108 protein-coding genes, 6 tRNA genes, 1 pseudogene and 1 riboswitch (2 of these 116 only partly in view) are annotated in these 113,222 nt (G+C 60.2%); of the genes and pseudogenes, 59 read left to right on the top strand and 56 right to left on the bottom strand.

Translation table 11 applies throughout. From position 1 onward, the window contains the following. The 5 genes from GLP43_RS08810 to GLP43_RS08830 all read left to right on the top strand — a co-directional run. Nucleotides 1–1,053: the 3' portion of an ATP-binding protein gene (locus GLP43_RS08810; RefSeq protein ID WP_237279015.1), read on the top strand. The gene continues 714 nt to the left of window position 1, outside the view; only the last 1,053 of its 1,767 coding nucleotides appear in the window; its start codon lies beyond the left edge, outside the window; the stop codon is at nt 1,051–1,053. Continuing rightward, nucleotides 1,050–2,279, top strand: coding sequence for a sigma-54-dependent transcriptional regulator (locus GLP43_RS08815; RefSeq protein ID WP_237279016.1), 1,230 nt, complete (start codon nt 1,050–1,052; stop codon nt 2,277–2,279). The genes GLP43_RS08810 and GLP43_RS08815 overlap by 4 nt, the downstream gene beginning before the upstream one ends. 248 nt (nt 2,280–2,527) lie before the next feature. Next, nucleotides 2,528–3,529, top strand: coding sequence for a DctP family TRAP transporter solute-binding subunit (locus GLP43_RS08820; protein ID WP_237279017.1), 1,002 nt, complete (start codon nt 2,528–2,530; stop codon nt 3,527–3,529). A 112-nt stretch (nt 3,530–3,641) separates the two neighbouring features. Then, nucleotides 3,642–4,322, top strand: coding sequence for a TRAP transporter small permease (locus GLP43_RS08825; protein WP_237279018.1), 681 nt, complete (start codon nt 3,642–3,644; stop codon nt 4,320–4,322). 4 nt (nt 4,323–4,326) lie between these two features. Continuing rightward, nucleotides 4,327–5,703, top strand: coding sequence for a TRAP transporter large permease (locus GLP43_RS08830; RefSeq protein ID WP_037944059.1), 1,377 nt, complete (start codon nt 4,327–4,329; stop codon nt 5,701–5,703). Between the two features lie 100 nt (nt 5,704–5,803). Here GLP43_RS08830 and tpiA read toward each other — a convergent pair whose 3' ends face one another. The 5 genes from tpiA to rimK form a co-directional block, all read right to left on the bottom strand. Beyond that, nucleotides 5,804–6,553, bottom strand: a complete 750-nt coding sequence (tpiA, locus tag GLP43_RS08835; protein ID WP_237279019.1) for a triose-phosphate isomerase — start codon at nt 6,551–6,553, stop codon at nt 5,804–5,806. 86 nt (nt 6,554–6,639) lie between these two features. After that, nucleotides 6,640–6,984 (bottom strand): HesB/IscA family protein, encoded by a 345-nt coding sequence (locus tag GLP43_RS08840; protein ID WP_237279020.1) that lies wholly within the window; start codon nt 6,982–6,984, stop codon nt 6,640–6,642. Between the two features lie 138 nt (nt 6,985–7,122). After that, nucleotides 7,123–8,334 carry a glycerophosphodiester phosphodiesterase family protein gene (locus tag GLP43_RS08845; protein WP_237279021.1) on the bottom strand — a complete coding sequence of 404 codons (1,212 nt, stop codon included), beginning with the start codon at nt 8,332–8,334 and terminating at the stop codon, nt 7,123–7,125. Between the two features lie 126 nt (nt 8,335–8,460). Beyond that, complete coding sequence (locus tag GLP43_RS08850; RefSeq protein ID WP_005853043.1) at nt 8,461–8,823, bottom strand: SUF system Fe-S cluster assembly protein; 363 nt, start codon at nt 8,821–8,823, stop codon at nt 8,461–8,463. 86 nt (nt 8,824–8,909) lie between these two features. Further along, entirely contained in the window at nt 8,910–10,292 is a 1,383-nt protein-coding gene (gene rimK, locus GLP43_RS08855; RefSeq protein WP_237279022.1) for a 30S ribosomal protein S6--L-glutamate ligase, read from the bottom strand. A 231-nt stretch (nt 10,293–10,523) separates the two neighbouring features. On the opposite strand from rimK, the gene tgt reads away from it, so the two are divergent. The 4 genes from tgt (at nt 10,524) to GLP43_RS08875 (ending at nt 16,087) form a co-directional block, all read left to right on the top strand. Beyond that, the gene (gene tgt, locus GLP43_RS08860; RefSeq protein ID WP_237279023.1) at nt 10,524–11,651 is read left to right on the top strand and encodes a tRNA guanosine(34) transglycosylase Tgt; all 1,128 of its coding nucleotides are present in this window, start codon (nt 10,524–10,526) and stop codon (nt 11,649–11,651) included. Between the two features lie 105 nt (nt 11,652–11,756). Next, on the top strand, nt 11,757–12,854 hold the full coding sequence (locus tag GLP43_RS08865) for an alkene reductase (protein WP_237279024.1): 1,098 nt from the start codon (nt 11,757–11,759) through the stop codon (nt 12,852–12,854). Between the two features lie 295 nt (nt 12,855–13,149). Then, on the top strand, nt 13,150–15,561 hold the full coding sequence (gene lon / locus GLP43_RS08870; protein WP_074635053.1) for an endopeptidase La: 2,412 nt from the start codon (nt 13,150–13,152) through the stop codon (nt 15,559–15,561). A 160-nt stretch (nt 15,562–15,721) separates the two neighbouring features. Further along, nucleotides 15,722–16,087 (top strand): HU family DNA-binding protein, encoded by a 366-nt coding sequence (locus GLP43_RS08875; RefSeq protein WP_237279025.1) that lies wholly within the window; start codon nt 15,722–15,724, stop codon nt 16,085–16,087. Between the two features lie 201 nt (nt 16,088–16,288). Here GLP43_RS08875 and GLP43_RS08880 read toward each other — a convergent pair. Then, nucleotides 16,289–16,364: transfer RNA gene (locus GLP43_RS08880), tRNA-Val, on the bottom strand. Nucleotides 16,365–16,734: 370 nt separating this feature from the next. On the opposite strand from GLP43_RS08880, the gene GLP43_RS08885 reads away from it, so the two are divergent. After that, nucleotides 16,735–17,544, top strand: a complete 810-nt coding sequence (locus GLP43_RS08885; protein ID WP_237279026.1) for a crotonase/enoyl-CoA hydratase family protein — start codon at nt 16,735–16,737, stop codon at nt 17,542–17,544. Between the two features lie 13 nt (nt 17,545–17,557). Here GLP43_RS08885 and GLP43_RS08890 read toward each other — a convergent pair whose 3' ends face one another. Genes GLP43_RS08890 through thiD form a run of 10 tightly spaced genes read right to left on the bottom strand, consistent with a single transcriptional unit; the run spans nt 17,558 to nt 25,003 of the window. Continuing rightward, the gene (locus tag GLP43_RS08890) at nt 17,558–18,331 is read right to left on the bottom strand and encodes an ABC transporter permease (RefSeq protein ID WP_237279027.1); all 774 of its coding nucleotides are present in this window, start codon (nt 18,329–18,331) and stop codon (nt 17,558–17,560) included. After that, the gene (locus GLP43_RS08895; RefSeq protein WP_237279028.1) at nt 18,328–19,053 is read right to left on the bottom strand and encodes an ABC transporter ATP-binding protein; all 726 of its coding nucleotides are present in this window, start codon (nt 19,051–19,053) and stop codon (nt 18,328–18,330) included. The genes GLP43_RS08890 and GLP43_RS08895 overlap by 4 nt, the downstream gene beginning before the upstream one ends. After that, nucleotides 19,050–19,733, bottom strand: coding sequence for a thiaminase II (gene tenA, locus GLP43_RS08900; protein WP_237279029.1), 684 nt, complete (start codon nt 19,731–19,733; stop codon nt 19,050–19,052). Before tenA ends, GLP43_RS08895 begins: the two co-directional genes overlap by 4 nt. Continuing rightward, nucleotides 19,730–20,668, bottom strand: coding sequence for an ABC transporter substrate-binding protein (locus tag GLP43_RS08905; RefSeq protein ID WP_237279030.1), 939 nt, complete (start codon nt 20,666–20,668; stop codon nt 19,730–19,732). Before GLP43_RS08905 ends, tenA begins: the two co-directional genes overlap by 4 nt. Next, on the bottom strand, nt 20,655–21,677 hold the full coding sequence (locus tag GLP43_RS08910; protein WP_237279031.1) for a ThiF family adenylyltransferase: 1,023 nt from the start codon (nt 21,675–21,677) through the stop codon (nt 20,655–20,657). The genes GLP43_RS08905 and GLP43_RS08910 overlap by 14 nt, the downstream gene beginning before the upstream one ends. Further along, nucleotides 21,656–22,252: a thiamine phosphate synthase gene (locus GLP43_RS08915; protein ID WP_237279032.1), complete on the bottom strand. Its 597-nt coding sequence runs from the start codon at nt 22,250–22,252 to the stop codon at nt 21,656–21,658. Before GLP43_RS08915 ends, GLP43_RS08910 begins: the two co-directional genes overlap by 22 nt. Beyond that, on the bottom strand, nt 22,249–23,022 hold the full coding sequence (locus tag GLP43_RS08920) for a thiazole synthase (protein WP_237279033.1): 774 nt from the start codon (nt 23,020–23,022) through the stop codon (nt 22,249–22,251). The genes GLP43_RS08915 and GLP43_RS08920 overlap by 4 nt, the downstream gene beginning before the upstream one ends. Nucleotide 23,023: 1 nt before the next feature. Continuing rightward, nucleotides 23,024–23,221 (bottom strand): sulfur carrier protein ThiS, encoded by a 198-nt coding sequence (gene thiS, locus GLP43_RS08925; protein WP_237279034.1) that lies wholly within the window; start codon nt 23,219–23,221, stop codon nt 23,024–23,026. Further along, complete coding sequence (locus tag GLP43_RS08930; protein ID WP_237279035.1) at nt 23,205–24,200, bottom strand: FAD-dependent oxidoreductase; 996 nt, start codon at nt 24,198–24,200, stop codon at nt 23,205–23,207. Before GLP43_RS08930 ends, thiS begins: the two co-directional genes overlap by 17 nt. After that, nucleotides 24,197–25,003 (bottom strand): bifunctional hydroxymethylpyrimidine kinase/phosphomethylpyrimidine kinase, encoded by an 807-nt coding sequence (thiD, locus tag GLP43_RS08935; RefSeq protein ID WP_237279036.1) that lies wholly within the window; start codon nt 25,001–25,003, stop codon nt 24,197–24,199. Before thiD ends, GLP43_RS08930 begins: the two co-directional genes overlap by 4 nt. Before the next feature lie 67 nt (nt 25,004–25,070). Beyond that, nucleotides 25,071–25,171: riboswitch (TPP riboswitch) on the bottom strand. Nucleotides 25,172–25,731: 560 nt separating this feature from the next. Here thiD and GLP43_RS08940 point away from each other — a divergent pair. After that, entirely contained in the window at nt 25,732–26,922 is a 1,191-nt protein-coding gene (locus tag GLP43_RS08940) for a TAXI family TRAP transporter solute-binding subunit (protein ID WP_237279037.1), read from the top strand. 102 nt (nt 26,923–27,024) lie between these two features. Further along, complete coding sequence (locus GLP43_RS08945; protein WP_237279038.1) at nt 27,025–28,962, top strand: TRAP transporter permease; 1,938 nt, start codon at nt 27,025–27,027, stop codon at nt 28,960–28,962. A gap of 36 nt (nt 28,963–28,998) precedes the next feature. Here the strand turns inward: GLP43_RS08945 and arsJ are convergent, their stop codons facing one another. From arsJ to GLP43_RS08960, 3 genes are read right to left on the bottom strand one after another with little or no spacing between them, the layout of a single operon-like run. Continuing rightward, complete coding sequence (gene arsJ, locus GLP43_RS08950; protein WP_074635042.1) at nt 28,999–30,252, bottom strand: organoarsenical effux MFS transporter ArsJ; 1,254 nt, start codon at nt 30,250–30,252, stop codon at nt 28,999–29,001. Then, nucleotides 30,249–31,247: an ArsJ-associated glyceraldehyde-3-phosphate dehydrogenase gene (locus GLP43_RS08955; protein ID WP_237279039.1), complete on the bottom strand. Its 999-nt coding sequence runs from the start codon at nt 31,245–31,247 to the stop codon at nt 30,249–30,251. The genes arsJ and GLP43_RS08955 overlap by 4 nt, the downstream gene beginning before the upstream one ends. A 6-nt stretch (nt 31,248–31,253) precedes the next feature. Then, nucleotides 31,254–32,096, bottom strand: coding sequence for an arsenate reductase/protein-tyrosine-phosphatase family protein (locus GLP43_RS08960; RefSeq protein ID WP_237279040.1), 843 nt, complete (start codon nt 32,094–32,096; stop codon nt 31,254–31,256). A gap of 195 nt (nt 32,097–32,291) precedes the next feature. Here GLP43_RS08960 and GLP43_RS08965 point away from each other — a divergent pair, with 195 nt between their 5' ends. Beyond that, nucleotides 32,292–33,095 carry a thioesterase family protein gene (locus GLP43_RS08965; RefSeq protein WP_237279041.1) on the top strand — a complete coding sequence of 268 codons (804 nt, stop codon included), beginning with the start codon at nt 32,292–32,294 and terminating at the stop codon, nt 33,093–33,095. Nucleotides 33,096–33,171: 76 nt separating this feature from the next. Here GLP43_RS08965 and bioB read toward each other — a convergent pair whose 3' ends face one another. The 10 genes from bioB to ftrA all read right to left on the bottom strand — a co-directional run bounded on the left by bioB (nt 33,172) and on the right by ftrA (nt 42,053). Beyond that, nucleotides 33,172–34,155, bottom strand: a complete 984-nt coding sequence (gene bioB / locus GLP43_RS08970) for a biotin synthase BioB (RefSeq protein WP_237279042.1) — start codon at nt 34,153–34,155, stop codon at nt 33,172–33,174. After that, complete coding sequence (locus GLP43_RS08975; RefSeq protein ID WP_237279043.1) at nt 34,152–34,709, bottom strand: biotin transporter BioY; 558 nt, start codon at nt 34,707–34,709, stop codon at nt 34,152–34,154. Before GLP43_RS08975 ends, bioB begins: the two co-directional genes overlap by 4 nt. 83 nt (nt 34,710–34,792) lie before the next feature. Continuing rightward, complete coding sequence (locus GLP43_RS08980) at nt 34,793–35,461, bottom strand: GntR family transcriptional regulator (protein ID WP_237279044.1); 669 nt, start codon at nt 35,459–35,461, stop codon at nt 34,793–34,795. 45 nt (nt 35,462–35,506) lie between these two features. Continuing rightward, nucleotides 35,507–36,433 (bottom strand): nickel/cobalt transporter, encoded by a 927-nt coding sequence (locus GLP43_RS08985; RefSeq protein ID WP_237279045.1) that lies wholly within the window; start codon nt 36,431–36,433, stop codon nt 35,507–35,509. Continuing rightward, nucleotides 36,418–37,068 carry a DUF1007 family protein gene (locus GLP43_RS08990; protein WP_237279046.1) on the bottom strand — a complete coding sequence of 217 codons (651 nt, stop codon included), beginning with the start codon at nt 37,066–37,068 and terminating at the stop codon, nt 36,418–36,420. The genes GLP43_RS08985 and GLP43_RS08990 overlap by 16 nt, the downstream gene beginning before the upstream one ends. Before the next feature lie 77 nt (nt 37,069–37,145). Further along, nucleotides 37,146–37,880, bottom strand: coding sequence for an ABC transporter permease (locus GLP43_RS08995; RefSeq protein ID WP_237279047.1), 735 nt, complete (start codon nt 37,878–37,880; stop codon nt 37,146–37,148). Then, nucleotides 37,877–38,812 (bottom strand): ABC transporter ATP-binding protein, encoded by a 936-nt coding sequence (locus tag GLP43_RS09000; protein WP_237279048.1) that lies wholly within the window; start codon nt 38,810–38,812, stop codon nt 37,877–37,879. Before GLP43_RS09000 ends, GLP43_RS08995 begins: the two co-directional genes overlap by 4 nt. After that, on the bottom strand, nt 38,809–39,981 hold the full coding sequence (locus GLP43_RS09005; RefSeq protein ID WP_237279049.1) for an ABC transporter permease: 1,173 nt from the start codon (nt 39,979–39,981) through the stop codon (nt 38,809–38,811). The genes GLP43_RS09000 and GLP43_RS09005 overlap by 4 nt, the downstream gene beginning before the upstream one ends. Nucleotides 39,982–39,992: 11 nt before the next feature. Beyond that, nucleotides 39,993–40,907, bottom strand: coding sequence for a glycine betaine ABC transporter substrate-binding protein OsmF (gene osmF / locus GLP43_RS09010; RefSeq protein WP_237279050.1), 915 nt, complete (start codon nt 40,905–40,907; stop codon nt 39,993–39,995). Between the two features lie 171 nt (nt 40,908–41,078). Beyond that, the gene (gene ftrA, locus GLP43_RS09015) at nt 41,079–42,053 is read right to left on the bottom strand and encodes a transcriptional regulator FtrA (protein WP_237279051.1); all 975 of its coding nucleotides are present in this window, start codon (nt 42,051–42,053) and stop codon (nt 41,079–41,081) included. 97 nt (nt 42,054–42,150) lie between these two features. Here ftrA and GLP43_RS09020 point away from each other — a divergent pair, with 97 nt between their 5' ends. Further along, entirely contained in the window at nt 42,151–42,540 is a 390-nt protein-coding gene (locus GLP43_RS09020; RefSeq protein ID WP_237279052.1) for a nuclear transport factor 2 family protein, read from the top strand. Between the two features lie 197 nt (nt 42,541–42,737). Here the strand turns inward: GLP43_RS09020 and GLP43_RS09025 are convergent, their stop codons facing one another. Beyond that, on the bottom strand, nt 42,738–43,283 hold the full coding sequence (locus tag GLP43_RS09025) for a YaeQ family protein (RefSeq protein WP_237279053.1): 546 nt from the start codon (nt 43,281–43,283) through the stop codon (nt 42,738–42,740). A 321-nt stretch (nt 43,284–43,604) separates the two neighbouring features. Here GLP43_RS09025 and GLP43_RS09030 point away from each other — a divergent pair, with 321 nt between their 5' ends. Beyond that, nucleotides 43,605–44,075, top strand: a complete 471-nt coding sequence (locus GLP43_RS09030; protein ID WP_237279054.1) for a (2Fe-2S)-binding protein — start codon at nt 43,605–43,607, stop codon at nt 44,073–44,075. After that, complete coding sequence (locus tag GLP43_RS09035; RefSeq protein WP_237279055.1) at nt 44,068–46,380, top strand: xanthine dehydrogenase family protein molybdopterin-binding subunit; 2,313 nt, start codon at nt 44,068–44,070, stop codon at nt 46,378–46,380. Before GLP43_RS09030 ends, GLP43_RS09035 begins: the two co-directional genes overlap by 8 nt. 150 nt (nt 46,381–46,530) lie before the next feature. Here GLP43_RS09035 and GLP43_RS09040 read toward each other — a convergent pair whose 3' ends face one another. After that, on the bottom strand, nt 46,531–47,046 hold the full coding sequence (locus GLP43_RS09040) for a TetR/AcrR family transcriptional regulator (protein WP_237279056.1): 516 nt from the start codon (nt 47,044–47,046) through the stop codon (nt 46,531–46,533). A 79-nt stretch (nt 47,047–47,125) separates the two neighbouring features. Here GLP43_RS09040 and GLP43_RS09045 point away from each other — a divergent pair, with 79 nt between their 5' ends. Further along, nucleotides 47,126–48,196, top strand: coding sequence for an alcohol dehydrogenase family protein (locus tag GLP43_RS09045; RefSeq protein ID WP_237279057.1), 1,071 nt, complete (start codon nt 47,126–47,128; stop codon nt 48,194–48,196). A gap of 221 nt (nt 48,197–48,417) precedes the next feature. On the opposite strand, the gene GLP43_RS09050 is transcribed toward GLP43_RS09045, so the two are convergent. Beyond that, a complete protein-coding gene (locus GLP43_RS09050; RefSeq protein WP_237279058.1) occupies nt 48,418–48,861 on the bottom strand; it encodes a winged helix-turn-helix transcriptional regulator in 444 nt (147 codons plus the stop codon). 249 nt (nt 48,862–49,110) lie between these two features. Here GLP43_RS09050 and GLP43_RS09055 point away from each other — a divergent pair, with 249 nt between their 5' ends. Further along, entirely contained in the window at nt 49,111–50,523 is a 1,413-nt protein-coding gene (locus tag GLP43_RS09055; protein WP_237279059.1) for an MATE family efflux transporter, read from the top strand. Between the two features lie 107 nt (nt 50,524–50,630). Here GLP43_RS09055 and GLP43_RS09060 read toward each other — a convergent pair whose 3' ends face one another. Both GLP43_RS09060 and GLP43_RS09065 read right to left on the bottom strand, forming a co-directional pair. Further along, nucleotides 50,631–51,413, bottom strand: a complete 783-nt coding sequence (locus GLP43_RS09060) for a 3-keto-5-aminohexanoate cleavage protein (RefSeq protein WP_237279060.1) — start codon at nt 51,411–51,413, stop codon at nt 50,631–50,633. Continuing rightward, a pseudogene (locus GLP43_RS09065) lies at nt 51,410–52,739 on the bottom strand (aspartate aminotransferase family protein). Before GLP43_RS09065 ends, GLP43_RS09060 begins: the two are co-directional and overlap by 4 nt. A gap of 174 nt (nt 52,740–52,913) precedes the next feature. Between GLP43_RS09065 and GLP43_RS09070 the strand changes: the two are divergent. From GLP43_RS09070 to GLP43_RS09120, 11 genes are all read left to right on the top strand, one after another. Continuing rightward, nucleotides 52,914–53,768: a MurR/RpiR family transcriptional regulator gene (locus GLP43_RS09070; RefSeq protein WP_237279061.1), complete on the top strand. Its 855-nt coding sequence runs from the start codon at nt 52,914–52,916 to the stop codon at nt 53,766–53,768. Nucleotides 53,769–54,202: 434 nt separating this feature from the next. Continuing rightward, nucleotides 54,203–55,456 carry a tyrosine-type recombinase/integrase gene (locus GLP43_RS09075; RefSeq protein WP_237279062.1) on the top strand — a complete coding sequence of 418 codons (1,254 nt, stop codon included), beginning with the start codon at nt 54,203–54,205 and terminating at the stop codon, nt 55,454–55,456. After that, a complete protein-coding gene (locus GLP43_RS09080; protein WP_237279063.1) occupies nt 55,456–56,193 on the top strand; it encodes a hypothetical protein in 738 nt (245 codons plus the stop codon). Before GLP43_RS09075 ends, GLP43_RS09080 begins: the two co-directional genes overlap by 1 nt. 238 nt (nt 56,194–56,431) lie before the next feature. Then, entirely contained in the window at nt 56,432–57,061 is a 630-nt protein-coding gene (locus tag GLP43_RS09085) for a helix-turn-helix domain-containing protein (protein WP_237279064.1), read from the top strand. Then, a complete protein-coding gene (locus GLP43_RS09090) occupies nt 57,058–57,462 on the top strand; it encodes a hypothetical protein (protein WP_237279065.1) in 405 nt (134 codons plus the stop codon). Before GLP43_RS09085 ends, GLP43_RS09090 begins: the two co-directional genes overlap by 4 nt. Continuing rightward, nucleotides 57,459–58,973 carry a terminase large subunit domain-containing protein gene (locus GLP43_RS09095; RefSeq protein WP_237279066.1) on the top strand — a complete coding sequence of 505 codons (1,515 nt, stop codon included), beginning with the start codon at nt 57,459–57,461 and terminating at the stop codon, nt 58,971–58,973. Before GLP43_RS09090 ends, GLP43_RS09095 begins: the two co-directional genes overlap by 4 nt. Before the next feature lie 134 nt (nt 58,974–59,107). Next, nucleotides 59,108–59,305 (top strand): hypothetical protein, encoded by a 198-nt coding sequence (locus tag GLP43_RS09100; RefSeq protein ID WP_237279946.1) that lies wholly within the window; start codon nt 59,108–59,110, stop codon nt 59,303–59,305. Further along, the gene (locus tag GLP43_RS09105) at nt 59,298–60,548 is read left to right on the top strand and encodes a phage major capsid protein (RefSeq protein WP_237279067.1); all 1,251 of its coding nucleotides are present in this window, start codon (nt 59,298–59,300) and stop codon (nt 60,546–60,548) included. The genes GLP43_RS09100 and GLP43_RS09105 overlap by 8 nt, the downstream gene beginning before the upstream one ends. Next, on the top strand, nt 60,548–61,198 hold the full coding sequence (locus tag GLP43_RS09110) for an HK97 family phage prohead protease (RefSeq protein WP_237279068.1): 651 nt from the start codon (nt 60,548–60,550) through the stop codon (nt 61,196–61,198). Before GLP43_RS09105 ends, GLP43_RS09110 begins: the two co-directional genes overlap by 1 nt. A 2-nt stretch (nt 61,199–61,200) precedes the next feature. Continuing rightward, nucleotides 61,201–61,791, top strand: a complete 591-nt coding sequence (locus GLP43_RS09115) for a hypothetical protein (RefSeq protein WP_237279069.1) — start codon at nt 61,201–61,203, stop codon at nt 61,789–61,791. Between the two features lies 1 nt (nt 61,792). Beyond that, a complete protein-coding gene (locus GLP43_RS09120) occupies nt 61,793–62,860 on the top strand; it encodes a phage portal protein (RefSeq protein ID WP_237279070.1) in 1,068 nt (355 codons plus the stop codon). 61 nt (nt 62,861–62,921) lie between these two features. On the opposite strand, the gene GLP43_RS09125 is transcribed toward GLP43_RS09120, so the two are convergent. The 5 genes from GLP43_RS09125 to GLP43_RS09145 all read right to left on the bottom strand — a co-directional run bounded on the left by GLP43_RS09125 (nt 62,922) and on the right by GLP43_RS09145 (nt 65,990). Beyond that, nucleotides 62,922–63,476, bottom strand: coding sequence for a PIN domain-containing protein (locus GLP43_RS09125; protein WP_237279071.1), 555 nt, complete (start codon nt 63,474–63,476; stop codon nt 62,922–62,924). Continuing rightward, nucleotides 63,469–63,846 (bottom strand): STAS-like domain-containing protein, encoded by a 378-nt coding sequence (locus GLP43_RS09130; RefSeq protein WP_237279072.1) that lies wholly within the window; start codon nt 63,844–63,846, stop codon nt 63,469–63,471. Before GLP43_RS09130 ends, GLP43_RS09125 begins: the two co-directional genes overlap by 8 nt. Next, on the bottom strand, nt 63,833–64,708 hold the full coding sequence (locus tag GLP43_RS09135) for a hypothetical protein (protein ID WP_237279073.1): 876 nt from the start codon (nt 64,706–64,708) through the stop codon (nt 63,833–63,835). The genes GLP43_RS09130 and GLP43_RS09135 overlap by 14 nt, the downstream gene beginning before the upstream one ends. A 214-nt stretch (nt 64,709–64,922) precedes the next feature. After that, nucleotides 64,923–64,997: transfer RNA gene (locus GLP43_RS09140), tRNA-Asn, on the bottom strand. 81 nt (nt 64,998–65,078) lie between these two features. Then, a complete protein-coding gene (locus tag GLP43_RS09145; protein WP_237279074.1) occupies nt 65,079–65,990 on the bottom strand; it encodes an MBL fold metallo-hydrolase in 912 nt (303 codons plus the stop codon). A 45-nt stretch (nt 65,991–66,035) separates the two neighbouring features. On the opposite strand from GLP43_RS09145, the gene GLP43_RS09150 reads away from it, so the two are divergent. After that, on the top strand, nt 66,036–67,364 hold the full coding sequence (locus GLP43_RS09150; RefSeq protein WP_237279075.1) for an ATP-binding protein: 1,329 nt from the start codon (nt 66,036–66,038) through the stop codon (nt 67,362–67,364). A 21-nt stretch (nt 67,365–67,385) separates the two neighbouring features. Here the strand turns inward: GLP43_RS09150 and GLP43_RS09155 are convergent, their stop codons facing one another. From GLP43_RS09155 to GLP43_RS09165, 3 genes are all read right to left on the bottom strand, one after another. Continuing rightward, a complete protein-coding gene (locus GLP43_RS09155) occupies nt 67,386–67,808 on the bottom strand; it encodes a lysozyme inhibitor LprI family protein (protein ID WP_237279076.1) in 423 nt (140 codons plus the stop codon). 167 nt (nt 67,809–67,975) lie between these two features. Then, nucleotides 67,976–68,049 (bottom strand) — tRNA-Gly (locus tag GLP43_RS09160). A gap of 89 nt (nt 68,050–68,138) precedes the next feature. Continuing rightward, entirely contained in the window at nt 68,139–70,175 is a 2,037-nt protein-coding gene (locus GLP43_RS09165; RefSeq protein ID WP_237279077.1) for an ASKHA domain-containing protein, read from the bottom strand. Nucleotides 70,176–70,413: 238 nt separating this feature from the next. On the opposite strand from GLP43_RS09165, the gene guaB reads away from it, so the two are divergent. The 3 genes from guaB (at nt 70,414) to GLP43_RS09180 (ending at nt 75,461) form a co-directional block, all read left to right on the top strand. After that, complete coding sequence (gene guaB, locus GLP43_RS09170) at nt 70,414–71,862, top strand: IMP dehydrogenase (RefSeq protein WP_237279078.1); 1,449 nt, start codon at nt 70,414–70,416, stop codon at nt 71,860–71,862. Nucleotides 71,863–71,900: 38 nt separating this feature from the next. Further along, a complete protein-coding gene (locus GLP43_RS09175) occupies nt 71,901–73,061 on the top strand; it encodes an RsmB/NOP family class I SAM-dependent RNA methyltransferase (RefSeq protein ID WP_237279079.1) in 1,161 nt (386 codons plus the stop codon). Nucleotides 73,062–73,397: 336 nt separating this feature from the next. Then, entirely contained in the window at nt 73,398–75,461 is a 2,064-nt protein-coding gene (locus tag GLP43_RS09180; RefSeq protein ID WP_237279080.1) for a hybrid sensor histidine kinase/response regulator, read from the top strand. Between the two features lie 12 nt (nt 75,462–75,473). Here GLP43_RS09180 and GLP43_RS09185 read toward each other — a convergent pair whose 3' ends face one another. Next, nucleotides 75,474–76,067, bottom strand: coding sequence for a gamma-glutamyl kinase (locus GLP43_RS09185; RefSeq protein WP_237279081.1), 594 nt, complete (start codon nt 76,065–76,067; stop codon nt 75,474–75,476). Between the two features lie 206 nt (nt 76,068–76,273). On the opposite strand from GLP43_RS09185, the gene recA reads away from it, so the two are divergent. The 3 genes from recA (at nt 76,274) to GLP43_RS09200 (ending at nt 80,430) form a co-directional block, all read left to right on the top strand. After that, nucleotides 76,274–77,344, top strand: coding sequence for a recombinase RecA (gene recA / locus GLP43_RS09190; RefSeq protein ID WP_005853202.1), 1,071 nt, complete (start codon nt 76,274–76,276; stop codon nt 77,342–77,344). Nucleotides 77,345–77,478: 134 nt separating this feature from the next. Further along, entirely contained in the window at nt 77,479–80,139 is a 2,661-nt protein-coding gene (alaS, locus tag GLP43_RS09195; RefSeq protein WP_237279082.1) for an alanine--tRNA ligase, read from the top strand. A gap of 3 nt (nt 80,140–80,142) precedes the next feature. Continuing rightward, nucleotides 80,143–80,430, top strand: coding sequence for a DUF1330 domain-containing protein (locus GLP43_RS09200; RefSeq protein WP_009826907.1), 288 nt, complete (start codon nt 80,143–80,145; stop codon nt 80,428–80,430). 179 nt (nt 80,431–80,609) lie between these two features. Here the strand turns inward: GLP43_RS09200 and typA are convergent, their stop codons facing one another. The 8 genes from typA to GLP43_RS09240 form a co-directional block, all read right to left on the bottom strand. Beyond that, complete coding sequence (gene typA / locus GLP43_RS09205) at nt 80,610–82,427, bottom strand: translational GTPase TypA (RefSeq protein ID WP_237279083.1); 1,818 nt, start codon at nt 82,425–82,427, stop codon at nt 80,610–80,612. A gap of 104 nt (nt 82,428–82,531) precedes the next feature. Then, nucleotides 82,532–83,458, bottom strand: coding sequence for a mechanosensitive ion channel family protein (locus GLP43_RS09210; RefSeq protein ID WP_443069465.1), 927 nt, complete (start codon nt 83,456–83,458; stop codon nt 82,532–82,534). Nucleotides 83,459–83,527: 69 nt separating this feature from the next. Next, complete coding sequence (locus GLP43_RS09215) at nt 83,528–83,857, bottom strand: DMT family transporter (protein WP_237279084.1); 330 nt, start codon at nt 83,855–83,857, stop codon at nt 83,528–83,530. An 82-nt stretch (nt 83,858–83,939) separates the two neighbouring features. After that, entirely contained in the window at nt 83,940–84,548 is a 609-nt protein-coding gene (locus tag GLP43_RS09220; RefSeq protein ID WP_005853215.1) for a YitT family protein, read from the bottom strand. 147 nt (nt 84,549–84,695) lie between these two features. Next, complete coding sequence (locus GLP43_RS09225) at nt 84,696–85,913, bottom strand: NADP-dependent isocitrate dehydrogenase (RefSeq protein WP_009826912.1); 1,218 nt, start codon at nt 85,911–85,913, stop codon at nt 84,696–84,698. A 172-nt stretch (nt 85,914–86,085) separates the two neighbouring features. Continuing rightward, nucleotides 86,086–86,667, bottom strand: coding sequence for an HD domain-containing protein (locus GLP43_RS09230; RefSeq protein ID WP_237279085.1), 582 nt, complete (start codon nt 86,665–86,667; stop codon nt 86,086–86,088). Between the two features lie 3 nt (nt 86,668–86,670). Beyond that, entirely contained in the window at nt 86,671–86,904 is a 234-nt protein-coding gene (locus tag GLP43_RS09235) for a hypothetical protein (RefSeq protein ID WP_237279086.1), read from the bottom strand. Continuing rightward, the gene (locus GLP43_RS09240) at nt 86,904–87,557 is read right to left on the bottom strand and encodes an alpha/beta hydrolase (protein ID WP_237279087.1); all 654 of its coding nucleotides are present in this window, start codon (nt 87,555–87,557) and stop codon (nt 86,904–86,906) included. The genes GLP43_RS09235 and GLP43_RS09240 overlap by 1 nt, the downstream gene beginning before the upstream one ends. A gap of 173 nt (nt 87,558–87,730) precedes the next feature. Here GLP43_RS09240 and GLP43_RS09245 point away from each other — a divergent pair, with 173 nt between their 5' ends. The 11 genes from GLP43_RS09245 to GLP43_RS09295 all read left to right on the top strand — a co-directional run bounded on the left by GLP43_RS09245 (nt 87,731) and on the right by GLP43_RS09295 (nt 96,539). Further along, entirely contained in the window at nt 87,731–88,201 is a 471-nt protein-coding gene (locus tag GLP43_RS09245) for an Rrf2 family transcriptional regulator (RefSeq protein WP_237279088.1), read from the top strand. Nucleotides 88,202–88,252: 51 nt separating this feature from the next. Continuing rightward, the gene (locus GLP43_RS09250) at nt 88,253–89,377 is read left to right on the top strand and encodes a cysteine desulfurase family protein (RefSeq protein WP_336885970.1); all 1,125 of its coding nucleotides are present in this window, start codon (nt 88,253–88,255) and stop codon (nt 89,375–89,377) included. A 29-nt stretch (nt 89,378–89,406) separates the two neighbouring features. Continuing rightward, a complete protein-coding gene (gene sufB, locus GLP43_RS09255) occupies nt 89,407–90,945 on the top strand; it encodes a Fe-S cluster assembly protein SufB (protein ID WP_005853229.1) in 1,539 nt (512 codons plus the stop codon). Nucleotides 90,946–90,950: 5 nt separating this feature from the next. Beyond that, nucleotides 90,951–91,142, top strand: coding sequence for a hypothetical protein (locus GLP43_RS09260; RefSeq protein WP_005853232.1), 192 nt, complete (start codon nt 90,951–90,953; stop codon nt 91,140–91,142). Between the two features lie 31 nt (nt 91,143–91,173). Continuing rightward, entirely contained in the window at nt 91,174–91,980 is an 807-nt protein-coding gene (locus tag GLP43_RS09265) for a polysaccharide pyruvyl transferase family protein (protein WP_237279089.1), read from the top strand. Nucleotides 91,981–92,071: 91 nt separating this feature from the next. Beyond that, a complete protein-coding gene (gene sufC, locus GLP43_RS09270; RefSeq protein ID WP_005853235.1) occupies nt 92,072–92,827 on the top strand; it encodes a Fe-S cluster assembly ATPase SufC in 756 nt (251 codons plus the stop codon). Then, complete coding sequence (locus tag GLP43_RS09275; RefSeq protein ID WP_237279090.1) at nt 92,827–94,110, top strand: SufB/SufD family protein; 1,284 nt, start codon at nt 92,827–92,829, stop codon at nt 94,108–94,110. The genes sufC and GLP43_RS09275 overlap by 1 nt, the downstream gene beginning before the upstream one ends. Further along, nucleotides 94,110–94,595 carry a hypothetical protein gene (locus tag GLP43_RS09280; protein ID WP_009826920.1) on the top strand — a complete coding sequence of 162 codons (486 nt, stop codon included), beginning with the start codon at nt 94,110–94,112 and terminating at the stop codon, nt 94,593–94,595. Before GLP43_RS09275 ends, GLP43_RS09280 begins: the two co-directional genes overlap by 1 nt. Continuing rightward, nucleotides 94,592–95,191, top strand: coding sequence for a Yip1 family protein (locus GLP43_RS09285; RefSeq protein WP_237279091.1), 600 nt, complete (start codon nt 94,592–94,594; stop codon nt 95,189–95,191). Before GLP43_RS09280 ends, GLP43_RS09285 begins: the two co-directional genes overlap by 4 nt. Next, nucleotides 95,184–96,404, top strand: a complete 1,221-nt coding sequence (locus GLP43_RS09290) for a cysteine desulfurase (protein ID WP_037966480.1) — start codon at nt 95,184–95,186, stop codon at nt 96,402–96,404. Before GLP43_RS09285 ends, GLP43_RS09290 begins: the two co-directional genes overlap by 8 nt. A 58-nt stretch (nt 96,405–96,462) precedes the next feature. Then, nucleotides 96,463–96,539 (top strand) — tRNA-Arg (locus GLP43_RS09295). 40 nt (nt 96,540–96,579) lie between these two features. Here the strand turns inward: GLP43_RS09295 and GLP43_RS09300 are convergent. From GLP43_RS09300 to GLP43_RS09315, 4 genes are all read right to left on the bottom strand, one after another. Further along, on the bottom strand, nt 96,580–98,406 hold the full coding sequence (locus GLP43_RS09300) for a sensor histidine kinase (RefSeq protein ID WP_237279092.1): 1,827 nt from the start codon (nt 98,404–98,406) through the stop codon (nt 96,580–96,582). 302 nt (nt 98,407–98,708) lie between these two features. After that, nucleotides 98,709–99,785, bottom strand: coding sequence for a dihydropteroate synthase (locus tag GLP43_RS09305; protein WP_237279093.1), 1,077 nt, complete (start codon nt 99,783–99,785; stop codon nt 98,709–98,711). Nucleotides 99,786–99,801: 16 nt separating this feature from the next. Then, nucleotides 99,802–100,731, bottom strand: coding sequence for a methylenetetrahydrofolate reductase (locus GLP43_RS09310; protein ID WP_237279094.1), 930 nt, complete (start codon nt 100,729–100,731; stop codon nt 99,802–99,804). 48 nt (nt 100,732–100,779) lie between these two features. Beyond that, nucleotides 100,780–101,076 (bottom strand): virulence factor, encoded by a 297-nt coding sequence (locus GLP43_RS09315; RefSeq protein ID WP_237279095.1) that lies wholly within the window; start codon nt 101,074–101,076, stop codon nt 100,780–100,782. 261 nt (nt 101,077–101,337) lie between these two features. On the opposite strand from GLP43_RS09315, the gene GLP43_RS09320 reads away from it, so the two are divergent. From GLP43_RS09320 to GLP43_RS09365, 10 genes are all read left to right on the top strand, one after another. Beyond that, nucleotides 101,338–102,453, top strand: coding sequence for a Ppx/GppA phosphatase family protein (locus tag GLP43_RS09320; RefSeq protein ID WP_005853251.1), 1,116 nt, complete (start codon nt 101,338–101,340; stop codon nt 102,451–102,453). Then, the gene (locus tag GLP43_RS09325; protein ID WP_237279096.1) at nt 102,453–103,241 is read left to right on the top strand and encodes an RlmE family RNA methyltransferase; all 789 of its coding nucleotides are present in this window, start codon (nt 102,453–102,455) and stop codon (nt 103,239–103,241) included. The genes GLP43_RS09320 and GLP43_RS09325 overlap by 1 nt, the downstream gene beginning before the upstream one ends. 249 nt (nt 103,242–103,490) lie before the next feature. After that, entirely contained in the window at nt 103,491–106,352 is a 2,862-nt protein-coding gene (locus tag GLP43_RS09330; protein ID WP_237279097.1) for a monovalent cation/H+ antiporter subunit A, read from the top strand. Between the two features lies 1 nt (nt 106,353). Further along, complete coding sequence (locus GLP43_RS09335; RefSeq protein ID WP_237279098.1) at nt 106,354–106,731, top strand: Na+/H+ antiporter subunit C; 378 nt, start codon at nt 106,354–106,356, stop codon at nt 106,729–106,731. Continuing rightward, a complete protein-coding gene (locus tag GLP43_RS09340; RefSeq protein ID WP_237279099.1) occupies nt 106,728–108,374 on the top strand; it encodes a monovalent cation/H+ antiporter subunit D in 1,647 nt (548 codons plus the stop codon). Before GLP43_RS09335 ends, GLP43_RS09340 begins: the two co-directional genes overlap by 4 nt. 1 nt (nt 108,375) lies before the next feature. Further along, on the top strand, nt 108,376–108,867 hold the full coding sequence (locus GLP43_RS09345; protein WP_237279100.1) for a Na+/H+ antiporter subunit E: 492 nt from the start codon (nt 108,376–108,378) through the stop codon (nt 108,865–108,867). Beyond that, nucleotides 108,864–109,133, top strand: coding sequence for a K+/H+ antiporter subunit F (locus tag GLP43_RS09350; protein ID WP_005853262.1), 270 nt, complete (start codon nt 108,864–108,866; stop codon nt 109,131–109,133). The genes GLP43_RS09345 and GLP43_RS09350 overlap by 4 nt, the downstream gene beginning before the upstream one ends. Further along, nucleotides 109,126–109,485, top strand: a complete 360-nt coding sequence (locus GLP43_RS09355) for a Na+/H+ antiporter subunit G (RefSeq protein WP_064215750.1) — start codon at nt 109,126–109,128, stop codon at nt 109,483–109,485. Before GLP43_RS09350 ends, GLP43_RS09355 begins: the two co-directional genes overlap by 8 nt. A gap of 186 nt (nt 109,486–109,671) precedes the next feature. After that, nucleotides 109,672–109,748: transfer RNA gene (locus tag GLP43_RS09360), tRNA-Asp, on the top strand. 216 nt (nt 109,749–109,964) lie between these two features. Further along, nucleotides 109,965–110,041: transfer RNA gene (locus GLP43_RS09365), tRNA-Asp, on the top strand. A gap of 74 nt (nt 110,042–110,115) precedes the next feature. On the opposite strand, the gene GLP43_RS09370 is transcribed toward GLP43_RS09365, so the two are convergent. Beyond that, complete coding sequence (locus GLP43_RS09370) at nt 110,116–111,492, bottom strand: M20/M25/M40 family metallo-hydrolase (RefSeq protein WP_237279101.1); 1,377 nt, start codon at nt 111,490–111,492, stop codon at nt 110,116–110,118. A 336-nt stretch (nt 111,493–111,828) separates the two neighbouring features. On the opposite strand from GLP43_RS09370, the gene hemA reads away from it, so the two are divergent. Together hemA and GLP43_RS09380 are read left to right on the top strand one after the other, a co-directional pair. Next, the gene (hemA, locus tag GLP43_RS09375) at nt 111,829–113,052 is read left to right on the top strand and encodes a 5-aminolevulinate synthase (RefSeq protein ID WP_237279102.1); all 1,224 of its coding nucleotides are present in this window, start codon (nt 111,829–111,831) and stop codon (nt 113,050–113,052) included. 117 nt (nt 113,053–113,169) lie between these two features. Next, a protein-coding gene (locus GLP43_RS09380; protein WP_237279103.1) for a helix-turn-helix domain-containing protein crosses the window boundary here: on the top strand, nt 113,170–113,222 show its beginning. It continues 1,192 nt past the right edge of the window; 53 of the gene's 1,245 nt are visible here — the first part of the coding sequence; the start codon lies at nt 113,170–113,172; its stop codon lies beyond the right edge, outside the window.

The following is a 113,222-nucleotide window of genomic DNA, read 5'->3' on the forward strand; positions in this document are numbered from 1 at the left end:
GGCTGGGGGCCGTATCTGCCGGACGCCGCCTTGCATCTGACCCGCGCCTTGCCGGTGGTGGGGATGACGGGCGAGGTGCTGCTGGATATCGAGGGCGCGCAACGTTTGGCACGGGCACAGGCGGCGGCGGTGGCCGCGCTTTGCCTTGCCTTTGGCGCGCTACTGTTTCTCGCGACCGAGCGCCGCCGCGCCTTGTCAGAGGCGAACGCGGCGCTTGAGCGGCAGGTCGCCAAACGCACCGCCGCACTGAACGCCAGCAACACCGAATTGCGCCGCGAAGCGACCGAACGGGAAGAGGCGCAGGCCGCACTGCGCCGCGCGCAGGCGGATCTGGTGCAAGCGGGCAAACTGTCGGCGCTTGGCCAGATGTCGGCGGGCATCAGCCACGAGCTGAACCAGCCGCTGATGGCGATCCGGTCCTTTGCGGAAAACGCGGTGCAATTCCTTGAGCGTGACCGCCCCGACCGGACGGCGGAAAACCTGACCCGCATCTCGCAGATGGCCGACCGGATGGCGCGGATCATCCAGAACCTGCGGGCCTTTGCGCGACAGGAAAGCGTGCCGCAGACCCGCGTGGATGTGACCCGCGTGGTCGCCAGTGCGGTGGAGCTGACCCAAAGCTATCTGCGCGACGCTGGCGTGACCCTTGACTACCAGCCCGCAAATGCCCCCGTCTGGGTGCGTGGTGGCGAGGTGCGCTTGGGGCAGGTCTTTGTAAACCTCATCACCAACGCCGTCGATGCCATGAGCAGCAGCGACACCAAACGGCTGAGCATCACCATCGATCCCGCCGACCCCGTGCGGGTGCAGTTCCGCGACACCGGACCGGGGATCGAGATGCCGGACAAGGTGTTCGACCCGTTCTACACGACAAAATCCGTGAGCGGCGGTGCCGAGGGTGCGATGGGGGGCATGGGGCTGGGGCTGTCGATCAGCTATGGCATCGTGCAAAGCTTTGGGGGGGATATCCGCGGCACCAACCTTGACGCGGGCGGTGCGATGTTCTCTGTCACGCTGGAACGCGCCGATACGGGCGAGGAGGGGCAGGGATGAGCAGAACCGTTCTTTTGGTCGATGACGATGCCTCTGTCCGCGAGGCGCTGGCGCAGACGCTGGAGCTTGCCGATATTGATGTTGTAGCCACGGGGTCGTTCGTGGCTGCCAAAGATAGGATCACCGAACGGTTCGACGGCATCATCCTATCGGACATGCGCATGCCCGGGCGCGACGGGTTTCACCTGCTGGCCTATGCCCATGAACAGGACCCCGATCTGCCGGTGATCCTGCTGACGGGCGAAGGTGACATCCCCATGGCCGTGCGCGCGATGGAGGCAGGGGCCTTTGATTTCCTTGAAAAACCCTGCGCCCCCGCCGCGCTGGTCACGGTGATTGAGCGCGCACTGAAAACCCGCGCGCTGGTGCTGGAGAACCGTCGCCTGCTGCATATCGTGGAAACCGGCGATCCGGCGGCGCGGATGATTTTCGGGTCGTCGGATCTGTCAGAGCGGCTGCGCGACAAGGTGCGGCGGGTGGCGCAGGCCAATGCCGAGGTGCTGGTCACCGGCCCGTCGGGGTCTGGTATTTCCAAGGTAGCAGAGGTGATCCACCTGTCCTCGCGCCGGTCCAAGGGGCCGTTCGCCAAACGCGCCGCCGCGGGGCTCAGCCCCGATGATGTGAGCGATGCGCTGCACGCTGCGTCGGGCGGGTGCCTGTTTCTGGACGAGGTCGCACAGCTTCCCGCGCAGACGCAGCTAAGCTTGGTCGAAGCGCTTGAGGAGGTCCCCGATGTGCGTCTCATTGCGGGCAGCGTACGCGAGCTGCAGTCGTTAGTGGCCGAGGGGAAGTTCCACGTAGACCTCTATTATCGGCTTGAAGTCATGACCGTGCGCATCCCGTCGCTGGCTGAACGCCCCGAGGATATCGCCACGATGTTCCGCCGCTACGTCGATCAGGCGGCAGAGCAGTCGGGCGTGCAGCCGCCCGAAGTGACGCCGCAAATGATCGCGGGGTTGATGGCGCGGGACTGGCCCGGCAACGCGCGCGCGCTGATGTCAGAGGCGATGCGCTTTGTCATGGGGGTCTCGGACGAGGTGACGCCGGATGCGAACCTTGGGCTGGCGGACCAGATGGCGCAGGTGGAACAGTCCCTGCTGCGCGCGGCCTTGCGCCGTGCCGAGGGGCAGGCGAGTGCGGCGGCGCAGGCGCTGAAACTGCCGCGCAAGACCTTCTATGACAAGCTGGCCCGCTACGGGATTCGGCCCGAGGACTTTCGCAGCTAGCCTGTGCGGATTTTCGCACATCTGCGCTGCGCGCTGTGCGGTTATCCGCACAGGCAGCGTGTATCGCGTTGGTTTGTAACCTTAACTGTGTGCGATAACGCTTTGATAAATAATATATTTAAAGTGACCTTCATCTTTCAACCTCTCTTGCTTGTGAGGTCGGCGAAATAACGCTCTAGTAACGCCACCGCATTTGGAACGACCGGATGCCGAGACTTGAAAAACAGTTCTCTGGGAGGAGACATCACATGAAATTCCTGACAACCACTCTGGTGGCTATGACCCTTTCCGTAAGCGCCGGTGCTGTTGCCGCGGCGTGTGACGATGGCGAAGTCGTCATCAAGCTGAGCCACGTAACCAACACAGACCGTCACCCCAAAGGCATCGCCGCTTCCTTGCTGGAACAGCGCGTCAATGACGAGATGAACGGCAAAGCCTGCATGGAAGTTTTCCCGAACTCCACGCTGTACAACGATGACCAGGTTCTTGAAGCGCTGCTGCAAGGCGACGTTCAGATGGCCGCGCCGTCGCTGTCGAAGTTCGAGCAGTTCACCAAGCAATTCCGCATCTTCGATCTGCCCTTCATGTTCAAGGACATCAACGCTGTAGACGAGTTCCAGAACTCCGAAACCGGTGTTGCGATGAAAGAATCCATGACGCGCCGTGGTCTGCTGGGGCTGGCGTTCTGGCACAATGGCATGAAGCAGATGTCGGCAAACAAAGCACTGAACCTGCCGTCGGATGCCAATGGTCTGAAATTCCGCGTGCAGAACTCTGACGTGCTGAAGGCCCAGATGGCGGCAATGGGCGCATCGCCCCAGCCGATGGCCTTCTCGGAAGTTTACGGCGCGCTGCAAACCGGCGTTGTCGACGGTCAGGAAAACACCTGGTCCAACATCTATGGCCAGAAGTTCTTTGAGGTGCAGGACGGGACAACCGAAACCAACCACGGTGTTCTGGACTACATGCTTGTGACCTCCACCGACTGGTGGGACAGCCTGGACGCCGATGTGCGTGACCAGCTGGCGACCATCGTTCAAGAAGTCACCGACACCCGCAACTCTGAATCGTCCAAAGTGAACGCCGAAGCCAAACAGGCGATCATCGATGCCGGTGGTGTGGTCCGTGAACTGGACGAGACACAGCGCGAAGCCTGGGTCACCGCGATGAAGCCCGTTTGGGAAGAGTTCACCGCAGACGTTGGTCAAGAAAACATCGACGAAGCCCAAGCGATCAACGCCAAGCACTAAAACCTGTTCTGCCCCGTCTGGCGACGGACGGGGCATATCACTTGCGTCAGGCCCCGACATGCCCCGCGGCGTGCGGGCCTGATCCACTCTCCTCTCACAGCGGAGCATTTCCATGTCACATGGTGTTCAATCTCATTCTGCGCTCGGGCGCATTGTCAACGAGCTTGAGGAAACGGCGATTGCCATCATCCTTGGTCTGATGACGCTTATCACCTTTATCAACGTCGTCCTGCGCTATGGTTTCAACACCGGCATCATCTGGGGGCTTGAAGCGGTGACCTTCCTGTTCGCCTGGCTGGTGCTGTTTGGCATGAGCTATGCGGTCAAGGTCACGGCGCATCTGGGGGTGGACGCGGTCGTGAACCTGTTTTCGCTGCCCAAACGCCGGGTGCTCGCGCTGGTTGCGGCAGTGATCTGCGTGGTCTACGGGGCCTTGCTGATGAAAGGCGCGTGGGATTACTGGGCCCCCTTCGCGGGGCTGGACGCCACCACAGGCCGCTGGTTCCCCACAGGTTTTGCCGATAGCCGCGATCAAGCGTGGTATGAAACCGTCGATCTTCCCATGCCGGATTGGCTGCGCTTTATCGAGCCGATCATGAACGAGGGCGAGACCTATGGCAAACTGCCACGGTTCATCCCGTATTTCATGCTGCCCTTCGGCATGGCGCTGCTGTTGTTCCGTTTCATCCAGGCCGGTGCGCGTGTCTTTACCGGACAGGCCACAGCGCTGATCGTCAGTCACGAGGCCGAAGATGATATCGAAGCCGTCAAACACATGAACGCGGAGTCCTGAGCGCATGGAAGTCCTTATCCTATTTACCATGATCGTCGGGCTAATGTTGCTGGGCGTTCCGATTGCCGTCAGCCTTGGCTTCTCGTCGATCGTCTTTTTGCTGGTGCTGTCCGACAGCTCGCTTGCGTCCATCGCGCAGACCTTCTTTCAGGCGATGGCGGGGCATTACACGCTGCTGGCGATCCCGTTCTTCGTGCTGGCGTCGTCGTTCATGTCGACGGGCGGCGTGGCCAAGCGGATCATCCGTTTCTCTATCGCGCTGGTCGGGCATTTCCCGGGTGGTCTGGCGATTGCGGGTGTCTTTGCCTGTATGCTGTTCGCCGCCCTGTCGGGATCATCGCCCGCCACAGTGGTTGCCATCGGGTCCATCGTGATCGCGGGGATGCGGGAAACCGGCTACACCAAGGAATTCGCCGCCGGTGTCATCGCCAACGCGGGCACCCTGGGCATCCTGATCCCGCCGTCCATCGTGATGGTTGTCTATGCCTCTGCCACTGATGTGTCTGTTGGCCGGATGTTCCTTGCGGGCGTTATTCCGGGTCTGATGGCGGGCACCATGCTGATGCTGACCATCTACATCATGGCGCGGGTCAAGAAGCTGCCACAGGGCGAATGGCGCGGCTGGGGCGAGGTCTTTGCCTCGGGGCGTGAAGCGGGCTGGGGGCTGATGCTGATCGTGATCATCCTTGGCGGTATCTATGGCGGTATCTTTACCCCGACCGAAGCCGCCGCGGTGGCTGCTGTCTATGCCTTCTTTATCGCGGCCTTCGTCTATCGCGATATGGGCCCGCTGCATGTGGAAGGCGAGGGGCGCAACCTGTCGCTGATGCGCAAGCCGATGGCGCTGGTCACTGTCTTCTTCCACCGCGATACCCGCGATACGCTGTTCGAGGCCGGCAAGCTGACCGTCACCCTGATGTTCATCATCGCCAACGCGCTGATCCTCAAGCACGTGCTGACCGACGAGCAGATCCCGCAGCAGATCTCTGCCGCAATGCTGAGCGCCGGTTTCGGGCCGATCATGTTCCTGGTCATCGTCAACGTGATCTTGCTGATTGGCGGGCAGTTCATGGAGCCCTCGGGCCTGTTGATCATCGTCGCCCCGCTGGTCTTCCCCATCGCGATTGAACTGGGCATTGACCCGATCCACCTGGGGATCATCATGGTGGTCAACATGGAAATCGGGATGATCACCCCGCCGGTGGGTCTGAACCTCTTTGTGACCTCGGGCGTGGCGAATATGCCGATGATGAATGTGGTCAAGGCCGCGCTGCCCTTCACCGTGGTGCTGTTCATCTTCCTGCTGATGGTGACCTATATCCCGGTCATTTCGACCTGGCTGCCGACCCTGATGATGGGGCCGGAGATCATCACCCGCTAGCGCGGAGGATCACCAGAGAAACGAAAAAAGGCGGCGCACCCCATCGGATGCGCCGCCTTTTGTTTGTGTCCTGCCATGAGTTTATTTGGCAAAATGAAGGTCAGGCGGCAGAGAGCGCCTGAAGGATCGGGACAAAGTCAGCGGCCTTGAGGCTCGCGCCCCCGATCAGGGCACCGTCCACGTTGTCGACCTTGAAGATCTCTGCCGCGTTGTCCGGTTTGACCGAGCCGCCATACAGCAACCGCAGCGCGTCGCTGACATCCGTGCCAAAGCGTTCGGCCAGTTTTGCGCGGATGAAGTCATGCACCTCGATGATCTGGTCAAGTGTCGGGATTTTGCCGGTGCCAATCGCCCAGATGGGTTCGTACGCGAGGACGGTATTCTCGCCTGTGCAGCCATCGGGCAGGGAGCCTGCAAGCTGTTCGGCGATGACATCCAGGGTGGTGCCCGCGCTGCGATCCGCCTCGCTTTCGCCGATGCAGATGATGGCAGTCAGTCCCGCGGCCGAGGCCGCCTGTGCCTTGGCCGCGACATCGGCATCCGTTTCGCCATAGGCATCGCGGCGCTCGGAATGGCCGAGGATCACATAACTCGCGCCGATATCCTTGATCATGGAAGCAGCGATATCGCCGGTGAAGGCACCTTTAGGCTCTGCGTGGCAATCCTGCGCGCCGATGCCAACGGGGGTGCCTTGCGCCTTGGTAACGGCTGGTAGGAGGTAGGGGGCGGGCGGGCAGATCACCGCCTCTGCACTTGCCTGATCCACCGCGGCGGCCACATCGGCCAACATATCAAGACCGGCCAGCGTGCCGTTCATCTTCCAGTTTCCAGCGGCAAGCTTGCGGCGCATATGTATATCCTTGATGTGGTTTTTCAAAGGGATACCAGCGCCACCCCGACAGGGCAACGGCAAGCTGCGGTCACGCCCCGCCAGCGCTAGCTGAACTTGATGGATTCGCCGCAACCGCAGGCTTCGGTCACATTGGGATTGCGGAACTTGAAGCCGGATTCCAGCAGCGAGGTCTCATAATCGATCTCGGTGCCGAAAAGAAACATCTGCGCCATCGGCGCGATCATCACGCGCGCGCCGTCCTGTTCGACGACCTCGTCATTGGCGTCGGCCTCGTTCACATACTCCATCGTATATTCCATGCCGGCGCAGCCACCCTTCTTGATGCCGATGCGCAGACCGGCGTGGCCGGCGGACGTCATCAGCTTGGTGATCTGATTGGCGGCTTTGGGGGTGATGGTGACGGCTTGCTTGCCTGGGATTGCGAACATGCTGAATACTCCTGTTACCGACAAGATAAGGGCTTTGGCAGGGTTTCTCAAGCGGGGGGATGCACAATAGCAAAAGGCCGCCCCCGAAGGGACGGCCCATGTCTTCACGCGCGATTGCGCCGGATCAGACCCCGTAGGTTACAGACCCATGCAGTTGGCATAGTAGGTGACGGTTGCGGGCCAGTCAGAGAAGACACCCTTGACGCCAGCGTCCTGTGCCAGCACGTCCAGCGCGACCAGATAGTCGCTGTCGTCGGTGATGATGTCGCCAACGGATTGGAAATACCAGCCACCGCCCGTGGACAACGGACCGGAGCGTTCGAGCGTCCAGGCGATCAGGTTCAAACCGGCTTCGCTGGCTTTCTTGGCATAGTCAGAGGCGGCCAGAGCGCCGTCTTTGTTGGTCAGCAGCATGTTCAGCGACGGGGCCAGATACTGCACGCCTTGCTCTTTCAGCTGGGCGAAATCCTGTGTCCAGGTGCTGGGGTCCTGTTCGTCGAAACCGTCGCTCCATTCCACGAGATAGACGGCCTGTTTGCCGAACTCGGGCTCTGCCTTGATCCAGTAAAGGACGTCATCCAGGTTGAACGACTGCGCCCAAACGTCCGAGGCAGGGATGCCCGCGGCTTTGTATTCGTCGATCATCTTCTGCGCATAGTCTTCCTGGCTGAAGCCGTCATGGGGCATCTCGACCGAAGGGGACTTGAGCTCGGGGGTGAATTTCGCGCCGAGGGATTTGAACAGCTCGATCGATTCCGCGTGGGTCATCAGATCGGCACCGTCGCTGTACAGCTGGGTGCGGAAGCTGGCCACGCCGCCCTGATAGTCTTCGGCGGTGGTGGCGGTGGCGTCAGCGCTGTCCATCTTGGGCGTCAGGGTGCGGAACTCTGCCAAGGTGATGTCCGAGGTGCGGCATTCCGCACTGGCACCTTCTTCGCCCGCAGCGGCGGTGAAACCGGCGGTGCATTTATCGGCCAGATCGGAGACGAGGATATTGGTGGTGGTGTGCAGATCGTTCTGCGCGTGACGGCAGACCAGTTCGTGATCGGCGGTAAAGGTCACGTCGCATTCCAGAATGCCTGCACCCTGGCGGGCGGCGGCAACGTTGGACTGTACGGTGTGCTCAGGGAACATCAGCGGCGCGCCGCGGTGCCCGATGGAGAAATCGGATTTGGACGCGGTCTGGCCCATACAGGACGCCAGCTTGTCCTTGAGGTCGCCATCGGGAAGCTTGTCCACCAAATAGGCAGGACGGGCACCGTATTCGACAGGGACGGGTGTGCTGTGGGCGTCGGCCAGCAGCGCGGTGGGGGCCAAAGCCAAAGCTGTAAGGGCAGTTGTTAGTCGCATGATCGCTCCAAATAAAATCATCTGGCAGCGGTGTGGCTACCCTATGTTACAATGATGCGACCATTGCGTGAAACTCATGTAAAATCAACCGGGGCGTGAATTGCGCCCCGGTTTCAGCCCATCGGCTTACATGAAGCCCAGTTCAAGACGGGCTTCGTCAGACATCATATCCATGCCCCATGGTGGCTCCCAGACCAGTTCCACGTCGACGGTTTTCACCCCGGGCAGGGGTTCGACCGCATCGGCGACCCAGCCGGGCATCTCGCCTGCGACGGGGCAGCCGGGCGCGGTCAGGGACATCTTGATGTTGACCTCGTTTTCCGCATTGATGTCGATCGTGTAGATCAACCCCAGCTCATAGATATTCACTGGAATCTCAGGGTCATAGACGGTGCGGCAGGCTTCGGTGATCTGCTCGTACAGCGGATGATCCGTTGACGAGGGCGCAATCAGAGGGGTGCCTTCAAGAGGTTGTGTGCTGTCGGTCATCAGGGCCTCGCTCCTTTTTCTTATCGTTTATATAGGGATTGCAGCGGGCACCGTCCAGAGGGCGGACCCGCGATCCAATGCGGAACCTACGCTTTGCGCTTGCGCACCGGCTGCGGCTTTACCCGCGCTTCGATCATATCATAGACCATGCCGACAATATCCTTGCCGGTGGCTTTCTCGATCCCTTCGAACCCGGGGGAGCTGTTGACCTCAAGCACCTTTGGCCCGCTGTCCGACCGCAGCAGATCCACACCGGCAGTGCCCAGACCAAAGGCCCGTGCCGCGCGCAGGGCGGTATCGCGTTCAACCTTGGTGATGCGCACGACCTGAGCGGTGCCGCCACGGTGCAGGTTGGAGCGGAAATCGCCATCCGCGCCGGTGCGCTTCATCGCGGCTACGACCTTGCCATCCACCACAAGACAGCGCAGATCCTCGCCCGCGGCTTCCTTGACGAAATCCTGCACAAGAAAGTTTGCCTTGAGCCCGCGGAAGGCATCAATCACGGATTCCGCCGCCTTCTTGGTCTCGGCCAGCACCACACCTTTGCCTTGGGTGGATTCCAGCAGTTTCACGATGAGCGGCGCGGTGCCTACCAGCGCCATGAGGTTCGACGTGTCCTTGGGCGAGGCGGCAAAAGCGGTGGTCGGCATGCCGATTTTCTTCGACGCCAAGACCTGATGCGCATGCAGCTTGTCGCGGCTCGACAGGATACCGGCAGAGCCGTTGACGCAGTAGGTCCCGATGGTTTCGAACTGCCGGATCACCGCGCAGCCATAGGGCGTGACCGAGGCACCGATCCGCGGGATCACCGCGTCATAGCGCGGCAGACGTTTGCCATCGTAATGCACTTCGGGGGCCATGGCGTTGATCGCCATATAGCAACGGGTGGTGTCGATCACTTCGACGGTATGGCCACGGGCCTCGCCGACCTCGACCAGACGCGAGGTGGAATAGTTGCTGGCTTCACGGCTCAGCACAGCGACCCGCAACGCGCGTTTGGGCGCGCGGTGGCGCACAGCGGCGGTATGGTAGACGTCATAGCTCAGATCCGGTTGCAACCGTTTCTCGGTGGGCGAGATGGTGATGTGATCTGTCAGCGCCTGGCGGCCCAGCAACATGCGGCTGGTCATGCCCGCACGGTTGGTCAGGGTCACGTCGATGGGCCACGTCTCTCCTCCGACATCCATCTTGGTCGAGATGACATAGCGCAGCTCTGCCTCGCCATTCGACGAGGTGACCTCGCGCCGGTCAATGATGGGCGCGGAGCAGGTGATGGTGATGTCTTCGTTGCCGGCCACAGGATGCACGTTGAACCGGACCTTGGGCTTGGAGGCGGGGCCAAAGACTTCAATATCATGGGCGTGCAGCGCCGATGTGCGCGCGCCGGTGTCGATCTTTGCCTTGATTGCGGGAAGCCCCAATTCGGGAAGGGCGACCCATTCTTCCCAGCCAAACGTCAATTCTTGCATGTCACACACTCCGGCACAGCTAAATCATCCCGCCGCCTAGCAGGTCACCCGCGTCTACTCAAGCCACGACACGGGCTTCCAAATGGCGTAAATCCCGGGGTCCGGGGCAGGGCCCCGGCGGTTCCGGGCTGGACATAGCGCGGATTTACGGTGCTTCCATGACAGCCTCAAGGAACGCGCGGCTAAACTGCGCGATTGCGCCTATGCTGGGGACATCTTATAGCCGCAGTCATGAAAAAAATCTCGTTCGATCTTCAGGCCCGCGATGGTGCGGCGCGTACCGGTGTCATCTCTACCCCGCGGGGTGATATTCGCACGCCGGCCTTCATGCCTGTAGGCACTGCCGCCACGGTCAAGGCGATGATGCCCGAAAGCGTCGCCGCGACCGGTGCGGATATCCTGCTGGGCAATACCTATCACCTGATGCTGCGCCCCACTGCCGAACGGATCGACCGTTTGGGCGGGCTGCACAAGTTCATGAACTGGGACAAGCCGATCCTCACCGATTCCGGCGGGTTTCAAGTGATGAGCCTGTCGGGGCTGCGCAAGCTGACGGAAAAAGGCGTGACCTTCAAAAGCCATGTGGACGGGTCGAAACACGAACTGACCCCCGAACGGTCGATGGAGATTCAAAAGCTGCTCGGCTCCGATATCGTCATGTGCTTTGACGAATGTCCCGCGCTGCCTGCGGATCGCGCGCGTATCGCGGACTCGATGCGGATGTCGATGCGGTGGGCCAAGCGCAGCCGCGAGGCTTTTGGCGACCGTCCGGGCCATGCGCTCTTTGGTATCCAGCAGGGCGGGCTGGAACGTGACTTCCGCGAGGAAAGCGCCAAGGCGCTGATCGACGTGGGCTTTGACGGCTACGCTGTGGGCGGCCTTGCCGTGGGCGAGGGGCAAGAGGCGATGTTCGGCTGTCTCGACTTCGCCACCGATATGCTGCCCGTGGATCGGCCACGCTATCTGATGGGGGTGGGCAAGCCGGATGATATCGTCGGGGCCGTGGCCCGTGGGATCGATATGATGGACTGCGTATTGCCCTCACGCTCTGGCCGGACGGGGCAGGTGTTCACGCGTCACGGCGTTGTGAACATCAAGAACGCACGCCACGCCGATGACCCGCGTCCGCTGGACGAAGCCTGCACATGCCCTGCTTGCTCGAACTACAGCCGCGCCTATCTGCACCATGTGTTCCGTAGTCAGGAAATGATCTCGGGGATGCTGCTGACTTGGCATAACCTTCATTATTTCCAGGAAATCATGGCGGGTATGCGCGACGCGATTGCGGCGGGGACATTTGACGCCTGGCAGGCTGATTTTCATAGCCAGCGTGCCCAAGGCGACATCGACCCGCTTTAGGAAAACCCTCCTGTGAATGGAATAAACCTTCCGCCCCGTCCTTGCGATGACGGGGCGGAAGGTTAGGTGCTGTAGACAAGAAACAACACCGCAAAGGAGTTTTCCATGACCGAGGCATTATTCACCCCCCTGAAGGTCGGTGGCATCGAGGCCGCGAACCGCATTGTGATGGCCCCGCTGACCCGCAGCCGCGCTGATGACGACAGTGGCGAAGTCGGCGACATGCACGTCGAATACTACGCGCAGCGCGCCGGTGCCGGGATCATCATCACCGAAGCGTCCCAGATCAGCGCCGAAGGCAAAGGCTACATTAAAACCCCCGGTATCTACACCGAAGGGCAGGTTGCTGCCTGGAAAAAGGTGACGGACGCGGTGCACGCCAAGGGCGGCAAGATCGTGATCCAGCTGTGGCACGTGGGCCGGATCAGCCATGTGGACATCCAGCCTGACGGACAAAAGCCCGTCGCCCCCTCGGCCATCGCGGCAGAGGTGAAGACCTTTACCAAAGACGGTATGACCCCGACATCTGAGCCGCGCGCTTTGGAGTTGGACGAGATGCCACGCATTGTCGCCGATTATGTCCACGCGACCAAAATGGCGCGCAAGGCGGGCTTTGACGGGGTCGAGGTCCACGGGGCGAACGGCTATCTGCTGGACCAATTCCTGAAAACCTCAAGCAACAAACGCGATGATGCCTATGGCGGGTCGGTCGAGAACCGCGCGCGGCTGCTGTTCGAAGTACTGGACGGTGTGGTCCACGCATGGGACGGCGATCACGTCGGCCTGCGCCTGTCGCCGTTCTCGCCTGCGAACGGCATCGCGGATGACGACCCGCAAGAGACGTTCAACTACGTCGTGGATACGTTGAACAAATACAATCTGGCCTATCTGCACATGGTCGAAGGCTCGACCGGCCAATCGCGCGATCTAGATAGTGACGAAGACCTTGGCAAGCTGCGGTCGCTGTTCAACGGCGTCTACATGGCAAATAACCTTTATGACCGCGACATGGCGATCGATGCCGTGGCCAGCGGCAAGGCTGATCTGGTGGCCTTTGGCCGGCCCTATATCGCCAACCCCGATCTGGCAAAGCGGCTGGAACTTAACGCACCGCTGAACGAGGGGGATACGAAAACCTTCTATGCCGGTGGCGAAGCGGGCTATACCGATTATCCCTTCCTCGAAGAGGTCGCGGCAGAGTAAGCTCGTTAAACGCGAAAAAGCACATTTCCGGCCCGTTTTTTGTCATTCGGGCCGGTTAACCATGGTTCTTGGCGGTTTTCGCGGATAATCATGCGATCCGCGCTTGTCTGTCCGCCGGTGGCGGTTCATTCTAGGGCGACCCTCACGCCAGATGGCCCGCATACGAACGGATCACAGCATCATGGGGATTGAAACAGGCGGGTAGGGTCCCCAGATATCCTACTCAGAACAGGAGATGAACGAACGGTCGCCTAAGATAGGGGCCAGTGTCATCTTGCAGTATAAGGAAAAGAGCATGTTAGAGCCTCTGAACGCGTCCTACCCGGTATTGCCTTTGCGCGATATTGTGGTGTTCCCCCACATGATTGTACCGCTTTTCGTGGGCCGCGATAAATCTGTTCGCGCCCTCGAAGAAGTCATGGCCGATGACAAGCAGATCCTGCTGTCGAGCCAGATTGACCCCGGCGTGGATGACCCCGATTCCGATGGTATTTTCAACACCGGCGTCCTGGCGAATGTCTTGCAACTGCTGAAGCTGCCCGACGGCACCGTAAAGGTTTTGGTCGAGGGGCAGGCGCGGGTGCGCATCACTGAATACCTTGAAAACGATAGTTTCTTTGAAGCCTCTGCCGAATATCTGACGGAAGAGCCCGGTGACGAGACCACCACTCAGGCGCTGCTGAAATCCGTCGCCGAAGAGTTTGAACGCTATTCCAAGGTCAAGAAGAACGTCCCCGAAGAAGCGCTGTCGGCGGTGACCGAAGCGTCCGAGCCTGCACGTCTGGCCGATCTGGTCGCGGGGCACCTTGGGATCGAGGTCGAGCAGAAACAAGACCTGCTTGAAACCCTGTCCGTCTCCGAGCGGCTCGAGAAAGTATACGGGCTGATGCAGGGCGAGATGTCCGTTCTGCAGGTCGAGAAAAAGATCAAGACCCGCGTCAAATCCCAGATGGAGAAGACGCAGCGCGAGTACTATTTGAACGAGCAGATGAAGGCCATTCAGAACGAGCTTGGCGATGGTGAGGACGGCAAGAATGAAGTCGCCGAACTGGAAGCCCGCATTGCGGACACCAAGCTGAGCAAAGAGGCCAAAGAAAAGGTCGACGCCGAGCTGAAGAAGCTCAAGAACATGTCGCCGATGTCTGCCGAAGCCACCGTTGTGCGCAACTACCTCGACTGGATCCTGTCGATCCCGTGGGGCGTGAAGTCGCGCACCAAGAAAGACCTTGGGAAAGCACAGCAGGTGCTGGACGATGACCACTATGGCCTTGAAAAGGTTAAAGAACGCATCGTCGAATATCTTGCCGTGCAGCAACGCTCCAGCAAGCTGAAAGGACCGATCATGTGCCTTGTCGGCCCTCCCGGTGTGGGTAAAACCTCGCTTGGGAAGTCTGTTGCCAAGGCGACGGGGCGCGAATTTATTCGCATCTCGCTGGGGGGCGTGCGTGACGAATCCGAGATCCGCGGTCACCGCCGGACCTACATCGGCTCCATGCCCGGCAAGATCATCCAGGCGCTGAAAAAGGCGAAAACCACGAACCCGCTTATCCTGCTCGACGAGATCGACAAGATGGGTCAGGATTTCCGTGGCGACCCCGCATCGGCCATGCTCGAGGTGCTTGATCCGGAACAGAACGGTACATTCGTCGACCACTACTTGGAAGTGGAATACGATCTGTCGAACGTCATGTTCCTGACCACGTCGAACAGCTACAACATGCCCGGGCCTTTGCTTGACCGGATGGAGATTATCCCCCTGTCGGGCTATACCGAGGATGAGAAGCGCGAGATCGCGAAACAGCACCTTGTGGCCAAGCAGGTCAAGAATCACGGTCTGAAGGCAAAGGAATTTGCCATTGAAGACAGTGCCTTGACCAGCATGATCCGCTACTACACCCGCGAGGCCGGCGTGCGGAATCTTGAGCGCGAGATCGCCAAGGTTGCGCGGAAATCGCTGACCAAGATCGTCAAGAAGGAAGCCGACGAGATCACCGTGACGGGCGACAACATCGAGGATTTCCTCGGCGTGAAAAAGCACCGCTACGGCTTGGCCGAGCTTGAGGATCAGATCGGTGTCGTGACCGGATTGGCCTATACCTCGGTTGGGGGCGAATTGTTGCAGATCGAAGCCCTGCGCCTGCCGGGTAAAGGTCGGATGAAAACCACCGGCAAGCTCGGGGATGTGATGAAGGAATCCATCGACGCGGCAAGCAGCTATGTGCGGTCGATCAGCCCCAAGATCGGGGTGAAGCCGCCCAAGTTCGACACGCTGGATATTCACGTCCACGTGCCCGATGGTGCGACGCCGAAAGATGGCCCCTCCGCCGGTCTGGCGATGGTGACATCGATCGTGTCGGTGCTGACCCAGATCCCCGTGCGCCGCGATATCGCGATGACGGGGGAGGTGTCCTTGCGCGGGAATGCGATGCCAATCGGCGGCTTGAAGGAAAAGCTGTTGGCAGCGCTGCGTGGTGGGATCACCACGGTTCTCATCCCGACCGAGAACGAAAAGGACCTGCCGGATATCCCGGATAACGTGAAAGAAGGGTTGACCATCATTCCCGTCAAACACGTGTCCGAGGTGCTGAAACATGCGCTTGTCCGCGAGCCCGAAGCGATCGAATGGGATCAGGAGGCAGAAGATGCCGCCGCAGCCGCCGCGCTGGCCCGTCGCAATGCTGCAGGCGATAGCGCTACGGCGCATTAAGCAACGATAAACCCTACATCAGGCCGCCCTTCGGGGCGGCCTTTTTCGTGGGCACATCCCCAATTTTCGCGCAGGGCTGCGTCATCCCCAAGCATCGCTGGATTTCCCCCGGTGGCCCCGCTAGGGTTTGGTGAAACCTCCCCAACGGACGAGACTTCAAATGACCACGCCCAAGAAAACCACCACGCCTAAACCAGCCGCATCCGACACCGCCGCAGAGCCCGCCGTGGTCGAAGCACCGCGCCCTGTGATCCTTGGCCCTGTGATGCGCAAGAAAGAGCTGATCGACACAGTTGTCGAACGGTCGGGCGTGAAAAAGCGCGATGCGAAACCCGTCGTTGACGCCATGCTCGCCGTATTGGGCGAAGCACTGTCGGACAGTCGCGAGCTGAACTTGCTGCCATTCGGCAAGCTGAAAGTGATCAACGAGAAAGAGCTGAAAAACGGCAAGATGATCCGCGTCAAAGTCCGGCAGGTGACACAGGGGCAGGGCGGCGGCGATACCGTTGACCAACCCGACGACTGAGGACGAAAATCGCTTAAAATTTTCGGCGCGCTTCTATGACGCCCGCAACAGCCCTTCACCTTGGTGAGGGGCTTTGTCGTATCAAGGGCTTCACCTTGCTGATGTCACAGGCCGCGCAGGCAAGTTATTGACATCAAACGCATAAAACCCCGTCGCCGTCGGCGCAGGTTGCGTTGGTAGAACTAGATTGTGGTGGTGAAATGGTGGGTCGTGAGAGGCTCGAACTCCCGACATCTTCGGTGTAAACGAAGCGCTCTACCAACTGAGCTAACGACCCGGTAGCGCTCTACTACCCCAAGGTTCAGCCGGGGTTCAACCCCATTTTTGCCGCGTCGGTGATTATTTTCGTTTTTTTTCTGACGACGCCTCGGATTAGCGAGGATTCACACGGTAACATTGCGTTTTCAAACGGTTTTGCCGCTTCTGGCAGATTGCGACGGGGCGAATCCTTGCGGGTTCGTTGCCCTTGGGGAAGTCACCGCGCTGAAATCGGCGGATGACCGATAGACGGGCTGTGTTTGGCGCGCTACTCAAGGCACAGTCACGTAAAAGGTGGGAGAGCCTTTTGCATATATTCAGCAAGCCCTTGCAGCAGCAAGGCACCGGGGCCGACCGCAAGTGCCGGCCCCATAGGAGGAGGAATTCACATGGCCGTTCAGATTGATCCGACCAGCTACCGTAACCTGGATATCAAGGCGCATGACGATGGTGTCTGGGTGGTGACCTTGAACCGTCCCACCAAACGGAATGCCCTGGACATCGACACGATTGAAGAGCTGGTCACCTTCTTCTCCGCCGCACCACGCGCTGGCGTGCGCGCGGTGGTACTGGCGGGCGCGGGGGATCATTTTTGCGCCGGGCTTGATCTGATCGAACACCATGACGAAGACCGCAGCCCCGCCGATTTCATGCACGTTTGTTTGCGCTGGCACGAGGCGTTCAACAAGATGGAATATGGCGGCGTGCCCGTGATTGCCGCATTGCAAGGGGCCGTTGTGGGCGGCGGGCTAGAGCTTGCAAGCTCTGCCCATGTGCGGGTGATGGACCAAAGCGCGTATTTCGCGCTTCCAGAAGGCCAGCGCGGGCTGTTCACCGGCGGGGGGGCCACGATCCGTGTGACCGATCTGGTCGGTAAGGCGCGGATGATCGACATGATGCTCACCGGGCGCGTCTATCAGGGGCAAGAGGCCGTAGATCTGGGCCTCGCGCAGTATATCGTCGAAGGGTCCAGCATGGACAAGGCGATGGAACTGGCGCGCAAGGCGGCGCAGAACCTGCCGTTGTCGAACTTTGCGATCTGTAGCGCGGTGAGCCATATGCAGAACATGTCGGCGATGGATGCCGCCTATGCCGAAGCTGTGGTTGCCGGTGTGGTCAATACGCAGCCTGACGCGCGCGCGCGCCTTGCGGCCTTTGCCGACAAAAGCGGCGCGCGGGTACGTCGGAACGCGGAATAACAAGTCGAATGGGTCACGTGCGTTTTGCGCGCGTGACCCCCATCTCGCTGCGCCCTTCGGCATAGCGCGTCAGGCGCTGCGCCAGCAGCCCGACAGATAGATGCAACAGCACTGTCAAACAGGCGAGCATGATCAACGCGGCGAACATCAGGTCGATCTTGGCGCGGCCATTGGCCAGCAGCATCAGATAGCCCAGCCCCTTTGACGCGCCGACCCATTCGCCAATCACCGCCCCGATCGGCGCATAGACCGCCGCCAGCCGCAAACCCGTCGCAAGGCTTGGGAGCGCGTGGGGGATTTGCACGTAGCGCATGAACCGCAATGGCCGCGCCCCCATCGATTGCGCCAGATCACGGTAGCCATCCGGCACGCGGGTCAGCCCGTCGTGAAAGGCCGATGTCACTGGGAAATAGATGATCAACACCGCCATCACGATCTTGGACCCCATGCCATAGCCGAACCACAGCGTCAGCAACGGGGCCAGCGCGAAAACCGGCACGGCTTGGGTAAAGACCAGCAGCGGCAGCAGCAAACGCTCTGCCGTTTTCGACAGCGCCAGTTGGATCGCGGTGACAGCCCCCAAGGCGGTGCCGATCAGCAGCCCCAGCAGTACCTCGACGGTGGTAACCCATGCGTTCTCGGTCAGCGTCACGCGGGCACGATATGCCGCCTGTGCCACGCGCCACGGGGAGGGCAGGATATAATGCGGGGCGTCGGTCAGCAGCACCGCGGCCTGCCAAAGGCCGAGCCCCAGTAGGATCGCAAGGGGTATGTCGTATCGCCTCATGCAGGCACCCCCCGAAGATGGGACAACAGCGCGCTTTGGCACGTCCAAACCTCGGGCGCGGTGACGGGACGTGGCGCGGGAAGCGCGGGGACGGGCCAGCTTTGCACGCCCGTGGCAGAGAGGATCAGGATGTGCTCGGCCAGCCGCGCCGCCTCTGCCGGATCGTGGGTGACCAGCAGCACGGTACGCCCCTGCAACAGCTCTGCCGCGAGCTCTTGCATCGCGGCACGGGTGCCCGCATCCAGCGCCGAGAATGGCTCGTCCAGAAAGACCACCGCGCGATCCTCAAGCAATGTCCGGGCCAGCGCTGCCCGCTGCCGCATCCCGCCCGACAAGGCGGCGGGTTTCTTATGGGCGTGATCCTGCAGACCGACCCGTGCAAGCATGGCGGAGGCACGGTCCCTGTCAGGCGTGGTTCCGCGCAGCCGGTCGCCGATCATGATGTTTTCGATCACCGTAAGCCACGGTAACAGCAGGTCGGATTGCGCCATATAGCTGATCCGCCCCGCCAGCGGTTGCCCGTCAGAGGCGGTGATCGTGCCGTCAAACGCGCCGCCTGTCTCAAGCCCCAGCAGTAGGCGCAGCACCGTGGATTTGCCCACCCCCGACGGGCCGAGCAAGCAGGTCCACGCCCCCGCGGCCAGAGTCATATCCACGTCAAACAGGGGGCGCGCGTCAATCCGGTGTTGTCCCGTCAGACGCAGCGCGGGCGGCGGGGTCATGGCAGGTCCAGCCCCATCTGCCAAAAGCCGACCTCTAGCCGTGTGGCCGTGGCAAAGCGGTTTTGCAGTGCCGCGCGGCGAGGGGCGGTTTCAAGGTCACCGATCCGCCGCGCAACCGCCGCGTCGACCATCGCGCCCACCGTCTGGCACAGCGCCTGATAGGCGGGGTCGGCGTAGGTCTCGATCCACTCGGCATAGGGCATGTCGGCGCTGCGGGTCTGGGCCAAGCGCTGCCCGATCTCCCCATAGCCCATGACGCAAGGCAAGAGCGCCGCCATCAGATCTAGGAAATCCCCCTGCATCCCGGCATCCAGCACATAGCGGGTATAGGCGAGGTTGGCGGGGGCTTCCGTTGCGGTGAAAAGCGCCGCTTCGTCGATACCCGCCGCAGCACAGGTGCGGATATGCAGCGCCATCTCGTGATTGACCAGCGCATCCACCGTGGCAGCGCAGGTCTTCATCTCTTCCATCGTTTCCGATTTGACCACCGCCATCGACCAAGCCCGAGAGAAATGCACAAGGAAAACATAGTCTTGGATCAGGTAGTTTACAAAGCATCGGTGCGGCAGGCTGCCGTCGCGCAGCCCTTCGACAAAGGCATGGTGGGTGTAGTCTTGCCAATCCTCCGCCGCAGCAGCGCGCCAGATCGCGAAGCTGCGGCCATAGTCCGGCGCGGTCATCGGTCGGTCACGTCAATGGCGATGGTCGACACGGGCGAGATGTCGGGGATCAGGCCCGCGTCATGCAAGAACGTCTCGAATGTGGCGTAGCGTCCGGCATCCATCGCCGTGGGGCGCAGAGCGAAACGGGGCAGCGTGTCTTTCCACGCGCGGGCGTTCAGCTCGTCCTGCAGATCGGCAGAGGTAGCGGCGAAAACCTCCCAGCTTTCCTCGGGGTGGTTCACGATATACTGCGTCGCTTTCTCGGTCGCGGCCAGAAACCGCGCGATCATGTCCTTGTCCATCGTGTCGCGGTTGGCGACGTAGATCAGCTCGTCATACGGTGGCAGGCCCTCTTCCTCGACGTAGAAACAGGTGCCATCGACGCCTTCGATATCCATCTGGTTCAGCTCGAAATTGCGGAAGGCCCCGATGACCGCATCCACCTGACCGGACATCAACGAAGGTGACAGCGACCAGTTGACGTTTACCAGCTCCACATCATCCAGCGACAGCCCGTGATGGGTCAGGATCGCGCCAAGCACGGCCTCTTCGACACCGCCGACAGAAAACCCAACCTTTTTGCCCGCCAAATCCGCAGGAGAGGCGATGGGTCCATCGGTCAGCGCCAGCAGGCAGTTCAGCGGCGTGGCCACAAGCGTGCCGACCCTCTGCAGGGGCAGGCCTTCGTGGATTTGCAGGTGCAACTGCGGCTGATAGGAGATCGCAAGATCCGCCTTGTCTGCGGCGACCAGTTTCGGCGGGTCAGAAGGATCGGCGGGGGCGATGACCTCTACGCTCAGGTGCTGTTCGGCGAAATACCCTTTTTCCTGCGCCACGATGATCGGCCCGTGGTCGGGGTTCACGAACCAGTCCAGCAGCACGACCATCTCGTCCTGCGCCAGCGCCGGGCCAGAGGTCAGCGCCAGCGCGGCCAGAATGTTACGAAGTTTCATCGGTTTGTCCTTTCAACGGGGAAGGCTCGCCCATGGCGAGCAGGGTAATGGGGCCGTGCCAGTAGCTGGCCAGATGGGTCGCCGCCTGCCACGCGCGCAGGCCCGAACGGCAGGCGATCACCGCGCGGGGCTGATGTGTCGGGCGGGGAGCGTTGCGGAGGAAATCGGGCAGGATGATGCGCCGCGCTGTGGGTGTCGCGGCTGTGGGGGCCTCATCCGGGCCGCGCAGATCGACGACCCAATCGCTTGCGCGGATCTGCGAGGGCGCGACAAATCCGAAACCGTGGTCAGGCTCCGGCGCGGTATCAAAACGGAAGCCGCCAAAACGATAGGAGGCAAGATCAAAGCTGACCAACTGCCCCAGAGGGGACGGCGACAGCCCGAGGATGCAGGCCAGTGCCATCTGCGCCTGTGCGGCACCGATCGTGGCGACGACCGGCGCCATGACCCCCGCGGTGTCGCAGCTCGCCGCGCGGTCCGGCAGATCGGGGAAGACCGCCCGCAGCGACGGCGCGCCGCCGCAGAATCCGCCAACATAGCCGCCAAACCCAAGAGCCGAGGCGCTGATCAAGGGCAGGCCCGCGTGCAGGCAGTGATCTGACAGCACATAGCTCGCCGCGAAGCTGTCGGCGCAATCCAGCACGAGCGTCGCATCATGGCACAGCTTTGCCACGGTATCCGGTCCAAGGATCACGGGCCAGGCCACCACGGAGCACGCGCTGTTGCGCGCGGTCAGGGCGCGGGCGGCGGCGGTGACCTTGGGCGTGCCGATATCGGCCTCGGTAAACAGGGTCTGGCGGTGCAGGTTCGACAGGGCCACATCGTCAGCATCCACCAGCGTGATATGACCCACACCGGCCCCTGCCAGCAGGGGCAGCACCGGTGCCGCCAGCCCGCCCGCGCCGACCACCACCACACGCGCCGCCGCCAGCGCCTCTTGGCCCGATGGGCCGACCTGCGGCAGGATCGTCTGGCGGGCATAGCGGGTCATCGGGTTGCCCCCAGCCATGCGGTGATGCGATCCTCGGGCGAGGGGTTCAGGGTGATATCGGTCACCGCCGCGACGCAATCGGCACCGGCATCAAAGGCGCCCGCCGCACGGTCGACCGACATGCCGCCGATGGCCACAAGCGGGGTCTGCCCCACCCGTTCACGCCAGTCGCGCAGACGGTCCAACCCCTGCGCGTGCCACTTCATTTGCTTCAGGATCGTCGGGTAGATCGGGCCGAGGGCGATATAATCGGGGCGCAGGTCCAGGGCGCGGGTCAGTTCGGCCTTGTCGTGGGTGCTGATGCCCAGACGTACGCCCGCATCGCGGATGGCGGTCAGGTCGGCGCTGTCCAGATCCTCTTGCCCCAGATGAATAAAATCACACCCTTCGTCGAGCGCGATACGCCAGTGATCGTTGATCACGAGGGTACAGTCGTGCTTGGCGCAGATCGTCTTGGCCTGCCGAATGTCGCGCCGCAGGGCAGGGGCGGGCGTGTCCTTGATCCGCAGTTGCACCAGTTTGATGCCAAGGGGCACCAGCCGCTCCAGCCAGGCGGCGCTGTCGAAGATCGGGTAGAAACGGTCAAGGGTCATTCCAGAAACGCCTTTCCGATCAGCGGGGTCGAGGGCGCGGCCATATCGCGGGGCGGCATCGGGTCCGCATCGGCGGCAAGCTGTCCGGCGCGGATCGCGGTGGCAAAGGCCTCGGCCATGGCGGCGGGATCACCGGCTTTAGCGACAGCGGTGTTCAGCAGCACCGCGTCAAACCCCAGCTCCATCGCCTGTGCGGCGTGAGATGGCAGGCCGATACCGGCGTCGATCACCAGCGGCACGTCACGAAAATGCGCCCGCATGGCGCGCAGCCCGAAAAGGTTGTTCAGCCCCATCCCCGACCCGATGGGCGCGCCCCAAGGCATCAGCACCTCGCAGCCCGCCCGCAGCAATCTATCCGCGACCACAAGGTCTTCCGTGGTGTAGGGAAAGACCTGAAAGCCGTCCTCGCTCAGGATGCGAGCGGCCTCGACCAGACCGAAGACATCGGGCTGTAACGTGTCCTCCTCGCCGATGACCTCGAGCTTGATCCAGCGCGTGTCGAACACCTCGCGGGCCATATGGGCGGTGGTGACGGCCTCTTTGACGCTGTGACATCCGGCGGTGTTGGGCAGCACATGGACGTCAAGGGCGCGGATCAGTTCCCAGAAGTCCTGACCGGCGCGGTCCCGACCGCTTTCGCGCCGCAGTGATACGGTCGCCACCGCCGCGCCGCTGCGCGCAAAGGCGTCTGACAGCACCTTGGGCGAGGGGTATTGCGCGGTGCCAAGCATCAGACCATTGGCAAGGGTTTCTCCGTAAAATGGGCGCATCTCAGCCTCCTTGCATGGGGGCGAGCACTTCGACGCTGTCGCCGGAGGACAGGGTGTGGCTGGCCCGCAGGCTGGCGGGGATAAAGCTGCCATTGACGGCGGTAGCGACTTTCGCGCCGCCAAATCCTTCGGCCTCTAGCAGGGCGGCAAGCGTTGGCGCGTCGCTGTCAAGCGGGGCACCGTTAAGCTGTAGTTTCATGGAAAATCTCCGGTGTTTTGGCGTCAAGGATCAGGTCAGCCACCATGGTCGCCAGCGCGGGGGCGAGCAGGAAACCGTGGCGATACAGACCGTTGGCGCGGATCAGATTGCCCTGCCGTTCGATGCGCGGCAGGTTGTCGGGGAAGGCGGGGCGGCTGTCGACGCCGATCTCTAGGATCTCGGCCTCGCCAAAGGCGGGGGATAGTGCGTAGGCCGCGCTCAGCAGTTCAAGCACGGACCGCACGCTGGCATGGGCACCGGCGCGGCCCTCGACCATCGTGGCCCCGAGCATATAGATCCCGTCACCGCGCGGCACGAGGTAGATCGGTACACGCGGGTGCAGCACGCGGATGGGGCGGGTGATCGCGATATCGGGGCAGGACAGCAGCGCCATTTCCCCCTTCACCCCGCGCAAATCAGGCAGATCGGCGCGCGCGTGATAGCCGCGGCAATCAACGACAACGCCGTCTTGCGCCAGCGCGTCGGGGTCGGCCTCGTCTTGTTCGAAACTGGCCCCATCGGCCACCAGCCCGCGCCACAGCTCTGCCAACGCAATGCGGGGCGACAGGTGGGCCTCGGTCTGGAAATAAAGCCCTTTGGCAAAGCGGTCGCCCAAGTCGGGTTCAAGCGCCGCGATCCCTGCGCCGGTCAGGGTTTGGTGGCTTGTCGTGCGGCGCGCAAAGCGGGTCAGATCGCTGCTGTCCCGCGCCGGAGAGATCACAAGCGATCCGCGCCGGTGCAGCGATGCGGTGTGCTGGCCCCACCAATCTGCGGCCCTTTGGCCCAGCCTGATCACGGGTTCCTCGGCGCTTTCACCTTCGCAAAACGGGGCGAGCATGCCGCCAGCCCACCAAGAACACCCTTGCGGGCCGGGCTGGCGGGCGCGGTCGATCAGATGCACGCGCATCCCGCGATCCAGCAAGACACGCGCGGTACACAGCCCCGCGACGCCCGCGCCGATGATGGTGACCTGCGTCATGACCAGACCGCGTGGAAATGATGCACCGGACCGTGGCCCGTGCCGATCTCAAGTTGATCCGCGGCGATGATCGCGCGGTGCAGATAGTCATGGGCGGCCTGCACCGCCGCGCCAAGGGGTTTGCCGTGGGCCAGCCCCGCGGCGATGGCCGCGGCGTAGGTGCATCCCGTCCCGTGTGTATTGCGCGTGTCGATGCGCGGCGCGCTGAGCCATGTGACACGCTCTGCGGTGACCAGCGCGTCGCTACAGATATTGCCCGCGCTATGGCCGCCCTTCATCAGCACCGCCTTCGGCCCCATCTTGAGCAGCGCACGGGCTTGCGTGACCATCTGGTCGGCGCTGTCAGCCTCGGGCTGGTTCAACAGGCGGGCGGCTTCGGGCAGGTTTGGGGTCAGCAGGTCGGCGCGCGGCAGGATATCCGCGACCAACGCTGCGACGGCGTCTTCTTGCAACAGCGCATCGCCGGATTTTGCGATCATCACCGGATCGACCACGACGGCCCCCCGAAACGCGGACAGCGCAGCGGCCACCGCCTGAATGATCTGCGGAGAAAACAACATGCCCAGTTTGATCGACTGCACCGAAAGATCGGACAGCACCGCATCGATCTGGGCCGCGACGATGGGGGCGGGGATCTCGTGTACCGCGCTGACGCTGCGCGTGTTCTGCGCGGTCACGGCAGTGATCACGCTGGCAGCATAGACGCCATTGGCCGACATCGCCTTGATATCTGCCTGAATACCGGCACCGCCGCCGCTGTCGGATCCGGCGATGGTCAGGGAAATGGGGGTCGTCTTGGTCACAGGCTCGCCTTTCGGTGGTGGGCAAGCAGACGCAAGAATGAGCTTTGTGGCGAAGGCGCAAGGCCGTTGCACAAAGATACCCGTTCCCTACGCCGGTATTGCCCGGATCAGGTTCGACGGGTCGGTGCACGCACCTCTCAGCCCCCTAGGGCACCCCGACGGATAGATGTTGGAACTGCCGCCCCCGTGGGGGTGTGCAGCGTCGTTGCTTTAGGCGTAGCCAAGTTCGGCAAACGGTGCAAGCCGCAAAATATTCAACCAAAGGTGGCGAAATTTTGGGCAAATGGGGCGCGGTTTGGACAGCTCTCCTGACACTTGTCAGCCGAAGCGACGCCTTGTAACCCAAAGCAACGTAACGTCACAAAGGCATTATTCGGCGGTGTTAACCCTTTGGCATCAGCAAACTAGGGGTGATCGCGCAAAGACCCCGCGTGGCTGCGGTATCAAGTTCTGTTCTGCGGTATTGGCATCGAAATATCTTGCCCCTAGGCTGATTGACAGATTGAGTCGGATACCCTCGGGAGGAGGGGGCCGACACTCGGGGGGATGCGTTTTCTGGCCCGTTTTACGGGTCATACCGGACGCGTCGCGACAAGCATTGGGAGGTGCTGCGTGACATCTGCAAAGATCACATCTGCGCCCTGCGCATGGGAAACCGCAGCTATTGCGGTGCCAGTGATCCTGCGATCCCGAACAATCCAAAGATGTACAACAGGGAGAGAGACCACATGAAGAATATGACACGTTTTGCCAAGGCCGCCGTCGGGTCCTTTGCGGTATCAATGGCGCTTTCGGGTGTCGCGATGGCGCAGGATTATGAATGGCCGCGTATGTTGGTGATTGCCACACCGGGCACGTCGACAGGCAGCTTTGCCTCGACCAACGGTTGGGGGCCGGCGTTGCAAAAGGAAACCGGTACGACAGTACGGATCGTACCCGAAGACAGCGAGCCCATGCGCTACAAACGTTTGACCGACCGCGAAGACATCGCGATCGCGTCGGTTTCCGCGTCGGAAATGGCGTTGCAGGCGGAAGGGGTCGGCGGCTATGCCTCTGCGAAACCTATGCCGCAGCGGATCTTGTGGCACCATAACGACACGCCTTGGGGCTTTGTTGTAGCCGGGGATTCCGAGCTGCAAAGCCTTGAAGATATTGGCAAAGGCGGCGTGCGCGTCACCTCTGGCGTGTTCTCGCCCGCAATCGTCGCGGCGATCACACAGGCCCTGCCGGCCTTTATCGGGCTGACCCCTGAAGAGGCGCAGGAAAAGATCGAATTCGTCCCGGCCTCCAGCTACGGTGAAAACTGTCGTTCGGTTGTCGAGGGGAAGTCCGATGTGGCCTATTGCTCGCCAATCTCCTCGGTCCTGTCTGAGATGGAAGGCGCACCGGGCAGCATCCGCTGGCTGCCGATGGACCCTGCGAACAAGGAAGGGTGGGACGCGTATCTAAGCCACCGCCCCATGACGATCCCCTCGACCATCTCTATGGGGGTGAGCACCGCCAAGGGCGTCGAATCCATGACGTCGAACTTCGTCTATGCCGTGCCGGTCACCGCGGAAGAGGATTTCGTCTATAACATGGCGAAGTGGATCAATGAATCCCACGACAGCTACAAAGGATCCCACGCGCTGGCGACCCGAATGTCGCTTGAGCATTTCCGCAACTTCCTGAATGCCAACCCGATCCCTGTGCACGAAGGCACGGTGAAGTACCTGCGCGAGATCGGATCGTGGACCGAGGAAGACGATGCCTGGAACAACGAGGCCATCGAAAAGATGGACGCGTGGATCGCAGCACGTAACGCCGGAATGAAAGAAGCGATGGAGCAGGGCGTCGAGATGAACTTTGAAAACCAAGAGTATCTCGACATTCTGGCCAAGCACACCGACGGGTTGGAACCGTTCCGCTCGCGTCTGTAACGCCGCGACGGACCGTCATCGACGGCAAAAGACAGGGCGGAGCACAGCGTTGCTCCGTCCGCCTAAGACACTGCCACAGCGCCTTTATTTTCAGGATCTTCCATGTCAGCAACACAACAACCTCCGGCGGCTGAAACGGCTGTCGAACCCTCGTCCGAGACGACGCGACTGGGGGGATTATTCTCGTTCACCAGCATCGCTTTCGTGCTGCTGTGTACCTTTGGCCTCGGGATGGGGCTGGCCTATGTGTTTGGCGTTCCCATCGGCGGGCGGCGTCTGCTTGAAGGGCAGTACTACTGGGTCTTTATCGGCACATTCCTTGCGGCGGCGTTCATCGCGTTGCCAGCGGTGAAATCGCACACCCATGTGCCGATCTATGACATCTTGGCGGCCGCCGCGAGCTTTGGTATCTGCATGTGGTTCTCGATGTACGCATGGGAGATCGTGCAAGCAGGCTGGACCAATTTTTACGCGGGCGTCGTGCTTTGGTTGCTGATGCTTGAAGTCGCGCGCCGGTCGGGGGGCATCCCCTTCCTGCTGGTGGTGCTGGTGCTGGGGCTTTACCCGCTGGTGGCCGACTACTTCCCCGGTTTGCTGATGGGCATCCCCTATACGTTTGAACGCATGATCGAGGCGCATGTCTTCCGCACCGAAGGGTTGATGGGCATCACCACCAAGATCGTGGCCGAGATCGTGCTGGGCTTTCTGGTCTTTGCGGGCGTGCTGATCGCTACGGGGGCAGGGCAGTTCTTTATCAATCTGGCAAATGCGGGCTTTGGCAAGTACCGCGGCGGTCCTGCGAAAGTTTCGATCGTCGCCAGCGCCTTTTTCGGGTCGCTGTCGGGGTCGATCTTTTCCAACATCGCGGGCACCGGGTCGATCACCATTCCGACCATGAAAAAGGTCGGCTACCCGCCCCATTACGCTGGCGCGATCGAGGCCTGTGCCTCGACCGGCGGGGTGGTGATGCCGCCGGTGATGGGGGCAATTGCCTTTGTCATGGCGATCACCATCGGTGTGGATTACGCGACCGTGATGGTGGCCGCGATCCTGCCGTCGGTGTTGTTCTACTTTGGTCTGATCCTGCAAGTCGACGCCTATGCCGCGCGCAAGGGGCTGGTGGGGATGAAACCCGAAAACCTGCCCTCGGCCCGCGAGGTGATGAAGCGCGGCTGGCCCTTCTTGCTGGTCATGATCTTTTTGGTCTGGGGCCTGCTGTATATGCGGTGGGAATATTACGCCCCGTGGTACGCCAGTGCGCTGATGATCGCGCTAAGCTTCCTGCAACGCGAGACCATGATGACGCCTGCGCGCATCTTCGAAACCCTGCGCCAAGTGGGCACGCTGGTCACGCAGACCGCAGCGATCATCCTGCCGATCGCCTTTGTGGTCAGCGCCTTGACCATCACCGGTGTGACAGGGTCGATGACCTCGGGGCTGGTCGCTTTGGGCGGGGATAACGTCTATCTCGTGATCGCGCTTGGGGTTTTGGCCTGCTTTATCATGGGCATGGCGGGGCTTGCGATTGTCGCTTACATCTTCCTTGCAGTGACGCTGGCGCCCGCGATCATCGAAATCGGCGGGTTGAACACGGTCGCGGTGCACTTCTTCATCGTCTACTACGCGATGTTGTCGGTGATCACGCCTCCGGTGGGCGCTGCAGCGTTTCTCGCGGCGACGATTGCGGGGGCCAAGCCGATGCTGACCTCCTTCACCGCGATGCGGCTGGGGGTGGTGATCTACTTTGTGCCGTTGTTCTTCCTGTTTCAGCCTGCGCTGGTGCTGCAGGGCGATCTGACGCCGCTGATCTATGTGCTGCCGTCGATCATCATCGGCATCACGCTGCTGTCCGGCGGGCTTGAGGGCTATTTGCTGGGCGTCGGTATGGTGCGGCCCTGGTTGCGTCTGCCGCTGGGGATCGCGGGCTTTGCCTTCAGCTTTCCGGGGCTGACAACGACGCTGGTCGCGGGGGTCGCCTCGGCGGTGCTTGTCGCGGTGATCTGGCGTGACAACCGCAACGGCGTGGTTGCGGTCCCCTGAGATTGAGCGCGCGGGGACATCCCCGCGCGCCGCAGTTCATGACGTTTGCGAAGGGCGCAGCTGTGCCGTCCCCAAGGCGCTCAGCGCCAGCATCAGCGCCGCGGTGCCAAGACACAGCGCCAGCCCCCCCAGTTGATAGGTGAAGCCCGACAAAAGCGTGCCAACCAACCGACCGGCCGCGTTGGACATATAGTAGAACCCCACATCCATCGTGACCCGCTTTGCATCCGTAAAGCTGAGGATCAGATAGGAATGAAGCGCTGAATTTACTGCGAAAATCGCCCCGAACACCAGCAAGCCGATGACAATCGTGACCGTCAGCGCGGGGGATGGCGCAGGCGTGATCCAGACCAGCGCGGCAAGCACGGCAGGCACGACGACCAGCGCAAGGTTCCAGTGGCGGGCCTGCGCGAGCGTGTCGCCCTCGGTCCGGCCTGTGGCCCGCAGTATCTTGGGGGCCCAGCCTTGCACGGCCCCATAAAGGATCGTCCACACCGCCATAAAGCTGCCGATCATGAAGAAAGCCTCCCGCTTGCTTTCGACGCTGCCATCGGAGAGCACGGCGTAGAAATAGATCGGGATGCCCACGACAAACCACACATCGCGCGCCCCGAAGAGGAACAGCCGCGCGGCGCTGAGCCAGTTGATATTGCGGTTCTTGGACAGGACTTCGGTGAACTTGGCATCCTTTCGCCCCACCGGCAGGCCCGCGGGCATACCGATGATGACGCCGATCAGGATCACAAACAGGATCGCCGCCATGACCAGCGTCGACGGCACAAACCCCAGCAGCGCCAGCATCCCCGCACCCAGCAGAAAGCCAGCGCCCTTGACCGCGTTCTTCGATCCGGTGAGCAGTGCGACCCAGCGGAACAAGCCGCCCCCCGTGGTGGGGGCCAGCAGCTTGACCGCGGATTTAGAGCTCATCTTGGCAAGATCCTTGGCCACGCCTGACAGCCCTTGCACCAGCATGACAAATACGACCGAGGCGGCGACGCTCCATGCCGGATCAAGCTGCGTCAGCGCCAGCAGCGCGACCACTTGCAACGACAGCCCCGCATAGAGTGTCGAGGTCAGCCCGAAGCGCGCCGCGATCCAGCCCGCCGACAGGTTGGTGACCACGCCCGCGATCTCGTAGAGCACGAACAGATAGGCCAGCTGTACCGGAGAGAACCCGAGCGTGTGAAAATGCAGCAGCACAAGCATCCGCAGCGCGCCGTCGGTTAGCATAAAGGCCCAATAGGCGGCGGTGACAGTGATATAGGCGGTAAAACCGGCAGGGCGTGTCACAGCTTGCCGCCCACCATCAGCGCCACATCCACCAGACGGTGCGCATAGCCCATTTCATTGTCATACCACGCATAGATTTTGACCTGCGTGCCATTCACCACCATCGTAGATGGCGCATCCACGATCCCGCTGCGGGTGTCATTGGTGTAATCCGACGACACAAGCGGGCGTTCCTCAAAGCCCAGAATGCCCTTTAGCGACCCCTCGGCGGCGGTTTTGAACAGGGCGTTGACCTCTTCCGCGGTCGTCTCACGCTCAAGCTCGAATACGCAATCGGTGATCGACGCGTTCAGCAGGGGTACCCGCACGGCGTGACCGTTCAGCTTGCCGGTCAGCTCCGGATAGATCAGCGTGATCGCCGTGGCCGACCCCGTGGTGGTGGGGATCAGGTTGGTCAGCGCGGAACGCGCGCGGCGCATGTCTTTGGCGGGGCGGTCCACGATGGTTTGCGTGTTGGTCACGTCATGGATCGTGGTGATCGATCCGTGTTTGATCCCGATCCCTTCCAGCAGCACTTTGACGACGGGGGCGAGGCAGTTGGTGGTGCAGCTCGCCGCGGTGACGATGCTGTGCGTGGCAGGATCATAGCTGTCGTCGTTCACGCCATAGACGATATTCGCCGTCGGCCCGTCCTTGACGGGGGCGGAGACAACAACCTTTTTCACGCCCGCCTTGAAATAGGGGGCAAGCTTGGCCTCTGTCTTGAACGCGCCGGTGCAGTCGATCACCACATCCACACCGTCAAGCGGCAGGTCAGTGATCGACTTAGTGCTGGTCACGGGGATACGCGTGCCGTCGATGGTGATCGCGTTATCCTCTGCGCTGAAGGTCGCGGGCCAGCGCCCGTGGACGGAATCAAACTCCAGCAAATGGGCGTGCATCTCGGGGTCGCCAACCGCGTCGTTGATAAAGGCGATCTTGGCCCCCTGTTCCAGCAAGGGCCGCAGGGCGAGTTTTCCGATGCGGCCAAGGCCGTTCAAAGCATAGGTTGTCATGATGGTTTATCCTGTGGTCACTGGGTCGGCGCCGATGGCATCGACCCGTTTTTGCAAGGCAGCGCGGTCCAGCGCTTCGAAAGGCAGGGCGGTAAAGGCCAGCAGCCGGTTGTGCAGCGCGCCATATGTCTGTTGAAAGGCCAGCCGGCGTTCCGCTTCTGTCCCTTCGGCTTTGACGGGATCGGGCATGCCCCAATGGCCTGACACGGGCTGGCCGGGCCAGGTGGGGCATTCCTCGTTCGCGGCGTGGTCGCAGACGGTAAAGACGAAATCCATCTGCGGCGCGTCGTCGGTCTGGAACTCAGAGATATGTTTGGACCGCAGCGCGTCGATGCTGTGGCCCTTGGCTTGCAGCATCTCGACCGCAAGGGGGTTAAGCTCGGACCGGGGCAGGGTGCCCGCGGAATAGGCGGTGAACCGGTCGCCCGCCATGTCCCGCAGGATCGTCTCTGCAAAGATGGAACGGGCGGAGTTGCCGGTACATACGAAAAGCACGTTGAACTTTGTCTGGGTCATCATCTGCGTCCTGTTAATGAGGTCAGAGAACGGGGGCGGGCAGAGGTCGGCGCGCCCCCGACAACAATCCACGAACAACCCCGATACGACCTCGCCCGCCGCATCAAGGTTGACAGTGTACAGCAGCCGCGTCCCGTCGCGCCGCTGCGAGATCAGCCCGACTTGTGTCAGCGCCGACAGATATACCGACGCTGTGCTGGATTTCAGCGCCAGCACCTGCGCGATTTCCCCCGCAGGCAAGGCATCGGGATAGCGCCGCATCAGCAGGCGAAACACGGCCAGGCGCTGCGGGTGGCTAAGGGTGGCGAGTCGATCCGTGAGTAGTGATTCCATATTTCATGAATATGTGAAATATAGATTAGGCGTCAACACCTCTATTCGATCCCGCCAAAGGTTTTTTGCCGCGGGGGTGCGTTCTTGGTGACGTGGCGTTTCAGGGGCAGGGTGTCTTGCGCGCCCTTGGCTTTGCGGGCATCGATTGGGAAACAGCGCGCCCGCGCGCGGTGACAGACGCATAAAGGACCCGACATGACAGATGTGACCCTGGCCGAGGTATTGGCCACAGCAGAGCAGGACGGCACCGCGCCGCGCTATCAGGTGCCAGAGAATTGGGCGCAGGGGCGTACGGCCTTTGGCGGATTTACCGGTGCCTTGCTGGTCAATGCGGCCCGTCGGGACCGCCCCGATCTGCCCGCGCTGCGGTCGGCGCTGATCAACTTTACCGCGCCCGTGTCGCAGCCGCCCACGATCCATGCAGAGGTGCTGCGCGAAGGGCGCAACATCACCACCATCGCCACCCGCGCTAAAATCGACGGCAAGGTCGCGGCGACGGGCACGTTTTCTTTCGGGCATGCGCAGGAAAGCCAGTTGAGCGTAGGCCATACCGCGCCCGCCGCGCCCCAAGGGCCGGACGACACGCCCTCTTACTTCCCACCCGCGCTGAAACGCCCGCCGGTGCGGTTCTTTGTCAACTTCGAGGTCAAGCTGATAGAGGGGAGCCTGCCGTTCTCCGGTGCCGATCGCGGCTATGTCCGGATCTGGGCGCGGCACCGCGATCCGGCGATGTGGGGGACGCTTGAGGGGCTGATCGCCATTGGCGACGTGCTACCCCCTGCGGCCTTCCCGATGATGACGCGGCCGGGGCCAAACTCGTCAATGAACTGGATCATCAACCTGTTGTCCGATCACGCCAATACCCGCGACGGCTGGTATATGATGGAGACGCAGCTGACCGCCGGCAACGGCGGCTATAGCTCTCAGGTGATGCGGGTCTGGAATACGGATGGGGATATGGTCGCAGACGGCATGCAGTCGGTGATCATCTTCGCCTGACGCCACGCAGTCGCCCGATATGATAATCCCGGCCCGAGGATCTCGGGCCGGGCTTTTGCACGTGTCAGGGGCGGATCTACTGTGCCGCCATCTCTGCCGAACTGGACGCGGGCTTCGCGTGTGCCACATGCATGCCGAGCCGTTGCAGAAGGTCGTTGTCCTTCCATGTGGCGGGGTTTTCGGTGGTCAGCAACTGGTTGCCCACAAAGATCGAATTCGCACCCGCCAGAAAGCACAGCGATTGCAGCTCGTCGCTCATCCCGGTGCGCCCTGCGGAGAGACGCACGACCGAGGCGGGCATCAGGATACGCGCCAAGGCCACGAGCCGGACCAGCGCAAAAGGGTCGACCTTTTCGGATTTTCCCTGCACCGGCACGCCTTTGACCGCGTTCCACAGGTTCACCGGCACGCTGTCTGGGTGGCTGGGCAGCGTGGCGAGGGTGACCAGCATGCTGATCCGGTCCGCTTCTGCCTCGCCCATGCCAAGGATACCGCCGCAGCAGACCTTGATCCCGCCCTTGCGCACATGTTCCACCGTCTCAAGGCGGTCTTCCATCGTGCGGGTCGAGGCGATCTCGGCGTAATACTCGGGCGAGGTATCGATGTTGTGGTTGTAGAAATCGAGCCCGGCCTCCTTAAGCTTGGTCACCTGCTCGGGCGACAGCATCCCCAGCGTCATGCAGGTCTCGAGCCCCAGATCGGCCACGCCGCGCACCATATCGGTCAGCTTGTCCATGTCGCGGTCCTTGGGGCTGCGCCATGCAGCCCCCATGCAGAACCGCTGCGCGCCCGCATCCTTGGCACGTTTGGCGGCGGCGATGACCTCCTGCGCGCCCATCAGTTTGGTCGCTTTGACGCCGGTGTCGTAATGCGCCGATTGCGAACAATAGCCGCAATCCTCGGGGCAGCCGCCGGTCTTGATGCTCAGCAAGCTGGCGGTTTCGATCGCCGTGGGGTCGAAATGCGCACGGTGCAGCGTTTGCGCCTGATGGATCAGGTCGGGGAAGGGCAGCGCGTGGATCGCTGCCGCTTCGTCAACGGTCCAGTCCGTGCGGATCATTGATCACGCCCTTTCAGCCGCGACAGGCCCGACAGCAGTGTCGCCACCAGCAGCACCTTGACCACATCACCCAGCAGGAAAGGGGTCAGCCCTGCGGCCAGCAGCTTGGGTGCGGGCACGAACAGCGCCAGCCACGCCAGACCACCGGCATAGACCACGGTCAGACCCGCCAGCATCGCCAGCACGCGCCCGATCCAGCCGCGCCCCATCGCCAGCCAGCCGGTCAGACCCGCCGCGACAAGATAGCCCAGCAGATAGCCGCCCGTCGGCCCGACCATATAGCTTAGCCCGATGCCGCGTTCAGGCGTGCCGGAGAACACGGGAAGCCCCGCTGCACCGGCCCCAAGATAGGCCGCCATCGCCGCCAGCCCCAGACGCGGGCCAAGGGTGAGGGCGACTAGAAAGACCGACCACGTGTGCAGCGTCATGGGCACTGGCCAGAACGGGATCTGGACCTTGGCCCCCAGCGTGATCAGCGCGGCACCGGCCAGCGCGAGGCCAAGCCCCTGCGCGAAGGACGGGTTACGGGGTAGGGATGTAATCGCAAGTGCCATCTGGTTTCCTCCGAGTGATAGCTTTCAAGGTCACTCCCAGTAGGACGAAGGATGCGGCGTCTGGCAATTCAGATTATAGATAATTATCTGAAAAACTCGGAAGTACCTGAACCGCTTTGGTTTTTAAGGGTGCGACTGCGCTTGCCGATCCACCCCACGTGGCGCGAAAGCGTGGTACAGGCCAGATCCACCTGACCTTTTCGTAACGCGTCGAGGATCAGACGGTGGTCGTGATCGGTGCGGGCTTCCCAATTTGTCCGCCACGCCCGCAGAATGAACCGCGCGCTTGCCACTTGCAGGTCGTCAATCGACCGCATCAGCCGAGGCATCTGGCAGGGTTCTAGAATTAATCTGTGAAAACAGCGGTTTGCCTCTTCCCATTCATGTACATTTTGGGCGCTGTCGCCTTGCAGGTTGGCCTTATGCGCCTTGGCGAGGATATCGGGCGTCAGGTTTGGGGCGGCGTGCCGCAGGGCGAGCGCTTCGAGGCTGGCGCGCATTTCGGCGACTTCCCGCAGCTCTGCCATATCGAAAAAAGTAACGCGAAATCCGCGTCTTGGCAGGCTTTCTGCAAGTGATTGTGTCTCGAGCCGGCGGAAGGCTTCACGCACGGGTACATGACTTGCGCCGAATTCCTGCGCGATGTGATCTTGCCGCAACCGCGCGCCCGGAGCCAACTGCCCCGAGATGATGCGGTCGGCCAGTATACGCGCGATCCGGGCGGAGTGGGTCTCTGATCTAGGTAGGGTCATGGATTATAGATAGTTTTGACCGCCCCGCTTGTCGAGCGGGTAAACTCAGATCGCCCGCAGCAGCAAACCGCCCGCCAACAGGGCCACACCAAGCCCCGCGGCAAGCTCGATCAGGGCGGCGATCTGGGCTGCACGGGGGGTGCTCGCCCATCCGGCAAGCACGCCACCGCGCAATGCGCCGGCCCCCAGACCCACAGCGATGGTGATGGTCGCAGTGCCAAAGGCCATCGCGAAAGCACCGGCAATCCCGACGCCCGCGATCCCCATCTGAAGCGTGATGATCAGCACGAACAGTCCCCCCGTGCATGGGCGGATCGCGATAGAGCCGATCAGCAGCAGCGTCTCGCGCAGGGTGGTCGCATTTTGAACCTGTTCAGCGGTGGGGCCATGGGCATGGCCGCAGGTGGCGCAGATACCGTCGTGATCGTGATCGTGATCGTGATTGTGATGGGTGTCGTGATGATCTTGCGGCGCGGGAAGCGTCGCGCGGAAATGGCGCAGGCCACGCCAGAACAGCCACAGCCCGACACAGGCAATCGCGCCGTAGCTGACGGGGGCCATAATCGCCTCTGTCAGCGCAATCATACGCGCGCGCCCCAACTGCAACAGGCTCACGCCGGTATAGACCAGAGCCACCGCCGTCACGGCCTGACCCAGCGAGGATAACAGCGCAATCACCGACAGGCGCAGCATTGGCACAGCCTTGGCCGCGCCATAGCCGCCGATCAACACCTTGCCGTGACCGGGGCCTGCGGCATGCACCACGCCATAGGCGAAACAGGCGGACAGCAGGGCGGTTACCGCCTCTGGCTGGCCCGCACGCACGGCGCGAAGCGAGAGGGCGATGCTGTTTTGAAACGCGCGTTGATGCGCCGCAGCCCATTGCGCGAGCCGGTCAAAGCCGCCGGTCCACCACAGTGCGGCAAGGGCGATGACCACGCCCAAGGCGATCACGGTCAGGGCGCGGCGCATGTCACATTCACCGTCGGTGCCATTTGCGCGCCGATATCCGGCAGACCCGCGTCGGACGGATCGGTCTGGGCATCAAGCTGGGCAAGCTGTTGTTGCAGCGCCTCCATCGTGGCGGTGACATCGGGCATGGCGACGCGGGCGCGACAGGTCGGCGCGCGCGTGGTGTCTATTGCGGTCGTGATATCGTAGGCGGTGTAATAGGTCTCATCGTATGGTTTGATGGTGATCGCTGTCCCCGCGGGGATTGCGGTTTCCAGCGCACGGGTATGCATCGTAGTGATCTGTCCGTTGTCGAACTGCGTCGCAATATCGGTCGGGCCGGACAGCGCGATGGTGTTCGCTTCGGTGCTGAGGACCAGATCGCCGTTGAACCCGTCGACCCACTGCATGTCAAAGCCGTTCAGCGTCGCAAGCTCCGTTTCCGTGAGCGCCCCGTCGCCGTCGGCATCAAGGCCCATATCCTCGGTCACCAGCAAGGAATAGAGCGCGTCATATTCCCAGGTCACCCGCACATGGGTCAGTTGCCCTTGATCGTCGGCCACAAGCGAGAGCTGCGTGTCGATGAACACATGGGGGTGCGCGGCCAGCGGCGCGGCCCAGAGGGTGAGAACAAAGGGGGCAAGCTGTCGGATCATAGGGGGTGTGATACAAGTCTTGGACAGGGGGCGCAATTGCGCGGGCGGCGGATAGGCGCGCTTCCACTCGGCGCGGTTTACCCACCCATGCGCCGGCTAAGGTAGCGTTCAAGCTGGGCCATCGCATCATAGATAAGCACCGCAAAAAGTCCCACGATCAACCCGCCTTGCAGCACATAGGCGGTGTTGTTGGTCAGCAGCCCGGCGATGATGACTTCGCCAAGGGTGCGCGCGGCAACGGTGGAGCCGATGGTGGCGGTGCCAAGGGCAATAACGACGGACAGGCGGATGCCGGTCAGGATCACGGGCAGGGCGAGGGGAAGCTCCACCCGCCACAGGCGTTGCCAGCGGTTCAGCCCCATGCCGCGTGCGGCCTCCATCGTGGCGGGGGGCAGGGTCGACAGGGCGGTGATCGCATTTTCGAAAATTGGGAGCAGCCCATAAAGAAACAGCGCCACCAGCGTCGGCCCCGCCCCGAACCCCAAGGCAGGCACGGCAAGCGCCAGCACCGCGACGGGGGGGAAGGTCTGACCGATGTTGGTGATCGTGCGCGACAGCGGCAGGAAGGACGCGCCCACAGGACGGGTGACAAAGATCGCCAGCGTCACCGCCACCAGCGTCGCCGCAACAGAGGCAAGGGCCACCAGCCCAAGATGGCTGAGCGAGAGCGACAGCAAAGAGCTGCGCGCGTAAATGACCGGTCCGCCCGCCGGGGCTAGCGGCGCAAAGAGCGGCGCGAACCAATCGGGCCGGAGCACCAGAGCGAGCAGCAGCGCCAGCAAGCAGGCGCGTAGCAGATTGCCCGCTGTCATGCGTGTACCTCGGCCCGGGCGCGGATCGCGTCCAGCGTCACGCGGCCGATAATCTTGCCCTTATCGGTGATCGGCACGGCGCTGCGCCCCGTCCACAGGCAGGCCGACAGCGCGTCGCGTAAATTGGCGTCGCGGGAAAGGGGCGTGCCGCTGGCGGGGCCGTCTTCAATCACCTCAGCCAGCGGGGTCAGGGACAGCAGCCGCAGCGGGCGTTCGACATCGCCGACCATATCGGCGACGAAGTCGGTCGCAGGGTGGGTGATGATCTCTGCAGGGGTGGCATGTTGCACCAGCTTGCCGCCATCCATCACCGCCACGCGGTCGCCCAGACGAATGGCTTCCTCCATATCATGGGTCACGAGGATGATGGTTGAGCCGAGCGCCTGCTGGATGCGGCGCAGATCCTCTTGCGCGCGGGTGCGGATGATCGGGTCGAGCGCGCCAAAGGGTTCATCCATCAGGATCAGATCAGGGCGCGAGGCGAGGGCTCGTGCTACGCCGACCCGTTGTTGTTGCCCGCCCGACAGTTCAGAGGGGTAGCGGTGGCGGAATTCTTGCGGTGCCATCGAGAAGAGATCAAGCAGCTCGTCCACGCGGGCGTCGATCTTGTCACGGGGCCAGCCCAGCAGTTGCGGCACCGCGCCGATATTGCGCGCGACCGTGTGATGCGGGAACAGCCCGTGCCCCTGAATGGCATATCCGATCCGCCGCCGCAGGATATGCGGCTTGACGTCGAGCGTTGATTGCCCGTTGATCCGCACCTCTCCCGAGGTGGGCTCTTCCAGCCGGTTGATCAGCCGCAAAAGCGTTGTCTTGCCCGAGCCGGAGGTGCCCACGATAACTGTGATCGTACCGGTATCGATGGTCATCGACACGCCATCGACGGCGCGGGCGCTGTCGTAGATTTTGGTGATATTGTCGATCTCTATCATGGGGTCTCCTTGGGGAGGCGGCGGGTCAGGTCGACCAGAATATCCATCACGATAGCCGCGGTCAGGGCCAGCGCGACCGTGGGCAGCGCGCCCAGCAGGATCAGGTCTGTCGCAGTCTGGTTCAGCCCTTGGAACACGAATGTGCCAAAGCCGCCGCCGCCGATCAGCCCCGCGATGACCGCCAGCCCGATGTTTTGGACCAGCACGATGCGCAGGCCGGTCAGAATCACGGGCAGGCCGATGGGCAGTTCCACGCGCCACAGGCGTTGCGCCGCTGTCATGCCTATTCCGCGCGCGGCGTTCAGGGCTTGCGGCGGCGTGGCGGCCAGACCGGCCACGGTATTGCCCACGACGGGCAGCAGCGAATAGAGCACCAGCGCCACAAAAGCCGGTGCAAATCCGATGCCCGCGATGCCCACGCTGCGCGCACCGGGCACGGTGGCACCGACCCAGCCCAGCAGGGGGATCATCAGCCCGAACATGGCGAGCGAGGGGATGGTTTGCAGAAAGCTCAGCACCGGCAGGATCGCGCTGCGCAGCGCGGGCTTGCGGTGGCTCAGAACGCCGATGGGAAAGCCGATCAGCCCCGCCATGCCAAGCGACCCGAAGGCCAGCCACAGGTGACGCGTCGCCTCGGACGCAAAGGCGTCACGGCGCGCGGCAAATTCCTGCATCACCGACAGCGGTGCCAGCGCGCCAGAGCCGAGCACGACGGACAAGGCCCCCAGCACCGCTGCCAGCAACAATGCGCGCTGAAAGGGCCCCGGTTTCATCGCGGTGATCGCATCGGCCATGAGCAGGGCAAAGATCACCAGCAAGCACCAGAACCCCGCCGCCGGAGAGACCCTTGCGTAATCGCCCGCGCCCTCCAGCAGCGCTGGCGCGCCTTGGACGAGCAGCCACAGCAACCCCGCCAGCCCCACAAGCGGACCCGCCAGACGCAGCCCCACGTGTTTTGCAGGCAGGCCCAATACCAGCCCGGTCACGATTGCCGCCAAACCGGGGGCCGTCTGTGCCACCGGCACCACCGACCAGATCGGCACCGCGTCCCCCGCCACGATGCGGTTTGCGGCCAGCGTCATAAAGGGGGCCAGCATCGCTGCGGCCCCCAGAACGGCAAATAGGACCCCCGGCGCGGATAGCCGCGCCTGAGGGGTCTGCAAGGACATCGTGCCCCGGATCAGTCCAGTACCCCGGCTTGGGTGAGGTAATCACGGGCCACGGCCTCTGCCGGTTCACCGCCGACCTGAATCCGCCCGTTGAGCTTTTGCAGCGTCGCCATGTCCAACCCCTCAAAAATGGGGTTCAGCACCTCGGGGATCGACGGGTATTCGGCCAGCACTTCGGCGCGGATGATGGGGGCGGGTTCGTAGACGGGCTGCACGCCTTTGTCATCCTCCATCACCACCAGACCGGTGGCACCGACACCGCCGTCGGTGCCATAAACCATCGCGGCGTTCACGCCCGATGTGCCGCGTGCGGCGGCCTGGATCGTGGCCGCTGTATCGCCGCCGGACAGGATCACCGTCTGGTCCGCGTTCAGTTCAAACCCGTAGGTGTCCTGCATCGCGGGCAGCACCGCGGGGGAGGACACAAACTCGGTCGAGGCCGCGAGCTTGACCGTGCCGCCCTGCGCGACCCATGCGCCGAAATCGGACATGGTGGTCAGGTTGTTGTCTTGCGCCACGGGGCCGGTCACCGCGATGGCCCATGTGTTATTGGCAGGGGCCGAGGTCAGCCATGTGACATCGTTTTGCGCGGCGTCGAGCTCGGCCGCGCGGGCGTGTGCGGCGTCGGCGTCTTTCCACACGTCGCTGTCTGCTTCGTTAAAGAAGAAGGCCGCGTTGCCGGTGTATTCGGGGTAAATGTCGATCTGGCCGGACAACAGCGCCTCGCGGACAACCTGCGTGCCGCCCAGTTGCAGGCGGCGTTCGACAGGCAGGCCCGCGTCCTCTAGCGCAAGGGCGATGACATTGCCCAATAGCCCGCCTTCGGTGTCGATCTTGGACGATACGGTGATGTCGGCGGCCGCGGCGCTGGCCAACGCTACGGTGAGGGTCGCGGCGGATACGGTGATACGAAGGGAATTTTTCATGAGATGCAGGCTCCTTGGCGTAAAAAGTGACTGGTTTGCACAACTTGGGGATCAAGGTAGCGGGCCACGCGGGGAAGCCAAGGGAAATTACTGTGAAAGCGGCAAGGGGCGGCAGTATCGCATATTTTTGCATTCTAGCGCTTTGGGGCGCGTTATGCCGCGATCGTGGGGCTAGGCGGCAGCCCCGAACCTTTCGCGATACCGGATCGGAGGGACGCCCATCAGTTTGCGGAAATCGCGGCGAAAACTCTCGGCCGAGCCGAAGCCGCAAACATCTGATATATCGGCCAGCGGGATGGCGCTATTTTCCAGCAGTTCAGCGGCGCGGGACACCCGTTCAAGCTTGAGCCAGTTAAGGGGGGTGTCGCCTGTCTCTTCGCGGAACCGGCGGGCCAGCGTGCGCCCGCTGGTGGCGGCGGTTTGTGCCATACGGGCCATCGGCCAGTCCTCGTCCAGTGTGGCGCGGATCATATCCTGTAGCGCTGCAAGATCCGACCCCATCCGCGCCTTGGGCTCGGGGCGGGGCACGAACTGACGCTGCCCGCCATCGCGTTGTGCGGGAAGAACAAGCCGTCGGGCAACAGACGCAGCGACCTGCGCGCCGTGATCCTGCCGAATGATATGCAGCCCCAGATCCAGCCCCGCCGCCGATCCGGCCGAGGTGAAAATCCGGTCGTCCTCCACGAACAACACATCAGGGTCCACGGATATGTCAGGGTAGCGCGCGGCCAGCTTATCGGTGTAGCGCCAATGGGTTGTGGCGCTTTTGCCTGTCAGCAGCCCCGCCGCGGCCAAGACAAAGACACCTGAACAGATCGACGCGATCCGCGCGCCTTGGGCATAGGCGTCTTGCAAGGCGGCGCATACCGCGGGCGGGACAGGGGCATCGGCACCGCGCCAGCCGGGCACGATGATCAGGCTGGCTTGCCGCAGCAGATCAAGATCGTCCTGCGCCTCGATCGTGATACCGCCCGTGGCTCGAATCGGACCGGGTTCGGCCTTAACCGTCGCATAGCGGTACCAATCCGCGAATTCGGGTCGGGGCAGGGCGAAAAGCTCTACCGCGATGCCAAATTCAAAGGTGCACAGCCCGTCATAGGCAAGCGCGCAGACCAAGGGGGCGTGACGGGGCAGGATGTGGGGCATTTTGGCAGAATCCGACCGAAGGTTGTCAATATAGCCAGTATCGCGCGTTTCGCCCAAATGGCAATCTAGGATCAGCAACACTTACCGGAGGTTTGACATGACCCTGCAACCTGAACTGCTGAGCGCGATAGAGACCTATTTTGACGCGATACACGATTGTGACACCGACAAGCTGAATGCCGTGTTCCACCCAAGCTCTAGCCTGTTCGACGGCGATAGTGGGACGGTCTTTGTAGAGCCGATCGACAGCTTCAGCCGCGATGTCGGGGCCCGCGTCTCTCCTGCCAGCACCGGCCAACCGCGCGAGGTAGAGGTGTTGCTGATCGACATGCTATCGCCGTTGAGTGCGACCGTGAAAATCCGAATCCGCGCCCATGACAATGTCTTTGTTGATCACCTTGGTTTCGTGAAGGGTGCGCAGGGGTGGCAGATTGTATCGAAGATCTGGCATCTTGAGCGGCGCGTTGATGCTTCCAATGCGGTCTGAGCGGCGGGGTAATTGGATTTTACGATAAAACCAAACATTTTAAAGGATACGAAATGACCAAGACGAATGCCGTAGGATGGTTCGATGTCTATGTGGACGACCTTGATCGGGCGGTCGGGTTCCATTCCATGCAGTAGCGGTACAGGTTTCGCTTAGATGCGCGCTGGCGAGGGGCTACTCCCCATGCCAGTGGCGCGTCAGCCCACGTCTTTCCACGTTTGGGGCGTCAGGTAGACGACGCTGTCATCGACGCTGACCATCACGTCACCGTCCTGAATATGCACGCCAAGCTTCATCGCGCGACTGGCCAGCTTTGCCAGCGCCGCGGTGTCATGCTCTGCCAGATTGACGACCTCGAGCTTGTCGAAACGGGCGGTGCTGCTGCGGACCTTGTCCCACCAGACTTCTGCCGTTTTGCCGCCGTAAGGATAGATCACGACCCGCGCGGATTTATTGCAGGACTGCCGGATGATCTTTTCGCTTGGCAGGCCGAGAGCCACCCACACGTCAATCTCGTCGCTCAGGCTTTTTTGCCAGATATCGGGTTCGTCATCGGTCGACAGGCCCTTTGTCATCTCAAGATGCTCATGCGCGTTCAGGGCAAAGGCCAGCAGGCGGACCATCAGACGTTCATCAGTTTCCGACGGGTGTTTGGCCACGGTCAGCTTGTGCGTCTCGTAGTAGTGGCGATCCATGTCCGAGACCGAAAGCTCGACTTTGTAAATCAGAGAATTTTGCGCCATGACGTTGCCGGACCCTTGATGACCGGACTGTCCTATACGGTCCGGTGATGGGGGGCAGTACCTGCCGGTGTCTGGATAAACAAGGCGAGACTGTGCTGTGGAGGATCATGCATGCGTAAGTGGTAGCGAAATTTTCTTTCGCCAAATGTGATTTCCGTGTAATATTGGTAAACGCGTATCGCGCGCGGACGTCTGACAATCCCGTGATCAACTTGGTCGGCACCTGTTAATGGGTGGTATGAAACTTATATTGACCGTCCAGTCAACGCTGCTATACGCGCGCTCCGCCCTAGGCAAAAATTACCCAAGGACAAACACTTAATGATTGAATTCGAATTGAACGGACGGCAGGTCTCTGTCGACGCAGAGCCGGATACGCCCCTGTTGTGGGCGATCCGTGACGAGATCGGGCTGACCGGCACCAAGTTCGGCTGTGGCATCGGCGCCTGTGGCGCATGTACCGTGCATATCGACGGTTTGGCCACACGGTCCTGCATCACCTATCTTTCGGATGTCGAAGGCTTGAAAGTCACCACCATCGAAGGGCTGGACGAAAACGGCAACCACCCTGTGCAAGAAGCATGGCGGAACCTGCGCGTGCCCCAGTGTGGCTATTGCCAGTCGGGTCAGATCATGCAGGCAGCGTCGCTGCTGAAAGACACGCCCAACCCCAGCGATGACGACATCGACGCGGTGATGACCGGCAACCTGTGCCGCTGCATGACCTATACCCGAATTCGTCAAGCCGTGCGCGATGCCGCCACGGCTATGGGAGGCTCCGACAATGGCTAATTTGATTTCCCGCCTCACAGGCGCAGAGACGCAACCCCAGATGACCCGTCGCGGGTTCCTTGTCTCCATGACGGCCGTTGGCGTTGCCTTTGGCTTCCCGCAGGCGTCGAACGCGGCGATGAACCCTGCGGTGCCCGATGGCACGCCGGTCACGCCCAATGGTGACACGTTCGAACCGTCGATGTGGTACTGGATCGACGCCGAGGGTCAGGTCAACGTCAACATCATCCGTGCCGAGATGGGCCAGCACGTCGGCACGGCCATCGCGCGTATTCTCGCGGACGAGCTGGAAGTCGCATGGGAAAATGTACACATCACCCATGTCGATACAGCCGAGAAATGGGGCCTGATGGTCACCGGCGGCAGCTGGTCGATTTGGCAAAGCTGGCCTGTCTACCGTCAAGCGGGGGCCGCTGGCCGAACCGCCTTGATCGAAGCCGCAGCGGTCAAATGGGGCGTTGATGCCTCGGGTCTGACTGCACGCGACGGTGCTGTGACCGATGGCACGCAAAGCATCAGCTATGGTGATTTGGTGGCCGATGGTCTTGACCGCAGCTTCACCGAAGAAGAACTGGCAGCCCTGCCGCTGAAACCCCACGCTGACCTGCGCCTTGTAGGGCAGGACGTGCATCCGCTTGATCTGGATACGAAAACCACCGGTCAGGCGATCTATGGTCTGGATGCCAAGGTCGACGGGATGGTCTACGGCGTGCCGATGCTGCCGCCGACGCGCTATGGCTCCAAGGTGAATGCCGTGGACGATAGCGCCGCCAAGGACATCAAAGGCTACCTTGAAACCGTGGTGATCGAAGACCCGTCGGGCACCGTGCCGGGTTGGGTTGTGGTGCTGGGCAAAACGCTGCACGCCGCGCGCACGGCGACCTACGAGATCAGCGTCGACTGGACCTCGGGCGAGACGGCGAATGTCTCGGAAGAGGATATCCAGGCGCGCTCGCGCGAGCTGATCCAAGGCGAGGAAGGGTCGATCCTGCACACAGAGCAGCCCGACACGACCGCTGCCTTTGATGCCGCCGCCGACATGCTCGAAGTCGAATACACCACGCAATCCGTGCTGCACTTCCAGATGGAGCCGGTGAACGCCACGGTCTTCCAGAACGCCGATGGTGTTTGGGAAACCCACGCGGGCAACCAGTGGCAATCGCTGATCCTGCCGACGCTGGCCGCCGCTTTGGAAGTGCCTGCCGATAAGATCGTGATGCGCAGCTATATGCTGGGTGGGGGCTTTGGCCGTCGCCTGAATGGCGACTATATCGTGCCCGCAGCGCTCGCCTCGAAAGCGGTTGGCAAGCCGGTCAAGCTGGTGTTCTCGCGCGAGGAAGACGCGCAGTTCGACAGCATCCGGTCGCCTTCGGTGCAAAAACTGCGCATGGCGTTCGACGATGGCAAAGCCGTCACGGGCATGGAACACCACGCCGCTGCCGGTTGGCCAACGCAGGTGATGGCACCGGGTTTCATGCCCAAAGGTGTCAACGAAGAACCCTATGACCCCTTTGCCATCGACGGTGCCGATCACTGGTACACGGTGGGTGCGCATCAGGTGCGGGCGATCTCGAACGATCTGGCGAATGCGACCTTCCGTCCCGGTTGGCTGCGGTCTGTCGGACCGGGCTGGACCAACTTTGCCGTGGAAAGCTTCATGGATGAGGCGGCGCATAAAGTCGGTGCCGATCCGCTGCAGTTCCGTCTGGACCACCTGAAAGCCGAAGGCATCAACGCGGGCTCTGCGCCCAATGCGGTTGGTGGTGCATCGCGTCAAGCTGCTGTTTTGCAGCGCGTGGCAGAGATGTCGGGCTATGGCAGCGCAGAGCTGCACGAGGGCACCGCGATCGGTATTGCCACCACCTATGGCCAGTCGCGCAGCATGCCGACCTGGACAGCGGCGGCGGTTAAGCTGGCGGTTGATCCTGAAACGGGCGAGGTCGATGTCCAGAAGATGTGGCTGGCGTTTGACTGCGGCACCGTGGTGGACCCCGACGGGGCGCGCGCACAATGCGAAGGTGCAGCGCTTTGGGGGCTGTCCATGGCTCTGCATGAGGGCACACGGATCGAGAACGGCAACGTCATCGACCTGAACCTCGGCGCCTATACCCCACTGCGTCTGGCCGATGTGCCCGAGCTTGAAATCGACTTTGTCGAAAGCACCGAAGTACCCGTTGGTCTGGGCGAGCCCGGCACCACCGTGATCGCACCCGCGATCGCCAACGCGATCTTCAACGCGACCGGGGCACGCGTGCGTCACCTGCCCATCACCGGCGATGCTGTGCTTGCCGCGATGAAGGCCTAAACTCAATCAGGCGGGCGCATGAACCTGCGCCCGCCTGAACCGGACGTGTGCCGTTAGCGGCATTGGTCCATATCTGAATTGCGCTGTCGAAGTGACGGGCCTTTACAACAGCGGATCAAGTCCGGGCAGGGCCGCTCGATGTACGGGTCGTCAAACGCCCTGCGACCGCAACGCCTGACCCAATCGTTTGGCCGCTTCAATTGCCGCATCGCCGCGCAGGGGCCATGTCTGGGTCAGCCCTTCGATGATCAGCAAAAGCGCGGTGTCGGCGTGCTGCAAATCGGTTGCCGCCGCCGCCTTTGACGCTACCTCTGCCTTATGGCTTTCCAGCAATGCACGCAGTGGCTTGCTGCCTGGATCGGCCGCAACGGCGGCATGAAAGAGGCACCCGTGCGAGGTTTCAGTCTCCATCCAGTTGCCGACGCGCGATAGCACTGCATCAAGCGCTTTATCATGGTCCTGCGGGAGCGCGTCAAAAAGCCGGCTGAGATAGCGCTGGTGTCGGTTTTCCATTGCCGCCAGCACCATATCCGCCCGCGAGGGCGTGTACTTGTATAGCGTGCGCAAGCTGACACCTGCCGCGTCGCGCAGGTCTTCCACGCTTGGCTCTGCAAATCCACGAAGTGCGAAGGCGCGTTCCAGCCCCTCTGATATTTTATGCATCATATCCGCCATACTTGACGGGGTAGAGTGATCGCTCTACCTGTGCAAGTAGAAAGATCATTCTACACCGGAGCAAGCGATCATGAACATACCTGAAAAGATGAAAGCAATCGTCCTGACCGGCCACGGCGGCTTGGACAAACTTGAATGGCGCGAGGATGTGCCGGTGCCGCGCCCCGCGGCCGGCGAGGTGTTGATCCGCGTGGGCGCATCCGCGGTGAACAATACCGACATCAACACCCGCACGGGGTGGTATTCAAAGGCAGTGCGCGGCGACACCGGATCAGCTGCCGCCGACGGCTATGACGGGGCGTCGGATGCGGATGGTGGCTGGTCGGGCGCGTTAAGCTTTCCACGCATTCAGGGTGCCGATTGCTGCGGAGAGATCATCGCCGTCGGTGAAGGCGTCGACAGCGCCCGGATGGGCGAGCGTGTGTTGGTGCGCCCGATGTACTGCCCCTTGGGGGCAGAGCCGGATGCTCTTGTGACTTTCGGGTCAGAGCGGAACGGTGGCTTTGCTGAATACACCACGGTTGGCGAAGAAAATGCGCTGCGGATCAACAGCCCGCTGACGGATGCAGAGCTTGCGTCGTTCCCCTGCGCGTTCTCTACCGCCGAAGGTATGATCCAGCGCGCCGGTTTGAGGGCAGAGCGGGTGCTGATCACCGGGGCGTCCGGCGGTGTCGGTTCTGCGGCGGTTCAGCTTGCGAAACGGCGCGGCGCGCATGTCACGGCCTCTACAAGCGCGGCCAAAATGGAGGCGCTGAAAGACCTTGGCGCTGATGTGGTGCTTGATCGAGACGAAACACTGCCCACGGATGCTTTTGACGTGGTGCTTGATCTGGTCGGGGGCCCGCGCTGGCCGGAGTTGTTGGATGGTCTGGTCTGTCACGGCCGCTATGTGACCTCTGGTGCTATTGCAGGCCCGATCGTCGAGCTTGACCTAAGGACGCTGTATCTAAAAGACCTGACCTTTGTTGGCAGCACAAGGCAGGACCCGCGCGTGTTTACTGACCTTGTCAGCTATATCGAAGCTGGGGAAATCCGGCCTGTTGTCGCGGACACCTATCCTTTGCGTGAATTGCGGACAGCGCAAACGGCGTTTCTTGAAAAGTCGCATATCGGGAAAATTGGGGTAACGATCGCCGATTGATCGCGTTTACGCAGATCTCTGATAGCCATCGAACGCGGACATGCGACGTTTTAGGCAGCGTATGATCTCGCTTTGACCCTGTCTGCCCCTTGCTGTGCTTTTGGCATCGGCAAGGGGCAGGCCGCAAGCCCACAAGCCCGCGCCCCGTTTGCAGATCATCCGTTGTTATGAACATCTTTGAAAGGCGGGCGATGACGGTGCAGGTCGACGTGCCGGATCGCTTATTTTGGCCGTAAGGCGGTCACGGTCTGGTGAGTGATTTCCTTGCCCGTGTTCGCGTCAACCATCACCGGCACGATGGGTTTCCCGGTCTCGCGCGAGACAAGCGTCACTGAGGATTCGTCCGGCGGTGGAACATGTGCATTCGCCCATTCTATCATGGACACCATAACCGGATAGAGCGCTTTCCCACGTTCGGTCAGCCGGTATTCGTGGCGCAGCGGTCGCTCTTGATAGGGCTCGCGGCGCAGCACGCCTGCGGCCTCTAGCTTGCGCAGCCGGTCTGCCAAAACGTGGCGCGTGATGCCGAGCCGCTCTTGTATCTGCTCGAACCGGCGAACACCCAAGAAGCAATCGCGCAGCACCAGCATGGTCCAGCGGTCCCCGATCACGGAAAGGCCGCGGGCGACGGGACAGGCTTCGTTTTGAAGGTCGTTCCATTTCATACGCGCAATATAGCAGCAATTGACAGGTTCTGAAAAGGTACTTACCAACCAGTTCCAAAATGGAACCGACCTGAGTGGAGCCCCGATGATTAAAACAGAAGCCCTGCCAAAGAACCGTTTTGCGCGTGCTAGCCTGCTCACGGCGGGGCACCGGCTTGAGGAACCCTCTTTCCGAGGTCCGTGTCATCAGAGGTCTTCGGCTCTACACCTGCTTCCACCGCTTGCTGAAACCCCAGAAAGGCCAAGACCATGACCGTGACGCCCGTTCCCCAGACCAACCGCGCAGAGGTCGCAGAAGCGTCGCGCGCGGCACGGACACGGCAGTTGCTGGAAGGGCCGATTGGCCCCACGCTGGCGCGGCTGGCAGCGCCCAACGTGCTGGCCATGTTTGTGCAGGCCGTGCAGAGCATTGCAGAGGCCTATTTCGCAAGCCTGCTTGGCGTGACCGCGTTGGCGGGGCTGGCGTTGGTGTTTCCGCTGGTGATGCTGACACAAATGCTGTCGGCGGGCGCGATGGGAGGGGCGATATCCGCGTCCGTGGCACGGGCGCTCGGGGCGGCGAACGTTGCGCGCGCAGCGACGCTTGCGGTGGCGGCGTGGATCATCGCGGCGACCTTCGCCATCGTCATGGCGCTGCTGGTAGGCATCTTTGGCACACAGTTTTTCACACTGCTGGGCGGCGGACCTGATACCGTGGCGGCGGCGGCGACCTATGCGTTGGTCTTCTTTCCCGGCTGCATCGCGATCTGGCTTTGCAATGCCTCGCTTAGCGTAATCAGGGGCACGGGCGATATGCAGATGCCCGCCATCTTGCTATTGTTAATCTCTTTGGTCTCTATCCCGCTGTCAGGCGGGTTTGCACTTGGCTGGGGGCCTTTGCCCGCACTTGGCATGGCTGGATTGGCTCTTGGTCCGATTGCGGCCTTTGCTCTCGGGGGGAGCGTGGCGATCGGCTATATCGTTCTTGGCCGGACGGGGCTTGTGTTCAGGGGCGCAATTGCGCGCCTGCAAGGTGACCTGTTCCGAGACATCCTGAGCGTCGGTGCCTTGGCATCGATCAATACCCTGCTGACGACGTTGACGATCATCATGATGACCGGCCTGGTCGGTCGCTTTGGGGCGGGCGCGTTGGCGGGGTATGGTCTAGGTGCGCGGCTTGAATTTTTGATGATCCCGGTCATTTTTGGCATCGGTGCCGCAATGACCGCCATGGTTGGTGCCAATATTGGTGCCGGCCGTACCGACCGTGCGCTGCGGGTGGCCTGGACCGGATCCGGCGCGGCGGCCGCCATCGTGGGGGGCATAGGTCTTTTGTTGGCCGTGTTTCCCGACCTTTGGCTGGGTATGTTCCTTGAGCCATCGAACACTGCTGCGCTTGATGCCGGGCGTAGTTATTTTCGGCTTGTCGCACCTTTTTACGGGTTCTTCGGGCTGGGGCTCGCGCTTTACTTTGCCTCGCAGGGGGCGGGTCGTCTGATGTGGCCCGTGATCAGCAGCATTAGCCGCATGGCTGTCGCCCTTATCGGTGCGCTGACCCTCACAGCATACACGGGGCTGGGGGTCGATGGCGTATTTGCGGCGATCGGATGCGCGATGCTGGTCTACGGGGTGGTGATCGCCTTAGCCATCTGGCGTGGTGGCTGGCAGCAGGGGAAACAGTGACAGCGCGGCAAGGGGGGCGGCAGCGATGATCCTTGCACCGCTGCCGCGACATAGGGTGATCGAGACACCTATTTATTGTAGATGCCAGCTTGTGACCTGGTGTGTGATCAGAAAGTAAATCCAGCGTGGTCGGCCTGCGCGACCAGTTCGGCGACCCTCTCGGCGTTGTTGGTCGCGACGCTTCCATCTGCGTTCAAGCGGTTGTTCTCGAACCCGATCCGGGTCTTGCCGCCGTGACGCATCGCCTCGATCAGGCAGGCGGTTTCTTGTGGTCCGAAGGCGCAGGCGGCCCAGTCCACCTGCGGCAAAGCCGACTTTAGGGTTTGGGCCAGTGCGCCAACGTCTTCAGGTGTGCTGGTTTGCCCGCTGGTATAACGCCCCAGAACGATCAGGGTCTTGAGCCCGTCGCGGGGGACATCGCCTTGCGCGGCAAGCTGGGCAAGGTGGGTGATATCCGCGGTGTCGTAGAGAATGTGTTGAACGTCGATACCCGCTTCGGCGCACATGGCAAAGAACCGTCGGGTGACGGCATTCTCTTGATCGGCCGTGATCTCGCGCAGCGCGACCGACACGGCGCGAGGTTTCAGGGTTTCGACAAGATGGCGTTGTTCTGCGGGGGTGAAAGTCCCTGCGGCCTCGCTTGTGATCTGAACGTAGAGATCAGGTGCCCGATGCCCCAGTTCGGTCAGGAGCTCAGCATAAAGCCCGACGTCCAGAACATGCTGTTGCTGGGTATCGCGCACGTGGGCATGCAGGCCATCCGCACCGGCAGCATGGCAGGCCACCGCGCAGGCGACCGTCTCTTCTATGGTGACGGGGAGGGCGGGGTGGTCCGCCTTGGTCAGCCGCGCCCCATTCGGCGCGACCATAAATCTGGGCAATGCGGTCATGGGACAAGCGCCTTGTCGATGGCCGTTGATAGTTTGCCCACCAGTTCATCGATCTGTGCGTCCTCGATGATAAACGGCGGCGCGAGCAGCACGTGGTCGCCATGTTGGCCATCGATTGTGCCGGACATTGGATAGCAGATCAGACCGGCGGCAAAGGCCTCCTTCTTGATCCGCGCGGCAAGGCCACGGGACGGATCGAATGGTGCTTTGGTGCTGCGGTCGGCAACCAGTTCGATCCCGCGGAACAACCCGCGCCCGCGTATATCGCCAATGTTGTCATGATCGCCGAACCGCGCCTTTAGTGCTGCGTCGAGCTTGTCGCCTTGGGTGGTGACATGGGCCAGCAGATCGCGGTCCAGAATTTCGTTGAGCACGGCATTGGCCGCAGTGGCCGCCATTGCGTGGCCCATATAGGTGTGGCCGTGCTGGAAGAAACCGGTGCCCGCTGCAATTGCATCATAGATGGTGCCCGAGGTCAGCAGCGCGCCGATCGGTTGATAGCCCGCGCCAAGTCCTTTGGCGATGGTGATCATATCCGGGGCGACGCCATCCTCGGTGCAGGCGAACAGTTTGCCGGTACGGCCCATGCCACACATCACCTCGTCCAGGATCAACAGCACGCCATATTGGTCGCAAATCTCGCGGATGCGCTTGAGATACCCGGGCACGGCAGGTACCGCGCCAGAGGTGGCACCCACTACAGGCTCAGCAAGGAAGGCCATCACCGTATCAGGGCCAAGGCGCAGGATTTCGGTTTCCAGCTCATTCGCCACGCGCAAGCCGTAGGCTTCTTGCGTTTCGCCGTCCTGCCGGTCGCGGTACTCATAGCAGGGGCTGATATGGGTGGTGTCGGCAAGCAGGGGCGCGAATTGGGTGCGACGCCACGCATTTCCCCCCTGCTGCCAAAGCGCCTAATGTATTTCCGTGATAGCTTTGACGGCGCGCAATGACGCGGTGGCGCTTGGGTTGCCCGATTTCCAGAAAATACTGCCGCGCGAGCTTGATCGATGCCTCGACCGCTTCGGAGCCCCCAGAGACGAGATATACCCGATCAATGCCCGCAGGCGCGTTTTCGACCAAGCGATCGGCCAAACGCTCTGCCGGGTCGGACGTGAAAAAGCCGGTATGTGCGAAGGCAAGCTGGTCAATCTGGGCGTGCAGGGCGGTGCGGACAGCCGGGTTTGAGTGCCCCAGACAAGAAACAGCAGCACCGCCCGAACCATCAAGATATCTGCGTCCGTCCGCATCGATCAGATAGCAGCCGTCCCCCTTGGTGGCGACCGGCAGCGCGCCTTTGGTGGATCGGCCGAAGATATGACTTTTCATGACTGTAGTCCTTGGTTGAATAGGCGCTTTGGGTGACGTGACATCAGCACTTGTCTGCGCGATGATGCGTTTGTATTATTTCACCAGCATATATTAGGCAAATGTATTTTTCCTGTGCATCGGGTGCAACAGCGACGTGAACGTTGGCACACATGAACGAAGGGTAAGGCTTTGATGGGCAACGATGAAACACTGAAGGAACGCTTGTCACACGTAAGTGTGGAAGGAACGCCCGCGCTGCGGACGTTTGCCCGTTGGCTTCTCGATAATCCGTCGCTGGTCGCTTTTAACTCGATTCGAGGGCTGGCAAAGCAGGCAGGGGTCAATCCGAATACCGTCACCCGGATGGCGAAGGCGCTTGGCTACGCCAGCTTTGACGCTTTCCGGACGGATGTGCAGGAAACGCTTCAAACGCTTGCGCCGAACTACGGCGCGCGCGCGCAGACGCTACGACGTGAACACCGCGACAGCGCTTTTACCGCGCTGATGGAGGCGCACCGCGAAAACACGGCGACGCTTTTCTCGGCAGATATTTTGGACACGCTTAATGCGTGCATCGACCCGTTGCTCAGCGCGCGTAACGTCTATGTGGTCGGCGTGCGCAGCTGCTATGCGATCGCGCATTATTTCTCGTATGTGGGCGGCATGGCCTTTGCAAATTTCGCAGATACGCCAACGCTGCCGGGGGGTATTGTTGATGTCATGTCTCAGGCCGCATCCGAAGATATTGTGGTCGGGATCACCTATGAACACTACTCAGCCGAGGTGGTTCGGGCCTGCGAAATCGCCCAATCCCGCGGCGCGCGGGTCTTAGCCCTTACCGACAGTCATGCCTCGCCAATCGCGGTTGGGGCGTGGAAAGTCGTGTGTCTGCCCATGGCCGGGCCTCATTTTCTGCCGTCGCTGAATTCGACGTTTTCCGCCGTGGAAATGCTGCTGGTCGGAATGGCGGCGCGATCGGATCATGCTGCACAGCGGGTCGCGGATTTCGAAGGCCGTATCCGACAGTTTGGCGGCTATTCTTCCTAACGGGGTTTAGGCTTCTTCTACGGCGCGGGACCGTCAAAACCCGGATTGTCGCGTCGAAAAAAAGGGCGGCTAAGTATTCGGGAACGTTTTCTATTCAGAAGGCTAATTCAGGGCGGTCACCAAGCTGAGCCCGCCAGAATTGCCCGCCAAGGCAAGGCCCTAGTCTGTTAATGATTAGGCATTAAAAAAGCCCTCAAGTCATAGACCTGAGGGCTTATTATGGCTCCGACGGTAGGGATCGAACCTACGACCAATTGATTAACAGTCAAAATATTGACCGTATCACTACCTAACGAACCATATCCTTGATAATATAAATATTCCATATTTTGCTTGATGTTATATGATTTTTTTGTATCTATATCTAACATGATCTAACGACCACTATTGGTTCAAAATGTTACCCCAGTGTTACCCCAAAGGACCAATTGACTATGGCAAAGGCACTCACGACCAAAGCTGTCGACGCGATGAAACCCAACCTGGTACGGAGACTTGAAGTGCCTGACCCGGCGCTGTCTGGGCTGTATCTGGTAATCCAGCCGAGTGGTGCAAAGTCATGGGCCCTTCGGTATCGCTGGGCGGGAAAACCTGCAAAGCTCACGCTTGGGCGTTGGCCCGTTCTTGGCGTCGCTGATGCGCGTGCAGTTGCGTCCGATGCAATTGACAAAATTGAACGTGGCCAAAATCCTGCGGCTGAGAAAAAGGCGACCAAGGCTGCACGGCTGGAAGCTCAGCTATCTGAACGCGATAAGGTGAAGACGCTGATTGAGCAATTCGACCGGCGCCATTTGTCTGGCCTGAAAAGCGGTCATACGGTCAAACGCGAATTGGATAGGCACGTTGTATCGGAGTGGGGCGGGCGCGACATCCATGATATTGCCAAGCGTGACGTCATTGACCTGCTGGACAGCATAGTCGATTCTGGGCGGATTGTGACAGCTAATAGAGTGCGGTCCTATCTGAATAAGTTTCTCAATTGGTGTGTGGAACGGGACATAATTGCGTTCAGTCCAGCAACCGGGATCAAGCCGGTAGCGAAAGAGGTCAGCCGGGACCGCGTTTTGTCTGATGATGAGGTTCGATGGTTCTGGATGGCCTGTCAGGCGATCAAGCAACCTTGGGGACCGTTGGGAGAGCTGTTGTTGTTGACCGGCCAGAGATTGAATGAAGTCGCCTGCATGACTGATAAAGAGGTCACAGGCACCAATTGGCATTTATCGGCGGTCCGCACAAAGAATGGGCGGGCGCATGACATACCTTTGTCAGATGCCGCAATAAGTGTTCTTTGCCGTATAGATATTATCGAAGGCGATAAGGGGTATTACCACACCACGACTGGCGGAACGCCATTAAGTGGATTCCACAAAGGCCGTCAGCACCTTGCTGACCAAATGGTTGCGATTGCTAGCGAAGAGCGCGGCTTGGAAGTGACTATCCCACATTGGACATTCCACGACCTGCGAAGGACCGCCGCAACGGGTATGGCCCGCCTCGGGATACCTGTGCGTGTGACAGAGGCGGTTCTCAACCATGTCAGTGGAACGGGTGGCGGCATCGTGGCAGTGTATCAACGGCACGACTATGCAGACGAAAAGAGGAGAGCGTTGGAAGCATGGGCCGGACTCGTTGCGCAGATAGTATCCGGCAATTCCGACAACGTAGTGCGTATTGGGGAGGCTAAGTAGTGATGAATTCGAAAGGGCAGGGAATTACACACCACGAATTTCTGTTTGCCGTCGGTGGGGAGATCGTGATCGAGGCCGACTTGTGGGAGTTTATGCAGTTGAAACCTGAGGACCGACCAAATTGGCCCGATGTGCATATTCTCGCATACCTGGATATACTCTTTCGCATTGACCAACACGCAATAGCCGGAACGCTTGACGAGTTTCGAAATGCCCTGCGCATACGAGGAGAGTTCGTGCTTACGGACGAAGAAACGCAGCGAAAAATGCGGATTGAAGGCCCTTGGATCCGCGAATGGGTAAACCTCTACCGGGTATTAAATGGACCAGACAACGTGACGAAAAGAAAAGTGTCAGGCGTTGCCGAGCGGTTCCTTGGATTAGAGAAGCCGCACCAAAGTGGGACCATATCAATGACTGCCTTTGGTAAACATCCACGAACAGAAATGGAATTATTGGAGACGCTTCCACGTCATAAGAAGCCGCGCGGCGGTGGCAATAAGCTGGCAGTTCCATGGGGTTCTGAAACCTGGATACAGCCAATGAACCAAATGAGATTACTTGTTCTCCGAGATGAGCTTTCCAGAAATACCGCAGCCAAGCAGGTTGCCGGGATTTCAGAAAAGGCAAGACATTCAGACTATTACAATGATATCCTGCAGCGGTTTAGAGAGAAGATGCGCATCCGAAAATGGGGGGTGAAAGCAATCGAAGATATCCTTTCCCGCTCCTCGTAATCCCCTTATTTTGTCAGTGATTGCCTACGTTTTTTATAGCGAGGCTTATCATGGACAAGAAACTCATATCCGCTGCGACCGTGCGCGAACTGTGTGGCGGCATATCTGACATGAGCCTGTGGCGTTGGCTCCATGACACAGACCTCAATTTCCCCAAACCTATATATATTTCCCGCCGTCGTTACTGGCGGCAGGCTGATGTCTTGGCGTGGGTAGAGACGCAAGTTGAGGCGGCCTGATGAGTGACTTGCCGTTTGCTAAGGTAAAGCTGCAGCATCTGCGCGACTTGGCGTCCGACCGTGAAGTGTCCGACCGTGCATTTCGCCTTGCGGCATATCTTGCACTCAATCACGCAGATCATGTGACAGGCGAGTCTCGCCCTTCTGATGCATTCGTGGCGAAGGCGATGGGGGTTTCGGAAAAAACGGTCAGCCGAGCCGCTCGTGACCTTTTGGGGTCCGGGCACTACACGGTCGAGCGAGGTGTGAACCGCGGCAGAGCCACAAGGTATTTGCCGACTGAGGCGACACTTAACCGGGCAGTGGAAGTCAAAAAAAAGGCTGACAAGGTTGTCAGCCTTTCGACGGTAAAAGCCCGACAGGACTGTCCAGAAAGCACGACAGATGTGTCCGAGAAAGCCCGACAGGTTTGGGGGGCGAACAGAGAAAAGGAACTTAGAAAAGAACACGCGCGAGCTAGGGCTTTGCCAAATGATGGGCAAGCCGACGCAGCCGCTTATTGGGCATCGCAAGTGAAGGCCGGTGCCTTCATTCCACAGACTGCGATTAGCCCATCGCTAGCTCGTGAGATATTGAGCCGTGGCCTTTTAGAAGCCGACGAACTCAGAGCTGTCGGGGTGGCGGCATGACGTTTGATCTGGTCCCAATGGCGGCTTTTGCATCCGGGCAGGGGGCCGGGGGTCTGGGTTATGCGTTCGCGCTGTGCGGATTAGTTGGCTTCACTAGAGGTTCTGTCGCGCATTGCCTCAATACCGAATGGTTGACGGCTAAGCCATTCGGCTCTCGCATCGGCCTGACGGCGCAAAAGCATATCCGTACGGCTAACTTTCTCAAAACACTGCAAACGTTCGATATCGCTTTCTATTTCGCGGCATTCGCAAAGGGAAGCTGCAAGGCGATCTGTTTCCATCCAACGGCATTGGTCACTCTGAGCGAACGCCGGAACACCGAAAAGCACGGATACGAACACACCGCCTATTTTATTCAGCATCAATACCTCCTGTGTTGCAACAACTGGAGGCTGGCATGAAAGCATCCACCAAAGCAATCCGGTTCCTTGAAACGCTGGCAATCCCCGAGGGGCCAAAGGCAGGCGAACTGGTCAAGCTTGCCCCATTCCAAAAGCGATTTGTTAAAGGCGCGTTGGCTGGCGATGTTAACGTGGCGGTTTTGTCCATCGGGCGCGGGAACGCTAAGACGGCGCTGTCGGCTGGCATCGCTCTGGGATCGTGCATGGGCAAGTGGGATGGTCAGCCTCGGCGCGAAATCTTGATTGCCGCAAGAACGCGGGACCAAGCCCGCATCGCTTTTGACTTTGTGGTCGGGTTCATGCGGTCTTTACCTGAAGACGAACAAAAGCTGTTCACAGTCCGGCGTTCCCCGCGTCTTGAAATCGAATATGAGGGTGGCGGCGGCGGGCATTTCATCCGGGCGATTGCGGCTGATGGCAAGTCTGCGCTTGGCTCTGCCCCTACGTTGATCTTGATGGATGAACGGGGCCATTGGGCGGCTGATCAAGGTGACGCTCTGGAACATGCGCTGTTGTCCGGTATGGGCAAGCGTGGCGGGCGGGCGTTAATCATTTCAACCTCTGCACCTGATGATGCCCACCCCTTTTCAATCTGGCTCGACGAGGACGCACCGGGCATCTATCGGCAAGAACATCGACCGTCACCGGGCTTGCCTGCGGATGATCTGGAAAGCCTCAAAGAAGCAAACCCCGGCGCTGTTGCTGGCATTGGTTCTTCTTTGGACTGGTTGCAAGGTCAGGCACGGCGGGCAATTGAGCGGGGCGGCTCAACGCTGACCACGTTCCGGCTCTATAACCGGAATGAGCGTGTAAGCGGCGAAACCCGGGATGTGCTGTTGACCGTAGATGAGTGGCTTGCCTGTGAAGTATCTGAGGTTCCGGCACGGCAAGGGCAATGCGTGATCGGTATCGACCTTGGCGGCTCTGCGTCTATGACGGCGGCGTCTTTTTACTGGCCGGAAACGGGCCGTCTTGAAAGCCTTGGCACCTTCCCAAGAAAACCGAACCTTGCTGACCGTGGCGCAAATGATGGCGTTCAAGGGCGCTATGTTGAAATGCAGGATCGGGGCGAGTTGTCCACAATTGGCGATCAAACCGTGCCGATTGCACCTTGGCTGATCGAGGTGATGAAACATATCGAGGGCGAACCCGTCGCAGCGCTAGTCGCGGATCGGTACAAGCAATCCGAACTTGGAGAAGCGATTGACCGGGCGGGCATCCGTTCGCCTGTGATCTGGCGCGGCTTTGGGTTCAAAGACGGGAACGAGGATTGCGAGCGGTTCCGGCGGGCGGCGTTTGACGGCAAGGTGCTGACAAACCCGTCCTTGTTGCTGCGTTCTGCGTTCGCTGATGCGGTTACTCTGCGCGATCCATCCAACAATCTGAAACTGGCAAAGGCGCGTTCTACGGGCCGGATTGATGCGGCGTCTGCCACGGTTATCGCCGTTGCTGAGGGCGCTCGGATCATGGGCCGGCCAATACAGAAAGGAGGGCGCATCGCATGGGGATGAGGCAAGATTACAAACGCCACTCAGGTAAGGTTACACGCGGCCCCCGCTGGAAGGCCCTGCGGATGCAGGCGCTGGACCGTGACGGCTGGCAATGTGTCCAATGTGGCGAACGGCGGCGGTTGGAATGTGACCACATTCTACCCGTCCGAACGCACCCCGAACTTTCCTATTCTCTGAGCAATTTGCAGATGCTTTGCGGCCCCTGCCATGCCCGGAAAACCCGAATTGAGGTTGGGCACAAGCCTCTGACCCCAAAGCGCCAAGAATGGCGCGACCTGCTGCGAGATTTGCAGCGCAATCCCGTTGAGCATGAAAGGAAATCAAATGCTTGATTCACTAAGAATCACCCGGCGTCAGTCGGAAATCCGTCAACAGCTTGCCGACTTGGTAGGCAAACCCGAACCGTCTGAGGACGAAACGCGGTCTATGGAAACGCTGGATGCTGAGTATCGCACCAACGAAACGCGGTTCCGTGCGGCTTTGACAGCTGAGGACGATGAGCGCAAAGAAGCGGGGGCCGAACTGGAAAGCCGCTCTGAGACAGAATGGGGCGAACTTGCGGGCCGTTTTGAATTGCGCCAAGTCGCCCTAGCACTTGATGAAGGCCGCAAGCTGGACGGTGCAACCGCTGAAATGGTGGAAGAATTGCGCAGCGCGGGCGGGTTCCAAGGTATCCCTGTTCCCCTTGAGGCGCTGGAAACCCGTGCTGGTGAAACGCTTGCGGGCGGTGTTCCTGACCCAATCCGCACAATGCCAACGATTGAGCGCCTGTTCGCGGGTTCCTCTGCAACGGCGATGGGTTGCCGGATGATCAACGTGGGCGTGGGGGAAATCGAATACCCCGTTGCCACGGGTGGCGCACAACCGGGCTGGGCTGGCTCTGAGACTGGTGACGTGCCGGGGCCGCAAGCTTACACGACGACCGATGTGCCGATGAAGCCTGATCAGACACTGGGTGTTCAAATGAAGATCACCCGCAAGGCGTTAAAACAGGCGGGTGCAGGTCTGGAGCAAGCGGTACGGCGCGATATGTCGGCGGCAATCCAGCAAGAGACTGATCGTGCCATTTTCCTCGGCTCTGGTTCCGGTGGTGAGCCTTTGGGCGTTTTCCCCGGTGCATCCGCCTACGGCATCACAGAAACGGCCATCGATGCGGCGGCGTCCTATGCCGCGTTCCGTGCTGCGGTCGTGCGGTTTATGACGGCGAACGCGGCAAGCGGCCCCGGTGCGGTTAACCTACTGTTGCGTCCTGAGGTCTTTGACAGCATGGACGAACTGATTAGCGGTCTGGCAATCTCTGAGTGGGACCGTTTGGTGGCAAAGATGGGCAAGACCGTCCTGACCACCAACGGCATCTTGGCCCCGGCTGGTGATCCGGCTGAAAGCATGGCGCTCCTGTCCACATCCACAAACGGGGTGGCTCCGGTGTTCTGCGGCATGTGGGGGGCGGTGGATCTGATCCGCGATCCGTTCAGTGATGCAAAGTCTGGGCAATTGCGCCTGACGGCACTGACCACAATGGATGTTACGGTTGCGCGTGGTGTGCAACTCGAAATCCTGACTGGTATTCAGTGATGCTAGAAGGCTTTGCAGGCGGCGGTCTGGAACTACGCAAAAGGGCATCCGGTGCGTTGGCATTGCAAGGCTCTTTTCCCTACGGCAAACGGGCGGTCCTCAGTGATGGGGGCCGTTCCGGCAGGCCAAAGAAAGAGGCAATTGCGCCCGGTGCTTTTGCCTATCGGATCAACACCCCGTCTGAGCATGGCGGGGCAAAGGACATTCACCTGTTGTCTGGTCACGACTTTGGCAAACCTTTGGCATCGGTTCGGTCTGGCACTTTGGACATTAAAGACAGTCCTGAGGCAGTGACGTTCACGGCAACCATTTCTGAGGAAATGCAAGAGGTCAGCTATGTTAAAGACGTTCTTGCGGCGGTGTCTGCCGGGTTGGCAATCGGCATATCGCCGGGGTTTCGCCTCCCACCAAAGCGGCGGGTTCCTAATCCTGAGACGATTGAAGATGAAGGGATGGACCCAGAAAACGGGGCGTTCAATGCGGTCATTCGCACGGTGTTGCAAGCCTTGCTTTACGAAATGTCGATTGTGACAAGACCCGCTTATCCAGAAACCCAGATCGAAGCGCGAAATTGGACGCCTGACGGGCTATTGCAATCGGATGGGCTTGGGATTGGCCTGCATCGCACTTTGAACAGATGGAGGGCCTAAACATGGCAGAAACGATCAAGCAAGTTGAAGCTATTCCGGCTTCATATCCAGATATTGGGCAAAGCGAACTTGGCTTTGCGCCCACAGATGATTCTTGGCAGCGGATCGAAAGCTATATCGCGCACCGGTTCACTCCGCGAGAAGTGATCTGGACCGTGGAGGGGGAAGGCGACTGGACGCCACCCTTGAAACCGGTAACGGCTATTTCTGCTGAAAAATGGGAAAACGGCTGGGTCGAGGTCACGTTGCCTGAGGGGCCATATGGATATTGCCTGCCCGGTGATGGCCCGTATCGGATCACGGCAACCGTGGGGCCTGAGGGTGTCGAAGTGGACGGCGTGACGACTTATGCCGTTCCGACTGTGGTGGCGAAGGCCGCGCACAGGCTAACGCAATACTGCCTAATTCAAGTTGATAAGGACGACTACGGCAGATTTACTCGATTGCCTGAATTTGCGGCTACGTCTGCCCGATATTCGGGCGAGGGTGAAAATGCTGCGGAAACAGAACTAGAACGACCTTCCACATGGATTGCAAAAGCAATGCAAAATAGCGGTGCGGCTGATCTGCTGCGTCCATATCGGAGGGCTTGATATGTGGCCATTCAAACGGAAAGAACCTGAGAACGAAACGCGGTCCACTGGCAACGGATACACAACGCAGGTGATGCAAGCGCGGACGGATTACATCGGCGGCGTTGATGGCGTTGCCGAACTCACTGGCACGGTGCAAGGCTGTGTGAGCCTCTGGGAAGGCGGTCTGAGCCTATCCGATGTGGAAGGCACCGACATGCTGACCCCGATGATGCTGGCGTTGGCTGGTCGCGCTCTGGCGTTGCGCGGGGAATGTGTGTTCGTGATCCGCGAGGACGGGTTGTTGCCGTGTTCGGATTGGGATTTGACCACACGTTATTCCAAGCCCACGGCCTACCGTGTTGGCGTCTCTGACACGGGCGGCGGCAAGTCTATGACGGTGCTGGCGGGCGAGGTGCTGCACCTGCGCGTTGGTGCTGATGTGGGTATGCCGTATGTCGGACAATCCCCGTTGCGGCGGGCGCGGCTTACGGCGAGTCTGTTGCAAACGCTGGAATTGGCCCTGTCCGAGGTCTACGCAAACGCGCCACTGGGTTCGTCTGTCATTCCGTTCCCTGAGGCACCTGACCAAGATATGAGCGATCTGGCGCGCGGGTTCCGTGGGTTTCGCGGCAAGGTGCTAATACGTGAGTCCGTCAACGTTACGGCGGCGGGTGGTCCTGCGCCTCAGACTGATTTGAAGCCGTCCGATGTGTCGCCTGACCTATCCAAAGCTATGACAAAGGAAACGCTGGTGTCGGCACGGTCCAGCATTGAAATGGTCTATGGGGTTCTACCCGCTCTAAGCAATATCAGCACAACGGGGCCAATGGTCAGAGAGGCGCAACGCCACCTTGCCCAATGGGGTCTTATGCCTATCGCAGCGATGATCGGGCAAGAGGCGTCCGAAAAGCTGGGAAATACGGTAAAGCTGGATGTAATGCGACCATTGCAGGCGTTTGATGCCGGTGGCCGCGCGAGGGCGCTTACGGCGGTTGTGGCAGCAATGGCAGCGGCCAAGGAAACAGACATTGATCCGGCAATGGCCCTCAAACTGGTGGATTGGAAGCATGAGGCCGAAAATGAATGAGAAGACTTGGAGCCAGCACCCTTCTAAGAATAGGTGCTGATTAAATTCAGCAGGCAGAAGCTCAACTCGCAGCAGTTTTCATCTTAAGTACCTTCATATTTCCCGTGACAAACCTAATACTAGTCTTGGCAAAATCACCATCATGAGAGACAAGTACAAATTTGCCAGAAGCGCATTCGCTTACTAGCGCGGCGTCGGTCAAATCGAGTTCTCCATCGACTACCAAACTTAGATTAGTTTCCAGGCAATCTTGCTGCAGGTTTGATTGCTGATATGTGCAGTCACTTAATATCTCTAAACAAATATCCTTTACAGTCGAAACCCTCGACTTGAAGTTGTTGTCAGTTTTTCGGAGTCGTTTATAGTCTCTCCATCTTGCTCGTCCAAATAGTGACTCAAATTCCATTTTGCAAAATCTATTAAAAAACTCGGAAATCACCTGCTCATTTACTATCACAGTATTCCCAGCCTCGAGAACGCTAGCATAAAAGTCACTATAGACCTGCTTTTCAGGCCTTGGATCATTTCCGTAGATAGCAAGCCAAACGTTTGTGTCGAACAACACGAACTCGTTTTCGAATTTGCAATCGGCATGTGCACTGATGATCTCACTCATCGGCGTCGCCTTTCCCATCGTCAAACAGTTCTTCTACAGCGTTTGCGTCCGCGAAAAAAACCTTAGCTCTTTCCACTACCATCTTAAGTCGATCTAAGTGCCAATCTTGATAGTCAACTGGAGCCGCTAGGTGCTTTCTTATAGTATCTTCAGGTAGTTCACCATACAATTGTCCCACGGCTGCATTGAGAAACGCTGTCGTCATCCTCGTGACGCCAAAGAAAGAAAGCTCTGCACGGTTTCCGCTTGTAATTATCTTATGGATTTCGTTGTGTACCTTCTTCCCGTCTGACGCCGCGACACAGATACCTCCTCCAACTATCGACGATACTGATATCCTAATTGTTTTCATGTGATCACCAAATTTCATGCGGATTGACTGCGGATTTCATGTGATAGGATTTAGAATCTGAAGTGTCGATCTCCAAGGAAACCACCGTTCCCGGATATTGATATGCGATGCGTTGTTTTTTCAATGTTCCGTTTCTGTACTCCCAATAGCCGCCATGCGAGCATACAAGCAGGCAACCACCATTCAAACCGATGAATTCCTTAAGAATACCTAAACCCAGTCCCCCTGGAATATCCCCAACACGCGCACTGTTGTTCATTTCCATGGCCCAATCTATTGCATCTTCTGGCGCAGCGAAGTTCTTCCCTGCAGCTGATAGTGACCCATGAATGCCTCTACCCCCATCAGAAATCACAAACGCCAACCTATCCAAACGTGGAAAGTACTGCCCGCCGGCAAAAACGGAGATCGGAGAATTGGCCCAGAGGGAGCTATTCGCAAACAGTTCATCGATTCCTTCAAAAAACTTCTTTACAAGGCCGTCACTCATTTTAGGCATCTCTCGCCGCATCAATCGAGCTTTGCTGAACTGAGAGAACTCTACGGCGCTGTTCGTGTCAAAACCTGTGATAGGTATTGTCGTTCCATGGACGTCGGCCGCTCCGCCGGAAAGAGTCTTATTTTTCTTCAGGATAGTTTGTATCCGAGGTGTTATATTGTAAAAAAGAATTTCATTTCCGGCTTTGCGAGCGTGATTCACAATAGTTAGCAAACATGCCCCTAGCTGAGCATCGATCCAAGTTAATCGCTTGCAATCTATTCCGAGGCTGGCGTTCTGCTGTTTTGATAGGTTGCTATGAAGTCTCGATAGAGCTTCAAACCCAAGAGAGTTGGCACGGATTTCATATGCCTCAAGGTCAATCATTAAGTTGTCGCTCAAATTGACCTCACCATTCTGAACTAAGCTGCAGAATATGCACTCGACAGGTATCTAAGCATTTTACTTGCAACTGTCACTTACCTTGCGAAGTGAGATGCTAAATTTGCAGGATGCCGTCCCTTGTCTTGTTACCCCAACTGTTACCCCAAAAGATTTACGGCAAAAGAGTAAAAATCAAAAAAGCCACCAAGTCACTGAACTTGGTGGCTTTTTATGGCTCCGACGGTAGGGATCGAACCTACGACCAATTGATTAACAGTCAACTGCTCTACCGCTGAGCTACGTCGGAACGGTCTGCACCGTATAGCTATGGTAATTTCCGGCGTCCAGAGGGTTTTGCCACTTTTTTCCAGATTTTTTCAAAAGATTTTCAGACCCGCCGAAAGGTTGCTGTCGCCGACAGGGAGTCAACGGGGGCGACGCGGTTTTTGCCTGTAAGGTCAATCAGATGCGCAAGGACGTTGCGGGTCGCGGCACCCAGTAGCGCAGGCGGGGTTTCGGTGTAGATCGCGGCAGCAAGTTGGGCTGCGGTGGCAGGAGCTTGGCTGAGGGCGCGCAGGATATCAGCCTCGCGCGAGCGGCGGTGCGACACCAGCCAGTCGAGCCTCGCGGCGGGGTCGGTCACCGCCGCGCCATGACCCGGATAGAACACCCGCCAGTCGGTTTTTTGCAGCTCGGCACAGGAGGCCATGAAATCGGTGAGATCCCCATCCGGCGGCGACACCAGCGAGCTGGCCCAGCCCATGACGTGATCGGCGGTGAAGCAGGCGTCATCCCAGCCAAGGCTGATGTGGTTACCAATATGCCCGGGGGTGTGAATCACGCTCAGCGTCCAGTCGTCGCCGGCGATGGTCTCTCCGTGGCTTAGGGGCTGATCGGGGATGAACTCTGCATCAATGCCTTCGCCGCCGCCAATATCGGACACGGCTGCCAGTTGTTGCATCACCGCAGACCGGCCGGAAAACGCGTCGCCAAAGGCCAGTATCGGCGCGCCGCAGGCACGGGCGAGGTCGCGCGCGAGGGGCGAATGGTCCAGGTGCGTATGGGTCACAATGATATGGCTGATGTGTTGGTCGGGTCCGATGGCATCGCGTATCGCTTGCAGGTGCCGCGGCGACGCAGGGCCGGGATCGATCACGGCGATGCCGCGCGTGCCCAGCAGATAGGTATTCGTGCCACGGTAGGTCATGGGCGAGGGGTTGTCGGCCACGATGCGGCGCAGGCCCGGTTCCAAGGTCTCGGCAATACCGATGGCGGGGTCGAAGTCGTCAGGGGGCAGCATGGTTTGGCCTTTCGCTGGGGCAGGGGGCTGGCTAAGGTCTATCCCATGTTCTTTGTCTGGCTCAAACGATATATGCCCCGCGGCATCTATGGGCGCGCTGCCCTGATCCTGCTTTTGCCGGTGGTGATCTTGCAGCTTGTGATGACCGTGATCTTTGCGCAGCGGAACTATGAGGGGGTCACCAACCAGATGACCGATACCGTCTTGCGCGAGGTCGAACTGGTCATGCAGGTGGTCGATGACGCCCCGTCCGCCGCTGCCGTTCCCGCCACGGTTCAAGATCGGCTGGCCGCGCTGGACATGGGGGTAACGCCTGTGTCCGCCAGTGAGGTGCCGACGCGCAACCGGATGTCGTGGTATGATTATTCCGGTCGGGTAATGGTGGCGCGGTTCGATCAGTATCTGCCGTCCTTCCTGAGCCTTGATCTGACGCGGCCCACGGGGGTGCATCTTTATGTGCAGTCGCGCTTTGGCCCGCTTGATCTCCAGTTCGAGAGGCGCAGGATTTCGGCGCAGAACCCGCATCAGCTGTTCGTGTATACCTTCAGCTTCGGCTTTGTCATGACGTTGATCTCCTTCGTTTATCTGCGCAACCAGCTGCGCCCGATCAAGCGGCTTGCCCGCGCGGCCGAAGCCTTTGGCCGCGGGCGTCACGTGCCATATACCCCCACAGGCGCTGTCGAGGTGCGTGCGGCGGGGGCGGCCTTTGTCGATATGCGCGCACGGATCGAGCGGCAGATTGAACAGCGCACCTTGATGTTGTCGGGGGTCAGCCATGACCTGCGCACGCCCCTGACGCGGATGCGGCTTGGCCTGTCGATGATTGACGAAGACGACGCGGAGCCGCTGCTGCAGGATGTCGATGATATGCAGGGCATGTTGGATGCCTTCCTTGATTTCGCCAAAGGCACCGCTGAGGGGGAGGCCGAACCCCTGGACCCGCACGCCCTGATGCAGACTGCCGTAGAGGATGCGCAACGCGCTGGTCGCAACGTGACCTTGCTGCCACCCGAGGGCGACGGCACCGGTACCGTCCGGCTGCGCCGTATGGCGATCCTGCGCGCGGTGGATAACCTGATCTCGAACGGGGTGCGCTATGGGGCGCGGGCCGAGGTATCTGTGCTGCTGACGGATAAAACCCTGCGGATCAGGGTAGAGGACGACGGCCCCGGCATCCCCGAGGATCGCCGCATTGAGGCCGTGCGCCCGTTCTCGCGGCTTGACCCCGCGCGCAATCAGAACAGTGGCAGCGGCGGCGTGGGTCTTGGTCTTGCCATCGCGACCGACATCGCCCGCGCGCATGGCGGCGTGCTGCGGTTGGGCAGTTCGGACACTCTGGGCGGTCTGCGCGCGGATATCGTCATCGCACGGTAATGCGCCAAGGGATCGGTGGCGTCAGCGTGCGGTGGCGTAGTCTTGCAACTGCTCGATGCGCGATCGCGTCAGGTCAATCCGGCAGCTCAGCGTCACGTTGATCGCGGCCGTTCCCCCCAACGACAAGCGTTCGGGAAACGCGCAGTGATATTTGCGGTATTCTTCAAATGCGATCTGAGAGCTCTGAAGCAACGCGCTCGCCGAGGCATCGGCCTTTCGCGAAAACGCCTGATCAAACGCAGCCAGCGCCGCTTGGGCATCGAGATAGGCGCGCACCATGTCGCGCTCCACCTGATCGCCCATTGCAAACAGACATTCATGCACGGCGTTCGGATCTGTCTGTGGCGCGGTGCATTCTGACAAAAGTTCTGATGCAGGGGCTGCTTTTTCAGCGGTGGCCGTTGCCGGGATCAACAGCAGCCAAAAGAACACGTATTTCAACATCTGGCGTATCCCTTCGGGCAACATTGCAAAGCTACGAAAGAGATACTGCCGCAAAGGACGGCGGAATGCTACCGGTCGGGTCAAGGGCGGATTATTGACAAACGGCACTTGGCGGCGTGACATGCCGCGATCCCCGAAAAGGATTGAGATAAATTTTAGGGAAGGGCTGGAGCGGGTAACGAGAATCGAACTCGTAACTAAAGCTTGGGAAGCTGCCGTGATACCTTTTCACCATACCCGCGCGCCGTGAGGTGACTTAATCCGATGTGGCGGGTGCGTCAAGCGGGGTTTTTGCCTGACGCGCCCTTTGCTGATGGTTGCGGGCAGACCTTAGCGGCGGCGGCGGCGGCGGGTGCCGCCGGAGCTGTCGCCGCCGGTGTTGAAGGTCTCGGTCGGGAGGGTGACGATGCTGTTGAGGATCGGGAAGGGCTCTACCGCGTTGGGGATGGCAGAGGCGTTGACGAAATGCTCTTGGAAGCGGGGTTCGATGGCGGTCTCGATCTTGTGGATGTTGCGGACCGTCTCTTCGATCTCGGCACGGCTGGTGGTGTTGAGCAAAGCAATGCGCGCGCCGGTGCCTGCGGCGTTCCCGGCGGATGTCACCTTGTCGAGCGGGGCGTCGGGGATCATGCCGAGGATCATCGCGTGTTTGGGGCTGATATGGGCGCCAAAGGCACCGGCCAGCACCACGCGGTCCACGTGATCGACGCCGAATTTATCCATCAGTAACCGCGCACCGGAATAAAGCGCCGCCTTGGCCATCTGGATTTCGCGGATGTCGCGGTTGGTGACGGTGATGCGCGGGCCGCCATCGGCGGTGCCATCATAGACCAGATAGGAATTGGTGCGCCCGTCGGCAAAAACATTGGCTGATCCGGTCTGCTCTGCCGTGCCGATCAGGCCGGGGGCGTCGACGATACCGTGGATGCGCATTTCAGCGACCATTTCAATGATGCCCGAGCCGCAGATGCCAGTCACGCCGCTGGCACCGATCTCGGCCTCGAAGGCGGGATCGTCGGACCACAGGTCGCTGCCGATCACTTTGAACCGGGCGATTTTAGTGATGGGGTCGATCTCTACCCGTTCGATCGCGCCGGGGGCGGCGCGCTGGCCGCTGCTGATCTGCGCGCCCTCGAAGGCGGGACCGGTGGGAGAGGAACAGGCGAGCACTTTATCGCGGTTGCCCAGCAGGATTTCGGCGTTGGTGCCCACATCGACCACCAGCACCAGATCGTCGGATTTATCGGGGGCTTCCGACAAGGCGACGGCGGCGGCATCCGCGCCCACATGGCCCGCAATGCAGGGCAGCAGATAGACGCGGGCAGAGGGGTGGATGTTCAGGTCCAGGTCCATGGCACGCAGACGCAGCGCGTTTGACGTGGCCAGCGCAAAGGGCGCTTGCCCCAGCTCGAAAGGGTCGATGCCCAGAAACAGGTGGTGCATGACCGGATTGCAGACAAACACCGCATCCACGATCATGCCCTTGTCGATGCCGCCCTCGGTGCTGATTTCGTCGAACAGTGTGTTCATACCGGCACGGACCGCGCGGGTCATCTCTGCCGCGCCGCCTTCGTTCATCATCGAATAGCTGACGCGGCTCATCAGGTCTTCGCCAAAGCGGATCTGCGGGTTCATCACGCCTGATGAGGCCACGACCTCTCCGGTTTGCAGTTCGCACAGATGCGCCGCGATGGTGGTAGAGCCGAGATCGACCGCCAGCCCGTAAAGCGACCCTTCGTAGAAGCCGGGCCAGAGATGCATGATGCGGGCCGGGTTCTCATCATCGCCCAAATGCACGGCGACGGTGACTTTCCATGCGCCCTTGCGCAGGGCAGGTTGCAGCGTTTGCAGGATTTGCAGATCGGCGGTGACATTTTCAAGCTGCCACTGATCGCGTAGGGCGTCGCAGAGCCGCTCCAGATCGCCCGAGGGGTCGTGCATGTCGGGTTCCTGCACCTCGACGTAAAAGAGCTTGGTCGACGGGTTGAGCACGATATCGCGCGCCTCGGCACGTTTGCGGACCACCTGTTTGTGCACCTGGCTTTCGGCGGGCACGTCGATCACCACGTCGCCCATGATCTGCGCCTGACAGCCCAGACGGCGGCCATCAATCAGACCGCGCTTGTCCTTGTAGCGTTGTTCGACGCTGTTCCATTCAGACAGCGCGTCCTGTGCCACGGTGACCCCATGCTTAGAGAACTGCCCATATCCGGGCGAGACCTGACATTTCGAACAGATGCCACGCCCGCCGCAGACGGAATCCAGATCAACGCCCAACTGCCGCGCCGCCGTGAGCACCGGCGTGCCCTTGGCAAAGTGACCGCGTTTGCCCGAAGGCGTGAATACCACAAGGGGATCGTTGCTCATCTATCTTTATCCTCAACACTTTGGCGCACCATAGCGTAGCAGGCGGCAGGTGAAAGCCGCGATGCGGCATAATTCCGGCCATCTGCGCCTGTCTGTGCCCCTATACCGCGTGACAGCGGCGGCGCGGATCACGTATGCGCGTCAAGCAATGCAGTTAGCGTGCAAATGGGTCTTTCCAATCAAGGCCATCCATGAAATATGAAACCGCCAAATGAACCCATGCAAGCCGAGGTGCAAAATGGAGATTCGTGAGGCTCTGACCTTTGATGATGTACTACTGGTGCCTGCGGCATCCAACGTGTTGCCGTCTACGGCTGACACGCGGACCCGCGTTACCAAATCGATCGCGCTGAACATTCCGCTGCTCAGCTCTGCGATGGATACGGTCACCGAAAGCCGCATGGCGATTGCCATGGCGCAGGCGGGGGGCATGGGGGTCATTCACCGTAACCTCACCATCGACGAACAGTCCAAGGAGGTGCGCCGCGTCAAACGGTTTGAATCCGGCATCGTCTATAACCCGATCACCCTGCGCCCCGACCAGACACTGGCCGATGCCAAGGCGCTGCAGGAACGCTACCGTGTCACGGGGTTCCCCGTTGTTGATGACGAGGGCCGTGTTGTTGGTATAGTGACGAACCGCGATATGCGCTTTGCCTCTGATGATGCCACGCCGGTGCGCTTGATGATGTCGGGCGACAATCTGGCGCTGCTGCAAGAGCCCGCCGACCGCGACGAGGCGATCAGCCTGATGAAGGCGCGCCGGATCGAGAAGCTGTTGGTCACCGACGCCAAAGGCAAGCTGACTGGTCTGCTGACGTTGAAAGACACCGAACAGGCCGTACTGAACCCCACCGCTTGCAAAGATAACCTTGGCCGTCTGCGCGTTGCTGCGGCAACGACCGTTGGCGACGCGGGCTATGAACGCTCGCAAGCATTGGTCGAGGCGGGCGTTGATATGATCGTAATCGATACTGCGCATGGCCATTCCGCCGGCGTGGCAGAGGCGGTGCGCCGTGCCCGCGACCTGTCGAGCGAAGTACAGATCGTGGCCGGTAACGTCGCCACAGGGGACGCGACCCGTGCGTTGATCGATGCGGGTGCGGATGCCGTTAAGGTTGGCATCGGGCCCGGGTCGATCTGCACCACCCGCATGGTTGCTGGCGTCGGTGTACCGCAGCTCACTGCGATCATGGATTGCGCTAAAGCTGCGGGCGATGTGCCCATCATCGCCGACGGCGGGATCAAGTTCTCGGGCGATTTTGCCAAGGCGATTGCGGCAGGCGCGTCCTGCGCGATGGTCGGCAGCATGATCGCGGGCACCGATGAATCCCCCGGCGAGGTGATCCTGTACCAGGGCCGTAGCTTCAAAAGCTACCGTGGCATGGGCAGCCTTGGCGCCATGGCGCGCGGCTCTGCCGACCGGTATTTCCAGAAAGACGCAGCATCGGACAAGCTGGTGCCAGAGGGGATCGAAGGTCAGGTGCCGTATAAAGGCTCTGCCAATGCTGTTGTGCACCAGTTGGTCGGCGGGCTGCGTGCGGCCATGGGCTATACTGGCTGCGCCACGGTCGAAGAAATGCGCAAGAACTGCACTTTCGTCAAGATCACCAACGCGGGTCTGTCCGAAAGCCACGTGCATGATGTGCAGATCACCCGCGAAAGCCCTAACTACCGCATCGGGTAACTCCCGAAAATCAAAGGCGTAATCTACGTGACCCAAGCATGACCCCCGGCGCGCGCATCTCTGCCGCCATCGAGATTTTGAACACAATGGCGGACGGTGTCCCGGCGGAGCAAGCCTTGACCCGTTGGGCCCGTGGCAGCCGCTATGCAGGGTCCAAAGACCGTGCGGCGGTGCGCGATCACGTGTTCGATGTCTTGCGGCAGCGGCGACTGGCCGCGCACCTTGGGGGTGGTGAAACGGGGCGTGCGCTGATGATTGGTGTCTTGCGGGCGCAGGGCATCGACCTTGCGCCGCTGTTCAACGGGCAAGGTCACGCGCCGCTGCCGCTGTCAGAAGCAGAGGCCACGGCCCCCGACGCACCAAGTGATATGGCGACCCTGTGGAACCTGCCCGACTGGATCATACCGCTGTTTCAAGCGTCGCTTGGGACGGAGGCCGAAACGGTCGCGCAGGCTCTGCAATCGCGAGCACCGATTTCTGTGCGGGTGAATACGGCGCAGGCAACGGTCTCGGGTGTGGCAGAGGCACTGGCCGAGGCGGGGATCGAGACCCGTGCGAATGACCTTTGCGCAACCGCCCTGACGGTGACAGGGGGTGAACGGAAACTTCGAAACTCTGACAGCTACTTACATGGTGATGTTGAACTGCAGGATGCGGCCAGCCAAGCGGTTGTGGCAGCGCTTCCCGAAGCTGAGCGGATGCTTGATTATTGCGCAGGTGGCGGCGGCAAGGCGCTGGCGATGGCCGCGCGGCGCGATGCGACGGTCTTTGCCCATGACATCGATCCGCGCCGCATGGTGGACCTGCCCGCGCGCGCAGATCGCGCGGGTGCAACCGTCAGACAGGTGACGACCGATGAACTGGACGGAGCAGGCCCCTTTGACGTGGTACTATGTGACGCGCCCTGTTCGGGTAGCGGGTCGTGGCGCCGGTCGCCCGAAGGGAAATGGACGTTTACAGCCGCTCGTCTGGAAGAATTGACACAAATACAGGATAAAATCCTGGATCACGCTGCCACATTGACCGCCAAAGACGGGACGCTGGCCTATGCGACGTGCTCGGTTCTGATCGACGAAAACGAAGATCGCGCTGCGGCATTTATATCTCGAAATCCGGGGTGGAGCCAGGTTTTCTCCAAGCGTTTCAATGTGAATGCGCAGGGCGACGGCTTTTTTACAGCACATTTTAGACGATATTGACGTGAGGTTAGGTCAACCTAGAGGTGTTAATTTCTTTGACCTGATCCGAAATTAACAGCACATTAACCCCCCTAGGTCTAAATGAACTCGGTTTCATGATTTAGGGGGAATGTGTTGGCTCAAGAAAGTGCGGCTCGGCAGATAGTCTTTGCGAAACGTTGGCTGTTGCTGTCAGCCTTTGTCATCTTTGCCGCCATTCTCAGTATGATCGCCCCGGCGCGGTCTCTTGCTATTGTTTTCCAGGCTGCAAGCGGGACGGTTGCGTTGGCTGTGTTGGTCAATGTCACAGCAGCGTTTGTCCGGCGACGGTGGCAACGGAAGCATCGGAATGGGGCCATGTCCACCATGGCCGAGGATCCTAACCCCTGCATCATAACCAACGATGACGGCATGATCGTTGCCCAAAATAACGCGGCGCTGGCGACGTTTATCCGGCCCGCGCAGCCCAAGATATCAGATCTATTCGCGCCGCTTTTTGCAGACCCGATCGCGCTGATCGCCCGATTGGCCGTTCAAGCCACGCAGACGGGGGCCGCGAAAGAGGATATCACCACCCGTGACGGCACAATGCGGTTGTCGGCACACCGCGTCGGCGGCGACCTGCTATGGCGGCTAGAGACGCTTTGGGGGGCAAGCGACGGCGCGTCCGGTGCGAATGACCACGCGCTGCCGATGGTGATGGTTAGCCAAGCAAATGTGATCTTGTTTATGAATGCGGCAGCGCGGGCCCTTGTCGGCAAACGCGTGACGGCGCTATCGCAGATTATCGGCGATATGCCCGTCGAAGCAGGTGGTATGGTTACGGTGCAAACGGCGAAGGGGCCCATTTGCACGACGATGGCCGAAGTGGCGGCCTCTGCGAACCGCCGTGCGCTGTATTTCCTGCCGCACGCCGAAGAACGTTTCAAGGATGCGGGGTGGGCTGCGTTGCAACAGCTCCCTATTCCGTTGATCAAGGTTGCCCCTGGCGGCGAGGTAATGTCGTTCAACGACCCCGCGTCGCGCCTGGTCGGGGCTGACCTCGCTGAAGGGGCCGCCTTGGCCGAGCTGATGGAGGGGTTGGGACGGTCGATTTCAGATTGGCTGCAAGACACGCTAGAAGGGCGTTTGCTTCAAAAGCCCGAATTTTTACGGCTAAAGCGAAGTGATCGTGAAGTTTTTGTTCAAATACGGCTAAGTCTGATATCGGAAAGCGGCACACCGGTGTTGATCGCGGTCTTGCACGACGCGACAGAGCTTAAATCGCTCGAAGCTCAGTTCACCCAAAGCCAAAAGATGCAGGCGATCGGACAACTTGCTGGCGGCGTTGCCCATGATTTCAACAATCTGCTTACCGCTATTTCGGGCCACTGCGATCTGCTGCTGTTGCGTCATGACCCAAGTGACCGCGATTACAGCGATTTGGTGCAGATCGACCAGAACGCCAACCGCGCTGCGGCGCTTGTGGGGCAATTGCTTGCATTTTCTCGAAAACAGACCTTGCGCCCCGAGACGGTCAATATGCGTGACACGCTCGCCGACCTGACCCATCTTCTCAACCGATTGGTGGGCGAAACAGTGACTCTGACGCTTAGCCACGATCCGATTCTACAATCCATACGTGCCGACAAACGACAGTTGGAACAGGTGTTGATGAACCTGATCGTCAACGCCCGTGATGCCATGCCGACGGGTGGTGAAATCAAAGTCACAACCGAAAATACGCATCTTGATGAACCGCTGACACGGGATCGCGTCACAGTCCCTGTCGGCAGATACGTTACCGTACAGGTCACCGATGCGGGCGAGGGGATTGCCCCTGACCGTATGCAGAAGGTGTTCGAGCCTTTTTACACAACGAAGCGAACGGGCGAGGGGACGGGTCTGGGCCTATCCACCGCTTATGGCATCGTGAAGCAATCGGGGGGCTATATCTTCGTCGATAGTGTGGTTGGCGAAGGTACGACATTCACGCTTTATTTTCCGTGCCATACCCAAAAGATAGAGGCCCCTAAGTTTATGAAACCGCCGATTTCGACTAGCGGTAGCAAGCGCGACGACGGCACCGTCCTACTGGTCGAGGATGAAGCGCCCGTACGTGCGTTTGCCAGCCGTGCGCTGCGCATGCGTGGCTACACGGTGCTGGAAGCGGATTCCGCCGAGATGGCGCTTAAGACCCTTGAAGACGAGGCGCTGACCATCGACGTGTTTGTGACCGATGTGATCATGCCGGGGATGGATGGCCCCACCTGGGTACGCGAGGCGCTGAAAGCACGACCGGGGGTGCCTGTGGTTTTTGTCTCTGGCTATGCCGAGGATAGTTTCGGCGATGCCCAGATGACGATTCCCAATTCTGTTTTCCTGCCTAAACCGTTTTCGCTGACGGAGCTGACGAACACTGTGAACAGTCAGATCCAATAGGCTGGCTGGTCGCTACTCGATCGAGTCGTAAAGCGCGAATTCATCTGCGAATTTGCGTTTGAAACGTTGCTCTATCTCCGGGGAAAGATGCAGGTCCATTTGGGGGGATACGTTTTCTTGTTTCAGATCAAGCGTTACGTCGAGACGCTGCTCAAGAAACCCTTTTAACCGATCCTGATTCTCGTACCGAAAATAATGGGTTATGCCCGTTCCGTTCGGTTGCGCTGCCATAAAGTTTAGCTGGCTGCCTACGTCGGCAAATCCTGGTTTTTTCCCCTTCATATAGGCAAGGATAAATTCATCAAAACTCACGTCAAAGGTGGCATTGGGCTTGCCCTGCATAAAGGGCCGCTGGCGATAGCGATACCAACTGCCCAGCCAACTGATCGGTTCGCGCATGACGGCCATCAATTCAAGCTCTGTGTCACAGACTTTCAGAAACATCGGGCGAATAAACCGGTTGTAGCGATAGACCGGCGCATGTTTCAGCATGGGCGGTTCGGAAATGACCATATCCGCCCGGGGGGCCAAAGTGGTTTCATAGGCGGTGGTGCCGGTTTTTGGAACCGACAAAAACGCAAGGCGTTCCTTAAAGAAAACAAGCACTTGTAAGAAAACCTTTCGACAGTCGAGTAGTAATTTTCGCGTATCAACCGAATGTTAATCAGTTCAATAAATAGATGAAAGGGCAAACAAATACATTGTAATGTTCTCATTTTGATCTCATATGGAACATAGAAAGAACATCAAGATGGTCGGGGCATGATGATTGCGGCTTGCAGACCACTGTGACAGTAAGAGGATAACCTATCATGGCAACGGCAGATCTTTTGACTATGGACAACAAGAAACAAGCTGAAAAGCAAAAGGCCCTGGACAGCGCGCTGGCACAGATTGAACGCCAGTTCGGCAAAGGGTCGATCATGAAGCTGGGGGCCGAAGGGGCCATTCAGGACATCAAGGCAAGCTCGACCGGTTCGTTGGGGCTGGATATCGCGCTTGGTATCGGCGGACTGCCCATGGGGCGGATCATCGAGATTTACGGCCCGGAATCCTCGGGTAAGACCACATTGACCCTGCATTGTGTTGCGGAGCAGCAGAAAAACGGCGGCGTTTGTGCCTTTGTTGACGCGGAACACGCGCTTGACCCGCAATACGCGCGCAAACTGGGCGTTGATATCGACGAGCTGCTGATTTCCCAGCCTGACACCGGCGAGCAAGCGCTTGAAATTACGGATACGCTGGTCCGCTCCGGTGCTGTGAACATGGTGGTGGTTGACTCCGTCGCGGCGCTCACGCCCAAATCCGAGCTGGAAGGCGATATGGGCGATAGCTCTGTCGGGGTGCAGGCCCGTCTGATGAGCCAGGCCATGCGTAAGCTGACAGGCTCGATCTCGCGGTCGAACTGCATGGTGATTTTCATCAACCAGATCCGGATGAAAATTGGCGTTATGTTCGGGTCGCCCGAAACGACGACCGGTGGGAACGCGCTGAAATTCTATTCTTCCGTCCGTCTGGACATCCGCCGCATTGGCGCGCTCAAGGATCGTGACGAGGTGGTCGGCAATGCCACACGGGTCAAGATCGTCAAGAACAAGGTGGCCGCACCGTTCAAGCAGGTCGAATTCGACATCATGTATGGGGAAGGGATCTCCAAGATGGGCGAGCTGCTGGATCTTGGGGTCAAGGCTGGCGTGGTTGATAAATCGGGATCGTGGTTCAGCTATGGCGATGAACGGATCGGGCAGGGGCGTGAAAACGCCAAGACCTTCCTGAAAGAAAACACCGCCATGGCAAATGAGATCGAAGACAAGATCCGCGCGGCCCATGGGCTGGACTTCGACGGCTCCGACAGCGACGACGCGGATATCCTCGAAGCGTAAAGGCTTGCACCGCAAGTGGTTAGAAAAGGCGTGCCCCCAGGGCGCGCCTTTTTTCATGGGGGCTGCCTGTGGACAGTGCTCTGTCGCGAGGGTATTCGAAGGTAATTGTTTTTGCCCCTCGAAAGGCCCCGCATATGAAGACGCTCAACGATATCCGATCAACCTTCCTTGGTTATTTTGAAAAGCAGGGTCACTCGATCCAGCCGTCCAGCCCGCTGGTGCCGCGAAACGACCCCACGCTGATGTTCGCGAACTCTGGCATGGTGCAGTTCAAGAACCTGTTTACCGGCGTCGAAACCCGCGATTATTCGCGTGCGACAACAGCGCAGAAATGCGTGCGCGCCGGGGGCAAACATAATGACCTCGACAATGTGGGCTATACAGCGCGCCACCATACCTTCTTTGAAATGCTGGGAAATTTCAGCTTTGGCGATTACTTCAAGGCCGAGGCCATCGCCTTTTCATGGGAGCTGATTACCAAAGAACTGGGCATTGATCCCAACCGTCTTTACGTGACCGTTTACCATACCGACGACGAGGCTGCGGACATCTGGAAGAAAGTCGCCGGGCTGCCGGACGACCGGATCATTCGCATCGCGACAGATGACAACTTCTGGATGATGGGGCCGACCGGGCCTTGCGGCCCATGCTCCGAGATTTTTTACGACCACGGGGATCACATCTGGGGCGGCCCTCCCGGATCGCCAGAGGAAGACGGCGACCGGTTTGTCGAGATCTGGAACCTCGTTTTCATGCAATATGAACAGTTCGAGGATGGCAGCCGCACCGCACTGCCGAACCAATCGATCGACACTGGCATGGGGATTGAGCGGGTCGCGGCGCTGCTGCAGTGCACGAACGACAACTATGCCACCGACCTGATGCGCAACCTGATCGAGGCGAGCGCCCACGCGTCCAGCACCGATCCGGATGGTCCGGGCAAGACGCACCACCGCGTGATCGCCGACCACCTGCGGTCGACCTCCTTCCTGATCGCGGACGGGGTGATGCCGTCGAACGACGGGCGGGGCTATGTGCTGCGGCGGATCATGCGCCGTGCCATGCGTCACGCGCATTTGCTGGGGTTGAAGGACCCTTTGATGCACCGCCTCGTGCCCGAACTGGTGCGCCAGATGGGCGGTGCCTACCCAGAGCTGGGGCAGGCGCAGTCACTGATTACAGAGACATTGCTGCTGGAAGAAACGCGCTTCAAACAAACGTTGGACCGCGGCCTGAAACTGCTGGATGACGAACTCAAGGGCCTGCCCGCCGGTGCCGATCTGCCGGGCGAGGCTGCGTTCAAACTCTATGACACCTACGGCTTCCCTGTCGATCTGACCCAGGATGCCCTGCGCGAACAAGACCGCAACGTCGACCTAGATGGGTTTAACGCCGCGATGGACGCGCAAAAGGCCAAGGCGCGTGCCGCATGGTCCGGTTCGGGCGAAGCGGCGGATGCGACCATTTGGTTCGATGTGGCCGAAAAATCCGGCACCACCGATTTTCTGGGCTATGACACCGAAACCGCCGAGGGGCAGATTGTTGCGCTGATCCAGGACGGTGCGCAGGTTGCCGAGGTTAAGAAGGGCGACGCTGTTCAGATCGCGCTGAACCAGACACCGTTTTACGCCGAAAGCGGCGGTCAGGTCGGGGACACCGGCACGATCAAGACCGATAGCGGCGTGGTCACGGTGACCGACACGCGCAAGACAGCAGGCGTCTTCATCCATATCGGCGAGGTGTCAGAAGGCACGGTCAAGACCTCTCAGGCTGCGGTCTTGGATGTGGACCACGCGCGGCGGACCTCGATCCGTGCGAACCACTCGGCCACGCACTTGCTGAACGAGGCGCTGCGCAAGACCTTGGGGGATCACGTGATGCAGCGTGGCTCTTTGAATGCGGCGGATCGTTTGCGTTTTGATTATAGCCATAATCACCCGATGACGGTCGACCAATTGGCCGCGGTCGAGGAGGAGGTGAACCAATACATCCGCCAGAACACCGCCGTGGAAACCCGGATTATGACCCCGGATGACGCGCGCGAGATGGGGGCGCAGGCGCTCTTTGGCGAGAAGTATGGCGACGAGGTGCGGGTTGTTTCTATGGGCCGCGAGGCCGGTTCGGGCAAAGGCGCGGACAAGCAGACCTATTCGCTGGAACTCTGCGGTGGTACCCACGTGCGCCAGACCGGTGACATCGGGGCCTTTGTGTTGTTGGGCGACAGCTCCAGCAGCTCGGGCATCCGCAGGATCGAGGCGCTGACCGGCACCGAAGCCCTCAAATGGCTGCGCACGCAGGAAACCGCGCTGACCCGCGTCGCGGCAGAGCTCAAGACCTCGACCGCGGATGTGCCCGATCGCGTCCGTGCCTTGTTGGATGAACGCCGCGCCTTGGCCAACGAGGTCGCTCAGCTGCGCCGCGAGCTGGCCATGTCGGGCGGTGGCGATGCCGGTGCCGCGGCCCCGCGCGAGGTGAACGGGATCAAGTTCATTGCGCAGGTGGTCAACGGTGTGACCGGCAAGGATCTTCCCGCGCTGATCGACGAACATAAGGCCAAGCTCGGGTCCGGTGCGGTGCTGCTGATCGCTGATGCAGACGGCAAGGCAGCGGTCGCGGCGGGTGTGACCGCTGATCTGGCCGCCACGATCTCGGCGGTTGATATCGTCAAGACCGTCGTTGCCGAACTGGGCGGTAAGGGGGGCGGTGGCCGTCCTGAAATGGCCCAGGGTGGTGCCAAAGATGTCGCAAACGCCGAGGCCGCGATTGCCGCTGCCGAAAATGTTCTGAAAGGATAAACGATGCCTGCTTTATGGATTGCCCATGTCACGGTTACTGACGAGGACGCCTACGGTAAATACGCCAAGCTCGCTGGCCCCGCCATCGCGGCGCATGGGGGCAGCTTCCTGGCCCGTGGTGGCCGCTTCGTGCAGCTTGAAGGCAAGGAACGCCCGCGCAATGTTGTAGCCCGTTTCGCCTCTGTCGAGGATGCGGTCGATTGCTACAATTCCGACGCCTACCAAGAGGCGCTGAGCCACGCCAAAGACGCGTCAGAACGCGAGCTGATGGTCGTAGAGATCGACGGCTAAGCACAGCTGGCCAGGCCAGCACCAAGCGCTTGTCAGCGGCCAAGCAAGGCCGCTGACCCCACTAAACCTCCCCCCCACACATCGCCAGACATAAAAAAACAGGGCAAAACCAGCCCCGCTTTCCAAATGGTATAAAATCCTGGGGTCCGGGGCAAAGCCCCGGTCCAGCGTCGCTTTGTTTACGCCGACTTTGCCATCCGTTTCCGCTCGTGTGGGTCCAGATAGCGCTTGCGCAGACGGACTGCGTTTGGCGTCACTTCAACCAGCTCGTCGTCATCGATATAGGCGATGGCTTCTTCCAGGCTCAGGGTCATGGGTGTGGTCAGACGGACGGCCTCGTCGGTGCCCGAGGCGCGGACGTTGGTCAGCTTTTTGCCCTTCAGCGGGTTCACCTCAAGATCGTTTTCACGGCTGTGTTCGCCGATGATCATGCCGGTATAGACGTCAGCCTGTGCACCGATCATCATCTTGCCGCGTTCTTCAAGGTTCCACAGGGCGAAAGCCACCGAGGTGCCGTTCTCCATCGAGATCAGAACGCCCGCGCGACGGCCGGGAATCGTGCCTTTGTGCGGTGCCCAGGAATGGAACACGCGGTTAATAACGCCTGTGCCGCGTGTGTCGGTCAGGAATTCACCGTGGTACCCGATCAGCCCGCGCGACGGGACATGGGCGATGATGCGGGTTTTGCCGGCACCGGCGGGTTTCATTTCGACCAATTCGCCCTTGCGGGTGCCGGTGATCTTCTCGATGACCGCGCCGGAGTATTCGTCATCCACGTCGATGGTGGCTTCTTCGATGGGCTCGTGACGCACACCGTCGATCTCCTGGAACAGAACCTGCGGGCGGGAGATCGAAAGCTCGAACCCTTCGCGGCGCATGTTCTCGATCAGAACGCCCATTTGCAATTCGCCACGACCGGCAACCTCGAAGGCGTCGCCACCGGGGGTGTCGGAGATTTTGATCGCGACGTTGGATTCGGCTTCCTTCATCAGGCGCTCGCGGATCACGCGGGACTGGACTTTCTTGCCGTCACGACCGGCCAGCGGGCTGTCGTTGATGCCGAATGTCACGGTGATGGTGGGCGGATCGATCGGCTGGGCAGGGATGGCTTCGTTCACCGATGTATCGGCCAGCGTGTCGGCCACGGTTGCCTTGGACATACCGGCGATGGAAACGATGTCACCTGCTTCGGCCATGTCGATCGCTGTCTGCTCTAGCCCGCGGAAGGCGAGGATCTTGGTGCAGCGGAAGTTTTCAATCAGTTTGCCGTCGCGCGACATCGCCTTGATGCTTTGGCCGGCTTTCAGCGTGCCTGTTTCCACGCGGCCTGTCAGCAGACGGCCCAGGAATGGGTCGCCGCCCAATGTGGTTGCCAGCATGGTGAAGGGCTTGTCGGCGTTTTCGATCTGCTTGGGCGCAGGCACATGCTTGAGCACAAGCTCGAACAGCGCGCTAAGGTCTTTGCGTGGGCCGTCCAGCTCTGCATCAGCCCAGCCAGAGCGGCCGGAGGCGTACATATGCGGGAATTCCAGCTGCTCGTCGGTCGCGTCGAGGCTGGCGAAAAGGTCGAAACATTCGTCAAGCGCGCGGTCAGGCTCGGCGTCGGCCTTGTCGACCTTGTTCAGCACAACGATGGGACGCAGGCCCAGCTTCAGCGCTTTGGAGGTCACAAATTTGGTCTGTGGCATCGGGCCTTCAGCCGCATCGACCAGCAGGACAACACCGTCGACCATCGACAGGATACGTTCCACTTCGCCGCCAAAGTCGGCGTGGCCGGGCGTGTCGACGATGTTGATGCGTGTGTTGTTCCAGACGACCGAGGTCGGCTTGGCAAAGATCGTGATGCCGCGCTCGCGCTCCAGATCGTTGCTGTCCATCGCGCGTTCGGTTGTGGCCTGGTTTTCGCGGTAGGTGCCGGATTGTTTCAGAAGCTCGTCAACCAGCGTCGTTTTGCCGTGGTCAACGTGAGCGATGATTGCGATGTTACGCATGTCCATTGGGGTATGCCTTTGATACGGGAGGGGGCCGCGCACGCTCTCGCACCGCAGCATTTGCGCAGCGCTTACCGCGCCCGGCATCAGAAAGCTAGCCCTAAAGGCGATTAGCCGCCGGTGCCTGTGTCTTCTTTGCTGTCGCGGCCCTCGCGGTGGTCGCGGATGGGCAGTGGTTCGTTAAAGGTCAGCGTGCGATAGGGGAAGGGGATCTCGATGCCCGCATCATCCAACGCGCGTTTGACGGCGGCCACGACCTTGTCACGGCTGCTGCGGATGTCGATGGGGCGCGAGCCGGTCCACCATGTGACCTCGAAGTTGATCGAGCTATCTGCGAATTCTTGCGCAAAGATTTCAACGTCTCGCACGTCGTCGCGTACCGCATCCACGCCGCGCACCGCATTGGCGATTACTTCGCGCGCAGCATCCACGTCCTCTCCGTAGGCCACGCCGCAGATGACTGTGGTCCGGCGCACATCACGGGCGGTACGGATGGTGACGGGGTTCTTGAAGAACATCGCGTTCGGGGCGACCACAAGTTGCCCGTCGGTCTGGCGCACATGGGTATCGCGGATCGTGATCTCTTCGACCTGACCCTCAAACCCTTCGCATTCGATGTAATCTTCGACCGCGAATGGCTCGCGGATCAACAGCAAGATACCCGCAAGGAAGTTTTCGAACACATCTTTAAAGGCGAAACCGATGGCCACACCGCCCACACCCAATGCGGTGAGCGCTTTGCCGGGAGTGATCGTGGGAAAGGCGATGGTAATGGCGATGAGCACCCCGAAAAGCCACATTCCCACTACAATCAGCATCATGATGACGTCGACCAGCGACCGCCGCATATGCGCGCGGCGCAGCGTACCCGGCACCACCGCTTGAACAAGGCGCACAATGGCCCAAAGGAAACACAGGAAAACGATCGACAGAATAAGCTGCGGCAGGACGCTCCAGAACCCGATGGCGTAGCCTTCTAGCTGATTGCGCAAAGGGTCGGGGAGGGTGCCCCAAACGGAGCTTAGTGAGTCTAACATGCGGCACTTTCGGTCGTTGCGTTACACGCTAACGCCCAAATGCGGGAACCGGTTCCCCAAAAGCGCCGTTTAGTGTGTTGAACTCTGCGAGAACAGGTGGATGACCAGCACGCCGCCGATGATCATCGACAGGCCCACCACGGCGGCGAGGTCGAGCTTTTGACCAAACACGATATAGCCGATGCCCGCGATGCAGACGATGCCAAGGCCCGACCAGATCGCATAGACGATCCCCACGGGCATCACCTTGAGCGTTAGTCCCAACAGGTAGAAAGAGATCGCGTAGCATATAACCACGCCGACCGAGGGCCAAAGCCGCGTGAACTGTTGCGAGGCTTGCAAAGCACTGGTGCCCAACGTCTCTGTCAGGATCGCGATCATCAACCAAAAGTAATGCATATCCTGACGCCCCCGTTGCTGCTTTCCGGCCCAGTCCTGCGGTGGTCACGGGGCAGTGTCAAGAGCGGTGCAGGTCTGCGGATCAGGTTGCGATATAGCGGTCGCGGCGGTGGTTGAAGGTGATGATCAGATTCAGCACCAGCGCGCCAAGCAGCGAATAGCCCACGACAGAGGCTGGAAACAGGAACAACGCGACCGAGAAGATCACGGCGTCAGTAATCAGCTGGACCCATCCGGCTTTGAACCCCGTAGTGTCCTGCACCAGTAGTGCCACAACCCCAAGGCCGCCAAGCGACCCGTTGTGTCGGAACATCGCCAGCAGCCCCAGACCCACCAGCGCGCCAAAGATCACCGCCGCAAGGGCAGGGCTGAGCGACTGGATCGCGAAACCATAGGGCAGGAACTCGGTCACGACCGACAGCATGGTTACGGAAATCAGTGATTTGATCGTGAACTCGGCCCCAAGCCGTTTATACGCAAGGAAATAGAACGGCAGGTTGATGAGAAAGAAGACCGTCCCAAAGGAATAGCCCGTCAGATAGGCGATGATCACCGCCAAGCCCGCCGTCTGTCCGGTGATCAAGCCGGCAGAGGTCAGCACGAAAATTCCGATACCGCAGAGAAAGACCCCAAGGCTGAGGCCTTGAACGTCATCTAGCGAAGAATGGTGGAGGGGATCAGCATATGTCATATCGCCCAGATAGGGCAGCTATGTTGACCTGTCTAGGGGTGCTGCAGTGCAGAATAATATTTTTCACGATGACATCACGTCACGCAGGGGATCGTGCACAGAAAAAGGGCCACCCGGTTCGGATGGCCCTTATTTTAAGCATTCGGCTTACTGCGCGCCAAGCGCCTTGTTCAGGTTCTCGTCCACCTTTTCAAGGAAGCCCATTGTGGTCAGCCAGCCTTGGTCAGGGCCGACCAGCAGCGCGAGGTCCTTGGTCATGAAACCCGATTCCACAGTATCCACCACAGTTTTCTCGAGCGTCTCGGCAAAGCGTGTCAGCTCGGCGTTGCCATCCAGCTTGCCGCGGTGCTTCAGCCCGCCGGTCCATGCGTAGATCGACGCGATGGAGTTGGTCGAGGTTTCCTCGCCCTTCTGGTGCTGACGATAGTGGCGGGTGACTGTGCCGTGGGCGGCCTCTGCCTCGACCGTCTGGCCGTCTGGAGTCATCAGCACAGATGTCATCAGCCCGAGCGAGCCGAACCCCTGCGCAACGGTGTCTGACTGCACGTCGCCGTCATAGTTCTTGCAGGCCCAGACATAGCCGCCGTTCCACTTCATCGCGCAGGCAACCATGTCGTCGATCAGACGGTGTTCATAGGTAATGCCCGCAGCTTTGAATTTATCTTCGAACTCGGTCTCGTAGATATGCTGGAACAGCTCAAGGAAACGCCCGTCATACTGCTTGAGGATCGTGTTCTTGGTGCTCAGATACACCGGCCAGCCCAGGTTCAAACCGTAGTTCAGCGAGGCGCGGGCGAAGTCGATGATGGATTTATCAAGGTTGTACATCCCCATCACGACACCGGCGTCCGGGGCGTCGAAAAGCTCGCGTTCAATCTCTGTCCCGTCCTCGCCGACGAATTTCAGGGTCAGCTTGCCCTTGCCGGGGAATTTGAAATCGGTCGCTTTATACTGGTCGCCATAGGCATGACGGCCTACGACAATCGGCTTGGTCCAACCGGGTACAAGGCGCGGCACGTTCTTGCAGATGATCGGCTGGCGGAAAATCACGCCGCCCAGAATGTTGCGGATCGTCCCGTTAGGGGAGCGCCACATCTCTTTCAGGCCGAATTCCTCGACCCGTGCCTCGTCAGGGGTGATGGTCGCGCATTTGACGCCAACGCCGTATTCCTTGATCGCATGGGCCGCGTCTATGGTGATCTGGTCGTTGGTCTCGTCGCGGACCTCCATCCCCAGATCGTAATACTTCAGATCCACATCGAGATAGGGAAGGATCAGCTTTTTCTTAATGAAATCCCACATGATGCGGGTCATCTCATCACCGTCGAGCTCAACGATCGGGTTTTCCACTTTGATCTTGGTCATCATCTGCGGTCCTTTGAAATGATACTGATACCCGCATAGCCTATTCAGGCGCGCATGCCTAGTCGGTATGCAATGGTATACTGAAAAGAGTTACGCGGCTTAGCCCTAGCATCGCGCTGCGACAGGCGTGTGACAAGCGTGGTGGTGGATGATGGATAGAGGGGGCGGGCGGTTACCCTTGTGCGGCAAACCATGCAGAGACACGGGCGCGGGCAAACTCCCAAAGACCCGGCGCGCCGGTCTGGATTTTGCTGCCCACTTTTTCCACGAATTGCGCTTCGGTCACGTTGTATTCAACCCAGCTGCCGCCGCCCGCCGCGAGGTTCTGCATCGGGGGCTGGAACCGGTCCAGCGATTTCGCAAAGCGGGCCGTGGCGGTTTCATTGGCTTCAAACTCCTCCCATGTCGCGCGAAGATCATCGCGCAAGTCGTTGGGAAGGATGCCAAAAATACGGTCCGCGGCAAGCTGTTCCTGCGCTTCCATATCGGCGGCGTCGTAGCTGCCAAAGATCGGGTTGTCGCCTGCGTCAATCTCTACCAGATCATGCAGGATCAGCATCTTGATCACGCGGGTGATGTCGACATCTGGGCCCGCCTGATCCGCCAGCACCAGCGCATAAAGCGTCAGGTGCCAGCTATGTTCAGCCGAGTTTTCGGCCCGCGACGCATCACAAAGCAAGGTCCCGCGTGTGACCGACTTGAGCTTGTCCGCTTCATTCAGAAAGGCGATCTGCTGCTCAAGTCTGGTAGTCATACGTCAGCTTTCCTTTGCACGGTGCGCGGCAAGCGCCTTGGCCATAAAGTCACGCCCCTGTCCGGCGGCAAGCCGCGTGCGGATCGCCGTGACAAAGGCTTCTTCCATCGTCTGCGATGACGCGCCCAGAACAGCAGCGACTTCCATAAAAAGCCGCTCCTGTCCTGTTTCGCGTTGGACCGCCAGACATTCTTCGGCCATTTGGTTGGCCAGTTCGACGACTGTCGGATCCGCCATTAGCGGGTTGTCTCCGTCAGGCGGCGCTTCACGTAGTCTGTGGTAGAGGTGATCAGCGTATCCATATGCGGCTCTTCAAAGAAGTGGCCGGCACCCTCGATCTCTTGGTGGGTGATGGTGATGCCTTTCTGCTCGTGCAACTTGTTCACGAGGTTCACGGTATCTGCGGGTGGCGCCACACGGTCAGCGGTCCCGTTGATCACCAGACCGGAGGCCGGGCAGGGTGCGAGGAAGCTGAAGTCATACATATTCGCTGGTGGTGCGACAGAGATGAAGCCCGTGATCTCGGGGCGGCGCATCAGCAGTTGCATCCCGATCCATGCGCCAAACGAGAAACCGGCAACCCAGCAATGCTTGGAGTTGTTGTTCATCGATTGCAGGTAATCCAGCGCCGATGCCGCATCGGAGAGCTCACCAACGCCCTGATCGTATTCACCCTGGCTGCGACCCACGCCGCGGAAATTGAAGCGCAGAACGGTGAAACCCATATTGTAGAAGGCATAGTGCATATTATACACGACCTTATGGTTCATCGTCCCGCCGAATTGTGGATGCGGGTGGAGCAGAATGGCGATGGGTGCGTCGCGTTCTTTTTGTGGATGGTAGCGGCCTTCGAGGCGGCCTTCGGGTCCGGGAAAAATAACCTCGGGCATGAGCGTCCCTGCTTGGGGTTCTAAGTGCAGCGGAATAGTTGACGAATTCGCTAAGGCAGTTTAGAACGGTTCTAACTTGTGTGATCCCCGTTTCTGGGGGTCAGACTTTGCGTTTAGGCATTTCAGGCGTCGTCGTCAATCAAACAGGCGCTTATGGGGAAGGGAACACTGCGATGAAGCTGTCAACCAAGGGCCGGTATGCGATGGTCGCTTTGGCCGATATAGCGCTGCAGCCCGCGGACCGTCTGGTGAATCTGGGCGATATCGCGGTGCGCCAGTCGATTTCCCTGCCGTACCTAGAGCAGCTATTCGTCAAGCTGCGGCGGGCCGAGCTGGTGTCGTCAGTACGTGGTCCGGGCGGCGGCTACCGTTTGGCGCGGCCTGCGTCGGACATTCGCGTTGTTGATATTCTGGCGGCGGTCGATGAAAAGGTCGATGCGATGCATGTGGGGGCCGGTGCTTCTGGCGGGTCATCGGGCAGCCGGGCGCAGTCGCTGACCAACCGTTTGTGGGAGGGGCTGAGCGCACAGGTCTATGTATTTCTGCACCAGACGCGGCTGTCGGATGTTGTTGCCAACGAGCTTGCCCCCTGTCCGGCGGTGCCGAACCTCTTTGCCATCGTGGACGAGGCGGATGCGGAATGAGGGACGCTGTCCCTCACACTCCCTGGGATTTAGGACCATTTGGAAGCTGATGTGAGAGTATATCTTGATCATAACGCGACCACGCCCCTGCGGGCAGAGGCGCGCGCGGTCATGCTGGCGGCGATGGATGTGGCGGGCAACCCGTCCAGCGTCCATGCCGAAGGGCGTGCGGCCAAGATGATGGTCGAGAAGGCACGCGGGCAGGTGGCGGCTTTGGTCGGCTGCGATGTGTCGGAAGTGATCTTTACCAGCGGTGCCACCGAGGCGATTGCGGGTGTGGTGCAGGACGCGGGCAATGTCGTCGGCGCAGCCGTGGAGCATGAAGCAGTGCGCATCTGGTGCCCGGAGGCCGAGCAATTGCCTGTGGATCGCAATGGTCACGTGGATTTGAACGCGCTGCCGGATGGAGCCTTGGCGGGCAAAACGCTGTTTTTGCAACGTGCCAATAGCGAGACAGGGGTGTTGCAGCCGGAAAGCCTGTTGGCCGAGCTCTCGCGTTTGGGCGCGTCGCCTGCAAGCGTGTTCCGGGACGCCGTGCAGGCGGCGGGTAAGTTGTCGGATCTGGGGCGCTGGCGCTCGGATGTCGGGCGTCATACGTCATTGGCTGTCTCGGCGCATAAGCTGGGCGGTCCCAAGGGCATCGGTGCGCTGATCGCAGGGCCGGAATATACGCCCGGATTGATGCAGCCGATGTTGCGCGGGGGCGGGCAGGAATTGGGCCGTCGTGCGGGGACAGAGAACGTCATCGGCATCGCCGGTTTCGGGGCTGCCTGCGCTGCCGCAGCGCAGGATTTGGCGGATGGCGTATGGGAACGGGTTGCAGAACTTAGAAATGTTCTAGAGAAGGCTCTTGAGGCTGCGTCAAAGAAGACTATTTTTGTTGGGAAAGACGTGGCGCGTTTGCCGAACACCTCTTGCTTTATCACGCCCGGGTGGCGCGGTGAGACGCAGGTGATGCAGATGGACCTTGCGGGCTTTGCGATCAGCGCGGGGTCTGCGTGCTCTAGCGGTAAGGTGGCGACAAGCCGGGTGTTGACGGCGATGGGGTTTGACGACGCTGAGGCATCCTGTGCCGTGCGCGTATCGCTTGGGCCGGACACCACAGAAGAACAGGTCTTGCGTTTTGCAGACGCCTGGACCGCGAAATTGAAGAAACACGAGGCGCGGGCCGCTTGATGCGCGCCGCCAGTTGAAGGATGAAAAGCATGGATAGCACTTTGGTCAAGGACGACCCGAACACCGGCGTCAAAGAGGGCGTCGATCAGGAAACCGTGGATGCCGTGCGCGAAGTCGGCGGTGCCTATAAATACGGGTGGTCCACAGATATCGAGATGGACTATGCCCCATTGGGTCTGAACGCCGATATCGTCAAGCTGATCTCGGAGAAGAACGAAGAGCCCGAGTGGATGCTGGAATGGCGTCTGGCCGCCTATGAACGCTGGCTGACCAAGAAAGAGCCGAACTGGGCGATGGTCGACTATCCGGAAATCGACTTTCAACAGCAGTATTACTATGCGCGTCCGAAATCGATGGCGGAAAAACCAAAGAGCCTGGATGACGTCGACCCCAAGCTGCTGGAGACCTACAAGAAGCTGGGTATCCCGTTGAAAGAGCAGGCGATTCTGGCAGGCGTCGAAGGCGCAGAGAAGATTGGCGACGAGCCCCGCAAGGTGGCTGTGGATGCGGTTTTTGACTCTGTTTCGGTCGGGACCACCTTCCAAGACGAGCTGAAAAAGGCGGGCGTGATTTTCTGCTCTATCTCCGAGGCGATCCGCGAACACCCCGAGTTGGTCAAGAAATACCTTGGTTCGGTCGTGCCGGTGAATGACAATTTCTATGCGACGCTGAACTCGGCCGTCTTCTCTGACGGGTCGTTCGTCTACGTGCCGCCGGGCGTGCGCTGCCCGATGGAGCTGTCGACCTATTTCCGCATTAACGCGGAAAACACCGGTCAATTTGAACGCACGCTGATCATTGCCGACAAGGGGTCGTATGTGTCCTACCTTGAAGGCTGTACCGCGCCGCAGCGCGATGAAAGCCAGCTGCACGCCGCGGTGGTTGAAATCATCATCGAGGAAGACGCCGAGGTGAAATATTCGACCGTTCAGAACTGGTACCCCGGTGATGAAGACGGCAAGGGCGGGATCTACAACTTTGTGACCAAGCGTGCAGACTGCCGTGGCGACCGTGCCAAGGTGATGTGGACGCAGGTCGAAACCGGCTCTGCCGTGACGTGGAAATACCCCTCCTGCATCCTGCGCGGCGACGATAGCCAGGGTGAGTTCTATTCCATCGCCATCGCCAACAACATGCAGCAGGCCGACACCGGCACCAAGATGATCCACCTGGGCAAGCGCACCAAATCGCGCATCGTGTCCAAGGGGATTTCGGCGGGCAAGGCGCAGAATACCTATCGTGGCTTGGTGACCATGCACCCCAAAGCCAAGGAATCGCGCAACTATACCCAATGCGACAGCTTGTTGATCGGCGACAAATGCGGTGCCCACACGGTGCCCTATATCGAGGTCAAGAATAACAGCAGCCGGGTGGAGCACGAGGCGACCACATCGAAGGTAGACGACGATCAGCTGTTCTACTGCCGTTCGCGCGGTATGGACGAGGAAGAGGCGGTTGCCTTGGTCGTGAACGGCTTCTGTAAAGACGTGCTTCAGGCCTTGCCGATGGAGTTCGCGATGGAAGCGCAGGCGCTGGTTGCGATCTCGCTTGAAGGGTCCGTGGGGTAATCACGATGATGCGCAAGCTGACATGGGACGTGACCATTGCCGCGCTGGTTTTCTGGGTGCTGATGGCGCTGTTTCGCGGGGGCGGGCTGACGCTCGTCGCCTTCGAAAACACGTTCTTCCAGATGCTGATCTTTGCGATGATCTACGCTGCGATCCGAGTGGCCCTGTTGGTGCTGCGCAAGGGGGATGGCGAATGATCACCGTAGGGGCCAAAGGCGCAGCGCTCTGATGCAGGCATCGGCGGACACCACTCCCTTGCGCCTGCACTGGTGGAAGGCGGTCCCGAATTTCGGGGACGCCCTCAGTCCTATTGTGCTCGCCCATGTCGCGGGCCGGCCTGTGGAGCATGCCGGTGTGCGAAAGGCAGAGGTCTGGGCCATCGGGTCGCTTTTGCAGGTGGTCAAGCGCAACTTTAGCGACGCGCAGGATCATCGCCCGGTGATCTGGGGGTCAGGCCTGTTGCATCCGGTGCAGGGGACGGGGTTTGTCGATCACGTCGATATCGCCCTGGTCCGTGGGCCGATCACTGCCGCGCTGCTGGGGTTGGAACTGTCGGAGTTCGGTGATCCCGGTCTGTTGATCAACGCCGTGTGGCCGCAGGATCGCGCGCCCAATGGCAAGATCGGCATCGTGCCGCATCATTCGCTGGTGGAGGACCCTGTGTTGCAGGCTCTGGTCGCCAGTGACGCGCAATATCAGCTGATTGATCCGCGCGGGCAGGCGCAGGATGTTTGCGCGGCGATTGCTGCGTGTGATCACGTGTTTGCGTCTTCCCTGCACGGGTTGATCGTGGCCGATGCCTACGGCGTGCCTAACAGCTGGCTGGCCCCGATGGGGCAGTCGCGCTTGAAATACCTGGATTACGCGGCCTCGGTCGGTCGGCCCCTGCGGGCCCCGATCAACGTCGAGGATATCCCGACGGTGGTTCTGCCCGACCCGCTGTCACCGCTTTCCTATCAGGCGGGCATAGATGCCTGCCGCACCGCTCTTTATGCCCGTTTTCCCAAAGCCTTACAGGCGGGGAGGGCGGCATGAAATCTTACACCGATGACGGCCCCGCGACGGGGTTTTCATTCACTCAATTCACTGTCATTGCAGCGCCAAAGCGCAAGAAAAGGAACCCATCATGCTGAGCATCAAAGGCCTGAAGGTCAAACTGGAAGAAGAAGACAAGCAAATCCTGAAGGGTGTCGATCTGGAAGTCGAAGCCGGTAAGGTCCACGCGATCATGGGGCCGAACGGGTCCGGTAAATCCACGCTGTCCTATGTGCTGTCGGGCAAAGACGGCTACGAGGTCACCGAAGGCTCCGCCCATCTGGGTGACATCGACCTGCTGGACCTTGAGCCAGAAGAGCGCGCGGCCGCTGGCCTGTTCCTCGCCTTTCAGTATCCCGTTGAAATCCCCGGCGTTGGCAACATGACTTTCCTGCGCACCGCTGTGAATGCGCAGCGCAAGGCCCGTGGCGAAGAAGAGATGTCTGCCGCGGAATTCCTCAAGGTTGTGCGCGCCCGCGCCAAAGAGCTGAAGATCGACGCCGACATGCTGAAGCGCCCCGTGAACATGGGCTTTTCCGGTGGTGAGAAGAAGCGTAACGAGATCTTGCAGATGGCGATGCTTGAGCCAAAAATGTGCATCCTCGACGAAACGGACTCCGGTCTGGATGTTGACGCGATGAAACTGGTTGCTGACGGTGTGAACGCGCTGCGCACCGAAGGCCGAGGTTTCCTTGTGATCACCCACTACCAGCGTCTGCTGGACCACATCAAACCCGATGTGGTGCACATCATGGCCGATGGCCGCATCATCAAGACCGGCGGCCCCGAGCTGGCGCTGGAAGTCGAGAATAACGGGTATGCCGACATCCTGTCCGAGGTGGCGTAATGGCCGAAGCAGCGACACAACAAACCCCGACCGAGGCGTTGATCGCCACGTTGGACCTGCCCCAAGGGGGCTGGTCCAATGCGGCACGCAAGGATGCGTTGGCCCGTCTGCAACAGGCAGGTCTGCCCGAGCGTCGTGACGAATACTGGAAATACACCCGCCCCGACACGCTGACCCAGCCGCAGGCAGTCTCTGCCGCGGTGCGCGCGTCGGAAGATGTGGCCCTGTTTGATCAGATCGACCGGCTGAAGCTGGTGTTCGTCGACGGTGTGTTCGATGCGGATGCGTCGGACGATCTGGCGCTTGAGGGCATCACCATCGAACGGCTGGCCCAAGCGGACGCCGATCTGCATTGGGCGCGTGATCTTTATGGCACGCTGGAAAAGAACGGCCAGACGCCTGTGGCACGGCCCTTGGCGGCGCTGAACACAGCTTTTGCCGCGGATGGCGTTCTGATCCATGTGACGGACAAAACCTCCAAGCCGGTGAACATCGTCTATCGCCGGACCTCCGAGACAGCGGATGTCATGCTGCACCACGTCGTCAAGCTGGACGCCGGCGCTGAATTCACGCTGCTGGAGAACGGCCCCGTCGCCGCGCGCTTTAACGGTGTGCTTGAGGTTGAAGTCGCGGATAACGCGTCTTTCCACCACGTGCGCGCCCAAGGCCGCGATCACGAACAACGTGCCGCGACGCATATCTTTACCCGTTTGGGGACCGAATCCGCGTTCAAATCCTTTACCCTGACCGCCAATGGCGTGATGACGCGCAACGATTGCGTGATCGAGCTGACGGGTGACGATGCTGCGGCCCATGTGGCGGGGGCCTGTGTGGGCGACGGGGGGGATTTCCACCACGACGACACGGTGTTCATCACCCATGACGCGGTGAACTGCGAAAGCCGTCAGGTTTTCAAGAAGGTACTGCGCAACGGGGCGACCGGTGTGTTCCAAGGGAAGATCCTGGTCAAGGCCGACGCGCAAAGGACCGATGGCTACCAGATCAGCCAGTCGTTGCTGCTGGACGAAGACAGCCAGTTCCTTGCCAAGCCAGAGCTTGAGATCTACGCCGATGACGTGGCCTGTTCGCACGGCTCCACTTCGGGGGCGATCGATGAGGACGCGCTGTTCTATCTACGCTCGCGCGGCGTGCCGCATAATGTCGCGACGGATCTGCTGACCTTGTCCTTCCTGGCCGAGGCCGTGGAAGAGATCGAGGACGAGACCCTGCGCGAAGAGATCACCGCACGGCTTGCCGCGTGGCTTGAGCGGCACGCAGCCTGATGGCGGCGACACGCGATATCGTGGCCAGCTACCGCAACCCCGCCGCCGTTGTGCGGCGGTTGTTGGGGCAGGGCCCACGGGAGGATCGCAACCTGGTCTATCTGATGGTCGCGTGTCTCATCTTTTTCGTGGCCCAGACCCCGCGTCTGGCCCGCGAAGCCCATGTCAACGGCACAGAGCTTGACATGCTGCTGGGGGCGACCCTGCTGGCATGGCTGTTCATCGCGCCGTTGATTTTCTACATGCTGGCGGCGGGGACGCAGATCATCCTCAAGGTGATGCGCGGCCGCCCCAGCGGCTATAGCACACGTCTGGCGCTGTTCTGGGCCTTGCTGGCGTCCAGCCCGCTTGTGCTGTTGCACGGTCTGACGGCGGGGTTCGTCGGCGAAGGGATCGAATTGCGCATCGTCGGGCTGATCTGGCTTTGCGTGTTTTTATGGTTCTGGATCAGCGGGTTGCTGGTCGCATATCGGACACGCTCATGAATGCCCCTGATACAAGATCGGTTCTGACCGAGCTGGTCGTGCTCAGCCTGCGCGACCCGCGTGCTGCCGCGAACCAGATCATGGGATGGCAACTAGGGCGGGACGTGCTGTGGACCGCGCTGGCGCTGGCGGCGGCGATCAACACGTTGATCTTCTCGGTCAGTCTGGTGCTGCAACCGACGCCCGCGATGCCTGCGTTCTTTACCAGCCCGCTGGCGATGTTTGTCCTGCTCTCGGGCGTCCTGGTGATCACGACCCACGGGCTTTACTGGGCCGGTCGTGCGCTTGGGGGCGAAGGCGACCTTGGCGATGTGCTGGCACTGGTGGTGTTCTTGCAGGTCCTGCGCATTATCGCGCAGGTGGCGATTTTCCTGCTGATGTTCATCTCTCCGGGGGGGTCGGTGCTGGCATCTTTGGCGACGGGCCTTATCGGGCTTTGGATATTGGTCAACTTCATCGCAGCCGCCTTTAACTTTACCGGACTGGGCAAGGCTGTCGGCGTTTTGCTGATTTCTATGGCGGCCATCGTTCTGGGGCTCAGCCTGCTTCTCTCTATCGTGGGCGTTGCCGCCCAAGGAGTGCTTCTTGATGTATGACGTAAACACCATCCGCAGCGACTTTCCGATCCTGTCGCGCGAGGTGAACGGCAAGCCGCTGGTCTATCTCGACAATGGGGCCTCGGCTCAAAAGCCGCAGGTCGTGATCGACGCGATCAGCCGCTCGTACAGCCATGAATATTCCAATGTTCACCGCGGCTTACACTATCTTTCCAATCTCGCAACCGATCAGTATGAATCCGTGCGTGGCACTGTGGCGCGGTTCCTGAATGCCGGAAACGAGGATCACATCGTCTTCACCTCTGGCACGACAGAGGGGATCAACCTGGTCGCTTACGGTTGGGCCATGCCTAACCTGCAGGCGGGGGACGAGATCATCCTGTCGGTGATGGAGCATCACGCCAATATCGTGCCGTGGCATTTCCTGCGCGAGCGTCAGGGCGTTGTGATCAAATGGGTCGATGTGGACGCCTCTGGCGCGCTTGATCCGCAAGCCGTGATCGACGCCATCACCCCCAAGACCAAGCTCATTGCCGTGACGCAGGTGTCGAATGTCCTGGGCACGGTGGTGGACGTCAAGGCGATCACCGCAGGGGCCCATGCCAAAGGCGTGCCCGTCTTGGTTGACGGGTCGCAGGCGGCCGTACACATGCCTGTGGACGTTCAGGATATCGGCTGCGATTTCTACGCGATCACGGGTCACAAGCTTTATGGTCCCTCGGGGTCCGGCGCGATCTATATCAACCCCGATCGCATGGCCGAGATGCGCCCGTTTCTGGGCGGCGGCGATATGATCCGCGAGGTCACCAAAGACGGCATCACCTATAACGACGCCCCCATGAAGTTCGAGGCGGGCACCCCCGGCATCGTGCAGACCATCGGCATGGGCGTGGCGCTGGATTATATGATGAACATCGGGATGCAGAATATCGCCGCCCATGAGGCATCCTTGCGCGATTATGCCGTGTCGCGCCTGTCGGGGCTGAACTGGGTGCAGGTGCAGGGTACCACGCCGGATAAGGCCGCGATCTTCAGCTTTACGCTGGACGGGGCGGCGCATGCGCATGATATCTCTACCATCCTTGATAAAAAGGGCGTGGCGGTACGTGCGGGTCAGCATTGCTGCGGGCCGCTGATGCAGCATCTGGGCCAGACCGCCACCTGCCGCGCGTCCTTCGGGATGTACAACACCAATGCCGAGATCGACACGCTGATCGAGGCGCTTGAACTGGCGCATGATTTGTTTGCGTGACCCAAGGCTGATTTTGTAATTGCAGGGGGCGGGTAGTCTGGCTATACCGCCCCTAGATGGACCCTTAGCTCAGCTGGATAGAGCGCTGCCCTCCGAAGGCAGAGGCCACAGGTTCGAATCCTGTAGGGTCCGCCATCTTCCCTTGATCCAGATATGTTTATGTTGGGCTTCGCCCTCAGGCCTGCACGGCTTCTGGCGTGTCGCCTGTGCTGGCGGGGGTAGGGGTGTCGTCCGTGTTGTCAGCGGCTGATAGGATCACGGCGGGCTGCTGTGCGGCGACGGTGGCAAATTCCATGTGGAAGGTCGTGCCTTCGCCCACAACGCTGTCGTAGAACAATTTACCCGACATCTGCTGGGCCAGCTGTTGCGAGATATGGAGCCCCAGACCGGACCCTTGTGTCGCATATTGCCCGCCGTTTTTGACCTGTTCAAAGCGGCCAAAGACCTGCCCCTCCATCCCGACGGGGATACCGCGGCCGCTGTCCTTGATCGACAGGCGCACATGGCCGTTGCTGATGGACAGGCTGCCTTCAACGGTGCTGCCTTGTTCGGAGAATTTGATGGCGTTGGACACGAGGTTGTCGATGATCTGGCGGATGGCAAAGGCGTCGCCGGTGATCGTCGCGGTTTGATCACCCCTGGGCAGCACGAGGTCGACCTTCTGCTCGGCGGCGAACATCTTGTTCTCTTCCAGGCTTTCTTTCAGTAGCGCCCCCAGATCGACTGGCAGCGCGTCAAGCGACAGCGCGTCTACGTCGATCTTTTGCGCCAGCAGGATGTTGTCGACCAGACGGGACAGGCGCATCCCGTTGCGCTGCGCGATTTCGAGGGGGGAGCGGATGCGCGCGTCGATCTCGCCCAAACGCCCGCTAAGCGCCAGCGCCAACCCGCCCTTGAGCGAGGTAAGCGGTGTGCGCAGCTCGTGGTTGACGACAGAGATAAATTCATCCTTGGCGCGGTTGGCCTCGTCGGCGCGCAGCAGCGCGTCTTCAAGGGCACGGGTTATGACGATACGGTCGGTGATATCGACCAGGGTGATGCTCCACCCCAGAATGGCACCGTTCGGGTCCAGCGGGCTTTCGATTTCCTGAATACGGGGGTCATAGACGCGCTGTTCGATGGTCAAGGATGCGTCCGTCGTGCGGGGGCTGCGGGTATCGATCTTGGCCAACAGGGCGTCGGCTTCGGCTTTGGACAGGTTGCACAACCCGCTGCGTTTCGCGGCAGAGTTCATCAGCGCGACACGGCGGTTGTTGTCGATCAGGATCACCGGTTCGCTGGTCGTATTGAACAGGATCGACTGCCCAATCGACGCCATGTCCATCGTCTTGTTGGTCAGCAACATGAAGGTAAAGGCCAGGATACCGACGGTGAACATAAAGGCCGTCGGGTCCAGCCCGAACACGGTAAAGCCGAACAGCACATAAGACGCATTGGCGGTCAACGGGGTGATCGTGACCACCGCCAGCATCGTCAGCAGCGGCCAGGCAGAGCGGCGCGAACGGGCGAAGGCCTTGATCAGCGCATAGAAGGTCGCGGAGACGAAAGTATACAGCAGGGCCGTGATCGCAAAGAACCCCGGCCCGTGGATATAGGTGATCTGCCGGTCACCGGGCAGGATGGCAGTCTCGGCGGTATAGACCAGCTGGTGCATCCCGTTTGTTGCGGCAAAGGCAAAGCACCCGATGGGCACTAGCACCAGCGCAGCCACCACACGCTTTTTCGACAGCCATTCGGCCTGATGCACATAGGCGAAGACAAAGAAGCACCACGCCACAGGTACCAGCGCATTGCCAAGCCACGCGACGACCGCCATGTCAAACTGGCAGGCAAAGGACGGGGTGGACGCTTCGGCACCGACGGTGATCAAGGTCCAGATCATCGCGACAAAGGTCAGGGCGTAATATCGCTTTCCGTGGAAGTGCTGGTATTTCAGCATACACACCATCACGACCGCGGCGACGGCGCTCACGCTGGCGGCGGCCCAGAACACGGGCTGCATTGCTACTCCTTCAAAGCACGTCATCATAGATCCACCTACGGGCTGCGTCTTCGCAAAGCAGTCTAGGCATACGGTTGTGTTGAAACTTTGACCGAAGTTTGACAGCAGCCCCAAGAGTTCGGCGGCAGTCTTTCAGCGTCAATGACAATACAAGGCATAGTATAGCTTTGCGCCGTGATCATGCGTGTGTGGGATGTGGGGTCAAGCGCTGGACGGGTTAAACACTGGCATGAACACAAAAGAAATCCCCGAAAAACCGTGGTTTGCGGGGATTTTGAACTTGGCGGTAGGGAGAATCCCCATTAGCGGCGGCGGCCACCCTTGCGGCCAGCGCGGCCACGCCCTTCTTGACCGGCCTTGGGCGCGACCTTGTTGAACTTGATCCATTCGGTGCCGTGAGGGTCGCGGTCGAACAGGAAGTTGGCGGCGCGGATCGCCTCCATCTCTTTGCCGGGGGTGGGCTTGGTTGATCCCATCCCGAAGAGCGTCACAAAGGTCTCGTCGTCGATCTCGTTAGGCAGGATAATGCCCGCCGTCGCCAGTTCGGCCTTCTTCTCGGCAATCTTGGTCTGGTTCACGGGCAGGGTGATCGGGTTCATGATCGCCGAGGTCATGCCAGCGCCCATTGCCATCGGCAGGAAAGCATTGTTGATGCCGTGACGGTTGGGCAGGCCAAAACTGATGTTGGAGGCACCGCAGGTCGTGTTCACGCCCAGTTCCTCGCGCAGACGGCGCACAAGGGTAAAGACCTGATGCCCCGCCGTCGCCATCGCGCCGATGGGCATGACCAGCGGGTCGACCACGATATCATGGGCTGGAATACCGAAGTCGGCTGCGCGTTCTACGATCTTCTTGGCAACGTCGAAACGCACGTCGGGATCTTCGGAAATGCCCGTATCGTCGTTCGAGATCGCAACCACCGGCACGTTGTATTTCTTGACCAGCGGCAGCACGAGCTCCAGCCGCTCTTCCTCTCCTGTGACCGAGTTTAGCAGCGGGCGACCCTCGCAGGCCTCAAGACCGGCCTCAAGCGCGCCAGGGACAGAGCTGTCGATGCAGATCGGGATATCGACGACGTTTTGCACGACGCGGATCAGTTCGGGCATCAGCATCGGTTCGACAAAGTTATTATCCGCATAGCGGGGGTCTTCGGCCATCTTGTTCGAGAAAACGGCACCGGAGTTCACGTCCAGAATATTCGCGCCCGCCGCGGCTTGCGCAATGGCGTCCGCCTCGACGCGACTGAAATCGCCACGCTCCAGCTCTTCGGCGAGGATCTTGCGGCCGGTGGGGTTGATACGTTCCCCGATCACGCAGAAGGGCTCGTCAAAGCCGATGATCGCTGTTTTGGTTTTGGATTCGACGACGGTTCTGGTCATGGTGTTCAGTCTTTCCTTAGACGGAGTTGGCTGGCTGAGCAGCGGGTCCGCCATTTTCAATGGCCCAATTGGCATTCGTCTTGATCCCACCCAGCGGGAAGAAATGCACATGGGTAATGTTGAAATCTGGGTTGGCGGCTTTGTGGGCGGCCAGTTCGGTGATCACATCTGTCGGCTCGTAGGGCAACAGCAGTTTGGTGACATCCATCGCGCGCTTTTGCAGCACCTTAAGCGAAGGGCCGACCCCGCAGGCGATGGCGAATTTGATCAGGGTTTGCAGCTTGGCGGGGCCCGCAATGCCGATGTGGATAGGCAGGTCGATGCCCGCGTGTTTCAGGCTATCGGCCCATTCGATGATCGGCTGTGCTTCGAAGGCGAATTGTGTGGCGATGGCCATCTTCGCGTCCGTCCGTTCGGAAAAGCCCTGCTTCCAGCGCAGCGCATCATCTACTCGCAGACGTGTCCCATCGGTGTCGATGTCGCGGTTGCCTTCGGGGTGGCCTGCGATGTGCAGCCGTTCAAACCCGTGTTTGTCGAACAATCCCGTGTCCATCAGCTGCATGGAGTCGCTGAAATCGCCGTGGGGCGTAGCGACGCCACCGGCCAGCAGCAAGCCCTGCTTTACGTCAGCCTCGCCCTGATACATGGCGATCCAGTTTTCCAGCGTGGCACGATCCTTGATGATGCGGGCAGGGAAGTGCGGCATGACCTTGTAGCCGTCGGCATTGAGCCGCGCGGCGGTGGCGACCATGTCTTCGATCGGGGTGCCATCGATATGCGCGATATAGACCCGTGTACCCTCGGGCAGCAGATCGCGGAAGTCTTCGACCTTTTCCGCCGTGCGGGGCATCACCTCGATCGAGTAGTCGCGCAAAAAGGAAGCGACCTCGGGGGTAGGCAGATCAGACACGGGGGCTTCTTTGCGCCGGAAGTTCAAAAGGGACATGAGCATTTCTTTCATGAGGGGATCAACTTTTGCACCGGCAACGGGCGGTCAGGCCCAGCCGTCATTGGCAATCAGCGTCTTGATGCGGTCACGGTCGAACTCTGCGTCGATGCGCGCGACCTCTGCATCGGCCACGGCGTCGGGTTCGCCCTCTACCGTATAGGGATCGGCCTTGCGCCATTCGGCCAGATAGGCATCGCTGTCATCCGCGCCGATTTTCATCGCGGCGCGGTCGATGGCCTGTTCAAACCGTTCGGGCAGCGGACGCTTGGACCCGCGACGGCCTTTGCCGACGATGACCTGCGCAGGAATATCACGCCAATAGACGATGGTAACTTCGGGCATGATTGATTCCTCTGCTGTGCTTGTTTTTCTTAGCGGCTGTTGATCTGTCCCCGTCGCCGTTTTTCGACATTAAGAACGGCGTCTGCGACGTGGTCACATTACAGCGCGCAACCGCGACAGGCGAGGGGGGCGGGGCGTCATAATTCTCAAGATGGTTGTGAGGGCGACGATAAGCTTACGGTGCCGGATCTCTGGTTTCCCGCTTGCCCCTTGTCCGCAGAAACACTACCTTGGGGGCAACTCAATATGAAAGGCGCAATCATGGCGCCACAGCGTCCCAAAGGTGCGGGCGCGCTCGATGTACCGCCGGCTCTGAGCCCCGCGCCAGTTCCGCCCAGATCGACCGAACTTTATGCGGCCCTTGATCTGGGCACAAATAGTTGTCGCATGCTGATCGCACAGCCAAAAGGCAGCGGTTTCCATGTCGTCGATAGCTTCTCGAAGTCTGTCCAGCTTGGGGCAGGGCTTGAGAAAACCGGGCGATTGTCGCGCGGATCGATGACGCGTACCATTCAGGCATTGCGCATCTGCCAGCAAAAGCTGCGCCGTAACAAGGTGCGGCGGATGCGGCTTGTCGCGACCGAGGCATGCCGTCGTGCCGCCAACGGTGCCGAATTCATGCAGCGTATCCAGCGCGAGACGGGGTTAAAGCTTGATATCATCAAGCCCGAGGAAGAAGCGCAGCTTGCCGTGATTTCCTGCGCGCCGCTGGTGAACCGCAAGACCCACAACCTGCTGGTGGTGGACATTGGCGGCGGTTCGACCGAATTGGTCTGGATCGACATCTCTAAGGTGCCCAAAGCCGACCGTGCGCAATCCATCATGCGGCTGCATGGGGGCTTTCATCAGGCGAAAACAGATGTGCCCGCCGCGCGTGTGGTCGACTGGATCAGCGTGCCACTGGGCGTGGCGACCCTGCGCGATCAATTCTCTGACGTGGAAGACGACGCCGCACGCTTTGCCTTGATGAGCTGGTTCTTCGAGGAGAACCTGACCGACTTCACCCCCTATCAGTCGATCCAGTCGCAGGACCATTTCCAGATTGTCGGCACCTCGGGCACGGTCACCACTGTTGCTGCCAGCCATTTGGGGCTAAAGCGCTACGACCGGACCAAAGTGGACGGGCTTCGCATGACCTCGGCGCAGATCGACAAGGTGATCCATTCCTATCTGGCGATGGGGCCGGGTGGGCGGCGTGCCGATCCGCGTATCGGGTTGGATCGTCAGGCGTTGATCATGTCGGGGGCCGCGATTTTGCAGGCGTTGATGCGGTGCTGGCCGACGGATAGATTAAGTGTTGCAGACCGTGGTCTGCGCGAGGGGCTGCTATATGCCCAGATGAGCGCGGATGGCGTTTTGGAAGAAGGATTAGGCTGATGGCGAAAACTCCGACAGGCAAGACGCCCACGGGCGGTGCGTCGGGCGGGAAGACCCCCACTGGCAAGAATACATCAGGGCGCGGCCAGCGTGACCTCAAGGTCAAGGTCAAGTCGGCCCGCGGGCGCAAGCTCAGCTCGACCCGTTGGTTGCAGCGCCAGTTGAACGATCCTTATGTCAAACGCGCCAATGCCGAAGGGTATCGCGGGCGCGCGGCATACAAGATCATGGAGCTGGACGACAAGTACCGCTTTCTGGTGCCCGGTGCGCGGGTGGTCGACCTTGGCGCGGCCCCCGGTGGCTGGTGTCAGGTCGCGGTCAAACGTTGCAATGTTCTGGGCGAGAAAAAGGGCAAGAATGTCGGGACCATTCTGGGGATCGATCTGCAAGAGATGGAGCCGATTGCAGGCTGCGAATTGCACCAGCTTGATTTCATGGAAGACGACGCGGACGAGATTGTTAAAGGCTGGCTGGGGGGCAAGGCCGATGTGGTGATGTCCGACATGGCGGCGTCAAGCTCGGGCCACAAACAGACCGACCACAACCGGATCATCGCGCTGTGCGAAGCCGCGGCCTATTTTGCTTTTGACGTACTTGAGGATGGCGGCACGTTTGTCGCGAAAGTGCTGGCCGGCGGGGCGGAGGGCGACTTGCAACAGCTGCTCAAGCGTCGGTTTGCCAAGGTCGCCAATATCAAACCTCCCGCCAGCCGGTCAGACAGTTCCGAGAAATTCGTGGTCGCCACCGGTTTCAAAGGTGCGCTACCCGAAGACCAAGAGAATCTGTAGGCCCCGCACCGCCCCGCAGCACGCGGAATTATCAAATGTGATGCGGCCGTTAGACGACTGCCGCATTTTTTTATGCGGCGGATGCGGTTGCTCTCTTACATATTCGCGAAACGGACCTAAATTGGATCATCGCGCCGCGGCAAAGTTCAATTGCTGCGACAAGAAGCGCTCATAAATCGGTATTTTTCCATCGCAATTTGCGAAAAGAGGGCTGGTCGTTTTGGCGTGGCTCATGACATAGTTGCGGCCATGTCTTTGTTCCTGATTATAGCCCTCCCGTTTCTTGGCGCCTTGCTGCCCGGCCTGATGTATCAGGCAGGCCGTCAAAGCTGCTTTTTGGTGACCTTTCTGGTGACGGCCTGCGCCGCGATCGGCCTTGCGACACATGCACCGGCCGTTCTTGCGGGCGAGGTCGTGACCGCCAGCCTCTCGTGGCTGCCGCAGCTGGGGTTGAACGTGAACCTGTTCCTTGACCCGCTTGGGTTGATGTTCGCGGGTCTGATCCTTGGGATCGGGATGCTGATCATCCTATATGCGCGGTTCTATCTGTCGCGTGACGACAATATGGGCGCGTTCTTTACCTATCTGCTGCTGTTTCAAGGCGCGATGGTCGGGATTGTTCTGTCGGATAACATCCTGATGTTGCTCATTTTCTGGGAGCTGACGTCGCTGTCTTCCTTCTTGCTGATCGGGTTCTGGAAGCATCTGCCCGAAGGGCGGCAAGGCGCGCGGATGGCGTTGACCGTGACAGGTATGGGCGGTCTGGCGATGATCGTTGGCATGCTGCTGCTGGGGCAGATCGTGGGCAGCTATGACCTGACCGTGATCCTCGAGAACCGCGAGCTTATCCAGGCGTCGCCGCTGTATCTGCCTGCGTTGATCCTGATCCTGCTGGGCTGTTTCACCAAATCCGCCCAATTCCCTTTCCACTTCTGGCTGCCCCACGCGATGGCGGCCCCGACGCCGGTGTCGGCCTATCTGCACTCTGCCACGATGGTGAAGGCGGGGCTGTTCCTGATGGCGCGCATGTGGCCGGTGCTGTCGGGCACTGAAATCTGGATCGTGCTGGTCTGCTCTGCCGGGTTGATCACGATGGTCCTTGGCGCGCTGATCGCGATTTTCAAAAACGACCTCAAGGCGCTGCTGGCGTTTTCCACTGTGTCGCATCTGGGGCTGATCACCTTCCTGCTGGGCACGGGCACCTCCTTTGGGGCGATGGCGGCGGTGTTCCACATTCTGAACCACGCGAGCTTTAAGGCCGCGTTGTTCATGAGCGCCGGCATTGTCGATCACGCGGTCCATACCCGCGATATGACCCGACTGGGGGGCTTGCGCCGTCTGATGCCGATCACCTTTGCGATTGCCACGTTGGCCGCATTGTCGATGGCGGGTATCCCGTTGCTGAACGGGTTCCTGTCCAAAGAGATGATGCTGGAAGAGGCGCTGCACACCACGCTGTTCGGCTCGCCCTATCTGGTGGCGGCAGTGGCAACGCTCGGCGCGCTTTTCTCGGCCGCGTATAGCTTCCGGTTTATTGCGCATACGTTCCTGGGCAAAGAGCGGAACGATTACCCAGCCAAGCCCCACGACCCCGAGTTTGGCCTGTGGATTTCCCCGGCCTTGCTGATCATTCCCGTGATCGTCATCGGTGTGGCACCGTTCCTGGCGGAACCCTTTGTGCGCACCGTGACCCAAGCGGTCATCGGCACTGCCGCCGAGATGCCAAGCGCGCATATCAAGCTGTGGCACGGCTTCGTGCCCGCGCTCGGCATGTCGGCGATTGCTGTGGTGGGTGGTTTGCTGCTGCTCGCCGCCTTTGGCCCGTTGTCGCGTCTTTGGGCCGCCACACCGCGCCCCGAGGCCAAGGACATCTTTGACCGTATCATCGCCGCGGCCGTGGGTCTTGCCGGTCTGGTATCCGAGCGTTTGCACAACGGGTCCTTTACCCGCTACGCTGCCGTCTTCGTGACCGCCGTCGTCGCCATCGGGGCGCATGCGTGGTTTACCGGCACCGATGGTTCCCCCGCGCGCGAGATGCTGCCCATCACGCCCGTCGGCTTTGCCGGTTGGCTGATGCTGATGATCGCGACAGGATTCCTTGTGACGGTACACCGCAACCGTCTGGCGGTTCTGATCCTGATGGGGATCATCGGCCTGATGGTATCGGTCGGGTTCAACTATTTCTCGGCCCCCGATCTGGCGCTCACGCAGATCTCGGTCGAGGTGGTGACGATTGTGCTGTTGCTGCTGGCGCTGAACTTCATGCCCAACAGCACGCCTAAGGAAAGCACCGTTCTGCACCGCAGCCGCGATATCGTGGTATCGGTTGTGGCAGGGCTGGCGGCAGCGGGCTTGATCTATTCGATCCTGATGTCGGATTTCCCGATTGCCTCTATTGCGGACTACCACCTTGCCAATTCCTACAAAGGCGGCGGCGGCACCAATGTGGTCAACGTGATCCTCGTGGATTTCCGTGGCTTCGACACCTTTGGCGAGATCATCGTTCTGGGGATCGCCGCGCTGGTCATCTATGCCCTGACAGAGGCGCTGATGTCCGGCCCTGTGCGCGCGCGTCTGCTGAACCGTGGCTATGAGGAAGAGCGCGCAGGCGATGCGCATCCGCTGATGATGGTGGTGCTGACACGCGTCCTGATGCCGGTGGTTCTGCTGGTCGGTGTCTATATCTTCCTGCGGGGTCACAACGAACCGGGCGGCGGGTTTGTTGCCGGTCTGGTGGTCGCGATTGCGGTCGTGATGCAATATATGGCCAGCGGCTTTGCCTGGGCGGACAAGCGCCAGCGCTATCATTACCACGGGATCATCGGGGCAGGGGTGCTTTGCGCTGGTCTGACCGGTATCGGTGCGTGGTTTGCCGGTGCGCCGTTCCTGTCCTCTGCCTTTGGCTATTTCCGGATCCCCCCGATGGAGAAATTCGAGCTCGCCACCGCTATGGGCTTTGACCTTGGGGTCTTTCTCGCCGTCGTCGGCGCGGTGATGCTGTCGCTCGAAAGTTTCTCGCGGTTGGGCCGTCGCGCCGGCATCGAGGAAAGTGAACACGCTATGGATATCGACCCGTCACGGGATGAACCGAAAACCGAGACGGAGACCTGATATGGAGCTTTTAGTCGCTTCCGCCATTGGCGTTCTCACTGCTGCCGGGATCTATTTGATCCTGCGTCTGCGTACCTTTCCCGTGATCATCGGCACCTCGCTGATCAGCTATGCGGTCAATGTGTTCCTGTTCGCCTCTGGGCGGCTGGCGTTGAACGCCCCGCCGATCCTGCGCGACGGGGTCGAGGTCTATACCGATCCGCTGCCACAAGCGCTGGTGCTGACGGCGATCGTGATCTCCTTTGGGATGACAGCCGTGGTCGTGATGATCGCGGTCGGGTCCTACCTCAGCGCGGGCGATGATCTGGTCAACGAACCCGACACGTTGGCCAAGGCAGACACCGCAGAACCCTCCCCACGCGGAGGAGGCCCGGCATGACCCATTGGCTTATTCTTCCGATCGTTCTGCCAGCGATGCTGGCGGCTTTCATGGTGCTGGCCGCGCGCTATCACCTGCTGATCCAACGGGTGCTGTCCGTTACGGGCACGCTGGGACTGCTGGCACTGGCGCTTGGGCTGTTCTGGCAGGCCTCCGACGGGACGGTCAGCCTGTACCAGCTTGGCAACTGGGCGGCACCTTTCGGTATCGTGCTGGTCGCGGATCGTCTGTCGACGCTGATGGTCCTGCTGACCTGTGTGCTGGCGCTGCCGGTGCTGCTTTATGCGATCGGGTCGGGCTGGGATAACCGCGGACGGCATTTCCATCCGCTGTTCCAATTCCAGCTTATGGGCATTCTCGGGGCCTTCCTGACCGGCGACGCCTTCAACCTGTTTGTCTTTTTCGAAGTGTTGCTGATCGCCTCTTATGGCTTGATGATCCACGCGGGCGGGCAACGGCGTCTGCGCGCGGGGACGCAGTATGTGCTCTATAACCTGCTGGGCTCGACCCTGTTCCTCTTTGCTCTTGGCACGATCTATGCCGAGACAGGCACGCTGAACATGGCCGATCTGGCGATGCGTGTGGCGACGCTGGATGGGGGCGATGGTGCGGGTATTCGCGTCGCGGCGGTGCTGTTGTTGCTGGTCTTTGCGGTCAAGGCCGCGATCCTGCCGCTGCATTTCTGGCTGCCTGCCAGCTATAGCGAGGCACCGGCCCCCGTGGCTGCGCTGTTCGCGATCATGACCAAGGTCGGGGCCTATTGTATCATCCGTTTCTACACGCTGGTTTTCCCCCCCGATCTTGAGATCACGCAGGGGCTGTTTGATGTCTGGCTGATGCCTGCCGCGCTGCTGACCGTCGCACTGGGTATGGCGGGCGTGTTGGGGGCCAAACGGGCCGACCGCATGGTCGCGTTCTCGGTGATCGGGTCGATGGGCATGCTGCTGGCTGCTGTGTCGGTCTTTACCCCCGCCGGAATTTCCGCCGCCCTTTACTATGCGATCCATTCCACTTTTGCCGCCGCAGCGCTGTTCTTGCTGATCGACGTGATCCGCAGCCGTCGCGGCGCGGCCGAGGTGTCCTTTGTCGATGCGCCGCCGCTGGCAGGTGGGGCGCTTGTCGCGGGCATGTTCTTTGTCGCGGCGATTGCGATGGCCGGTCTGCCGCCGCTCTCGGGCTTTCTGGGCAAACTGCTGATCCTTGATGCGGCCCGCAGCGCTGACCTGATGTGGTGGGTCTGGGGTGTGATCCTTGTCGGGTCGTTGATCGCGGTTGTCGGTTTCTCGCGCGCGGGGAGCCAGATTTTCTGGAAAGCGCACCAGTCCGCCCCAGAGCCAGCCGAGGGTGATGAGGCACCGGTTGTTGCCGAGGGGCAGGGCGTCTTGCCGATGGTGGCCATTGGCGGGCTGCTCGCCCTGCTTGTCGCACTGACCGTTGCGGCGGGGCCCATGACCCGCGTGCTGAATGCGACCGCTGCCCAGCTGTTTAACCCCGAACGCTATCTTGCGGTGGTCCTGACCACGCCGGGTAAAGAGATCACGGACCATCACGCAGAGGATGACCACGGCGACGCCACGGGATCAGCCTATGCGACAGAGGACCACGGCGCAGAGGATGCCGCCGCACCTAAGAAGGATCACTGATATGTTGTCCCGACTGCTTCCGCACCCGATGCTGACGGCGATCCTCGCGATTGCATGGTGTCTACTGGTCAATGAAATCAAGCTTGGCACCGTGGTCTTTGGTGTCATTCTGGGGCTGCTGATCCCGATTGCCACCGCGGCCTATTGGCCTGACCGCCCGCCGGTCGCGAAACCGGTCAAGCTTCTGGGCTATCTGATCATGGTCATGTGGGATATTCTGGTCGCCAACGTCGTGGTCGCGATGATCGTCCTGTTCAAGTCCAACAAGAAAATGCGCCCCGCCTGGGTCGTTATCCCGCTAGAGCTGCGTACCCCCGAGGCGATCACCCTGCTGGCGGGAACAATCACCCTGACGCCCGGTACGGTGTCGGCGGATGTGTCCGAAGACGGGAAAGCCCTGCTGGTCCATGCGCTGGATGCAGAAAACCCTGACGAGGTGCGTGACGATATCAAACAGCGCTACGAGCGTCGCCTGAAGGAGATTTTCGAATGATTCTGATTGCATTGAATATCGCCTTTGTCGCTGTTGCGGTCTCGCAGCTACTGGCGATGCTGCGGTTGTTGAAAGGCCCTAATACCGGCGACCGTATCCTGTCGCTGGATACGATGGTCGTGAACGCGATTGCCCTGATCATCCTGCTGGGAATGCGTTTGGGCACCGACATCTATTTTGAAAGTGCGATGATCTTTGCCATGCTTGGCTTTGTGTCGACCGTGGCCATCGCGCGCTTTGTGCTGCGAGGTGATATCATTGAGTGATCTACCCCTAATCCCCGAAATCATCATCTCGGCCCTGCTGATCGTGGGCGGGTTCTTTACCCTTGTCGGTTCCATCGGCCTGATAAAGCTGGACAACTGCATGTCCCGTCTGCACGCGCCGACCAAAGCATCGACACTGGGTGTGGGGTCGCTGCTGATGGCGGCGATGATCTATTCCTTCGCCTCTGGCACAGGGTCCCTGCACGAGATTCTAGTAATGGCGTTCTTGTTTGTCACAGCCCCCATCACCGGCAATTTCATCGCCAAGGTGAATTTGCACCGGCTGCATCAGACCAAGGATATGCCGCCAGCGCCCAGTGATCACGTCTGGGGCACATACTCCGATAAATAAGCCAAGCCCGCGCCCCACAGCGCGGGTTTTTTCTTGGGCGCAGGGCAGGTCGGGCAGGGCGTCTGAGGGCGGATCCAAGAAAATTTCAATTTTCCTGCCAATCCATGCAAAACCCCGCTTGACGCCATCGCGAGCAAACCCTATCACCACCAAACGCTTCGACGGCAACGACGAAGTACGCAGTGGGCGGTTGTAGCTCAGATGGTTAGAGTACCGGCCTGTCACGCCGGGGGTCGCGGGTTCGAGCCCCGTCAACCGCGCCACCGCTGCATTTTATCAAACATTTTGATAACAAGCACACGCCCTTCGGGGCGTGGTTTGCTTGTGCGTTCAGACCCCTGATTTCCGCCACGGGTAGGGGATTTCCGGTGCTGATTCATGCGCAAAATGTCGTGGTGATAATTTCCAAAATTCTTTGTAGTTTTCTGCGGTTAATCGCTTGACGCTCTGCGCTGCTTATCTTATTCCGCCCTTACTGCGCGGTTGTAGCTCAGCTGGTTAGAGTACCGGCCTGTCACGCCGGGGGTCGCGGGTTCGAGCCCCGTCAACCGCGCCACTTCTCCCTTTTTAGATTTATGATTTACCTCGTCCTAAAAAGGGAAAAGCGGGCCGTTAGGCCCGCCCGTTTGCTTACGTCATCGCATCCAGAATACGGGCCCAGCTTCGGATTCCCTTGTGGAAGCTTTCGAGGTCGTATTTCTCGTTCGGGGAGTGGATGGCGTCGTCATCCTTGCCGAATCCGATCAGCACCGGCGTGGTATCCAGAATCTTCTGAAAATGCCCCGCAATGGGAATCGATCCGCCACATCCGACATAGGCAGCGGGAACGTTCCATTCATCGGTCAGCGCTTTGCGGGCATCTTCAAATGCCGGGGCGGTGGTCTCGAAGACCGATCCTTGGCTCGACCCGTGGGCATGGAAGGTGGCTTCGCAGTCCTCGGGCATCATGTCTGTCACCATCTTGCGAAAGCTTTCGCGGATGACGTGAGGGTCCTGGGTGCCCACCAGACGGAAGCTGATCTTGGCGTGGGCCTGCGAGGGCAGCACGGTCTTGAAACCGGCACCTGTGTATCCGCTCCACATGCCGTTGACCTCGCAGGTCGGGCGCGACCAGATCATCTCGATCGGCATGCGGTCCTGTTCGCCGGCGGGTTTCGACAGGCCCACATCACCAAGGAAACTGTCATGATCAAAGGCAAGCCCTTGCCACTGCGCCTGAATATCGTCGGGCAGTTCTGGCACACCGTCATAGAAACCGGGCACCGTGATGCGGCCCGTGTCATCGTGCAGGGAGGCAATGACCTTGGACAGGACGCGCGCGGGGTTCATCGACACGCCGCCGTACATGCCAGAGTGCAGGTCAAGATCGGGGCCGGTGATGGTGAGCTCTTCGCCCATCAAGCCGCGCAACATCGTCACGATCGACGGCACCTTGGACTGGAACATGCCCGTATCGCAGATCATCGCATAATCGGCCCGTAGCTCTTCGGCATTCTCTTCCATAAAGGGCACCAGCGACGGGGAGCCTGATTCTTCCTCGCCCTCGAAGAAGAAAGTCATGCGGCAGGGGAAGTCGCCCTTGACCGCTTTCCACGCGCGCAGCGCCTCGACAAAGGTCATCAGCTGGCCCTTGTCATCTGCAGCACCGCGTCCGCGGATCACGCGGCCTTTTGCAGTGTCCTCGACGGCGGGATCAAAGGGATCGCGATGCCACAGGTTCAGCGGATCGACAGGCTGGACGTCATAGTGACCGTAGAACAGGATATGCGGCTTATCGGCGGGGCCGTCCACATGGCCCACCACCATCGGGTGACCAGGGGTGGGGCGTTTGGTGGTCTTGATGCCGATGCTGTTCAGATCTTCGACCAGCCAATCGGCGGCGCGGTCGCAGTCGTCCTTGAACGCGGGGTCAGTCGAGATGGAGGGGATGCGCAGCAGATCGAGCAGCCGGTCGGTGGCCGCATCCAGATCATGATCGATCCGTGCCAATACGTCGGGTAGGGACATGGGCGTAAACCTTTCTGTCAGGGTGAAGATTGCCGCGACCGTATCAGCGCGCTTGGCCGTGTCCAGTGGTCCGCCCGAGGTGGCCGCAGCTTGCGCGCTAAAACGCGTGAGAATCGGTTAAGAATCATGCCTTTGCACAAGCGGGACAGAGTGCAGGTTTCCGATGCGCGACATCCGACAGCGATGCGATCCGCCCTAGGGCGGCACCTGCGACAATCGGTTCCTATTAAGGCATTGAATTGAATGGCTCCAAACTATATTCATTCTAAAGCACGAATATGGCGAATGATCCGGTTGCCTTTGCTGGTCCCGCCACCGACGAAGGAGCAAGGCGCAATGGACTATACCAAACAGCTTGATCAGGCGATTGACCGGCTGCACGAAGAAGGTCGCTACCGCACCTTCATCGACATTGAACGCCGCAATGGTCAATTCCCCCACGCTGTCTGGACCCAACCCGACGGGCAAGAGAAGAATATCACCGTCTGGTGCGGGAACGATTACCTCGGGATGGGGCAACACCCTGTTGTTCTGGCCGCCATGCACGAAGCGATTGATGCGACAGGTGCTGGGTCGGGCGGGACGCGCAATATCTCGGGCACCACGGTTTACCACAAACGTCTTGAGGAAGAGCTGTCGGACCTGCACGGCAAGGAAGCCGCCTTGCTGTTCACCAGTGCCTATATCGCCAATGACGCGACGCTCAGCACGCTGCCCAAGCTCTTTCCCGGCCTTATCATCTATTCCGACGAGCTGAACCACGCGTCGATGATCGAAGGGGTCCGCCGCAATGGCGGGGCCAAGCGTATCTTCCGGCATAACGACGTGGACCACCTGCGCGCGCTTATGGCCGCTGACGATCCCGCCGCACCCAAGCTGATCGCCTTTGAATCGATTTACTCGATGGATGGCGATTTCGGCCCGATCGAGGCGATTTGCGACATTGCCGATGAATTCGGCGCGCTGACCTATATCGACGAGGTCCACGCCGTGGGGATGTATGGCCCGCGTGGGGCAGGGGTCGCCGAGCGTGATCGCCTGATGCACCGGCTGGATATCATCAACGGGACGCTGGCCAAGGCCTATGGCGTGATGGGGGGCTATATCGCGGCTTCGGCCAAGATGTGCGATGCCATCCGGTCTTACGCGCCGGGGTTCATCTTTACCACGTCTCTGCCGCCAGCGGTTGCCGCCGGTGCTGCGGCCTCTGTTGCCTTCCTCAAGACCGCGCCCGAACTGCGCGAGAAGCACCAGCAGCAGGCCAAAGTGCTGAAACTGCGCCTCAAGGGCTTGGGTCTGCCGATCATTGATCACGGTAGCCACATCGTGCCTGTGATCGTCGGAAACCCCGTACACACCAAGATTCTGTCGGATCGTCTGCTGGATGACCACGGTATCTATGTGCAGCCGATCAACTTCCCTACCGTGCCCCGCGGGACAGAGCGTTTGCGCTTTACCCCGTCGCCCGTACATGGCCCGCTGGAAATCGAAGGGCTGGTCCAGGCGATGGACGCTTTGTGGTCCCATTGTGCGCTGAATCGTGCCGAAATGGCGGGGTGACCCCGAATATTTCGTATAGTCCGTTGATTTATGCTACCGATATCGAAAGAAAAGCTTAATCTCGAATCAACATGTTGTTTCGATTAAGGGCAGCGGGCATAGCTACGGGACATTTTTATGATTGGGCGGTGGTCTTCCAAGTCGGCAGATAACGAGCAAGTTGAAGCCAA

It is taken from the genome of Sulfitobacter sp. M39, assembly GCF_021735935.1.
In the GTDB taxonomy this organism is placed as follows: Bacteria; Pseudomonadota; Alphaproteobacteria; order Rhodobacterales; family Rhodobacteraceae; genus Sulfitobacter.

Bases quoted from the DNA above. Each gene is read 5' to 3' on its own strand.
- GLP43_RS08815 (WP_237279016.1), top strand. From the start codon at position 1,050: ATGAGCAGAACCGTTCTTTTGGTCGATGACGATGCCTCTGTCCGCGAG.
- GLP43_RS08820 (WP_237279017.1), top strand. From the start codon at position 2,528: ATGAAATTCCTGACAACCACTCTGGTGGCTATGACCCTTTCCGTAAGC.
- GLP43_RS08825 (WP_237279018.1), top strand. From the start codon at position 3,642: ATGTCACATGGTGTTCAATCTCATTCTGCGCTCGGGCGCATTGTCAAC.
- GLP43_RS08830 (WP_037944059.1), top strand. From the start codon at position 4,327: ATGGAAGTCCTTATCCTATTTACCATGATCGTCGGGCTAATGTTGCTG.
- tpiA (WP_237279019.1), bottom strand. From the start codon at position 6,553: ATGCGCCGCAAGCTTGCCGCTGGAAACTGGAAGATGAACGGCACGCTG.
- GLP43_RS08840 (WP_237279020.1), bottom strand. From the start codon at position 6,984: ATGTTCGCAATCCCAGGCAAGCAAGCCGTCACCATCACCCCCAAAGCC.
- GLP43_RS08845 (WP_237279021.1), bottom strand. From the start codon at position 8,334: ATGCGACTAACAACTGCCCTTACAGCTTTGGCTTTGGCCCCCACCGCG.
- GLP43_RS08850 (WP_005853043.1), bottom strand. From the start codon at position 8,823: ATGACCGACAGCACACAACCTCTTGAAGGCACCCCTCTGATTGCGCCC.
- rimK (WP_237279022.1), bottom strand. From the start codon at position 10,292: ATGCAAGAATTGACGTTTGGCTGGGAAGAATGGGTCGCCCTTCCCGAA.
- tgt (WP_237279023.1), top strand. From the start codon at position 10,524: ATGAAAAAAATCTCGTTCGATCTTCAGGCCCGCGATGGTGCGGCGCGT.
- GLP43_RS08865 (WP_237279024.1), top strand. From the start codon at position 11,757: ATGACCGAGGCATTATTCACCCCCCTGAAGGTCGGTGGCATCGAGGCC.
- lon (WP_074635053.1), top strand. From the start codon at position 13,150: ATGTTAGAGCCTCTGAACGCGTCCTACCCGGTATTGCCTTTGCGCGAT.
- GLP43_RS08875 (WP_237279025.1), top strand. From the start codon at position 15,722: ATGACCACGCCCAAGAAAACCACCACGCCTAAACCAGCCGCATCCGAC.
- GLP43_RS08885 (WP_237279026.1), top strand. From the start codon at position 16,735: ATGGCCGTTCAGATTGATCCGACCAGCTACCGTAACCTGGATATCAAG.
- GLP43_RS08890 (WP_237279027.1), bottom strand. From the start codon at position 18,331: ATGAGGCGATACGACATACCCCTTGCGATCCTACTGGGGCTCGGCCTT.
- GLP43_RS08895 (WP_237279028.1), bottom strand. From the start codon at position 19,053: ATGACCCCGCCGCCCGCGCTGCGTCTGACGGGACAACACCGGATTGAC.
- tenA (WP_237279029.1), bottom strand. From the start codon at position 19,733: ATGACCGCGCCGGACTATGGCCGCAGCTTCGCGATCTGGCGCGCTGCT.
- GLP43_RS08905 (WP_237279030.1), bottom strand. From the start codon at position 20,668: ATGAAACTTCGTAACATTCTGGCCGCGCTGGCGCTGACCTCTGGCCCG.
- GLP43_RS08910 (WP_237279031.1), bottom strand. From the start codon at position 21,677: ATGGCTGGGGGCAACCCGATGACCCGCTATGCCCGCCAGACGATCCTG.
- GLP43_RS08915 (WP_237279032.1), bottom strand. From the start codon at position 22,252: ATGACCCTTGACCGTTTCTACCCGATCTTCGACAGCGCCGCCTGGCTG.
- GLP43_RS08920 (WP_237279033.1), bottom strand. From the start codon at position 23,022: ATGCGCCCATTTTACGGAGAAACCCTTGCCAATGGTCTGATGCTTGGC.
- thiS (WP_237279034.1), bottom strand. From the start codon at position 23,221: ATGAAACTACAGCTTAACGGTGCCCCGCTTGACAGCGACGCGCCAACG.
- GLP43_RS08930 (WP_237279035.1), bottom strand. From the start codon at position 24,200: ATGACGCAGGTCACCATCATCGGCGCGGGCGTCGCGGGGCTGTGTACC.
- GLP43_RS08940 (WP_237279037.1), top strand. From the start codon at position 25,732: ATGAAGAATATGACACGTTTTGCCAAGGCCGCCGTCGGGTCCTTTGCG.
- GLP43_RS08945 (WP_237279038.1), top strand. From the start codon at position 27,025: ATGTCAGCAACACAACAACCTCCGGCGGCTGAAACGGCTGTCGAACCC.
- GLP43_RS08955 (WP_237279039.1), bottom strand. From the start codon at position 31,247: ATGACAACCTATGCTTTGAACGGCCTTGGCCGCATCGGAAAACTCGCC.
- GLP43_RS08960 (WP_237279040.1), bottom strand. From the start codon at position 32,096: ATGGAATCACTACTCACGGATCGACTCGCCACCCTTAGCCACCCGCAG.
- GLP43_RS08965 (WP_237279041.1), top strand. From the start codon at position 32,292: ATGACAGATGTGACCCTGGCCGAGGTATTGGCCACAGCAGAGCAGGAC.
- bioB (WP_237279042.1), bottom strand. From the start codon at position 34,155: ATGATCCGCACGGACTGGACCGTTGACGAAGCGGCAGCGATCCACGCG.
- GLP43_RS08975 (WP_237279043.1), bottom strand. From the start codon at position 34,709: ATGGCACTTGCGATTACATCCCTACCCCGTAACCCGTCCTTCGCGCAG.
- GLP43_RS08980 (WP_237279044.1), bottom strand. From the start codon at position 35,461: ATGACCCTACCTAGATCAGAGACCCACTCCGCCCGGATCGCGCGTATA.
- GLP43_RS08985 (WP_237279045.1), bottom strand. From the start codon at position 36,433: ATGCGCCGCGCCCTGACCGTGATCGCCTTGGGCGTGGTCATCGCCCTT.
- GLP43_RS08990 (WP_237279046.1), bottom strand. From the start codon at position 37,068: ATGATCCGACAGCTTGCCCCCTTTGTTCTCACCCTCTGGGCCGCGCCG.
- GLP43_RS08995 (WP_237279047.1), bottom strand. From the start codon at position 37,880: ATGACAGCGGGCAATCTGCTACGCGCCTGCTTGCTGGCGCTGCTGCTC.
- GLP43_RS09000 (WP_237279048.1), bottom strand. From the start codon at position 38,812: ATGATAGAGATCGACAATATCACCAAAATCTACGACAGCGCCCGCGCC.
- GLP43_RS09005 (WP_237279049.1), bottom strand. From the start codon at position 39,981: ATGTCCTTGCAGACCCCTCAGGCGCGGCTATCCGCGCCGGGGGTCCTA.
- osmF (WP_237279050.1), bottom strand. From the start codon at position 40,907: ATGAAAAATTCCCTTCGTATCACCGTATCCGCCGCGACCCTCACCGTA.
- ftrA (WP_237279051.1), bottom strand. From the start codon at position 42,053: ATGCCCCACATCCTGCCCCGTCACGCCCCCTTGGTCTGCGCGCTTGCC.
- GLP43_RS09020 (WP_237279052.1), top strand. From the start codon at position 42,151: ATGACCCTGCAACCTGAACTGCTGAGCGCGATAGAGACCTATTTTGAC.
- GLP43_RS09025 (WP_237279053.1), bottom strand. From the start codon at position 43,283: ATGGCGCAAAATTCTCTGATTTACAAAGTCGAGCTTTCGGTCTCGGAC.
- GLP43_RS09030 (WP_237279054.1), top strand. From the start codon at position 43,605: ATGATTGAATTCGAATTGAACGGACGGCAGGTCTCTGTCGACGCAGAG.
- GLP43_RS09035 (WP_237279055.1), top strand. From the start codon at position 44,068: ATGGCTAATTTGATTTCCCGCCTCACAGGCGCAGAGACGCAACCCCAG.
- GLP43_RS09040 (WP_237279056.1), bottom strand. From the start codon at position 47,046: ATGATGCATAAAATATCAGAGGGGCTGGAACGCGCCTTCGCACTTCGT.
- GLP43_RS09045 (WP_237279057.1), top strand. From the start codon at position 47,126: ATGAACATACCTGAAAAGATGAAAGCAATCGTCCTGACCGGCCACGGC.
- GLP43_RS09050 (WP_237279058.1), bottom strand. From the start codon at position 48,861: ATGAAATGGAACGACCTTCAAAACGAAGCCTGTCCCGTCGCCCGCGGC.
- GLP43_RS09055 (WP_237279059.1), top strand. From the start codon at position 49,111: ATGACCGTGACGCCCGTTCCCCAGACCAACCGCGCAGAGGTCGCAGAA.
- GLP43_RS09060 (WP_237279060.1), bottom strand. From the start codon at position 51,413: ATGACCGCATTGCCCAGATTTATGGTCGCGCCGAATGGGGCGCGGCTG.
- GLP43_RS09070 (WP_237279061.1), top strand. From the start codon at position 52,914: ATGGGCAACGATGAAACACTGAAGGAACGCTTGTCACACGTAAGTGTG.
- GLP43_RS09075 (WP_237279062.1), top strand. From the start codon at position 54,203: ATGGCAAAGGCACTCACGACCAAAGCTGTCGACGCGATGAAACCCAAC.
- GLP43_RS09085 (WP_237279064.1), top strand. From the start codon at position 56,432: ATGAGTGACTTGCCGTTTGCTAAGGTAAAGCTGCAGCATCTGCGCGAC.
- GLP43_RS09090 (WP_237279065.1), top strand. From the start codon at position 57,058: ATGACGTTTGATCTGGTCCCAATGGCGGCTTTTGCATCCGGGCAGGGG.
- GLP43_RS09095 (WP_237279066.1), top strand. From the start codon at position 57,459: ATGAAAGCATCCACCAAAGCAATCCGGTTCCTTGAAACGCTGGCAATC.
- GLP43_RS09105 (WP_237279067.1), top strand. From the start codon at position 59,298: ATGCTTGATTCACTAAGAATCACCCGGCGTCAGTCGGAAATCCGTCAA.
- GLP43_RS09110 (WP_237279068.1), top strand. From the start codon at position 60,548: ATGCTAGAAGGCTTTGCAGGCGGCGGTCTGGAACTACGCAAAAGGGCA.
- GLP43_RS09115 (WP_237279069.1), top strand. From the start codon at position 61,201: ATGGCAGAAACGATCAAGCAAGTTGAAGCTATTCCGGCTTCATATCCA.
- GLP43_RS09120 (WP_237279070.1), top strand. From the start codon at position 61,793: ATGTGGCCATTCAAACGGAAAGAACCTGAGAACGAAACGCGGTCCACT.
- GLP43_RS09125 (WP_237279071.1), bottom strand. From the start codon at position 63,476: ATGAGTGAGATCATCAGTGCACATGCCGATTGCAAATTCGAAAACGAG.
- GLP43_RS09130 (WP_237279072.1), bottom strand. From the start codon at position 63,846: ATGAAATTTGGTGATCACATGAAAACAATTAGGATATCAGTATCGTCG.
- GLP43_RS09145 (WP_237279074.1), bottom strand. From the start codon at position 65,990: ATGCTGCCCCCTGACGACTTCGACCCCGCCATCGGTATTGCCGAGACC.
- GLP43_RS09150 (WP_237279075.1), top strand. From the start codon at position 66,036: ATGTTCTTTGTCTGGCTCAAACGATATATGCCCCGCGGCATCTATGGG.
- GLP43_RS09155 (WP_237279076.1), bottom strand. From the start codon at position 67,808: ATGTTGAAATACGTGTTCTTTTGGCTGCTGTTGATCCCGGCAACGGCC.
- GLP43_RS09165 (WP_237279077.1), bottom strand. From the start codon at position 70,175: ATGAGCAACGATCCCCTTGTGGTATTCACGCCTTCGGGCAAACGCGGT.
- guaB (WP_237279078.1), top strand. From the start codon at position 70,414: ATGGAGATTCGTGAGGCTCTGACCTTTGATGATGTACTACTGGTGCCT.
- GLP43_RS09175 (WP_237279079.1), top strand. From the start codon at position 71,901: ATGACCCCCGGCGCGCGCATCTCTGCCGCCATCGAGATTTTGAACACA.
- GLP43_RS09180 (WP_237279080.1), top strand. From the start codon at position 73,398: ATGTCCACCATGGCCGAGGATCCTAACCCCTGCATCATAACCAACGAT.
- recA (WP_005853202.1), top strand. From the start codon at position 76,274: ATGGCAACGGCAGATCTTTTGACTATGGACAACAAGAAACAAGCTGAA.
- alaS (WP_237279082.1), top strand. From the start codon at position 77,479: ATGAAGACGCTCAACGATATCCGATCAACCTTCCTTGGTTATTTTGAA.
- GLP43_RS09200 (WP_009826907.1), top strand. From the start codon at position 80,143: ATGCCTGCTTTATGGATTGCCCATGTCACGGTTACTGACGAGGACGCC.
- typA (WP_237279083.1), bottom strand. From the start codon at position 82,427: ATGGACATGCGTAACATCGCAATCATCGCTCACGTTGACCACGGCAAA.
- GLP43_RS09210 (WP_443069465.1), bottom strand. From the start codon at position 83,458: ATGTTAGACTCACTAAGCTCCGTTTGGGGCACCCTCCCCGACCCTTTG.
- GLP43_RS09215 (WP_237279084.1), bottom strand. From the start codon at position 83,857: ATGCATTACTTTTGGTTGATGATCGCGATCCTGACAGAGACGTTGGGC.
- GLP43_RS09220 (WP_005853215.1), bottom strand. From the start codon at position 84,548: ATGACATATGCTGATCCCCTCCACCATTCTTCGCTAGATGACGTTCAA.
- GLP43_RS09225 (WP_009826912.1), bottom strand. From the start codon at position 85,913: ATGACCAAGATCAAAGTGGAAAACCCGATCGTTGAGCTCGACGGTGAT.
- GLP43_RS09230 (WP_237279085.1), bottom strand. From the start codon at position 86,667: ATGACTACCAGACTTGAGCAGCAGATCGCCTTTCTGAATGAAGCGGAC.
- GLP43_RS09235 (WP_237279086.1), bottom strand. From the start codon at position 86,904: ATGGCGGATCCGACAGTCGTCGAACTGGCCAACCAAATGGCCGAAGAA.
- GLP43_RS09240 (WP_237279087.1), bottom strand. From the start codon at position 87,557: ATGCCCGAGGTTATTTTTCCCGGACCCGAAGGCCGCCTCGAAGGCCGC.
- GLP43_RS09245 (WP_237279088.1), top strand. From the start codon at position 87,731: ATGAAGCTGTCAACCAAGGGCCGGTATGCGATGGTCGCTTTGGCCGAT.
- sufB (WP_005853229.1), top strand. From the start codon at position 89,407: ATGGATAGCACTTTGGTCAAGGACGACCCGAACACCGGCGTCAAAGAG.
- GLP43_RS09260 (WP_005853232.1), top strand. From the start codon at position 90,951: ATGATGCGCAAGCTGACATGGGACGTGACCATTGCCGCGCTGGTTTTC.
- GLP43_RS09265 (WP_237279089.1), top strand. From the start codon at position 91,174: ATGCAGGCATCGGCGGACACCACTCCCTTGCGCCTGCACTGGTGGAAG.
- sufC (WP_005853235.1), top strand. From the start codon at position 92,072: ATGCTGAGCATCAAAGGCCTGAAGGTCAAACTGGAAGAAGAAGACAAG.
- GLP43_RS09275 (WP_237279090.1), top strand. From the start codon at position 92,827: ATGGCCGAAGCAGCGACACAACAAACCCCGACCGAGGCGTTGATCGCC.
- GLP43_RS09280 (WP_009826920.1), top strand. From the start codon at position 94,110: ATGGCGGCGACACGCGATATCGTGGCCAGCTACCGCAACCCCGCCGCC.
- GLP43_RS09285 (WP_237279091.1), top strand. From the start codon at position 94,592: ATGAATGCCCCTGATACAAGATCGGTTCTGACCGAGCTGGTCGTGCTC.
- GLP43_RS09290 (WP_037966480.1), top strand. From the start codon at position 95,184: ATGTATGACGTAAACACCATCCGCAGCGACTTTCCGATCCTGTCGCGC.
- GLP43_RS09300 (WP_237279092.1), bottom strand. From the start codon at position 98,406: ATGCAGCCCGTGTTCTGGGCCGCCGCCAGCGTGAGCGCCGTCGCCGCG.
- GLP43_RS09305 (WP_237279093.1), bottom strand. From the start codon at position 99,785: ATGACCAGAACCGTCGTCGAATCCAAAACCAAAACAGCGATCATCGGC.
- GLP43_RS09310 (WP_237279094.1), bottom strand. From the start codon at position 100,731: ATGTCCCTTTTGAACTTCCGGCGCAAAGAAGCCCCCGTGTCTGATCTG.
- GLP43_RS09315 (WP_237279095.1), bottom strand. From the start codon at position 101,076: ATGCCCGAAGTTACCATCGTCTATTGGCGTGATATTCCTGCGCAGGTC.
- GLP43_RS09320 (WP_005853251.1), top strand. From the start codon at position 101,338: ATGGCGCCACAGCGTCCCAAAGGTGCGGGCGCGCTCGATGTACCGCCG.
- GLP43_RS09325 (WP_237279096.1), top strand. From the start codon at position 102,453: ATGGCGAAAACTCCGACAGGCAAGACGCCCACGGGCGGTGCGTCGGGC.
- GLP43_RS09330 (WP_237279097.1), top strand. From the start codon at position 103,491: ATGTCTTTGTTCCTGATTATAGCCCTCCCGTTTCTTGGCGCCTTGCTG.
- GLP43_RS09335 (WP_237279098.1), top strand. From the start codon at position 106,354: ATGGAGCTTTTAGTCGCTTCCGCCATTGGCGTTCTCACTGCTGCCGGG.
- GLP43_RS09340 (WP_237279099.1), top strand. From the start codon at position 106,728: ATGACCCATTGGCTTATTCTTCCGATCGTTCTGCCAGCGATGCTGGCG.
- GLP43_RS09345 (WP_237279100.1), top strand. From the start codon at position 108,376: ATGTTGTCCCGACTGCTTCCGCACCCGATGCTGACGGCGATCCTCGCG.
- GLP43_RS09350 (WP_005853262.1), top strand. From the start codon at position 108,864: ATGATTCTGATTGCATTGAATATCGCCTTTGTCGCTGTTGCGGTCTCG.
- GLP43_RS09370 (WP_237279101.1), bottom strand. From the start codon at position 111,492: ATGTCCCTACCCGACGTATTGGCACGGATCGATCATGATCTGGATGCG.
- hemA (WP_237279102.1), top strand. From the start codon at position 111,829: ATGGACTATACCAAACAGCTTGATCAGGCGATTGACCGGCTGCACGAA.